This is a genomic window from Sorlinia euscelidii, assembly GCF_036452135.1.
GTDB classification, from domain to species: Bacteria; Pseudomonadota; Alphaproteobacteria; order Acetobacterales; family Acetobacteraceae; genus Sorlinia; species Sorlinia euscelidii.
Map to the genome: position 1 here is coordinate 12,501 of NZ_JAWJZZ010000004.1, position 114,582 is coordinate 127,082.

Here is a 114,582-nt window from a genome sequence, read left to right on the forward strand (position 1 = left end):
CCATCCTTTAAAGAAAGCGTAATAGCTCACTGGTCTAATAGAAACCCTGCGCCGAAAATGTAACGGGGCTCAAGCCACGTGCCGAAGCTGTGGGTGCATACATTGTATGCGCGGTAGCGGAGCGTTCCGTAAGTCTGCGAAGGAGACGGGGTGACCCTCTCTGGAGATATCGGAAGTGCGAATGCTGACATGAGTAGCGACAAACAGTGCGAGAAACACTGTCGCCGAAAGTCCAAGGGTTCCTGCGCAAGGTTAATCCACGCAGGGTAAGCCGGCCCCTAAGGCGAGGGCGAAAGCCGTAGTCGATGGGAACCAGTTGAATATTACTGGGCCTGCCAGAAGTGACGAATGCGATATGTTGTCTGTTCTTAATGGATTGGACAGGCTTTTGGAGCATTCCGGGAAAGAGCTCTGGCATATAGACCGTACCCGAAACCGACACAGGTGGACTGGTAGAGTATACCAAGGCGCTTGAGAGAACGATGCTGAAGGAACTAGGCAAATTGCTCGTGTAACTTCGGGATAAGCGAGACCCGTATGTGGGCAACCATGTGCGGGTGGCACAGACCAGGGGGTAGCGACTGTTTAGTAAAAACACAGGGCTGTGCGAAGTCGAGAGACGACGTATACGGCCTGACGCCTGCCCGGTGCCGGAAGGTTAAGAGGAGATGTGAGAGCATTGAATTGAAGCCCCGGTAAACGGCGGCCGTAACTATAACGGTCCTAAGGTAGCGAAATTCCTTGTCGGGTAAGTTCCGACCTGCACGAATGGCGTAACGACTTCCCCACTGTCTCCAGCATCGGCTCAGCGAAATTGAATTCCCCGTGAAGATGCGGGGTACCCGCGGTCAGACGGAAAGACCCTATGAACCTTTACTGCAGCTTTGCAGTGGCATCAGAGACATTCTGTGTAGGATAGGTGGGAGGCTATGAAGCATGGGCGCCAGTCTGTGTGGAGCCATCCTTGAAATACCACCCTGACTGTCTTTGATGTCTAACCGCGACCCGTAAGCCGGGTCCGGGACCCTGCATGGTGGGCAGTTTGACTGGGGCGGTCGCCTCCCAAAGTGTAACGGAGGCGCGCGATGGTGGGCTCAGGTCGGTCGGAAACCGACTGTCGAGTGCAATGGCATAAGCCCGCCTGACTGTGAGAGTGACAGCTCGAACAGAGACGAAAGTCGGCCATAGTGATCCGGTGGTCCCACGTGGACGGGCCATCGCTCAACGGATAAAAGGTACTCTAGGGATAACAGGCTGATCTCCCCCAAGAGTCCACATCGACGGGGAGGTTTGGCACCTCGATGTCGGCTCATCACATCCTGGGGCTGGAGCAGGTCCCAAGGGTTCGGCTGTTCGCCGATTAAAGTGGTACGTGAGCTGGGTTTAGAACGTCGTGAGACAGTTCGGTCCCTATCTGCCGTGGGTGTAAGAGACTTGAGAGGATTTGTCCCTAGTACGAGAGGACCGGGATGAACATACCTCTGGTGCACCGGTTGTCGCGCCAGCGGCACCGCCGGGTAGCTAAGTATGGACAGGATAACCGCTGAAAGCATCTAAGCGGGAAACCTACCTCAAAACAAGGTCTCACAGGGCCGTGAAAGACCATCACGTCGATAGGCTGGGTGTGAAAGCGTGGTAACACGTGCAGCTGACCAGTCCTAATCGCCCTTATTACTCACATCAACGCCGCTCTCCCTCACAGGAAAGCAGCATGCACATACATAGCAGTCATCCACGCATCCAAAGCGTCTCTCTCATCTCATTCCACCCCTTCTCCTCATCCCGTCCCGCTCATTAAGCAGGACAGGGCATGCACCAGCCTCTCCACCCTGCAAAGGGTGGGCCAGATGACCTGGTGGCCATGGCGGGAGACTTCCACCCGATCCCTTCCCGAACTCGGCCGTGAAACGCCCCAGCGCCTATGATACTGCAGCTTAAGCTGCGGAAAAGTCGGTCGCCGCCAGGTCTCCTGACCCACCCACATCAAACCGATATCCTCAGGGGATCATTCCAATCATCCCCCACCATCGCGGGGTGGAGCAGCCCGGTAGCTCGTCAGGCTCATAACCTGAAGGCCGCAGGTTCAAATCCTGCCCCCGCAACCATCTTAATAACACCCCCACTTCATACGCCTCACGCGCCTCAAACAGGCCGCTCTCTCGCGTCCTCAGCTCCCCCCATCGCATCACATTAAAAAACCCCGCCCACCGCCTCGAGACCCCAAAGCGGTAGGCAGGGGCGTCTCGGTCCAGACCGACGCTCTACTCAATCTTCTCAAACGCACCCGCAACACGAACCTCAACCTTCTCATCAGGATAAACCGCCGCGACCACCAACCTGGCCGCACGGATAAAACCGCCCCATACCCCCGTCACCACAACCCCCACTCACCTCAAAGGCAGCCGGAAAACGCCGGAAGGGGGCATTTCGAGGGAAAGGAAGGGGCAGAACATTGATCGGGAAAGACAGCTCAGTCTTGATCTCCACCAGATCGTGACCACAATTACAAGCATTGACAAGTTCGGGTTTTGAACCAAATAACTCTCGAGACGGCAGTGGACACATGCTGCGTCAGAACTTAAAAAAAATTAACTGACATGACCCGCATCGAGGTCAGTTTTTAATCCCCCTTTAATAATTAAACCATATTTTATATTTATGAAGCTGCGCATCGCAGTTGTTTGACCAGCCTTGTTCCAGGCAATTATTCGCCCGTTAAGCATATATGCTATTCGTGGAAGCAGGATGAAAACTACCCGCAATGGACGCCCTGCGTCGGGCGCATAATATCCCGATCCGCCAACTGCCTTTTAGTCATGACAAACTGAAACCGAACTCTCCCAAATAAGCAGGAAAGATCGGAAAAAGCCCTATCTCACAGGGTTTGAGCGATACGCCACGCGCCTGGCCAAGGGCGTAAAAAGAGCGGAAAGAGTCGGCAAGCCTTCCTGACTGTCCCGCCACGGCAACCCTCGAAATCATCCATTTCCCGCCTTTAAATCACACATCTGACAGACGGTGTGGGAGGTGATTTTTCTCAGAAAAATTTGAATGACCGGGATCTAAAATCGGGTCGGCACCATGGAAAAAAGAAAGTTAAGACATCCCATATACGAACGAAAGATAAAAAAATATTTTATCACATTTAACTTTTTCCAATTCTTTGCGTTCATTAAGCCGGAGCAGGGAGGCGGGACCTTGATCGCCGACTGGCTTGACGTCAGTCAAAGAGATTTTTGCCTTACTTGCCCGAGGTTATAGGTGTTTTGGAGTGTTCGTATTTGATGATGGTTACGCGGGGTTGAGATCCCCGATCAGGACCATCACCCAGCCGCGGGGCAGGATCGAAAGTAAAAGCAGGTTACCCCTCGGATATATACATGAAATGTGAGGCGATTCCGCTGAAACGACCAGTTCCAGCGCAATGACCCCAAGTAAACATTGATAAAGCGGAGCGTGAAAATGCTCTGCTCGAATACGCGTCTCCAAAATGGCCCCTAACTCTGACGAAATAAGTCTGGATCCCCTCAAAAGGGGACGGGTTAAGAGGTTTTATTTACTATGAGCGATACGTCATATACCAACGTGAAATATATCGTCTCGAACCCGAGCAAAACGGGTCCGAATTTATCGATGAATACGCAGGACATGCAGAATGGCGATATCGGCGTCAACCCTGTGCAACCGAACCTCCCAGGAGGATACGACACTGATTGGCGTGAGACGCAATGGAACGCGGGCGAGACGTTCGACCCCTTAAAAGGGCGCGATAACGTCGTCTGGGACAATACGAGTGGTTATTCCATCGGCAACTGGCAGCAGGGCTCGCCGACTTCCACGGCTGGCAGCTCACAATATGCGGTTTACCAGGACCCCCAGAACGGGAATTACATTTATAAAATGTCGGTCCAAGGCGGGAATTTGAATAATCAGCAGATTGCCACCGCAAAAAATTTTGGAACAGCATATGCCTTTGATCATCCGATCACGCTGACGACAGATATTGCCGTCAGCAACATCAAGGGTTCAACCGGCTTCATTGAAGGCGGGATCAACTTCACCCTGCAATTTGATAATGGCACGACGCAATACGGCCTGTTCCTGCAAGTTCCCACTTTTGATGGGCGCGGGGCACCCGTTGCCTACACAAGCATGTCCGATAAAACGAAGATCATTTATAATGTCACCGGCAAATCGACCTCCTATATCAAGGTGGATGATCCCTCAACGTCCGGCGTGACCTATAAGGCGACGATCGACGTTAATCAGGCCCTCAAATACGCCATCGACGCGATCGCCAAAGCCCATCCTGCGGATGCCGCTGCGATCAAGGACCTCAGCCACTGGTATCTGACGGGTGTCTATTATGGTATCGAGAGTAACGGAACCGGGCTCGCGACCGATAAGTCGGGAACATTGACGGTCGCGAACCCTCAATTGACCTATGACAATTCCAGATCCTTAAATTATTCCGACCTCAGCTCAACGGGGCGGTCACTTACCCTGACGCCCGAAACAACAGGTGGTGCCGTGTCTAACGTTGTCATCCCTGGCAAACAGGTCAACATCATCGTTGAAAATGTCGGCACTGATGCGCTCGGTGCCATTATTAACGACTACGCCAAAAGCATTGCGCAATATGCTTCGGCCAATACGCTTCAGGCCTCTGTCCTCTCAACAGGTGACAATACTGGCTCGGGCACGGCAAATGCCCCGGCTGAAGGCATCATCACGGATGCCGGCTCCTATAAACTCAACGGAAATTACGCCTATTTATTCGTCGGCACGATGAGTGGGACATCGCCAACCGGGCGCGTCACGATCGACGGCACCGCGAACACCGCGCAATATGTCCGTCTCATTTCAGACAGCGCTTACGGGATTGACGCCAAATTCGGCAATGTCGGCGGCCAGATCGCCGCAAGGGCGGGTGACAACAATATCGATGTTTCCGGGTCCCGGCAGAATTGGGACATCGTGACAGGTGACGGCAATAATACGATCACCGGCGGCGCCGGCACGAATATGATCAAAGGCGGCAAGGGCCGAAGCGTCTTCAACCTTGGCGGTTCTAACAATTACATTCGGTCGGAAGGTCAGGATACGATTAATGGCGTGCAGGGGGCTATCGACACTGTCAGTTTGATCGGTGGCGGTGCCACAGCGACGCTTTATACCAATGCCGCCGTCGTCGATCTTTCAACGAATAATACCATCCGCGTCGCCGATAACAGCACGGTTTTCGGTGGGACAGCCTCTAGAATCATGGTGACAAGCGGCGATGCGACGGTCGTTGGCGCGGTCAGGGATACGATTTCCGCGGCGGGCAATCTGACCGTTACGCACGGCGCCGATCTCAACCTTTCCGTGGCAGGCAATTTGACATTCATCGCCGGCACGGGCCAATCAACAGTCTCGTCAGGCGGTGGGACAGTCTGGGGTGCTCAGGGTCTCAACCTAACACTCAGCTCAAATTTCGGCTCATTATTCACCGCGAACCAGCCGCATGCCATAGGAGATCAATATGTCGACGCATCCCGCTCGAACGCGTCCATGTCGTTCTGGACAGGCGCCGGCAATCAAACAATCGTTGGCGGGACGGGGTCGGACAGTTTCTACTTCGGCACCGCGTTCAAAGGCGTCAATACGAGCCACGTCGCCGCAACCGTCACCGGAGGAACCGGCGCCGGCAACAAATTCGGGATGCTTGTCAACCACACGGCGGGCGACTTCTACATCACCGACTTCCGCGCCGCGAACAACCAGTTTTTCCTTTATTCCTATCATCCGGCGAATGCGACAGAGGCTGCGCAAAAACTCCTAGATGCGGCGACGATTTCAGGCGGTAACACGTCGATTCTGGTTGACGGCAATGCGCGCGTCACCTTCCTCGGCGTCACCGACCTCAAATTGACGGATTTCTCCATTTCCTGAAATTCCGAGACGGGCGGACGATTGCTTTATCCGCCCGCTCCATATCCAGGCTCGGCAACCTCAAAGTCAGTGTCAGCCCGGATTTTGGATCTCATTAGACGTCACAAGCCGCCAGGCACCCTCAATATGTTCTATGATCGTCACAGACAGGTTCTGAATACAGAAATGCAGAGCAGTCTCAGGATGAAGTTTCAGCGCATGGGCGATCGCGGCACGAATAGCGCCGCCATGACTGACAATGACGATATCTTTACCCTCATGACTTTCCGAAAGCTCGTCAAGAGCATGCCCGACACGGGCGCAGACATCCAGCATGCTCTCACCTTCAGGCGGGCACTCAGTTGCGGAAAGGGACCAGAATGGATGCGGCTTCTGTTGCAGTTGCTGGGGGACATCTTCCAGCAGAAGATCCTGCCAGTTACCTAGCGACTGCTCAATAAACCGCCCCTCAATCGACACATCCCGCGCGCCGTAACCATTATCAAATATAGCCTGTGCCGTGTTACGCGCGCGACTCAGGGGCGAGCTGAACCAGACGGCGTTTTTCGGGAGGCGCCGGGCGAGGCGGGCATAATAGGCCTTTTGGCCCTCAAGGTGCTCAGGGCACAGCGCCACATCAATCGTGCCGTAAAGTTTACGGCGCGCCGCCTGGTCAACAATCGCGTGACGAATCAGCCAAAATCGCGTCGGCCCCTCCGCCAGATCGAAAGCATCAAGAAAATGTCCATGCGATGTCATGATGCGGCATCAAAATCGTGAAGAAAAAATATGTCACGAACACAATTAAAAAAGGTGCAACTCATTTAACGAATCCATAATGTGTGTATATTAAGCGTCTGTTGACGACGTAATAAACGCGTTGGCGTTCTGCGCAAGGGTATCCGTTTTGTCGATTGCCATGTTCACCCCTCCATTTGGGCGGTGGGCGCGGGGAACGCGTCTGAAACGGGGCCTCCGGGCGGTCAGGGCATTGTTCTAACAATAATCGTTTCGCGGGAAAAGAATTTGCTTATTCTACTTACAGGCGGTTGTGGTTTTATCGGATCTTCAGTTGTTCGACATTTCATCCAGTCGACAGGGCATTCGGTTGTCAATGTCGACTGCATGACCTACGCCGCGACAGAAGACTCCGTCGGACCTGCCGCATCGAACCCCCGTTATCGGCATGAAAAACTCAATATCCTTGATGCAGCGGGACTGGATCGCGTTTTCTCAACCTACCAGCCTGATGCTGTGATGCATCTCGCGGCGGAGAGTCACGTCGATCGCTCAATCGATGGGCCGCGCGCCTTTATCGAAACCAATATCGTCGGCACTTTTACATTATTGGAAGCCGCGCGGCGCTACTGGCAGCAATCTGATCCCGCCCGGCAGAAGAGTTTCCGCTTTCATCACATCTCAACGGATGAGGTCTTCGGGCATCTCGCGCCGGATGCGCCGCCTTTCACGGAGACGACGCCGTATGATCCGCGCAGTCCATACTCAGCCTCGAAAGCATCCTCCGATCAGCTCGTTCGCGCGTGGCATCATACTTACGGTTTGCCGAGTTTCGTCACAAACACGACGAATAATTACGGATATTGGCACTTCCCCGAAAAACTCATCCCGCTCGTGACGATCAACGCGATTGAGGGCCGTCCCCTTCCGGTTTACGGGGAGGGCAGCAATGTCAGGGACTGGCTTTTCGTCGATGACCATGCAGAGGCCCTCGTACGCGCTGTCGAGCGCGGCGTCCCCGGGGAAACGTACGCGATTGGCGCGCGGCAACCGCGGTCAAATCTTGAGGTTGTCAGAGCGATCTGCAATGTGCTCGACGAGATTTCCCCCGACCCGAAAGGCAAGCGGGACCGCCTGATCAGCTTCGTCAAGGACCGTCCGGGACATGATTTCCGCTATGAAATTGACCCGAGCCATGCGGAAGACGCCCTCGACTGGAAGGCGAAACATGATTTCGAAACGGGGATCAGGCTGACCGTTGCTTGGTACCTCAAAAATCGGAGTTGGTGGGAAGCGATCCGTCAGAAGCGTTATGACGGACAAAGATTGGGAAACTGAAAACATGTCGTCGAAAAACGAGAATAACGCCATGAAGGGTATCTTGCTGGCCGGTGGGTCGGGGACGCGCCTCTATCCCATGACATTGGCGACGTCGAAGCAACTCCTTCCTGTCTATGACAAACCGATGATCTATTATCCCCTGACGACGCTGATGCTCGCCGGGATTCGCGAAATCATGATCATCTCGACTCCTCAGGATATCGGGCAGTTTAAACGGCTGCTCGGGGATGGATCCCAATTCGGCGTCAGTTTTGAATATCGCGTGCAACCTTCCCCGGACGGCCTGGCCCAGGCCTTCCTGATCGCGGAAGACTGGATTGACGGGCATCCCTGCGCGCTGGCCCTGGGTGATAATCTTATCTTCGCTGAGCATCTCAGCACCATGTTGCGTGACGCCGCGACACGGACCCATGGCGCGACCGTCTTTGCCTATCAGGTCCGTGATCCGGAGCGTTACGGCGTCGTCACTTTCGACGAAAGCGGGAAAGCGCTGCGCATCGTCGAAAAACCTGCGCATCCCGAATCAAATTGGGCCGTCACGGGACTTTATTTTTACGATCATCGTGTCGTCGAATTTGCAAAGCAGGTTAAACCCAGCGCGCGTGGAGAGCTGGAGATCACGGACCTCAATCAGATCTACCTTGAGGAAGGGACGCTTCAGGTCGATAAGCTCGGGCGGGGTTGTGCCTGGCTTGATGCGGGCACGCCGGACAGCCTGATGCAGGCCGGTTTGTTTGTGCAGACGATTCAATCGCGTCAGGGCATGTTGGTGGGCCTTCCATCGGAAGCCGCCTATCGCATGGGTTTTGTTGATGAGGCGCAGCTGGACCACCACGCAGCCACGCTCGGCAAAACGATGCTCTCCCGGATGCTTCATGAACTGAAAAATTAAAGCCAGGTCGTCCAAAGGATAAAATATGAAAGTCTCGCGACTGGACATCCCTGATGTCATCCTCGTTACCCCCCCGAAATTCGGCGATGCACGAGGGTTTTTCTCCGAAACATATAATGCGGCGCGTTATGAGGAGGCGGGAATCGCGCTTCCCTTTGTGCAGGATAATCAAAGCCTCTCGCGCCAGAGAGGCGTGGTGCGCGGGCTGCATTGTCAGCTGGCACCTTTTGAGCAAGGAAAACTTGTGCGCTGCACGCAGGGCGCCATTTGGGATGTCGCGGTGGATGCGCGTTCCGGCTCCCCGACATACGGGAAATGGGTCGGCGCGGAATTATCTGAGGAAAACTGGTCTCAACTCTGGGTACCGCCCGGGTTTCTGCATGGTTTCATGACCCTGACGGATCATGTGATGGTGCAATATAAGTGCACGTCCGTCTATGATAAGGCGTCTGAACGCGCCGTTATCTGGAATTGCCCGCATCTTGGTATCAAATGGCCCTTGCCGTCATCCGATATCGTCCTGTCTGAAAAGGACCGGGAAGCGCCCCATTTCACGGAAGTCAAAGACTGGTTCGAATATTGATGACTGAGAATAACCAACAAAAAATACTCGTCACCGGGGGAAGCGGGCAACTCGCAACCTCTCTCAGGAAACGTGCACCGGGTGAGGTTATTATCATCGGTCGGCCTGAATTTGATTTTGATCGCCCGAAGTCCATCCTGGAAGCTTTGGCGCGCTACCGGCCTTCCGCGGTTGTCAACGCGGCAGCATGGACGGCGGTAGACCTTGCTGAAAGTCATGAAGCTGAAGCAAAGGCAGCCAATCAAACGGGGCCTGAAATCATCGCGCGATATTGTCGTGAGGCGCGCGTGCCCTTCATTCACGTGTCGACGGATTATGTTTTTTCCGGGGATAAGGGCGCACCTTATCAGGAGACGGATCCGATCGCGCCCTGCACCGTCTACGGCCGGACAAAGGCTGATGGTGAAGCGGCGGTCATGGCCGCTAACCCTGAGAGCGTCATCCTGCGCACATCATGGGTTTACGCGCCGCACGGCAAAAACTTTGTGCGGACGATGTTGAATGCCGGTGCTAAAAATCCACGTCTTAAAGTGGTTGCGGATCAACGCGGTAACCCGACAAATGCGGATGATCTAGCTGAAGCCGTCCTTGAAATCATGCATCGACTTCTTTCTAAAGAGCAAGGCGACGCGTTGGGGGGCATTTATCACGCGGCGGGGACGGGAGAAACCACATGGCATGGGCTCGCTGTCGCCGCGCTTGAGGATGCGGTATCGCATGGTCAGCCCTTCCCGGAGGAAGTCACGCCGATCGCGACGGAAGATTGGCCGACGCCCGCAAAGCGCCCGATGGATTCACGACTGTCATGTCAGAAATTGAAAGAAGTGTTCGGGGTTGAACTGCCGGACTGGCGCGTCAGTCTCAAACGCGCCGTTGGTGAGGTTTTTACAGGTAAATCGGTTTGACTTTTTCTCTCAAAGATGGCGCCTCTCATATCGCAGAGGCGCCATTGCCTCGGGCATCTCAGTCGCCGGTTATTTACATCCTCCTGTCGCTTTATAATGGTGCAGCTTATCTTCCTGACCAGCTGGAAAGCTTCCTGCGTCAGGATTTACGGTCATGGCGGCTTCTTTGGCGGGATGACGGGTCTGAAGATGGGTCCCGGGCTTTGATGCGGGCATTTTCGGCAAAATGCGCGGCGGGGCAATGCATGGAAGTGTCCCTGTCACCACGTCGCATCGGCGTGCGACGTTCCTACGAGCTTTTATTGGAGCACGTGCCTGATAATGGCTATGTCGCTTTCGCCGATCAGGATGATGTCTGGTTGGATGACAAGCTCTCACGCGCCTTCGATGCTCTGAAAACTTCTCGCAAACCGGCCCTATACTGTGCACGTCAATTCATCGTTGATGAAAATCTGGGTCATCGTCGCCTCTCCCCCAGGCTGCCGGCCGGTAAAAGCCTTCATCTCGCGGCGGCCCTGACGCAGAATCTCGCCGTGGGTCACACGATCCTTCTCAATCCCGCCGCGATCGCGCTTATCAAGAAAAGTGTTGTGCCGGAGGATGTGCTTCTCGACTGGTGGAGTTATCTCATCGTCGCTTTATTTGATGGCGACATCATGACGGATAATCGCCCGGCAAGTCTTTACCGGCAACATCGGCAGAATACGGTCGGCGCCACCGCGCACCTCCCCATACGGGCCTATCGCGCGATGCGGCGGGGACCAGCTGTTTTTATGCGGCGCTTTGCTGGCAATGTCGCGTCTCTGCGGCAGGTCGCGTCTGCCTCTCCTTCATCACTAATGTCGGAGCACGCGTCAAAAGCGCGTCATCTCCCCGCGCAGCAATATTGCGCGTTTCTGGATGAGATTGAGGAAGCGCTCAGGGCGTCGCCACTGGCGCGTATCAAATTACTGTCCCGCCATCGTGCCCTGCACCGGCAGGGCCGGTTGGAGCATATCGTGTTTTGCCTGTGGTTTATCCTGCGGCGCGCGTCTCAGTCCCCCATCCGTGTGAAGGAGGTAACGCGTCGATATGATCAAACGCGCGCGCTCACCCCGAAATTGATGCCGGATAAAGCAAGCACCGAACGACATTGATAAAGCGAGGCGCGGTCCTAAAACCCGTCGCCCGGAACAGCCTTGATCCAGTCCGCCATGGCGTCGCCCGGCGGCGCCGTTACGGAAATATCTTCTCCATTGCAATTCAACCGCAGGGCGCGGCAATGAAGAAGGAGTTCAGCGTCGCCGGACGTCGCGCCGTAAATCGGGTCGCCAATAATCGGATGGCCCATCGCGGCGCAATGTGCGCGGGCTTGGTGCGTACGGCCGGTGAGAAGCTGCAATTCCAGGAGGGTCGCGCCGCAGCCCCGATACAGGACGCGCCAGTTCGTGTGACTATCCTGCCCTTCGGGATTGACTTCCATCTTCCATAGCCGGTTTTTCTCAACCCGCAAAAGTGGCAGGTCGAGGGTCCCAGCGTCTTCGGCCGGCTGCCCGCACACAATGGCCCAATAGGTTTTCGTGACCTGACGTTGCGAAAACGCGTTTTGCGCCGCGATCAGCGCCTGCTTCCGAAGCGCGATGAGCAGACATCCCGATGTGTCCCGATCGAGCCGATGCACCAGCCAGGGTCCGTCCTTCCGTTTTGAGAGAGAGGGGAAAAACGCCTCAACCGAAAGCGCTGTCCCGCGACTGGGGTGTACCGGAAGCCCGGCCGGCTTGTTGATAGCCACGAAATGCGTGCTGCGATAGAGAATGTCCAGATCAAAAGGGGGCGCTTCCCTTGCCGGCAGGTGTCTTCGATGCTGCTGGGCATCATCCCTCGTCACGTCGGCTTCTCACCAGGACTTCACGCCGCCCGACATGGTTGGCGGCACTGACGATGCCCTGTTTTTCCATTTCCTCAATGATTTTGGCGGCACGATTATAGCCGATGGAGAGATGACGCTGGATAAATGACGTTGACGCCTTGCCCTCACGCGCAACGAGGTCAACCGCCTGGTCAAATAATGTGGTTTCCCCGTCATACCCGCCGCTGAGGCCATTCCCGGCGGAAGAGAGATCCTCATCCGGATCGGCGGCGACGATTTCATCATTATATATCGGTTCACCTTTGGATTTGAGGTCCGCCACGACCGCCTCAACCTCACTATCCGCCACAAAGGGTCCGTGGACACGCGTGATGCGTGCCGCGCCCTGCATGTAAAGCATATCTCCCTGGCCGAGAAGCTGCTCCGCCCCCTGTTCACCGAGGATCGTCCGACTGTCGAATTTGCTGATGACCTGAAACGATATACGCGTCGGGAAATTCGCTTTGATCGTGCCGGTAATGACATCGACGGAGGGGCGTTGTGTGGCCATAATCACATGAATGCCCGCCGCCCGCGCCTTCTGCGCCAGACGCTGTACGGCGCCTTCAATATCCTTCCCGGCGACCATCATGAGATCCGCCATTTCATCGATGATGATAACGATGAAGGGCATGGTCTCTAGATTGAGTTGCTGCTCATCAAAGACGGGTCGCCCCGTCTCGGAGTCGAAGCCGGTCTGGACGCGTCGCATCGGCATCTCACCCTGCGCATGGGCCTGACGGACACGATGATTATAACCGGCAATGTTCCGCACCTGCAGATGCCCCATGGCGCGGTAACGCCGGTCCATCTCCCGCACTGCCCATTTCAGCGCGGCGACCGCTTTATGCGGCTCGGTGACAACCGGGGTGAGGAGGTGGGGGATGCCTTCATAAATCGATAATTCCAAAATTTTCGGGTCGATCATGATTAAACGACACTCTTCCGGCGGGTGACGGAAGAGAAGTGAGAGGATCATCGCATTGACGCCGACCGACTTGCCTGATCCTGTCGTGCCGGCGATGAGGAGATGCGGCATTTTCACCAGATCGGCGCAGATCGGTTCTCCTGCAATATCTTTCCCCAACGCCAGTTTGAGGTGAGAGCCGGGCTCCTTGAATTCAGGCGTGTCCAGAACTTCACTAAGGAAAACCGTCTCACGGATCGCATTTGGGACCTCAATGCCGATGACATTGCGTCCGGGCACCGTCGCGATGCGCACACTCAGCACCGATAAGGAGCGTGCGACATCATCCGCCAGTCCGATCACGCGGGCAGAGCGTATGCCCGGCGCGGGCTCAAGCTCATAAAGCGTGACGACCGGCCCGGCATGGATATCGCCGATCTGGCCTTGCACACCGTAATCGGCCAGGACCTGCTCAAGCAGCCGCGCATTCGCCTGAAGGACTTCCCGCGTCGGGCCTGAATTCGCGGCTGGCGGGGCGGGTTTGAGAAGGTTGAGGGATGGAAGCTGCCAACCATCAAGCTGCGGATCCATTGGTGCCGGGCGCGAAGGCGACTCTGCTGGCGACGCCGCCTGACGTGGACGCGCGAAGCTGAAAAAACCCCGCCGCGCATGTGGCTCCGGCGCTGATTTCTGGGGTTCAACCTGCGTCGTCATGGGGTCGACGCTGTTTTCCTCTTCAGCATGCAGAATTTCCGGATGGTGGCGCGCCGCGTCCCGTTCCTGCGGGGAAATCTGCGCTAATTGGCGCGCATAGGGATTATCAGTCCGCGAAGGCGCGCCCGGTGCCGCCTGACTCGCAGCCTGAGCGGGTGAGATTTGCGGCTCACGGCGCGTGTCGGGCGGGTGAAGCCATCCATCGCCGTGATGAGACGCCGCGTTCTGCGTGCGGCTCGATGGCGAGTTATAAGCGGGCGATACGGCCGCGTAGCCGCGACGCGCAGGTTCCTCCGGTGCATATCCAGCGATATCGGGGGTGGCGTGCGCGACGCCCCGCCGCCCGATCGTGCGGAAAAGTGAGGCGATGCCCCGACTTGTGCGCATGATGGTGATCATCAGAGCGCGCCACTCATGACGCTGAAGACCTAAAGCAAGAGGCACGAGGAGGAAGCAGAGCGCGATGGCGAGAAGGAAGAACCCCGTCGCGCCATAACCATGGAGCAGGGATCGCCCCGATTCGATCAGTTTCCGAGCCAGCAAGTCACCTGCCGTCCCGCCAAAACCTGAGGCGGACGGCCAGGCGACCTGCGTCAGCGGGATGAGCTGTTGGAGTGAGGCGACGGTCATCGCCACGGTCGGGATCAGCGCCACCGCGCTGATGAGACGCAGGATCGGCGATGCAAGTTGGTGGTAACGGATAATCTGCCATGCCCAGCACGTGAAGATAATGGTGGGCAAGGCACTGGCCAGGCCCAGCCACTGGACAAATTCATCCGCAATAAAGGCGCCGAAAAGGCCCAGATAATTGGAGGGGGTCACATTGGCGTTGGCCGTATTGAAAGATGGGTCCTGCGGATTATAGGACCAGAGTGCGGCAGCGAGGCACAGGGCCACCGCGACAAGAGCGAGCCCGCCACATTCTATGAGACGCAGTGAGACGGCGTAACGAAAATGGGAAGTTGTGTCGCCTGAAGCTGCGCGACGCCGGAATAAACTCACTGTAACCTCTGATCTTGGTGTCCTGTTAAGGTCGGATGCGCGACGGGGAGCGTGCTTGTTTTGTTCAAGTTAACATCTGAAGCGCGGATACGTCGCTAAAATAAAAACAGAGTTGTCCCGGTTTTGCATTTATATCCCCTTCCATTGCGCACCTCTCCAGAAGGAAATCTGCGCCACCCCGATTTTCCGCAGGTCGAGAGGCGGTTCGGCATTGATGGAGTTCATATTCTTCTCCGACTCCGTGAGGATCAATGTATCGGGTCCGATCCAGCCGGACCTTATAAGCGCCGTGATGGAAAGCGGCAGAAGATTTAGGCCGTAAGGCGGGTCGAGGAAGGCAATATCCACCTGCCGGGTGGCGCGCGGCGGCGCCGTGACGTCGCATTTCAGCACGACGCTATGATCTTCAAAGCGCGCGCGCCTGAGATTTTTGAGCAGAACGCGATGTGCGGCAGAATGGTGGTCCATAAAAGTGACATGCGCGGCCCCGCGCGACATCGCCTCAATGCCGAAAGCGCCGGTGCCCGCGAAACCGTCAAGCACCACCGCATCCTGTATCGCGTGCGCGGCGGCCCAGCCCGCATGGGCGAGCACGTCGAATATAACCTGTCGCGCCCTGTCTGAAGTCGGGCGTGTCACCTGATCATCCGGGCCATCGAGGATAAGGCCGCGTCTCATGCCGGCGATCACGCGCATCAGCGCGCCACGGAACGCGCGGCTTTGCGTCGGGGTGCGGCTTCGAAGCCCCCGATCTGCTCCCGCAATGTTTTGATCGGCACTTCCTCCAACGCACGTTTTTGCAGGGTTCCGAGCTGGAACGGACCATAGGCCACCCGGATCAACCGGCTGACATGCAGGTTCAGCGCCGCCATAACACGGCGGATCTCACGGTTCTTTCCCTCCTGCAGGCTGACGGTCAGCCAGGAATTATCGCCTCTGCGCGAATCGAGTCCGGCCTGAATGGCTCCGTAGCGGACGCCATCGAAAACCGAGCCCTCAGCGAGGGCGGCGAGGCGCTTTTCGTCCACCAGGCCGAAAACACGCACGCGGTAGCGTCTGACCCATTGGTGAGACGGCAATTCAAGCCGACGTGCGAGGGCACCGTCATTCGTCAGTAAAAGCAGCCCTTCAGAATTCAGGTCCAATCGTCCGATGCTGATGACGCGCGGTAAGCCGAGGGGGAGGGATTCAAAAACGGTTTTGCGATTTTGCGGGTCATGGTGGGTTGTCACCAATCCGGTGGGTTTGTGATAACGCCAGACACGCGTGCGCTCCTGCGGGCCGATGACGGCGCCATCCACGCGGATCATGTCCTGAGCGGTGACAAAGGTTGCAGGTTGCTGGATGACCTCGTTATTCACGATGATCCGTCCTTCCGCCACCATACGCTCCACATCGCGACGGCTTCCGACACCGGCCCGCGCCAGAAACTTCGCGATACGTTCGCCTTTGACGTCGTCCGTCATGATTTCAACATCCTTTTAAGCCCCGGGGAGGGACTTTCCAACCTTTGTTCGCGCCCGGTCGGGCTTTTGCAAATCGCCCTCAGGGCGCGGCAAGAGAAGCATGTCTTCGCACGTTCGCGCGTAAACGACATGGTTTTTGCATCATATGATGTGCAAATATCAAACCATGACTGAGAAAAAAGCGAATTTCTTCACGGGAAAGGATCTCTGCAAGGTGCGGGAAGTGCTTTCACCCGAACAGGCGATGAAGCGGGCCCTGCAACTCGCCTGGGATGCCGGTGAGGCCGGGGAGGTGCCCGTTGGGGCCGTCATACTGGACGCAGAGGGGCGCCTTTGCGCGGCGCAGGCCAATCAGGTCGAATCCGATAGTGACCCCTCCGCCCACGCGGAGTTGCGTGCGATGCGGGCGGCCGCACGACATTGCGGGACGAAATATCTGACGGGATGCACGCTTTATGTCACGTTGGAGCCCTGTCCCATGTGCGCGGCCTCGATGGTGCATTTCAAGCTTGGTCGGCTGGCTTTTGGCGCCTATGACCCGAAGGGGGGCGGGGTTGAGCATGGTCCGCGCATTTTCGAGCAGAAAAACTGCCTGCACCGGCCGGAAGTGATTGGCGGCATCCGCGCGGAGGAAAGCGCTACCCTGCTGACGGAATTTTTCAGTCGGTTGAGGACGAAGAAAGGGGCGGAAAAACCCTGACCTCGTTTTTATAAAAAAGAAACCAAGAGAATCTTTACGACGCCAGACATTTTTCTTAAACTTGTTGCGCAAATAACACTATTTGATCAGGATGCGCCGACGGTCGGTCATATAATCCTGATGGAGAGGGCCCGTGAAAATTCGTTTTCGTCCGATTTCCAATTATCTTTCCATATCGAGACATTTAGCGTTGATGACCGTGCCGCTTGTCGCACTCAGCGCAAACATGGCGTCGCACGCTTACGCCGATGGGCCGATTAAACCCGGGGCGCAGCTTCAGAATGCGCCGGATCTCGTCGGGCTCGTCAAGGCCGTGAAACCCGCTGTTGTATCCATTACGGCGCGCATCCGTGTCGGCGCGGATGATCAGGGTAATTTTGATGATAACGGGCAGTCGCCGCAAAGCGCGATGCCCTTTCCCTTTCCGTTTCCTTTCCAATTTGCACCGCCGACCGGCCAGCGCATGGTGGAAGCACGTGGGTCCGGTTTCATCATCTCGCAGGATGGTTATGTGGTGACGAATAACCATGTCGTCAAAAACGCCACAAAAGTGACGGTGACGCTTGATGATGGGTCAAGCTTCCCCGCGAAAATCATCGGTCGTGACAGTAAGAGCGATGTCGCCCTGCTGAAAATCAAAACCGCGGACAAGCTGCCTTTCATCCGATTGGGTAATTCCGACAATGTGCAGCCGGGCGCCTTCGTTGTGGCTGTCGGCAATCCTTACGGGTTGGGTGGCACTGTCACATCCGGGATTGTGTCCGCTCTGGGCCGTGACCTGGGCGCTGGGCCTTATGATGACTTCATCCAGGTTGATGCGCCGATCAATCATGGTAATTCAGGCGGGCCGCTCTTTGACCAAAGCGGGGACGTGATCGGGATGAACACGGCCATCATCTCGCCATCCGGCGGTTCAATCGGGATTGGTTTTGCCATTCCCTCCAATACCGTCAAGGATGTGGTTAATCAGCTTCAGAAAACGGGGCATGTCACGCGCGGCTATATCGGCGTCACCGTCCAACGGATTTCGCCAACAATGGCGAAAGCGCTTGGCTTGACAAACCCGTCACCCGGTATCGCGCCGACAGGGGCGCTGGTGGCTAATGTCATCGCGGGCGGCCCCGCGGATCACGCCGGCATTCGCAGTGGTGACATCATCATGTCGGTCAATGGCGTAAAGGTGAAAAACGATCATGATGTCGTTATGCAGACGGTCGCCAATAAGCCTGGCTCTGAAATTGTGATTCAGATTCTGCGTGACGGTAAAACCCAGTCCATCAAGGCGCGGGTTGGCAGCTTCCCTAAAAACGGTGAGGCCGCGACGTCAGAGTCCGATAATGCGGATGATGCGGGATCCACAAAGCTTGGCGTGTCGCTCTCCCCGCTCACGGATGATATCCGCCATCAACTCGGCGCTGACAAAACCGTTAAGGGAGCCGTTGTGAGCGCGGTCACGCCGGGTTCCCCCGCGGAACAGGCTGGCATTCGCCCGGGTGACATTGTGCAAAGTGTCGATCGTAAACCCATCTCGAACCCGGAAGCGGCAACGATGGCCGTGCGCGCCGTCCTCAGGAAAAACAAGCCTGTCTTGCTTCGGATTTACCGTGATGGGCTACGAATTTTTGTCGCGATCGCGCAGAATAATAATCAGGATGATGAGTAGAAATTATCCATTATTATAACCAGGCGACGCGCCGGATGCGGTCCATCGCATCCGGCGCTTCTTTATCTTCCGCAACGCGCGCCCCATATCTCACGGGCGGGCAAGGTGGTTTGCGCCATCAATTTGCTGTAGAGAAAACCCGGACGCGACAAGACGTTTCCTGAAACCGAGGTATTGTGTGCGATGAAACCTGACGACGCATATCGGCGCAAAATCATTGATGGCAAGGCCATCGCCCGGGCTTTAACCGATTCCATCAAGGAAAAAGTGGAGAATTTTCGCCTTGAGACGGGTCAAATCCCGGGACTGGCGGTTGTTCTGGTCGGTAATGATCCGGCCAGTGAAGTTTACGTCAAGAACAAGGCGATTCAGACACACCGCGCGGGTATGCGCTCCTTCATGCATATGTTGCCGGAGACGACCGCACAGGAGGAGCTTTTGGCGTTGATCGCGCGGCTCAATGCCGATGCGGCGATCCATGGAATTCTCGTTCAACTCCCCTTGCCGCAGCATCTTGACCGGAATATCGTCATCAATGCGATCGCGCCACATAAGGACGTTGACGGACTGGGGGAAGTTAATGCCGGTCGGCTCAGCCTGGGTATGGATGGGCATGTGCCGTGCACACCTTTGGGGTGCCTCAAGCTGCTTCAAGACACGCTGGGGACGTTGCGCGGCCTCCATGCTGTCATTATCGGCGCGTCCAATCTCGTTGGTAAGCCGATGGCGCAGCTTCTGTTGAAGCAGGGCTGCACCGTCTCCATCGCCCATATCGACACGAAAGATCCAGGTGGTTTGGCGCGCCAGGCGGATATCCTCATCGTCGCCGTGGGGAAAGCCGAGCTCGTCCCAAGTGACTGGGTCAAACCCGGTGCGACCGTGATTGATGTCGGCATCACCCGCATGGACCTGCCTGATGGGAAGACCCGTCTCGTTGGCGATGTGGCGTTCAATGATGCGCTTGAAAAAGCCGCTTTCATCACGCCCGTGCCGGGGGGGGTCGGGCCGATGACCATTGCCTGCCTGCTCAGCAACACGTTCGACGCGGCGTGTGAAGCGAATAAGGGCGTCTGACATGACGCGAATATCCATCGAGCTTGTGCCGCGTGATGCGGCATCGTTGCGGCAGGATTTTGACACGGCGCGGCGCACTTTGCCACAAGCGGGTTTGGTCAATATACCTGATCTCACACGAATGAAAATGCGATCTTGGGAGGCAGCGCAACTCCTGAATGAGGCGGGCAATGTCCCTGTCATTCCGCATATACGTGCGATTGATATCGCCCCAAACGCGCCGCTGCCCTGCGTCCAGCAATCCGGTATTGATGAAATTCTGGTGGTCGAAGGCGATCCACCTGCCGACCCGTCCCGCCCGACTTACCCTCATGGCAGTGTCGATATCATCCGGCGTTACCAGCGTGAGGCGCCGCATTTAAAAGTCTACGCTGCATTTGACCCGTATCGCCGCGCACCTTATCAGGAGCTTGAGGCCGTCAAACGTAAGATTGACGCGGGCGCTGTCGGGTTTTTCACGCAGCCACTTTTTGACCTACCTGCGTTGGAGCTTTGCGCAAGGTGGCTGGAGGGGCAAACCGTTTTCTGGGGTGTCTCCCCTGTCGTAAGTGAGAAGAGCCGTGCTTACTGGGAAAACGTCAATCACGTCGTGTTTGCGCGTGACTTTGACGCGTCCCTCTCCGCCAATATTGCCTTCGCGCAGAAAATGCTCGACTTCGTCATAAGGGAGAAGAGCAATATTTACTTTATGCCATTGCGTATTGACCTCGACGCCTATCTTGGCGCGCTGGTCATGCCGACGATTTAGCGGCGACGCGATTGACGCCCGTCCTGAAGGCGGGCGTCATCGAAACGGGTTTGAGGACGCGTCTTATTTCCTAAATGAATCGGGAAGCTTACCGCCATTCTCCGAAAGTTTCTGCATAACCTGCTTGCTGAGCCAGATATTCATGCTGGCACTGTCATTCATGTCGCCTGAATAGCCGAGTTCCTTCGCGAGCTGTTGACGCGCTTCAAGAGAGCTGTCCATATCCAGGAGCTTCATGAGATCCACAATGGATGTCTTCCAATTGGAAGCGCCACCACCTTTTTTATTGGCGAGATCGGTCAGGATGGCGTTGACATCCGTGCCAGTTGAACTCCCCTCCATCATGCCAGGCGTTTTCGCGTCGGCACGGCCGAAAATCTTGGAAACGAGGGTGCTGAAAATACTCATATTAACCTCAAAATATTAAGAAAATCCGGGAAAAATTTGTCAAATATTTAACGTTGCGTGTCTTGAACTGTTCCCTTGCATTTCCACAGTTTGATCGACAGACAACACCTTTATTGACCGCAAAAAAAAGGGGCCGCGCGGGCCCCTTTTTCAACGGCGTTGATTGGATGTCTTAGTAACGGTAAAGCTCGTGTTTAAACGGCCCTTCCACCGGCACGCCGATATATTTTGCCTGTTCGGGGCTCAGGCGGCTGAGTTTGGCGCCGACTTTGGCGAGGTGAAGTGCGGCCACCTTCTCATCAAGTTTTTTCGGCAACGTGTAGACCTTATTTTCATATTGTCCTTTCTGCGCCGTCCAAAGCTCAATCTGCGCGAGCGTCTGATTTGTGAAAGAAGCTGACATGACAAAAGAAGGATGCCCGGTCGCGTTCCCGAGATTGACCAGACGGCCCTGGGAAAGAAGGATGATCCGCTTACCGTCCGGGAAAACAACCTCATCCACCTGCGGCTTGATATTGTCCCATTTGAAGTTGCGCAGCGCCTCAATCTGGATTTCACTGTCAAAATGCCCGATATTGCACACGATGGCGCGGTGACGCATGGCGCGCATATGCTCAATCGTGATGATGTCCACATTGCCCGTGCAGGTGACGAAAATATCGCCGCGCGGGGCTGCGTCCTCCATGGAAACGACTTCGTAACCTTCCATCGCGGCCTGAAGCGCGCAGATCGGGTCCACCTCCGTCACGAGAACGCGGCAACCTGCATTGCGCAGGGAGGCGGCTGAGCCTTTGCCAACATCACCATAACCGGCGACGACAGCGACTTTGCCCGCCATCATCACATCCGTGCCACGTCGGATGGCATCGACCAGGCTTTCCCGGCAGCCATAAAGATTGTCAAATTTGGATTTGGTCACGCTGTCATTGACGTTGATGGCGGGCACGAGCAGCTTTCCCGCTTTCTCCATCTCCCACAGCCGGTGCACACCTGTGGTCGTCTCTTCCGACAGGCCGCGCACATCTTTGAGCATTTCAGGATATTTATCATGCATCAGGACGGTCAGATCACCCCCGTCATCGAGGATCATATTGGGCGTCCAGCCATTCGGGCCCTTGATGGTCTGCTCAATACACCACCAGAATTCTTCTTCAGACAGGCCTTTCCAGGCAAAAACCGGGATGCCGGCGGCCGCGATCGCGGCGGCGGCCTGATCCTGCGTGGAGAAAATATTGCAGGATGACCAGCGCACTTCCGCGCCGAGAGCGATCAGCGTTTCAATGAGCACGGCCGTCTGGATCGTCATATGCAGGCAACCCGCGATGCGCGCGCCTTTCAGGGGCTGTTTTTCACCGAATTCCTCCCGAAGGGCCATCAACCCTGGCATTTCGCCTTCGGCGATGGAAATTTCCTTCCGGCCCCATTCGGCTAGGGACATGTCACTTACTTTGTAATCGCTCATATGCGCGGCGCCTCACTTTGTTAGCAGTCTTATCTCGCAAGGGTTATAAAGCGAGTGAGGCGTGAGGGCCAGTGGCCTTGTTTTGCCAGGATGCAAGCCACGGGAATTGCCGCGACGATAAGTCGGATCGGCGCCGCCTGACCTTGCAAAGCTCCTTTGTATCTCAAGCGGCGATGTCAGGATTTCAGCCCGTGCGCGTCGATGACGGGAAGCAATCGCGCGCCAAAAACGGCACCTGAAGCGCGATTACGACGTTATCAGCTTTTAGAGATGCGGTGCGCGACGGTATTTCCGATGCTCGTGCTTCGCCGTCGTTTTCTCGCCAGGTTTGGTCTTGACCTGCGGTTTGCCCGGGCGCGCCGGAGTCGGTTGCTCCATCGCCTGATTGCGGTAGGTTGGGTTCTTCTCCGTCGGATTATGCGCGCCCGCAGATTGCTGACGCATCCGGTCTGCCTTTTCAGCAGTGGGGGGCGCGTCGTTTGAAGGTTCGGAGGTTGGCTGCGCCTGCGCCGCGACGGCCAGGGAAAAGCCCGCCAATATAGCGAGGGTGAGGAAACTCTTTTGCACGGATGTCATGCAGCAACCTTATGACGGAGAATGTTTCATATGCCGGACAACCAGGCGCCGACGGGCCTCAAGCCTGTGAACATTTTTACTCCCATTAAGTTTCGAACTTGTATACAGATCGCTGAATTTTAAGAACTCTGGAAACATCTGACCGGGCTGGGAGTTTTTGATGCGCCATGGGCGGCCTCAAATTTCGGGTTTCGGGCAAAGCAGACCCGGGAGGGTAAGATGTCATCCCCACGTGTGAAAAAACCGTATCCCATCATTGGCGGAACGGATCTCGTCAAACGGCGCGGCAAGCGCAGTGGTGTCGTGAATGGACTCGTCTGGGCGGTCAGCGTCGCGTCATCCGGCGAGTCGCATCCCCTGACGGATGAGGAAATCAACGCCATTCTCAATGGCAGTATGCCAGCGGAGGATGAAGTCCCGGGCATTGTCGATAAATGGTTCTGGCTGCATTTCGACACGGTCCACAGTGCCGCGCGCCTTCAGGTTGCGCATCTGACATGCTTCCCGCGGGAGGCATGTCTGGTCCTGGCGGAGACGGAATACGGCATCACGCTCGAAGCGACGGACCACGTCGTCTGGGGCGCGATGCCGGCTTTCGATGATGCGGTGCTGGAGGAAGATCGCGATTTCTGCGCCTGGCGCTTCGCAATGCGCCGGGATTTGCTGGTGACGACCCGCCGTAACCCGATCCCGGTTCTCGGCAGCACCTTCCGCTCCCTCAAGGCGGGGAAAGTCTCGGCGGGGCCGATTGGCGTCATTGAACGCACCATACGCGTCTTTATCGCGAGTGTCCGGCGGCAGATCAGTCGGCTGGATGATGAGGTTGACCGGGCGGAAGATGCTCTTTTGCGCTTTGAGAGAAAGCGCGATCTCGGCCATCTCGGCGCGATCGTGGGTAAATCCCGCCGCCGCGCTACGGAACTGCGTCGCGTCGTGACCCCGATCGACCGCGTGATACGTGATGCGGATCTCAACCTGCCGCTCTGGGCAGAAGATGAGCTGCGTGACCGCCTCGAAAATCAGGTCCATGCTGCGTTGGACGACTTGCTGGCGGTGCAGGAGCGCTCACGCTCTTTGCAGGATGAGCTTTCCTCCATGCAGGTTGAGGAGACAAATCGCCGCCTTTATATCGTCTCCGTCGCGACAATCCTGATGCTTCCCGCAACGTTGGTGACCGGGTTTTTCGGCATGAATACGGGCGGGATGTTCCTCCAGACCGGCGCGCTCGGTACGATTTGGGCCGGAATTGTCTGCGCGGTCTTTATGTTGCTGACATGGATCTTCCTGAAAGTCGCGCGCCTGTTATAGGGCTTAATCGCTGAGACACGTCGACACGTCTTAACGATTCTACTTCGAAGTCAGCACTTACGCGTCGCGCTTTGTCCCGGATGGGGCCTGCGTCGCAGATGGATGCCCGAGATGCACAGTGCCGCGCGCCTGCGCCAGAGCCATTTGCCGCTGACGCGCCGCATAACGTGCGCGCTGCGTCGCATTGCGCTCGTGATGGCAATGAGGGCAGGATTCGCCCTCCACATAATGGGGCGATGCGCGATCATCCGGTGAGAGGGGCATGCGGCAGGCATGGCACAGCGCATATTTGCCGGGCTTGAGACCATGCTGCACGCTGACACGATGGTCGAAAACGAAGCAGTCCCCTTGCCACAGACTTTCCGCCTCCGGCACGGTTTCAAGATATTTGAGGATGCCGCCTTTCAAGTGATAGACGTCCTCAAACCCTTCCTCCCGCGCGAAGGCGGTTGCTTTCTCACAGCGAATGCCGCCCGTGCAGAACATGGCGAGTTTAGCCTTCCGGCCTTCTTGCGCCCGCTGCGCCCGGAATTGACGGAACCAATCGGGAAAATCCCGGAAACTCTTCGTGCCAGGGTCAATCGCGTGCTTGAAACTGCCGATGGCGACTTCATAATCATTGCGCGTATCAATGACAATCGTATCGGGGTCGGTAATCAGTGCGTTCCATGCCTCCGGCGCGACGTAACGCCCCACTGATTTCAAGGGGTCAATCGCGGGCTGCCCCATCGTCACAATTTCCTTTTTGAGCCGTATTTTCATGCGGTGAAAAGGGGGTGCGTCCGCGTAAGACAATTTCCATTCCAGGGAGTCGCAACCGGGCAGGGCTTTGATTTCAGTGAGGATAGCGTGGATATCATCGTCCTGGCCCGCAATGGTCCCGTTAATCCCCTCTGGCGCGAGGAGAAGCGTCCCGCAAATAGCGTGCGCCCTGCATTTTTCCAGAAGCGGCGCTTTAAGCGATGCGGGATCGGGAAAGGGCGTGAAATGATAGAGCGCAGCAATTGTTAAGCGGTGACGTGTCATGAGCCAGGTCCAAATCGAGGAGCACGGCCCTTTTAACCGAAATTATTCAATGAGTCTTGTCGTTCCGCCGGGACCCGCTTCGGGGTCTGGATGTAACGGCGGTTTTCTCCGGCAAAGCAGGGGGCGCGAAGCCGAGAAATTGCAGCCACTCCATTTGCTGCGCATCTGGAGGCGATATGGAAGCGTCATTCATGAGTCGTGCGATGACGTCGTGTCCGGTGGCAAGACATCTGATCATCGGGGTGACCTCCGAATATTAAGCTGCAAAAGAGAGGACCACAATAGTGTGTATGAGAATTATTCGCAACTAAAAATGTTACGGTAAGGTAGCGCCGCCTCAAAGGCGCGCTTCTGCGCCGCCATCTGAGCGGTCTCTTCCACCAGAAAATCCCGCACGGCGTTTCTCAAACCTTCATGCGCGATGTGATGCGCCGCCCAAGTGTATGTGGGGCGATAACCGCGCAAAATTTTATGCGTGCCTTGCGCACCGGCCTCAACGCGCTTGAGTTGATGAGCGATGGCCCACTCAATGGCTTGATAATAGCAAAGCTCAAAATGCAAAGCGGGCCAATCCTCTGCGCAACACCAATAACGCCCGTAAAGCGTGTCACCGCTCCATATGTTCAAGGCGGCGGCGGCTATTTCCTCATGGTGGGAGGCGGTCATGAGGATGATATTTTCACCGCGTGACGCTGCAAGTGTCGCGAAAAATCCCGGGGTGAGGTAGGCGTTTCCCCATCGTCGATCCGTCGTGGCGCGATAGAGCGCGTCGATACGCCGCCATTCATCCGGCCGTAACGTGTCACCGCTTCGGGTTGAAAATTTCAGGCCGTAAGATGACGCCAATTCCCGCTCCTTGCGGATCATTTTTCGCTTACGCGAGGTGAGGGAATCGAGAAACGCACTGAAATCCGCGTAGGCGTCATTCGTCCAGTGAAATTGCAGGCCACGGCGTGTCAGCCAGCCCAGTTTCGCGAGGAGGGCAGCCTCCTCCTTCGTGCAGAATGTCAGATGTACGGATGAAAGCCCGGCTGATCGCGTCATTTCAACCATATATGCCGCCATGCGACGCTTGACCGAATCTGCCGCCAGCCCGGCTGGGCTGCATAAGATGCGCGCCCCGCTGACGGGTGTGAAGGGAACGCATCCCGAGAGCTTCGGGTAATATTGACCGCCCGCCTGCATAAAAGCCTCTGCCCATGGCTGGTCAAACACATATTCACCGAGTGAATGGCTTTTGACGTAGAGCGGGGCGATGGCCTGAACCTGACCGTTTTCTCGCAAAACGCCGTGACAGGGATGCCACCCTCGGGAGGGAACGGCGGAACCGCTCTGCTCCAGCGCGAGGAAGAAATCGCGCCCCGTCAGAACGTCATCGCCGGCACAGAGACGCCAGTCTGCCGGTGGAATGGCCTCGGCACCGGGTGCAATGCTGAAGCCGTCACCTGTCATAAGAGGAAGGGCGGGCGGGAGAGCCGAAACCCTTTGGCCCCCTGTAACGACTCATCAGGGCGCAATTTCGAAAATCGCCTCGACTTCCACCGGGGCATCTAATGGCAGAGAGGGCACGCCGATGGTTGAGCGCGCATGGATGCCACGCTCTCCAAAGAGCCCAACAGCAAGGTCGGACGCACCATTCATGATTTTGGCGTGGTTGGTGAAAGCGGGCGCGCAGCTGATAAATCCGCCGAGGCGCACAACTTTTTTGACTCGCTTCAGATCACCGAGAGCCGCCTTCGCCTGGGCAACCACGTTCAGGAAGCAGGCTTGCGCGCAGGCAATGCCGATCTCATCCGAAACCTCGCCCCCGAGCTTTCCTTTCGCCTTGAGGGCGCCTGCCTCAAGCGGTAACTGGCCCGATATGATGAGAAGAGAGCCCGTCTGCACGCAGGCGACATAATTGGCGACCGGTTTTGCGGCCTCCGGCAATGTCAGGCCCAGTTCGGCGATTTTTTTTTCAATATCGAGTGACATGGAGCGACCCTTTGCTTTTTTAGCGTCACGCATGCGGTATGCATGATGGCGCTTAATTTATAGGTCAGTCGATATAAGAGCGCCACGTCGCTTTAGTAAAACATTTACACGACACGTAAATGCTGCCGATGCGCCCCGTCCCGATCACTTGATTCTGAATTTGCCTCGAAGGGGAGGAAGGGGTCAGCGGATGTCATGGGGTCATGCTCCAATTCCGGCCCGATATCCGGAAGTTTCACACCCAGATAGGTTTCTGAAAGGCTGCGGAAGACGTAATCCGTAATGGACGAGGCATGATTAGCCGCCGCGTCGCCCTCAACCGTGCCGCCAATTCCGTAACGTGCATAAGCGAATTGATCCACATAGACATCCAGCGGGACACCATATTGCAGCCCGATGGACACGGCCTGATTGAGACTGTCAATCAAACCTTTCACCATCGAATTACCGCGCGCCGCATTGATCGTGACTTCACCCAGAGAGCCGTCGTCAAACTCACCTGTCCGGAGGTAAAGGCGCTGCCCCCCGATGGAGACACGCATGGAGACGCCATTAAGCCGTTGCGGTAACAGCCTGCGTTGCCCGCGCTCCAGCCGGGATTGCGGCGACAGGACAAGCGTGGGGTCAGGGCGCGCGGGCATGCGATCGACGAAACCCGCCACGGCGCGATGCATTGCCAGATGGGCCGCAATATCGGGCTGGGTGAGGGGCGCCTGCCCCGCAAACGCCGCCGCGAGGGCTGTCTCGGGTGTAAAGCCTTTATAAGCCAATCGCGCGAGTGTGCTCGCCCTGAGCGCGCCATTTTCGTTCAAAGGTGAGAAAATCGGCGCAAAGCCGCATGCATCGACACCGAGGATGCAGTCAATGGGTCCTGGCGCTGAAAACCCGGTCTCGATCAATGGCTGTGACGGCAGGCTGTCATCCGCATGGTCGATTTCATCGCGGATCTGCTCACCAATTGAGGCAAGTCCGGCAATGGGGCATGCGGTGGGCGGTAATGGGACCGGCCCCGCATTCTGCCGCGCGACGGAGCTTGTCAGCCACGCGATGTAGCACGCAGCATCCCGCCCCGCATCGCTGTCATAATCAAAGCCGAGCGCGGCAAGGGCTGCATCGATATTGGTGAGGAGGAGCGTCCCCGCCCGACGGGGAAGAAGCGTGTCCTCCAATGGTGAGGCGTTTATATCGGCTTCATCCGGCGAGTCGAAAAGCGGCAATTCCCCGTTGAGCTGCGTGCCGGTATGGGCGTGAATCTCACGCAGCGTGTCGCAGACGCGTCGCAAAGCCGCGATGTAACCTGGCCCGTCAAACGAGCCGTGACCACAGAAGGACGCGACATTGACGATGAAGCCCCCCTGACGGTCATGCTGTCCCTGCCATAAACCGGCCGTCGGCGCGACCTGACGCTGCAGGAGCAGATCTAGAAATTCCCTGCACCGATCGACGCCCAGTTTCTCATCGCCCGAGATATTGGCCTGGATCATCGTCAGCCAGGGCATGACCGCATCCTCAAAGGTGAGGGGGCCTTGCGACAGGGACAGATCCAGCATGGCGCGCGCCGCCACATCATCCCAAGTGATGGGGAGGGTGACGCTGCCTAGCGGGCCGGTATCCGGGTCTGCACTGATGCGGACGGATCGGAGGGGGAGGGCTTTGATTGTTTCCATCATCGTCATACCGTCAGCTTAAGTGAGGTCGTGCGAGATAAAAAGGCTATACGAACCGCATGATAGGCGTTTAATGGTCTGTATAACGAGGATAAGGTGGATAACTTGATATTGATCGGCGCGCAAGCTGTCTGCGATGGTCAGAAGCTGCGTTGGCGCTGATCATGCCGGGCGCGTGGATGCGTGGCGGGCATGTCAATTTGAGGTAAGGCGGAGGAATATGGAACGCGTATCAGCCATTCAGACACGACGGCAGACCGCTGAAATCATTGTTGGTATGCTGGTGCTTGCCGTTCTTCTCCTGATGCTAATCCTTGCCATCGCTGGTCGCTATCGCAGTGGCGGGGATGATTATAATCTGAAAGCGGATTTCAACCAGATTGACGGCCTCTCCATCGGCTCGGATGTCCGGCTTGCCGGGATCACGGTCGGACATGTCGCCACCACGCGCGTCGACCCGAAAACCTATCGCGCCAACGTCACTTTCACGGTTGATCGATCTGTCGCCCTGCCGGTGGACAGTGCGGCGATCATTACGTCAGACAGTTTGCTGGGTGGCAAATATATTGCCCTTTCTCCCGGGGGGACACGACGCTGCTGAAATCCGGGCAACTTATGTCCATCACCCAGGGTTCCATCAGTCTGGAGCAACTTCTGAGCAAATTCATCTTCTCCGTGACGGACAGCATCCAGAAAAATGACCGGTCATCAGATGGTGATAATGGCGGGTCATCCCTCAAATGATGCGGCCTGACTGGAAAGACGTGCATGGTGTGCCGATCTCCTGTCTCGAAAAACGGCGCCTCCTCAATGAGAATGCAGTGGAGCTTGAGCAGGTGATACGGGATGCGTGGGATGACGCCATATTGATGGGCGTGGCGCCGGCCATCATGCGCACTTATCTGGAGAAACTGGTTTCTGGGTTGAAGGAAGGGTCAGCTTCATGATGCGAAGGGCGCGCCGGGCGGAAGGCCGGTTGATCGCGATGGCTCTATTGGGGCTGGTCGGCTGTTTGCCTGGGGGGAAACGGCCCGCGCGGCGGATCTCGTCGCGCCGCCGGTCATGTACCTTCCAAATGTGTGGCAGGGGAAAAGCGTGGCCGTCATCCGCGTGTTGCGCCGGGTCGACTCTCATATCGAGGAATTGACCATCCCGGTCGGGCAGGAGGGGCAATATAAAACGCTGCACCTTCATGTCGCACAATGCGTTGAAAAGCCGCCGACATTGCCGAGAGACGCGGCGGCCCGCCTCTCCATCCGCGATGACACGAATCCGGATTTTCATTTTGATGGGTGGATCGTGCAGAGTGCCCCCGCTCTTTCCACTTACACCAACCCGCTTTACGGCGTCAGTGTCGTGCGATGTGAGGGCAACCCGGTGGCCCCACTGCTGGCACCTTTACCTGGACCGGTAAAGCCGGACCCGAATGCGGTCAAAAAGCCGGAAGATACGCAGGGACCGACGCGGGACGCCGCCGGGCCGCAGCTTTCAAGCCCGAACGTCCAGGCTTCGCAACAAGATGCGCCTTTCGAGCTCGCGCCCGGGGGCAGGGCCTGACCGCGCCCACCAACCCGTCCCCGTCCGGCAAGGTGCCTCAGGACGCGCCGCTGCAATTGGCTCCGCCCTGAATTCAATGGAAGCGAGAGATAAAATCTCCGGGCTTTTCCTCCGGCAGATCCGAAGATTTTTCCTCGCGTGACCTCTGATCCCTGCTGAGGTCGCGCAACCCGTAGAAGCCGGAGAAGTTGACATAAGATGCATTCTCGCCGTGCCTCTGACCCTGCCAGAAATTCGCCTGCGCCGCCTCTCCCCCTGACTCTTGCCGAAACGGCTTTTCTTCTCGATTTCGATGGCACGCTCGTCGATATCGCGCCCACCCCGGACGCTGTGACGGTCACGCCGGACCTGCCTGACACGTTGCAACGCCTAAGAGGCGCGACGGGCGATGCGGTTGCGATTATTTCAGGCCGGACGATTGAGGAGATTGATCACTTTCTTCCTCATATCGCCTACGCTATTTCCGGTGAACATGGCGCCGCCCTCCGGGAAGCGCCTGACGCGGCCATCACGCATCTCGATATGCCCGCGCCGCCCGATGAATGGTTGCGTCAGGCCCGGCAATTCGGGGCAGCTCATGAGGGCAGCATCATCGAGCCAAAAAAAAACGGGCTGGTGCTGCATTATCGCAAATGCCCGGATGCCGCGGGCGTTTTTGAGCGTTTCGCGCGTGAGCTCATCACGGATCACACTGATTTTTATGTTCAACCCGCGAAAATGGCGTGGGAAATCCGGATGAAAGGCGTTGACAAAGGCAAGGCCCTGAGGCGCATCATGTCATTGCCGAATTTTCGTGATAAACTTCCGATCTTTGTCGGTGACGACAGGACGGATCTCGATGGTGTGCATGCAGCGCAGGCAATGGGCGGGAAGGGGTATCTCATTCCAGAAGATTTCGCGACCGCAGAGATATTCAGGGCCTGGTTACGGCAATGCGCGGAGATGCGACCATGAGTCGCCTCGTCCTCGTGTCCAATCGCGTGCCGGATGTCAAGGAGCGCGTGCAATCGGCCGGCGGGCTCATCGTTGGGCTGGGCGAAGCCGTGCGCGACACAGAGGGGCTATGGTTTGGCTGGTCCGGACAACATCATGAAAATGCTGTCTCCTCTGACGTGCAGATTGAGCAGCTTCACCGCGTTACATTCGCGACGATTGACCTGACAACGGATCAATATACGCGCTTTTACGAGAATTTTGCGAATGGTGCGCTTTGGCCGCTTTGTCATTACCGCCTTGAGATGATTCGCTATCGCCAGGAGGATTATGATTCCTATAAGAAGGTCAATGCGCTTTTTGCGCGGAAGCTGGCGCCCCTCCTCCGGGAAGATGACGTCATCTGGGTGCATGATTATCACCTGATGATGCTGGGTGCTGAGCTGAAGAAACTCAATATCAGAAACCGTATTGGCTATTTTCTGCATATCCCCCTTCCACCCTGGAGTGTGACGCGGGTGCTGCCCTGTGCGGGGGCATTGCTGTCTGCCCTCTCGGAATACGATCTGATCGGCGTGCAGACTGAGGAAGATCGCGAGAACTTCAATAGTTGTTTTTCAGCGACCGGACTTTCCACACGCGTAGAGCATTTTCCGATCGGCATCGCGCCGGAGGAATTTCGGGAAGAGGCGCGTCGCAATGTCGATGCGCCGGAAGTCGTCCGGCTTATGGATAGTCTGCGTGGTCGCAAACTGGTGATCGGGGTTGATCGCCTCGATTATTCCAAAGGTATTCCGGAACGCATCAAAGGTTTCGAAAAATTGATCCAGCGTTATCCGCAGCATGAGGCGAAGGTTGTCATGTTGCAGATCGCCCCGGTCTCCCGTGCGGGCGTATCCGCTTATCAACATCTTCGACGTGAAGTCGATGAGCTGAGCGGACATGTCAATGCCACGTTCGGCACGTTTGACTGGACGCCCGTCCGCTTCCTGACGCAGTCCGTCCCCAGACATGTGCTGGCAGGGTTTCATCGTCGCGCCGATATCGCCCTCGTGACGCCGTTACGCGATGGGATGAACCTCGTCGCGAAGGAATATGTCGCGGCGCAGGACGAGGATGACCCGGGTGTCCTCATTTTATCGTCTCTTGCCGGTGCGGCGCCTGAACTAAAGGCCGCTCTTCAGGTTAATCCCTATGATCCCGATCAGATCGCTGAGGCGCTTCATCTTGCGCTGACAATGAAAAAAGAAGTACGGAAAAAAAGATGGCGTTTTCTCAACGTCGAGGTGCAACGCAACACGGCGGCGCGCTGGGCTGCAGAATTCCTCTCCGTATTGAAGGAAGTGAGGTGACATGATGTCCGTCCGGGCCTGTGGAGGTTTTCTTTTCCTGCTCAGTATTCTTGCTCTCGCTACGGCGTGGTTCGCGGAGCGCATCCTGGGGCTGCCCCCCTGTGAACTGTGCCTGCTGGAACGCATACCGTGGAAGATCACCTTTTTCCTCGGTGCAGTGGCGCTGCTGGTCAGCGGACGTGTCGGCGCCATCTCGAATGTCCTGGCGATTCCCGTCACATTTGTCGGGGTCGTGCTTTCCGCCATTAATATCGGGGTTGAGCAGAAATGGTGGGAGAGCCCCTTTCCCGCCTGTCATGCGCCCGTTTTTAAAGGTGGTAGTTTTTCACAGCATTTGGCGGCCATGCCCCTGCGCCCCGTCAAACCCTGTGACGCGCCAACCTATCTGTTTCATCTGCCATTTTCGATGGCCCTGATGGGTGGGGTCGTTTCCATCATTGTGATGATCGCCCTGATCTATTGGGCGCACGCTTATTTCACGACACCGCGGAAACGATTTCGCCATAGTGCTTCTTTCAGATAAGATGCGGTAGGGAGGCATTGCGGGCGCCCAGGCCCGCTGCCGATTTGTGATATATCCTTCAAACGTGCAACGTCATCTCTGCCGAGCCGTTTGAAGGGTGTTGATATTATGGAAGATTTTTATTCAATCTACAGTCACGGAATGGCGCGGGTCAGTGTTTGCACTTTTCCCGTCCAACTCGCCGTACCCTCTCAAAATGCGGAAATCATCGCCGCAATCGCAGCACAATGTGAGAAGGAAGGCAGTGTCCTCGCCGTTTTTCCTGAGCTTTGTCTGACAGGTTATAGTCTGGAGGATCTTCGCCATCAAGCGGTTGTGATCGACGCGACCCATGAGGCGATCCGGGCACTTGCCCATAAGACGCGCTCTATGCAGATCACGCTGATCGTCGGTGCTGCGCTGCGTTTCCGAAACGGACTTTATAATTGTGCGGTCGTGATCCAGGGCGGCCGGATCTGCGGCGTGGTGCCGAAAGCGCATCTACCCGAATATGCGGAATTCTATGAGAGCCGTCACTTCTCCGCCGGCTCAGGGATAAATGGCGCGATGATTTCCGTCGCGGGTGACGAAGTGCCTTTTGGCTGCGATCTGATTTTCAGATTCAGGGACATCGCTGATTTCATCCTCGGCGTGGAAATCTGCGAAGATTTATGGGTTGCAAACTCGCCTCATATTCACCTGACGCGCGCGGGCGTAACGGTCATGGCAAATCTATCAGCCAGCAGCATAACCATTGGAAAGTCGGAGACGAGAGATCTCCTCTGTCGGGCGGCATCACTTAAAACAATTTCCGCTTATCTTTATGCCGCCGCGGGGGAGGGGGAATCAACGACGGACCTTTCCTGGGACGGGCAGGTCTCCATTTATGAAAAGGGTGAGATCCTCGCGCAATCGGAGCGATTCCCTTCCGGCGCGAAGATCGTTCATGCTGATATCGATCTTGAGCGCATTGTGCAGGAGCGCCTCAGGCGACAGAGTGTTGAGGCGAGTGATGCAGGTCACGCGGCCCGAAGCTGGCGTGACATCGCGCTCCATACGGAACCGCCGCGCGGCGATGTCGGTCTGAAGCGGGAGGTTCCGCGATTCCCCTTCCTCCCGGATAATGCATCCCGCCTCGCTCAGGATTGTTTCGAGGCCTGGACGATACAGGTCACGGGCCTGGTTCAGCGTCTTCGCGCCAGTGGCGTCACCAGGATGGTTATCGGCGTGTCAGGAGGGCTCGACTCGACCCTCGCGCTGCTTGTCTGCCGCCGTGTCGCCCAGCAGATGGATTGGCCCGCGGAGTCGATGCACGCTTACACTATGCCGGGTTTCGCCACAGGCGACGCCAGCAAAACATTGGCCGTGGAATTAATGCGCGCGCTGGATATTGAACCGCGTGAACTGGATATCCGCCCCGCTGCGACGCGTATGCTGAGCGATCTGAACCACCCTCATGCGCGGGGGGAGGATATTTTCGATACGACGTTCGAAAATGTTCAGGCTGGCCTGCGGACGGATTACCTGTTTCGCATCGCCAATCAGGTTGGCGGAATCGTTATCGGCACAGGCGATTTATCAGAGTTGGCGCTGGGCTGGTGCACCTATGGCGTCGGTGACCAGATGTCGCATTACAATGTCAATAGCGGGATGCCGAAGACCTTGATTCAACATGTATTACGCTGGTTGGCGGCCGAGGAACTTCCTTCAGCAGCGGCAGCACCGATTATCCGGATGATTATCGACGCAGACATCTCGCCTGAGCTTATACCGGCGCAAAATGGTCGCGTGCAGCGAACTGAGGACATTGTGGGGCCTTACGACCTGCAGGATTTCTTTTTGTATTTTACGCTGCGATACGGTCTGAAACCGTCAAAAATCGCATTTCTCGCAATGCACGCATGGTTGGACCCGTCACATGGCCAATGGCCTGCGAACTACCCGGAGGGAAGAAAGTTATGTTATACTTTGGCTGATATCAGGAGATGGTTGGAAGTATTTCTAAAAAGATTCTTTAGTTTCAGTCAATTTAAACGCTCCGCTATGCCGAACGGGCCGAAAATCAGTCCCGGCGGCGCGCTCTCCCCTCGAGGAGATTGGCGGATGCCTTCCGATTCGCAAGCGCAACTATGGTTGAACGAGCTTTTCGGGAAAGTTCCCTAAAAAATGACGAATTTAATAAAAAACTTGTGATTCAGACAGAATTTTCTTGCTGGAGTTGGTCTAAATGGTTAAAAACATATTTCGGATAGCAATGGTTTCGCGCCTTAACAGCGCGGATAGAGGGTTGCTGTCCGTTTAAGTCTGTGTATTCGCGTTAACCATTTTTAAGCTGTGTCATTCGCGGTTGTTGGTTCGGCCATACGTATTTGTCGAGTCAAGATAAGGTGCAGCGGAAAAGAAACTTTAAGTTTTACCTTTTTGACTGTGCGTTTTAGTTTGACAGTGAATTAACTTTTAGTTTAGCTGTAACTTGAAGTAGTAGAACAGAGGTCGCAACAACGCCGCCGAGCTCAACGGCGGGATAACTTGAATGAGGATACGGGTATGGCCGTTGTAACAGTTGTCGGGTCTTCAGGCGGGGCGGTTCAGGTAACTGTCGACGGTGGGCGGGCGCAAACCCTTGCCCAGGACTATGCGCAGCAGATTTTGACGGCTTATACCGATGGTAAATTCACGTCGGACGACTTCACGACGTCAGGCGATAATATTGGTCAAGTGCCTTCTCAGCCGATCACCGTGGCTCAGGGCGTTATTTCCGCGGGTGGCGGTTACACTGTTTCGGGAGACTACACCCACCTCGTTATCGGCACGGGCGTAAATGCATCTGTTTCGGCTGATACGCCCGTCGATCCGCAGCTCAATCAGCGTGTTACTGTCAACGCCATCAATATAAACTCGGCCTTCCTCTCCGTCTTGTCGGGTGACCTGGCGGGTGTTGACTTTACGGCGGGCAATTATAACGGCTCTTTTGTCGCGACGACGGGGGATAATGCTTTCAGGGCGACGGGGACGACCGGTAACTGGACGATCGTGACCGGGCAGGGCAGCAATCAGATTTACACCTCGGATGGCAATAACGAGATCCAGACGGGTGTTGGCAATAATACAATACGCCTCGGCAAAGGTACGAATAACGTCAGTCTTTACGGGACGGATACGGTCGATGGCACGATTGGCGGGCGCGCAAACGTCACCGTCTATAGTGGCAATACCAATCTTAACCTCGCAACAAATTCCTTCGTCCACACGGATGCCAGCGTTACTGTCGGAAGCACAATCAACGTTGGTAATGCGAGCACAGTTGATAGTGCCATCAACTCGACGATTACCTTCTCCGGGGCGTCAGGCTCAATCATTGGTGGTTCGGGCGACACGATTTCTGCGGCAGGCGATCTCTACCTGGCTCAGGGCTCTAACCACACGATCAGTGTCAATGGCGCACTCAGCTTCATTAACGGAACGGGCAATACCAGCGTCACGACTCAGTATGGGACGGTTTGGGGCGCGTCGGGGCTCAATCTATCATTGTCCGCGGATAAATATCTGATCTACACCACAAACCAGCCTGGCTCTGTCGGTGATCAGAATGTCAATGCGTCCAATTCGACTGGCAAAGTCGAGTTCTGGACAGGTCCTGGCAGCCAGACACTTATTGGTGGTTCGGGCTTCAACCACTTCGTCTTCGGCACGGCCTTCCAGGGGACGAGCGGTGACAGTTTCGCAACTGTTCGGTCTGGTCAGGGTCTCAATGATTTTGGTGTTCTTAAGGGACATTCTGGCGGGCACATTACTATCGAGGACTTCATGTCCAATGCTGGTAACAAGTTCTTCATGTATAATTACAAGCCGGCGAATGCGGCGCAGGCCGTCCAGAAGCTTCTCGACACAGCTGTAGTTAATGGTAACAATACGACGATTACTCTCGACAACAATATGACCGTGACTTTCGTTGGTATTACGCATCTCAATGCTTCGATTTTCGACATTAGTTAAACTTTAATAAGTTTTTATAACTTTTAACGCCTCGGAAACCATTGTTTTCGAGGCTTTTTTTTACCAAATACCGTATTTCCACTTGCCTATCTTCGTTATACACTCCTTTGTGCGAAGAAAGCATTGGGGTCCAACTTGCTCGACATAATTGATAAAGACATTCCTCGCGTTCTTAACGGAAGTAGTGACGAGGAAACCGTTCTCCGAAATGACATATATCGATTGACGGTTGAGGTTGCGGACCTCAGGCATCATCAGGAATGCGTTTATAACTCAATATCGATGCGCCTCACCTGGCCGCTTCGTTTCGCCAAAACCCTCCTCTCAAATGGGGTGAAGCGGGACGTCGCGTCGAAATTCCTCCAACATGCCAGCGCCATTCTGCGGGAGCACGGCGCTAAAACATGCTTCCAATGGCTGCGTCAGAACTGGGAGCGCTCAGTGCTATTGGCCAAAACGGGCGGTCGCCATTTTGTACAAACGCGTCATTATGAGAAATGTGCAGAGGTTTACCGCCGGGATGTCACGCCAAATCCCGGTCTCGTCAAACCTTTTATTGTCATTATCGCTGATCAGGGTATTAGTGCTTGCACGAAATATCGTGTGACGCAAAGAAAAGAGCATCTTGAGACGATCGGCTGGAAAGTCCTCGTCATCGACCCATTTCGGGAGCGTGATCTCCTCACCCCGATATTGTCAGCGACGATCGCGGTATTTTACCGCCTGACATTGTCGCCTCGCATTGAGCGCGCCATGAAATTGGCGAAGCATCTGGGCATTCCGACATATTGGGAAGTTGATGACCTGATTTTTGATCGCCAAAGTTATGAAGAAAACGGCAATCTCGAAACGATCTCCTATCTGGAGCGCGCCTTTTACTTTGAAGAGGCGGATCGCCATCGCGCAAGCCTTACTTATGCGGGTCGTGGTATCGCATCCACACGTGCCCTCGCCGAATCTATGGTCGAGGCCGGGGTGGAATCGGTCCACGTCATTGAGAACGCGCTTGATCACGAAACGATGGAAGTCGCGAGAGAAATCGCGGCCAAGCCCCCGGTAAAATCTTCAGAAACAGGACCAATATGGCTCTGCTTCGGTACGGGCAGCCGTGCGCGAAATGTTGATTTTCGAGAGGCTGAAGGCGCGATCCTGCGCGCGATGGCGGATGAGCCTCGATTACACCTGCACCTCGTTGGGAATCTTGTGCCGTCAACCGCGCTCCATCGTTACGAAGACCGTTTCCGCCATTCACGGGAAACGTCATTCGAGCAATATCTGCGTCACCTCAGCGCGGCTGATTTCACAATCGCGCCTCTGGAAAAATCGCGCTTCAATGATTGTAAAAGCGTGATCAAGTTCATGGAAGCGGGCATTTTATCCGTACCAGTCATCTGTTCCCCATCGCAAACCATTTGCGACGTGATGGAGAATGACGTGAATGGCCTCATCGCCGATACAGAGGAAGCCTGGTATCGCGCAATCATGATGCTATGCGCGGACCCTGAGAAGCGGATTAAGATGGGGGCAGCAGCACGCCAGACCGTGGAAACGAGATTCTCGTCCGAAAATATTATCAGCCACCAGGTGCTCGAATTATTCGGTAAGCCCCCGACTTTCTTAAAGGAAAAATTGCGGGTGCTTTCCGCGAGCGTTTATTACGCGCCGCAATCTTTCGGCGGGGCCGCTCTTCTGGTTGAAGCCTTGCAACCATTATTAAAGGACCGCGGCTTCGACCTCAGTATGTTCACGACAAAGGCTGACGCGAGCAACGATGATCATCACGCCATTCGCTATGATTTTGACGGGATGCCCATTATCGCTGCGCCCATTGAGCCATGTCTCTGGACGTCCAATACGAAAACGGGCGAGATATTCGGGCAATGGCTCGATGCCTGGTCAGCCGATATCGTGCATCTGCACGCGATCCAGACAATGGGGATGGACCTCGCCATGCAGTGTCGCGCTCGCAAGATTCCTTACATCATCACGCTGCATGATTGCTGGTGGATCTCTGAAAATCTCTTCATCACCGATGATCATGGACAGTATGATCTCAAACAGGCGGGAAGGACGCCGCCCCTTTCACGCGTCGATTCTTTCTCAGCGGCGCGGCGCGGTTTGTCTTATGACATACTAACACATGCGGCAGCGCTTCTCGCGCCGTCTGAGTCTCATAAGCGCGCTTATGTGCGGAACGGCATTTCGCCGGAAAAAATCATCGTCAATAATAATGGATTTTTCCCCCCTAAAAGGCCGCATCGTCCTCGCAAAATAGGAAGTCCCCTGCGGATGGGCTATGTAGGCGGCATCGCCCCTGCAAAAGGCTGGGGAGTGCTTAGAGCCGCGTTGGATGGTCTCGAATCATCAAACTGGTCGTGCCGTATTGTCGATAGCAGCTCCAACCTTGGATTGACCAGTATTCGCGATAGTGATTTCAAAAGTAGCGGAGAAATCACTGTTGTTCCCGGATACAGAACCGAAAATATTGATGATTTTTTCGACGAGATAGACGTCCTGCTGTTTCCCTCACAATGGGAGGAAAGTTTCGGGCTCACCGTGCGCGAGGCACTGGCGCGAGATGTCTGGGTCATCGCAACAATGCCGGGGGGACAAAGCGAACCGATCGTGGAAGGTGTCAATGGCAATCTCATTTCCATGGGTGAAAATCCAAAGCCTCTCATGGTCGCGATGCAAAATCTGATCGACAATCCCGGACGTTTTGATTTCTACGTCAATCCTCTTAAAGGTGACCTGATGACGCTTGAAGACCAGGCGGATGAGATTGCCAGGATTTACAGAAATTGTGCCTCATTATGAAAGGCAGTCTGAGCGCTTCATGGCCATTGCTCCATAATTGTCGAAAGACCGCTATCATCTACCTGATTATCGGTTTAAGCGCGGTTTTAAGTAATATCTGGTTCACGCCGATCAGCGAAATCCCGGACGAGCCCAATCACTTCGCAAGGGCGCTTCAAATCTCGGAAGGCCATTTCTACAGTAAAAGAGTGGCGCCGAATGATTCAGGCGGTTATTTCCCGGCTGACATGATGCGGGTGCTTCACGCCTATGACGATGTTAACTTCCATGCCGATCAACGTGTTACAGCTGGGAGGCTGGCTTTCGTTAAACAAAATGGCTGGGGTGGTCCCGTTAAATATTATGGTATCGCCAATACGGCCGTTAATCCTCCCTGGTCCTATCCCGGCGTGGTGGTCGGCATCTGGCTTGGCAGAGCTTTCCATTTTTCGGTGTTCACCACCTTCATGCTGGCGCGGGCTTTGACAGGTCTTCTCGCCGTCACGCTTACGTCCTTGGCGATCGCGCTCTGCCGCAGGGGGGCTCTCTTCCTCGTCGCGCTGGCCTCCATGCCCATGACCCTGCATCTTTTCGGGAGCTGCTCACAGGATGCCCTGCTGATCTCAGCCGCCTTTCTGGCTGCGGCGCTTCTGACGCGTCAAGGGGATGGAGCGCCGCCCAGCTGGGCGCTCATCTGGGGAGTCGGGTTCTGCTTTATTGCGTTTGTCGGCAAACCGCCCATGCTGGTCTTCGCCATTTTACCTGTTCTGACAACGCCGCTCATCTGGTTCTGGCGCTGGCTTGTCTCGCTTGCCATCCCGTTTATCGTGTCAATCGGTTGGGCATTGACCGGTATAAGATGGGGTAAGGCGGCCTATGAATCGGTCGACGGCAAGTCCGAGCACGGCCAGATACAATATTTGCTGCACCATCCCCTTCAGTTCCCCGGCACCATGCTGCGCACATTTCATCTGCAAGGCCAGCATTTAAGCGAGCAATTCATCGGTGTCCTCGGTTGGCTTGATACATTTCTGCCGCGCGCTTTCTATGTTGCTTCCGTGATATTCGCCCTCATCCTGCTCGCATTCTACCTGCCGAAAATCCGACAGTCCGCGTGGGAGACGCGACGCGTCGTGATGACGCTGACCGTGGTAATCTGTGCGACGATACTTGTCTGCATATCGCTTTACGTCATATGGACAATCGTCGGTCAGGATGAAATCATCGGATTACAGGGGCGATATTTTATACCCGTGGCGGCTTTCCTGATCGTCGCGATGCGGCCTGACCCGGCTTTGATCGCCACCCGTCCTGCCACCTATCGCCTCTGGAATGTCGTCACAATCGGATATGCCTTGTCCAGCGTGGTGACCATGGCGTGGTCTCTGAACGTGCGTTACTGGCCCTAATGGGGCGAGGCCGCGCGCAACCCGGATTTCCTTGTCTAGAGGATCTGGCTGGGGTGGGAGGATTCGAACCTCCGCATGGCGGAATCAAAATCCGCTGCCTTACCACTTGGCTACACCCCAATCTCGGCGCGTTTCTACTTTGAGACGGCCCGGAGGTAAAGCCTCTATTTCGCCTGCCGGTCGAGATTTTCGGAAAAGGACGCCGGCGCCTCATCATTAAAGTGAGATGTCGCTGATCTCAGCAATCCAATCCGCTCGGCCCGGTCGAGCGCTTTATCCAGTCCGGACATGGTCTCGGCCAGGTCCTCACTATCGTCACGCTCCCAGATGCGGATAAGATATCCCCACAGGGCCAGAAGCGATTTGAGGCGGAGCTTTCCCATCCAGCCACTGACATCCATCCCCGCAGCTTCCGCCATCCATTCCATCGACCCTTCCGTCATGATGGCCAGCATCAGGCCGAGCTTCGGGTCGAAAGGGATGTGCCGCAACACGGCGCGGACGCCCTCGCGGTACTCCTGAAACCCGTCTAGACGCCGCATCATGAGGTCAAACAGACGCTCCCGCGGGGTGCCGCTGGCGTGATGCCCTAAAACGAGCTGATCCGCATAGTGACCCAGATAGATCAAAACCTTGTTCTTGTTGGGAAAGCGCCGTCGCGCCTCATTCAAGGCGACACCGGCCTCTTCCGCAGCCTGGTAGACGGATGCGTGGGCCCAGCCCTGCTCTGCGGCGCGCGTCATCATGGCGCGGAGGATCTTTTTCTCGATGTCATCGGGGCGGTGGTGCGTTGCCGTCAATCTCTTCATCCTATCTTGCATGTCGGCTGTCATCGGGCGCGGTCGCGACGTTGGGGTCAGGCGGACCTGGAAAGCTCTTTCGTTCGCTGAAGCCCAGCCGCGATAGCTTCGGTGACAAGTTGCTTCATCCCCTGATGGTCGCGCATGAAGACGTTTAAAGCTGCCTGTGTAACGCCATGAGGGCTTGTGACGTTGCGGCGCAGTGTCGCACTGTCTTCCTCGGATGTTGCGAGGAGGGCACCGGCCCCTGCCACAGTGTGCCGGGCCAGAATGCGGGCCGCCTTTGGCGCCAATCCTCGCGCCACCGCCTCCTGCTCAAGTAATTCCGCGAAGAGAAAGACATATGCGGGGCCTGAACCGGAAAGAGGGGTCAGGATCTCAATTTCATCCTCCCGATCAAGCCACAGAACAACACCAACCGTCGCGAGCATCGCATCGCAGATCCCGCGCTGCGCATCCGACAACCCCACCCCGTATGCGCCAGTCACACCCTGGCCGATTTCACTCGGCGTGTTCGGCATGGCGCGAATGATGGGATTTCCGCGCGCCGATGGGGGCAGGGCCTTGCGCAGGTCGTCGATATTGCGACCGGCAAGGACAGAGATGATGGCAGCGTCACCGACCCATGGCGCAATCTCTCTGAGCGTGTCCTCCATCCGCGCAGGTTTCACGGCGAGGATGATATAGTCCGGCTTGAATTCTGACGGTATATCGGACGCTTTACGGCAAATATGATGACCTGCGGGAACCGTCTCAAGGTGGCGATCCACGATGATGGAAGGCGCGATACCGTGTCGCAGCCACCCCCGCCAGAGGGCGCCCCCCATATGCCCGCATCCGATGAGAAGAATCGAGGGAAGTTGTTTTGACGGCATAAGACGGGCTCTTCCAGGGAGGGGCAGGCGGGAGGCGGCAGCGTTATCAGGGTGATGCCGGTTTTTTCTTTGATGGGGCAGAGCCATGTGGTTCTGCTGCCTTCAGGCGTTCTTCCAGTAGCTTGACCTGCCGGGCCAGGCGCTCCGTCTCCATGCGGCTGTGGCTCGCCATCTGCACCATGGCGTCAAATTCCTCTCGCCGCACGACTTCCAGCCGGGCGAGAAACTCATCGACGCGGTTCTGCACAAGCGCCTTGAGCTCCTCCCGCAAACCCGTCAGGGCGGAGAAGGCGCCGCCGGCAAGGCCGGACATATCGTCAAATATTCTGGGGCGGTCTCTCATGATACTCTCCTGCGCTGCGCGTTCTGCGCGCCCGTTACGTAAGGCGAAGCGGCCTGCGGATCGCGACCCGCCTTGCGGAAGCACGATGTGCCCGCTTCGCGACCGAAAACAGGTCAACGCTTGAGCCTGCCGGTCGTTTAGCGCGTTGGCTGCGTGAGTTCAATGTCCAGGCGAGATTGCATCAGGGGCCGACATCATGCAATCAATCTCCTCTGCCTTGATGCCATCTCTCATGATCGGAAATACTGATGACTGAAAGCGCCCTGCATTTTCCGCAAATTGACCCGGTCGCTTTTAATTTGGGGCCCCTCAGCGTGCATTGGTATGCGCTGGCCTACATCGTCTCCATCTATATCGGCTGGAAGATTGCGACTCACCTTGCAGCCCTCCCACCCCAATCCGCGACGCGGGAGCAGATGGATGATTTCGTCTTCTGGGCCATGATCGGCGTCGTTCTGGGCGGTCGCCTCGGCTACGTGCTGTTCTACCAGCCGGGATATTATCTGACCCACCCGGCGGCGATCCTGCAGGTGTGGAATGGCGGCATGTCGTTTCATGGGGGCGCGCTGGGCGTCATTTTGACACTGGCCATTTTCTCCTGGCGGAATGGCCTGAATTTTCTGGCATTTTCGGACCGCATCGTGCCCGTTGTGCCGATCGGCCTCGGATTGGGACGTTGCGCCAACTTTATCAATGGTGAGCTTTGGGGGCGTCCCGCGGCGCATTACCTTCCCTGGGCCATGATTTTTCCGGATGCGGGTCCCCTGCCGCGCCACCCGTCTGAGCTATATGAGGCGCTGACGGAAGGGGTGATCCTCCTCGCCGTGATGCTCTGGGCGGTTCAAAACCCTTGGGTGCGGGCGCGATTTGGTTTTCTGTCAGGTCTTTTCCTCCTCGGTTACGCGGTGGCGCGCAGTTTCTGCGAACTATTCCGGGAGCCGGATGCCTTCATCGGTTATCTGCCTTTCGGAGTGACCATGGGGCAGGTTCTCTCCATACCCATGGCCGTTGCCGGGATCGGCCTCATGATGTACGCCATGCGGCACCCGCGTGAGACTTCCATGATGGCGGGGGGCGCCGATCATGGTTAAAGTCCTCTCGCCGCAATATGTCTTACAGGCCCAGGCTTTGCCGGATATTGTGCATGGGTTTTTTACTCGCCAGGGCGGCGTTTCCACACCCCCTTATGATTGTCTGAATATTTCGACCTCCGTCGGTGACCGTGCGGAGAATGTTGCGGTCAATCGGGAGCGGGTCGCGAATTTCATGGGCGTTCCTGCTCAAAATCTCGTCACGGTGCATCAGGTCCATGGTTCTGACGTGCTGACGCTGCAAAATCCGACGGACCTTCAGCGATCCTCCAGCGCCGATCCGGCCGACGCCATCGTCTCAACGTGCCGTGACATCGCGATCGGCGTGCAGACGGCGGATTGCGGACCCATCCTGATTTCCGACGCGTCGGGCGATATTGTGGCGGCCATTCATGCGGGGTGGCGCGGCGCCATGCGTGGCGTTATCGAAAATACGATCTGGACAATGCAGACCCTCGGTGCGCAGGAGCTGACGGCTGTCATCGGCCCGTGTATCAGCCAGAGACGCTATGAGGTTGAAGAGGATATGCGCACTGAAGTGCTGGCGCAGGATGACAAGGCGCGCGCTTTTTTCATGAATGCTGAGCGGGCTGGTGCCTATCTTTTTGACCTTGGCGGCTATTGCGCCCTTCGCCTCCGCCACGCCGGATTGCGCCATATTTCGCAGATCAGACTGGACACGCTCAGTGACTCACGTCGTTTCTTCAGCCATCGCCGCATGACGCTTGGCGGTCACACGCATACAGGGCGCCAGATTTCGGCAATCAAGGCAGGAAAAAAAATATGATGCCAGGCAAACGCGCTCTCCGCGCATTTTTCGGGATCGCGTTGATGACAGGTCTTGCTGCCTGCGTTACCGTGCCCAAACCTTTTTTCGACCCGGGCCGGGAAGGGAAGCGGCTGGTCGCCAACCTTCCGCCGCCGCGCCTGGCGGTGCCGCCGCCGGATAAGCTCTTCGCCGACCGGAAATCATCTACCGATTTCGCGCGTGTCATGACGCAGGCCCTCGTTTCACAATCCCTGCCCGCCGTGACGAAAATGACCAGTCAGGGTGATTGGTGGCTGAAAGTCGTGCCTGAAAAGACGCAGGCGGGGATAGTGTCGCGTTTCACCATCATTGCGCCGGACGGGAAGGCAAGGGGGCATATTGATGGCCCCGCCATAAATGAGTCGCAATGGAAGAGCCTGTCGGAAGCCGCGCGCCGGCAATTCACGATGGAGGCTGCCCCGCGTATCGCCAGCCTCCTCACCGGGATCAAGGCAGAAGCCATGATGGCGGACCCGAACAGCCTCAAGCGCCGTGCTGCGAAAATCCAGTTCCTCGGTGTGCAGGGCGCGCCGGGCGACGGCGATATCTCCTTGTCGCGTGCTTTCATGACATCCTTGCCCGATCAATTTAATCAGATCACGAATAAAAAGGAGACCGCTGACTTTATTGTGGACGGGCGCGTTAAAATGACGGACGGCCCGAAAGGCACCACGGGCAAATCAAGCCAGCATATCGAAATCATATGGCATGTGCGTGACAAAGCCGGGAAGGAAGCCGGGGCGGCGACGCAACTCCATGATGTCCCTTCCGGCTCGCTTGACCATGCCTGGGGGGATGTTGCCCTTGCGGCCGCGCAGGAGGCGGCTGGCGCCGTGCGGCAGATCATTTCCGCCTATTCCGGGCGGAATAATCAACCATTGCCGAAAGATGCGCATTGACATGACGCCCCCGCGAAATCGGTGCAGTCAGGACACGCATGAGGCGAGAAATTTATCGAAGTTGCTTCGGTTTACGTCATTCGGGTGACATGAATGCCCAGCATTGTTAGAAGCCCGCATTCCCGCCTTCTCCAACCGGAGTCGTCTTTCGATGAAGATTGTCGCCTGTAACAGTAACCTCCCGCTCGCTTCTGCCGTCGCGCAGAAGTTGAATATGAAACTCTGCGAAGTTTCCGTCCGCAGATTCGCGGACGCGGAAGTTTTCGTTGAAATCAGGGAAAATGTTCGCGGCGAAGATGTTTTCGTCATTCAAAGCACATGTGCGCCGACAAATGACAATCTGATGGAATTACTGATTATGCTCGATGCGCTGCGTCGCGGCTCTGCACGGCGGGTGACGGCGGTCATGCCTTATTTCGGCTATGCGCGGCAGGATCGTAAGTCCGGCCCCCGCACGCCCATCAGCGCCAAGCTTGTCGCGAACCTTCTGGTGGAAGCCGGGGCGCACCGTATTCTGACGATTGACCTTCACGCCATGCAGATACAGGGCTTCTTCGACATCCCGGTCGATAATCTTTATGCCGCGCCGCTTTTCACGCGGGATATTCAGGCACGTCATGCCAATGAAAAACTGATGGTCGTGTCACCCGATGTGGGTGGCGTGGTCCGCGCGCGGCAATTGGCGGAACGTCTCGCGACGGATCTGGCGATCATCGATAAGAGGCGTGAGCAGCCAGGTGTCTCTGAAGTGATGAATGTCATTGGTAAAGTGACGGGGCGCTATTGTATTCTGGTCGATGATATTGCCGATAGCGGCGGGTCACTCTGCAACGCGGCGGAAGCTTTAATGAACTGCGGCGCGGCCGGTGTCGAGGCTTATGTCACGCACGGCGTTCTGACGAATGACGCCGTGGCCCGCATTGAAAAATCGCCCTTAAAAATGCTGACGATCACCGATACAATACCGGCCACCGAAGCCACGATCGCCGCACCGAATATCCGGCAGATCAGCACGGCGAACCTTCTCGCTGACGCGATGAAGGCCGTATCTGAGGAGAGTTCAGTCTCCTCCCTGTTTCATTGAGGATTGATGCATGATTCTCCCACAGCCCTTCTGGTATCTGCGCCACGGTCAGACGGATTGGAACGCCCGGAACCTGTCCCAGGGGCGCAGTGACATCCCCCTCAATGCGGTGGGGCGTCAACAGGCGGTCGCGGCGGGAGAAGAGCTGAAAAAATGCTGGGATCGCGGTGCGAAACCCATCACCCATATCGTCACGTCCCCTTTAGGGCGCGCCAGGGAAACGGCACGCGCAGCGCAAACCGCGCTGGAATCGGTGCAAGGTAAAGCCGTGCCCCTCTCCGATGATGATGATCTGCTCGAAGTCTCCTTCGGGGAAAAAGAGGGTCATCCCATGGGAGACTGGTATGACCCCTGGATTGCCGGGACTTACCTGCCCAAAGGATGTGAACCTTTTGACGATCTTAAAAGCCGCGCTATTTCCGCTGTGAATCGCGCGCTGGAACAGCCGCATGGAGGCTTACCGCTCATCGTCGCCCATGGCGCGCTTTTCCGTGCGATACGGGCGGCGATGAACCTGCCTGTCAATGTGCGCCTGCCCAACGCAACCCCGATTTATTGCGCTTTTGACGCGGGTGCGTGGTCCCTGACGCCTTATGAGATCACGGGCTGAGGTCACGATGCAACCAGCCAGGCGCCGCGTTATCCACGAGTGTGCGACAGGGCGCGGGCATGAGCATATTATCGCCGGGCGGGTAAAACTTGCAAGGATGCGGGTTTTCGGGTAAGTCGCCGGTTCGGATCCGGCACCCCTGGAGGCCTGATCTTCGTCTATCTGCAAGGAGTTTTAACGTGGTTGACATGACGTCACTAGAGGTCTCGACGCGTGCGAAGGCTGGTAAGGGGGCAGCGCGCGCAACGAGACGGTCCGGGATGGTGCCCGGCGTTGTTTACGGTGGCAAGCAGGAGCCGACGCTGATCGAGATTGATCCGCGCGTCATCATGCGTGAAATGCACCGTAATGGCTGGCGCTCACGCTTGTTCTCGCTTGAGCTGAAGGGCGGCCCGGTGCGCGCCATTATGCGCGATGTCCAGCTTCATCCGGTGACGGATGTGCCGATTCATGTCGACTTCCAGCGTCTCGCCGCGGGTGAGAAAGTCCACGTCACAATCGCGATCCATGTTGAAAATGAGGAATCCGCCCCCGGTATCAAGCGCGGCGGTGTGCTCAATATCGTGCGTCACTCGGTGGAAGTCCTGGCCGATGCGGATAAGATCCCGTCCAGCTTCACGGCTGACCTGTCCGGCCTCGATATTCATGACACGATTCGCTGGGCTGACCTGAAAGGCACGGAAAACGTGACACCTGTCGGGCAGGTTTCTCATGTTGTGATCGTCACCATCGCGCCACCGACTGTGGATGCGGAAATGGAGGCAGAAGCCGCAGCGAAGGCTGAGGCCGAGGCCGCCGACGATAAAAAGAAGTAAACTGACGAGGGGGCGCTTATGCTTCTCTGGGTGGGGCTCGGAAATCCCGAGCCCTCAATGCAGCGTCAGCGCCATAATATCGGTTTCATGGCGGTCGATGAGGTGGCCCGTCGCTATGGCTTCTCGCCCTGGCGGGCCCGCCTCGGCGGGCTGACCGCTGAAGGCGTGATTGATGGGCATAAGATCCTCCTCCTCAAACCGATGACGTATATGAACCGCTCTGGTGAGAGCGTTCAGAAACTCGTTCATTTCTACAAGCTCGCCCTCGACCACATCACTGTGTTTCATGACGAGCTGGATCTGGCATTCTGTAAAACACGCGTCAAAAAAGGCGGGGGCGCTGCGGGCCATAACGGGTTGCGCTCCCTCGACCAGCATCTGGATTCCGCATCCTACTGGCGTGTGCGCCTCGGGATCGGGCATCCGGGCCACCGGGACCGGGTGCATGGTTACGTGCTGGGTGATTTCAGTAAGGCAGAAACGCCCTTCCTGACCGCTTACCTCGATTCCATCGCCGCAGCCTGCCCCTTATTGGCGGACAGTCAGCCGGAAGAATTTATGACAAAAACGACCCTTCTGGTCAGGGAGGCCACTCATGGGCTTTAATTGCGGTATTGTTGGCCTGCCAAATGTTGGTAAATCGACATTGTTCAACGCGTTGACAGAAACTGTCGCGGCGCAGGCGGCCAATTACCCTTTCTGCACGATTGAGCCGAATGTGGGGCGCGTGGCTGTGCCGGACCCGCGGCTCGAAATTCTGGCGCGAATCGGCAACTCTCAACGCACCCTGCCAACAAGTTTAGAATTTGTCGATATTGCCGGGCTTGTGCGTGGCGCTTCGAAGGGGGAGGGGCTGGGCAACCAGTTTCTCGCCAATATTCGGGAAGTCGATGCGATCATTCATGTGCTGCGCTGTTTTGAAGATGGCGACATCACCCATGTGGAAGGTTCCGTCGATCCCGAGCGGGATGCGGAGATTATCGAGCTTGAATTGATGCTCGCCGATATGGAATCGCTGGAGAAGCGGGAACCCGTTTTGCATAAGCGCGCGCGCGGCAATGATCGTGAAGCCCAGCAGCTTCTCGCCGTCATGCAGCCTATCCTGACGGCACTGCGTGAAGGCCGCCCTGCGCGCACCGCTATCCCGGAGGGGGAGGAGGAAACGGCGCGTCGCCTTCAGCTGATGACGACGAAACCCGTCCTGTATGTCTGCAATGTCGATGAGGACCATGCGGCAACGGGCAATGCCTTCTCTGATAAAATTGCGGCTCGTGTGGCGGCGGAAGGTGGGGCCATGGTGATGGTTTCTGCCGCCATTGAGGCCGAAGTCAGTCAGCTCGCGGCGGAGGAACGTGGCGAATTTCTTGAAGGTCTCGGCCTGAAAAATTCGGGCCTGGACCGGGTCATTGCTGCGGGATATCAACTCCTCGGCTTACAAACTTATTTCACCGTCGGCCCGAAGGAAACACGCGCCTGGACCATCGTCGCGGGCACGAAAGCACCGCAGGCGGCTGCCGTCATTCATAATGATTTTGAGCGTGGTTTCATCGCCTGTGAAACCGTCAGCTACGACGATTATGTGACGTTCAAAGGCGAGGCCGGTGCCAAGGAAGCCGGTAAATTACGCATCGAAGGCAAGGATTATGTCGTTAAAGACGGCGATGTCCTTCTCTTTCGCTTCAATGTATGACGCGCACCGCCCCAATATCAGCGTGGTGACCGGAACGGGATTGCAAACTCCGCATGTTTCGAGGATGCTGAGAACGTTGCATTTCAGAAGGTTCGGCTGATGCTGGAAGACGCTTCTATACGGGATCTTACCGCGCTTATGACAGCGGCGCGCGCGGCATATGATGTCATTTCCGTCAGTTCAGCCGCGCAACGTCATGAAGCATTGATGGAGATCGCTTCCGCGTTGCGGAAGCATGAGGCGGAGATCCTCGAGGCCAATAAGCTTGACCTTGCCCACGCCGAGGGCAATGCCGCCTTTCTGGATCGCCTGACCCTCACTTCCCAGCGCCTGCAAGACATGGCCGAAGCCGTTGAACGCATCGCCGCACTTCCTGACCCGGTGGGCAAGGTGATGCAGGAATGGACGCGGCCCAACGGGCTCGTCATCCGGCAGGTTTCCACCCCGATCGGTGTGATCGGGATGATTTTTGAGAGCCGCCCGAATGTCGGGGTGGACGCGGCGGCTTTATGCATCAAATCGGGCAATGCGATCATATTGCGTGGCGGTTCGGAGAGTTTTCATTCCACGCAAAGCCTGATGCGCGCCGTTCAACAGGGCCTGCGCCATGCGGGCCTGCCGGGCGCCACAGTGCAATCCGTGCCGGATACGGATCGTGCCCGCGTGACAGAGATGCTGCACGCGCAGGGGCAGATTGACTTGCTGATCCCGCGCGGAGGTAAATCTCTGGTGACGCGCGTCATGCAGGAATCCCGTGTGCCGGTTCTGGCTCATGCGGAGGGGCTGTGTCATAGCTTCGTGCATCAGGATGCCCGGCTTGAAATGGCGCGCGCTGTCACTGCCAATGCCAAAATGCGGCGGCCCGGCATTTGCGGGGCGACGGAAACCTTACTGCTGGATCGCGCCATCGCGCCGACGTTTCTGCCCGTTCTCGTCACGGATCTCCACGCTTTGGGCTGTCACTGCCGAGGGGATGCGGCGGCCCGCGCCATCCTGCCGACACTTGACCCTGCTTCGGAGAGCGACTTCGCAACGGAGTGGCTCGATGCTGAACTTTCCATCGCCATTGTGGATGGTGTCGAAGGGGCATGCGCGCACATCAGGCGTTACGGGAGTGGACATACAGAGGCGATTATCACGGAAAATGAGGCGGCGGCGGAATCCTTCATGCGCGGTGTGCCGAGTGCCGTCGTGATGTGGAATGCCTCGACGCAATTCTGTGATGGTGGCGAGTTCGGGTTCGGTGGCGAAATCGGTATCTCCACGGGGCGGCTCCATGCGCGTGGCCCGGTCGGTGTCGCGCAATTGACCACTTATCGTTACGAAGTTCGGGGCGATGGCCAAACGCGCCCCTGATGTCGGCGCTTTCCCCGTTTTCGGGGATGGACGGCGTATGACGGTCGGCCTGTTGGGCGGCAGTTTTGACCCCGCTCATGAGGGCCATCAGCGCCTCGCCGCCTATGCTCTCAAGCACCTGAAACTTGACCAGGTGTGGCTGCTGGTTACGCCGGGCAACCCTTTCAAGAAACTTCAGGGCTCGGCGGCATTTGAGGCTCGATTGCGTTCCGCACGGCGCATCTCTGACGGAAGGCGCATCATAGCAACGGATATTGAAGCGCGGCTGGGCACGAAGTTTACCGCCGCGACATTAACCATGTTGCGCCGGCGTTTTCCGCATATCTCCTTTGTCTGGATCATGGGTGCAGATAGTTTCGCCTCCCTGACACGTTGGAATCACTGGCAGGAAATCATCCAGATGGTGGCCGTTGCTGTCGTGCCCCGACCAGGACAGACGCGCGGTGCCCTTTTTGGCAAAACGGCGCAAAGGTTAAGACGTTTACGCAAGCAGGCGCGCTGTGCGCCGATCCTGGCGCAGCTGGGTGCGCCGGGGTGGGCTTTCCTTATGACGCCGCATAGCGGTATATCTTCGACCGATCTGCGTCGGTCAGCGTCCCGCAATGGGACATTATCGACCTATTACCGACTGGAGTATGAACCCATCCCTACCAAACCTTCCCCGCGGTTGAAGAACGCCGCGTCTCTTCCCTCTCATGAGCCTCAGGACGAAGCTTCTCTTCACATCGCGACGACGGATGCGCGTCAGGTCGCCGACAAAACAAGCCGGAAAAAGCGCGTTTCAGCCGGACCGGAAAAAAAAGCGAGATCCCGCTCCGCCGTGCCGGAGGTCGACACCAATATTCTGATGGATGTCATCCGTGAAAGCCTCATGGCGGACAAGGCGGAGGATATTACCGTCATTAATCTTATCGGGCGCGCCAGCTTCGCGGACAAGATGGTGATCGCAACGGGCCTGGCGGATCGTCAGATTGCCGCTATGGCGGAGCATATTGAGAAAAAACTTAAAGAAGCCGGCGTCAAGCGCGTCTGGATTGAAGGGGAAGGGGGCTCGGACTGGGTCCTGCTTGATGCCGGGGATATCGTTGTCCATCTTTTCAAAACCGAAGCGCGCCAGCATTACGCTCTTGAGAAGATGTGGGCGCCGGAGCTGGATGACGATACCGAAAACTGAATCCGATGTTACTGATCGCCGCTATTGGTAAAATGCGTCAGGGGCCGGAACGTGAGCTTGTGACGCGATACCGGACGCGTATCCGTCCCCGGCTTGAGATCACGGAACTTTCGGAAGCGCGGGGCGCACTTACGGAAAAACGGCGTCAGGAGGGTTCAGCTCTGCTTCATGCGACGCGCGGGAATTATCAACGCGTCGCTCTGGATGAAGGGGGCACTGTCTTCGACAGTATTGGCTTTGCCGCGGCCATTGATAAAATATTGTCTCATGGCAAGGGTGTCGCTTTTCTGATCGGCGGCGCGGAAGGTCTGGACCAAGCAGCTCTCGATGAATGCGCTCTTAAAATTTCGTTCGGTCGGATGACATGGCCGCACATGATGGTGCGTTGCATGTTGGCTGAGCAGCTCTACCGGGCGCGATCAATCTCAAGCGGGCATCCCTACCATCGCGCCACACGTCCCTGAAACTATCATCCGTTTAAAGCAAAACGCCACGGCGTGATGGACACCGTGGCGTTTTGCATCGTTGGGAAAAGGGTGCGGGGCAGCTTATTGCAAGCGATGCTCCGGTCCATCGACGCTGAACGCCGTCTCAGGCACTTGTGCGACCTCGGTGTTCCGCAAGGAAGAGATTCTGGGAGCGACGGCCGACTTGCGCGCCGCACTGGAGCTGTCTTCATGCGCGAGCATCATGCCTTGGTCCGGGCGCTCATAGATAAATCCGTAAGTCGGGTAAATACTGCCGAAGCTTTCAGGGTGGCCATTAATGGCAACGCGCACCGCGCTCCAGTCATTATTCGGCGAGACGTCGATCACCCGTGTATTCCGCGCGACGCCGCGTTGTCCCCAGTGAGATTGGTCAATAATGATGGTGCGGTCATTGACGAGCTGGCGCACGACCGCCACATGGCCCAGGGGCATCCGGCGGATCGGGCGGAAATTGAGGACGGCGCCCGCCTCAGGCGCTGCGCCACGGGCGTAAATCCCCGCTGCATTCCGCCACCAATCCCGCGCATTGCCATGCAGGTGAACATTAGAGGCCGTTTTCGCATAGGCGACGCATTGAATAACGCGTCCCCCCGGTATCTGTGACGGATACGGTGATGCGCCAGGCGCGTCACGTGATGGCTGCGCGCGTGATGAGATGCTGAAGCCTTGCCATGGCGGGAAGATGTCTTCGAGCGGGCGGAAGCGTCAGCGGCACCGAAAATATTTGCGGCCAGGAGCGATAAGGCGGAAAGGCACGTTAGATAAAGTCGATTAGTCGGGCGCGCTGGGCGGAGTTTTTTATTCACGAACGGCTTCCCATCTTTCTGATACCATCACCTGTTGCAAGGAAGTAACTGTAAACCGGCAATCTGACAAGCTTTCGCGCCCATTTTCCTGTGCGATTCTTCCAAAAAAATTTTGGTGCATAGCAGGGAGGGGCCGGCGTTATTTTGTCGTGACCAGCATGACTTCAACGAGCATTCGGGGATCGGCGAGCACAGCCTGCACGCAGGCACGTGCGGGCGCCTGGCCTTCTGGCAGCCAATTTTCCCAGATAGAATTGAATTTTGCGCGGTCCTCAATGTTTTTTAACCAGATCTGTGCTTGCAGAATACGTGTGTTGTCAGTGCCATGACGCTCGAGCAATGCATCAAGTTGCATGAAAATATTTTGAGTTTGCGCAGTAATGTCACCCGCAAGATCACTCGAAACGACACCTTGCGTAAAAATAAACCCATGATATTCGACAGCTTTAGAGAGACTGGGTGTCGGGTCGGACCTCAATATGCGACTCATTTATCGTATCCTTACGATTCTGTAACAGGTGGTCATGGCGTTTTACAGCTTGCTGACGCACAAGGTGTAATTTTGCCGGTCACGGACCTCAGGGTCAAGCACCCATGTCGCTTGCCAGCGCGGAAACGCCGCGTTATCGCTTCCCGTCAAGATGGTCAGTCTGGACAAGGAGAGACACTGAAATGCCCATGCAGATCGTGAGGGTCACCCCGGTCCGGCAGAACTGCGCCATTTTCTGGAAAAAAGAAGCCATACCCACCCGCCAGGAGGCTGTCGTGATCGACCCTGGTGGCGATATTGATCTCGTCATGCAGGTGCTGGGCGATGCGCGTGTTGAGGCCATCCTGCTGACGCATGGACATTTTGACCATGCTGGCGGTGTCAATACCCTCAAGGCCCGTCTCGCCCAGAAGGGGCAGCCGCATGTGCCGGTCTACGGGCCACATAAGGATGATGTTTTTCTTCTCAATACGATGGCGGAGCAGCTTGCGGCTTTTCTGGTCGACGCGTCAGGGTTTGAGACAGGGCCGGTCATACCGGATCGTTTTCTTGAAGAAGGCGACGTGCTGAATTTATTGGGGCGCGTCATACGTGTCCGGCACGTCCCCGGTCATACGCCGGGCCATATCATCCTGATTGATGAGACGGAAGAAGTCGTCATGACGGGAGACACGTTGTTTCGCGGCGTGGTGGGGCGGACCGACTTTGCTTATGGCGATTATGATCTCCTCATTTCAGGTATTAAAGAGAAAATCATGTCCCTGCCTGACCGCTATAAAATCATGCCTGGGCACGGATTGCCGAGTTTCATCCACGTTGAGAAGCAGTATAACGACTACCTCAAATAACGCGTCACGAACATTTGAAAGGCCATGAATGCGCAAACTCCTTCAATCGTCCCGGACGCTATTCTACGGAATCGCCATCGCCTTCACGGTGCAGATCACGCTGTCGCAATCGGCGACATGCGCTGAGGCCCTTCCCCATGACGCGCCATCAATCAGTGAGGATGGCGAAACCCACCCTTTGCCGACGCAGAGCCTGACAATCACCTCGCGGGATGGCGTTACCCATCGATTTACCGTCGAGGTTGCGGTGAAATCATCGGATCAGGCGCGGGGGCTCATGTTCCGCAAAAGCCTGGCTGCTGATCATGGCATGTTGTTTATCTGGCCCGCGCCTCGCAATTCAATCATGTGGATGCGCAATACCTACATTCCCCTCGATATTGTTTTTATCGACGCGTCGCATAAAATTGCCGCAATCGCTGAAAACACCGTGCCCCTGAGTGAAGCGCTGATCTGGGGGCATGGCGCCTCGGTCGCTGTGCTGGAGCTTCCCGCCATGACAACGGCGAAATACGGCATTCGAGTGGGTGATAAACTGGCTTATAATGGCTTCAAAGGTCAGACGCCTTGAATTCTCAAAAAGTCGTCATCCTTACCGGCGTTGCCGGGTTTATCGGTTTCCACCTTGCGCGCTTCCTCCTGGCGCGCGGAGACCGCGTGATTGGGATTGACAACATCAATGATTATTATGACGTCACCTTGAAGGAAGCGCGCCTTACGCAGTTACATCAAAGCCGGGCGTTTACGTTTTATCAGCGGGACCTCGCTGATTCTGAAGCCATCTCATCCGCGTTAAAGCCGCATCAGGATATAACGCATATTGTCCATCTTGCCGCGCAGGCAGGTGTCCGTCATTCCCTGGCGGCGCCGGCGCGTTATGTCGCGTCCAATGTGCAGGGGCATGTCACGATGCTTGAATGCGCGCGCACCATGCCGGCATTGCAGAATTTCGTATACGCTTCTTCTTCCTCCGTTTACGGTCTGAATACGAATCTTCCCTTCAGGGAAACAGATGCGGTCAATCGGCCCAGCTCCGTTTACGCCGCGACAAAGAGAGCGGATGAGCTGATTTCGGAGGCTTACGCGCATCTTTACGGATTTCCGCAGACGGGCCTTCGCTTTTTCACGGTTTACGGACCCTGGGGGCGGCCGGATATGGCGTATTACCAATTTGCACAGGCGATTTTATCAGGCATGCCGGTTCGGCTTTATGACGCTGAGGGGTTGGCGCGCGATTTCACTTTTATTGATGATATTATTCATGGCGTTGTCGCGGCAATGGACCATCCAGGCAAGGCAGGCGCGGCGCGCATCTTCAATCTAGGTGGTGACCAGCCGACGCCCGTGCGTGACATGGTGGCGCTTCTGGCAGAATGCCTTGGTAAACCAGCCCATATATCCTTATCGCCCCTTCCGAAGACGGATGTCCTGTCAACCTGGGCATCGCTCGACTATGTGGGTGAAGTCCTCGGTTGGCGACCGAAGACCTCCCTGAAAGATGGGCTCAAAATATTCGCGACATGGTTCAAGGAATATCATGGATCGGACGGTGCATTTCGCAAAACGCGGTGAGGTTGTTAGATTGGGTATTCCCGGTCGTCGCAATAATCTTCCATCGAGATGCATGAGGTTACCGTTCCCAGATCGATACGCGCAATCAACCCGCGATAGATGCGATCAAATTCCTTAATATCCGGCACGGCGAGCTTCACCTGATAGTCATAATCCCCGGCGAGGCGATGAAAATCGATGACGTTCGGGATGTCCAGCATGATGCGCCGGAACTTCTCAAGCCAGCTTTCCGAATGCTGCCTTGTCCTTATCAGAAGAAATACGGTGAGGCCAAGGCCAAGCGCTTCCCGGCTGAGTTTGACTCTCTCACCGATGATGATGCCTTTATCGCGCATGATCTGCATACGTCGCCAACATGCATTTTGCGACAGGCCGACACGGTCCGAAAGTTCACGTTGAGAAATCGCACCTTCCTTCTGGAGGACGCGTAAAATTTTTCGATCAAAATCATCCATGACGATGGATTATATCAAAAAATTTCTCAAATACTCATCAAAATATCGAGATAGTAGAGATAAATTTTCACTTGATTTAAACTATAAGTTCGACATGGGGGCAACTGTAAAACGATATTGGATTCGTGCGCGTCTATGCTTGAAGATTCAGAACGACCCGACATGGCGTCCCATCATCGCACCCTGTGCCCCGCGCATGAAAGCGACGAAAGAGGGCCCGATGCATGTCAGGAAGCTGATATGATCGGATGACGTCGCTGTCAATCGACACGCCTGTTGAGGTGACGCGCTCATTGTCAAAACGTCTCTCGCGTCTTCGCTAATGGTCAGGCGCGTACAACGCCATATTTATATTCATATTGCCGTTAAGACACCTCTGTATTGGATGTGTCATGTGAAATGCCTCGGTCCATCCCGTCGCTCTTGCCCGCGTGGCGGATTTTACGGACTTCCAATATCGTGATAGCGCTGCTTCACGATTCGCAAGCGCGCGCCTGCGGCGGACCCTGTTCAGCTCTCTTCTTCAATATCCAGCTGGGCAATCTCAATCGCGTGGCCATTCAGATGAGAGGCAATTCCATGTCCGGCAGCGACAGCCAGAACGCACAGGGCGCAGGAGAGGACGACATTGGCCAACGCCTTCTCCCATGCGCCTGCACGAATAAGGTCCAGTGTTTGCAGGCTGAAGCTTGAGAAGGTTGTATATCCTCCGCACAACCCGACCATCACAAATAATCGGGTGTTTTCCGAGACGGGAAATCGCCCATGTGTCAAAGTCAATGTGCCGAAAAAACCGATGATAAATGATCCGACCACGTTGATGCCCAGAACAGTCCCCCAGGGAAATTCATGACTGATGGATCGTGATGCATAGCCGACGAGGAACCGACCGAGCGTTCCAATGGCGCCACCGATCATCACGAGAAGACAACTTATGAAGCTCATGGTAAAAACCGGTCCTTCCATCTATATAACCGGGATTTTAAATGATCGTCGGTATAATGGGCTTTAACACGCATATTTTCCACAATCGTGCCGGTCAGGATGGGTGCGTGAAGGATCGCCTTTCATGTCATAATATGCAAAGCATCTTATGACAGAAGGGCGCGTTGAGATCGAGCGGTTTTCGCGTCTGGCTATTTTTTGGAATCGTCGTAAATATTAAGTCAGAGACCCGTCCGCGCAAACTCTTATTCCATATTGACGCCGTTAGACGGCGCTAAGAAAGGGGCCGCATATGACGAAGAGACTAATTTGTTTCCTCGGAGCCATCCTGATCCTTGCGCTCGGAAGCGCACAAGTGCGTGCGGCGGAGAATTCTGCGTCGATCGACGGTAAGGTGCCGACAGGTAACAAAGATTTGACATTCAAATTCACGTTGCGGCAGGTGGCTCTCGGTATCGGTTATAGCTGGGGTCAGGGGGAGCTTCATTATGATGGTCAGACCTATCACTTCCGCATTGAAGGTGGCGGCATTGTCGCCCTCGGCTATTCTTCAGTAACGGGCCAGGGGCGGGTTTTCGACATCAAAAAACTGACTGATTTTGACGGCACTTACTGGTCACTCAGTGCCGATGCAGCCCTCGGACGCGGGGGCAACGTCTTCATGATGGAAAATCAATATGGCACGCGCGTCAATATGAGGGGGAAAGGCGAAGGGGCCTATCTGGGGGCATCCATCAAGCGTCTGCGCTTCCGCCTGATAGGTGTTGACGGCATTGACCGCGACGAATTGCGCTGACGAACGGCGCGCGGCTTTATCCGAATAAAAATCTTGTCAATTTGCGATGCATCATGGCGTTTCGCGGTATCGCGTGATGATGAATGTGAGAGACCGCGACAAGCCCCAGAGTTGAACTCAGCCAGATGGCATCTGCCTCAGTTAGCTCATAGGCGGTCAACGATTTCTCTGAACAAAGATTTTGTTCCAACAGGCGCGCGCGGCTGATGCCGGGGAGGGCGCCGTCCCGGACAGGCGGCGTGACCAACCTGCCAGCAGAAAGAACAATGATGTTGGCGGCGCTCGCCTCCGCCACAAATCCGTCGGAATTCAGGAAGAGCGCGTCATCAAAACCCTGCTCTATCGCTTCGCACCGCGCGAGGATCGCCGGAAGATAGTTTGTATGTTTGATGACCGCCAACGGTGAGAGATGATCCTTGGGGAAGCGCGCGACAGCGAGTCGCACCTCTGCCATTGTCTGAGGCGTGTCATGCGTCGTGATGACGTAATGCGGAGAGGCAGGGTCTGGCGGCGTCAGGCCGCGCGGACCGGAACCGCGCGAAATGGTCAAGCGTAGCGCGCCCGATTTCACGGCGTTATGCCGCAGGAGCGCCAACATATCCTCCACAAGATCGTCCTGATGGATGGACGGGAAGCGCAGCACGTCAAGTCCGTGAGACAGGCGCGCCATATGGCGGTCACAGTGCTGCAAAACCCCGTCTGCAATGCGGATTGTTTCAAAAATCCCGTCACCGAGTAGAAAGCCACGATTATCCGCCGGGATGGAGGCTTCCGCAGCACGGACGAAACGTCCATTGATGCAGACATCGCGCATTATCTGAACAGCTTTAAAAGGGGCGCGGCTTTCAAGCACATCTCGTCAAACTCCCGCTGCGGGTCGGACGGGTAGGTAATCCCGCCCCCGGCGCCAATCTCAACTTTCCCACCCGAGATCAGGATGGAACGGATCACGACGTTACTATCCATCGCGCCATCATTCCCGATCCGGAACATCGTGCCGCAATAGGCATTGCGCGCCGAGCCCTCCAACCGGTCAATCAATTTTAACGCCGCATGTTTTGGCGCGCCAGTGACGGACCCGGGGGGAAGGCTGGCCCGCAGGAGATCCACGGCCGTTTGACCGCACGCCAGCTTGCCGCGCACAGTGGAAACAAGGTGATGCACATGGGTGAAACGTTCGACCTGACATAAAGCGGGGACAGACACGCTCCCGACCGCGCAGACACGTGCAATATCGTTACGCATCAGGTCGGTGATCATCAGATTTTCACCATATTCCTTCGCATCGCGGGCAAGATTTTCAGCAATGCGCGCGTCTTCCTGCTCATCCCGGCCGATTGACGCTGTGCCTTTGATGGGGCGGGTTTCGAGCCAACCATCACGATCAAGCGCAATGAATCGCTCCACCGAGGCGCTGAGAAGGGAAAATCGGGGGAGCTTGAGGAAACCCCCGAAAGGGGCGGGGGAGGTCTCCCGCAAGCGCAGATAGAGGGAAAAAATATCCGCATCATCCGGCAGGTCACCGTGCCACCGCGATGTCAGATTAGCTTGAAACAGCGCCCCCCTGCCAATGGATGCACGCGTGGCTCCGACAGCATCTTTCCAGTCACGCGCCGACATGTCCGGTGACAGGGGCACGCGTGACAGGGTGCGGGCGCGTTCTACCCGGCCGGGCGGTGGTAGAGGCGGCATCGGGCTGTGCGAGTCGCTGCACCAGAAAAGGCGCTTTTCCCGACGGTCAAATATAAACGCGCCATCGAAAGCCATCGCGGTTAAGGCGGGGATAAGAGGGCGGAAACGGGATTGAAGTCCCTCAAGCGCCAAACCCGCCTCATAAGATGCCAAACCGATGACACCGCCAGAGAACGGAACGTCATGATGCACGTCATCCCGTTTCCTGCGTAACAACCTCTGCAACTGAGCCCATCCGTCCGGTTCGTTGCTGCTCAGAATTTCTCGCGGATGAACACAGAGAATGGACCATCGGGAACGCGCTGAAACGATGCCGCCACTGTCGAGAAACGCAAGATGTGGGACGTCTTCAAACGCCGTTAAAAGCGCCTCCGGCGTCCTCCAGGCAAGTTCAATCTTGGTCATATTTTCCGCAAAGAAAGGCGGGGGCACGGCCTCATGGCCTGACGAGATGTTCAGTCAATCAGCGTCGAAACACACGCGTAAAAAGCGTCACGACGCCGATTGGGCGAGGTCTCGTTTCACGCTTTGCCAAAGGGCTTCCAGCTCCGCAAGAGATTTTTCTTCCAGATGGCTGCCTTCAGCGGCGAGTTTCTTCTCCATCGCTTCAAAACGGGAGATGAACTTCCGATTGCTCCGTTCAAGGCAGGCTTCCGGATCAAGTTCCAGCTTGCGCGCGAGGCTTGCCGTCGTGAAAAGCACATCGCCAATTTCATCTTCGAGCCGGTCACGATCGCGTGTCGCCATTTCCGCCCGGACTTCCGCGACCTCTTCATCCACTTTTTCAAGGACGTCAGCCGCGTCCTCCCAATCAAACCCTGTGCGAGCGGCGCGCTGGCAGAGTTTGGCGGCGCGTTTCAAAGCGGGTAAAGCCTGAGCCACACCCTCCAGCGCGCCATTCTGCGCTTTATCGCGTCGCTCAGCGGCTTTGAGATCTTCCCAGCCAACAGGCGTCTCACCTTTGAAAATATGGGGGTGACGGCGGATCATCTTGTCACAGATCCGGTCCACCACGTCCGCAAAGGTGAAAGCGTTTTTCTCTGACGCGATCTGGCTGAGGAAAACGACCTGAAGAAGCAGGTCCCCCAATTCATCAGCAAGCGCGTGATCATCCTTTTCCCGGATGGCTTCCGCGACTTCGTAAGCTTCTTCGATGGTGTAAGGCGCGATGGAGTCGAAATTCTGCTTGAGATCCCATGCGCAGCCTTTTTCCGGGTCTCGGAGCCGCTGCATAATCTTAAGAAGCCGGTCGATATGACTGCCCGAAATCATCGTTTATCCTGATAACGTCGCACGCCTCAAGCCGGGACCTCACGGTGCCGATGGCGTGTGCAAAGATAGATGATGGCATAAAAAGCGACGCTGCCAAGACTTGAAAACGCTGTGCCGCGATTACCGGGCTGGATCAGCATCGCTACAAAGACGGCGACAATGGCGCCGGTCATGATGACATGCAGCACGCCACTCATGGGCAGAATGAAGGCTTTATTGCTCGGATCCTGCCGCACGAAGATCGCGTGAGAAACAATCAGCATACCATAAATAATCAAAATCACGGCGCCTGTCGCGCTCAGGAGGAAGGCGAAGACGAGGTCAGGCGAGAAGATGGAGCTGAAAGCCGAAACAAGTCCAATCACGCTCGACGCAAAAACGGAATGTTTCGGGATAAGACGCACGGAAAGGAGCGAAAACGGCTCCGGCGCCTGGCCTTTATCAGCAAGCCCCCGCAAAGTGCGTGATGAAATATAGATGGAGGAGTTCAGACAGGACAGGATCGCGCTGAGCGTGACGAATTGCATGATTTCCGCAGCGCCCGGAATGCCGAGATGTCGCAACACCGTCACGAAGGGAGAATAACCTGATTGAAGGGCAGACCATGGATAGAGGAGCAGGATCAGCGCGATGGAGAGGAGAAAAAACACCGTGATGCGAATACCGATGGAGCGCGTGACCTTCGCCAGATTTTCACCCGCATTTTTGGATTCCGCCGCAGCGACAGTCGCGGATTCTGACCCCATCATGGAAAATATCACCGTGGGGATGGCCGCAAAAATCGCACTCCAGCCATAGGGGGCGAGCGTATGTGTGACCATCAGGTTGGCGACCGGCGTGACAGGTTGCGGGCCGATAAACCCCGCGAGGGCGACAAGCCCGATGGCTGAAAAAATCACGAGTGAGAAGACTTTGATGGAAGAAAGCCAGAACTCACATTCACCGAAAACATGCACGGAGATGAGGTTGACGAGATTCACCACCAATATCAACGTTGGGGCCAATATCCAGACAGGTATGCTGACCCAGTCCCGCAGGGCGATCGCGCCGCCAATAGCCTCCGCGCCGATCGTCACAACCCAGAAAGACCAGTAAAGCCAACCCGCGACAAAGCCGCTGCCATTGCCCATCGCAACACGGATACAATCGACGAAACTCCCGACACTCTCGCGGGAAATCAGCATCTCCCCGAGCATCCGCATGATGAGGATAATCAATATCCCGGTCGCGAGATAGGAGATCAGCACGCACGGGCCAGCCTGACGGATCGCCGCTGAACTCCCGACAAATAAACCCGCCCCGATCACCCCGCCAAGGGCGATCATGCGGATATGTCGATCCTTGAGTTTATGAGAGGCCGATGCGGCATGGACATCGCTATTGACGTTATTCTGCGATAAGATGATCTTCGTATTCGTCATAAAATCCAGTAGCCACATTTCCAACCGTTTCGTCTACAGAAACATTTTTAAGGATCGATTTTGGATGCCGCGCATCTTCATCGATGGAGAGGCCGGCACCACAGGTCTTGATATCAAAGCCCGACTCAAAGCCCAGAACATCGCGCTGATCTCGATCGACCCGGCGCAGAGAAAGGACCCGAAGGCCCGACTCGAGAAGATGATCAGCGCAGATCTCGTCGTTCTGTGCCTGCCGGATGATGCGGCGCGTGAGGCGGTCAATATGCTGGCCGGATATCCCGAAATCCGGGTGCTTGATGCGAGTTCGGCCCATCGCGTGGCGCCGGACTGGGTTTATGGATTTCCGGAAATCGCGGCATCACAGGCCCGGCACATCGCGCAGGCCAGCCGCGTCTCCAATCCGGGCTGCTACCCGACAGGCGCCATTGCACTGCTGCGCCCTCTGGTGGATGCAGGTCTCCTGCCGTCCGACATCAGGCTGACGATCAACGCGGTGAGTGGTTATAGTGGCGGCGGGCATCGTGTTATTGAGCAGCACGCGCGCGATGGCGGCCCCGCTTTCGCGCTTTACGAGCTCGAACTTGAGCACAAACATGTGCCGGAAATTATGCGCCATGCCGGTCTCTCCCACCGTCCGGTCTTCGTGCCATCTGTCGGGCATTTCGCGCGGGGGATGATTGTTTCCATTCCGCTTCATCTTGATCAGCTTGGTGCAATCACCTCTGAGGATTTACGTCAATGTCTCCGCGCGGCTTACCGGCAGAGCCGCTTCATCCGGGTTGCGGACGACCCTTCCGGGCGGTTGACGGCAGATGCCCTCGCGGGTGAGGATATATTGGAATTACGCGTTCATGGTAATGATGCGCGCCGCCACGCTGTGCTGACAGCGCGCCTTGATAATCTCGGCAAAGGCGCCAGCGGGGCCGCGCTTCAGAATATCCGCCTCATGCTCGGCAAGGCGGCGGTGTAACGTTTCTCCCCGCCAACGGCCGCCACAAATTCCACGTCTGAGATTGCGTTTCCGGCTGAGACATTATATGGATCGCTGCAATGCGAGAGTGACGGAACGGTAGACGTAGTCGGCTCAAAATCGACCGCCGCAAGGCATGGGGGTTCGAGTCCCCCCTCTCGTACCAAAGGTTGTGCGCATAAATCGCCGCGGGCGGTTTTCTGTCGGCCCTTTACCATTTTTGGATCGATTATGTTTCAACGCCCGTCTCTGAAACCTGCGCGGCCTTATTTCTCCTCCGGTCCTTGCGTCAAGCGTCCTGGCTGGTCCCTTCAAAACCTTGAAAAAGCGTTTCTCGGTCGCTCTCACCGTGCGGCGGAAGGGCGCGCGCGCCTGCGTGACGTCATCGAACTCTCAAAGGAGGTCCTCGAGATTCCGCCCGACTGGCGGGTGGCAATCGTCCCGGCTTCCGATACGGGCGCGGTAGAAATGATCCTCTGGGCGCTGGCTGGGACACGGCCTGTTGATGTCCTGTCATTTGAGAGTTTCTCCGCCCTCTGGGCTGCCGACCTGCGCGATGCGTTGGAAATCTCAGACCTCAATATCCTCGCTGCGCCCTACGGGACCTTGCCCGATCTTACCCGGATTGACTGGTCTCACGATGTTGTCCTGACCTGGAATGGCACGACATCCGGCGTGTGTATGCCGCAGGACTTCACCATCCCCGCATCGCGAGAGGGATTGGCCATCTGCGATGCAACGTCAGCGGCTTTCGCGATGGATCTCCCTTGGGACCGGCTCGATGTCGTGACATGGTCGTGGCAGAAAGTGCTGGGCGGGGAGGCGGCGCATGGCATGTTGGCGCTTAATCCCCGTGCTGTAGCGCGGCTTGAAAGCGCGCCGAAGCGGGCGCTGCCCAAGATTTTCCGCCTGACAAACGCAAAAGGGCTCATTGAGGGTATTTTCAAGGGAGATACCATCAACACGCCCTCCATGTTGTGCGTTGAAGATGCGCGGGACGGTCTCGAATGGGCGCGCGCCCTTGGCGGGCTGACGGGCCTCAAAGCGCGGGTGCAGAAGAACCTTGACGTTGTGACAAAATGGGTGGAGGCGACAGATTGGATCGACTTCCTCGCGGAAAAACGGGCGATACGCTCCCCGACATCCATCTGCCTCAAATTCACGGCATCATGGTTTACGTCGCTTAGCGCTGACAGGCAGGCCGCCATTGTCAAAAAACTGGTCGGGCTTCTGGAGCGGGAAGGGGCAGGGTATGACCTGGCCCATTACCGGGACGCGCCAGCGGGGCTGCGCATCTGGGGTGGGGCCACGGTGGAACATACGGATATCGCGGCGCTTCTGCCCTGGATTGAATGGGCGTATGCGCAGGTCAAAGCGGAGGCCGCCGCATGAACGCACCGCAGGAACCCCCCGTCACCCTCCTCCCGACCGGCTTCATCGACCTCTTACAGCATGAGGCGGAGGCGGAGGCACAAGGCATCGCCCGGATCATGGATGTCTTTTCCCAATATGGATATGAGCAGGTCCGGCCGCCTCTTATCGAATTTGAAGCGTCACTGCTCGCGGGGGGCGGGCAGGCGCTTTCGGCGCAGACCTTCCGTATTCTGGACCCGGATTCCCGCCGCATGCTGGCGCTCCGGCCGGATATGACGACGCAGATCTCCCGCATTGCCGCCACGCGCCTGGCCGAAAGGCCACGCCCTTTGCGCCTGTCCTATGCGGGGAGCTGCGTGCTGGTCGGGACGCCGGGGCGCGATGGCGCCCGGCAGATCACCCAGGTCGGGCTTGAACTGATCGGTCCGGACAGCGCGGAGGCTGATGCGGAGGTGATCCTCGTCACCTCTTCCGCATTGAGCGCCTTACAGGTGGCGAATGTCTCCATTGACCTCTCCTGCCCGAATATCGCGAAGGCGCTGATTGCCACCGAGACATTCACGGCAGCACAGGAGGCCACGCTGATCCAGGCCCTTGACCGGAAAGATGTTGCGGCGGTGCGGGATCTTGGCGGTACGCTCGCGCCCGTCCTGACTCAGCTTCTGCGTGCCACGGGCCCTGCGCGCCACGCATTGGAAATTCTGACGCAACTGGATCTGCCGCTCTCCGCCGCTGACGAGGTCAGACGACTTCAGGAAGTTGTGAACGCCGTATGGACGGCTGACCCGACAATAATCCTGACGATTGACCCGGCTGAGTTTCGGGGCTGGCAGTATCATACGGGCCTGTGCATGACGGTGTTCGCCGCGGATGTGCGGGAGGAAATCGGGCGTGGCGGGCGCTATCTCTCTTATGAGCAGGAGGCAGCCTGTGGCATGACATTGCGGCCCGAGGCACTTCTGAAAGCGACGCCGCCTGTTTCCCTGAAAAAACGGGTTTACCTGCCGCACGGCACTTCTGCCGCACGATCTCACAAATTGCGTGAAGATGGTTTCGCAACTGTCGCCGGACTCAACGAAGTTTCGAGCCCCTGCGCGGAAGCGCGTCGGTTACGCTGCGCATATTACATTCTGCAAGATAAATTAGTTGAGGTTTAAGGGGGTTTTATGTCCAACGTCACCGTAATCGGCACTCAGTGGGGTGACGAAGGCAAGGGCAAAATCGTTGACTGGCTGGCAAGCCGCGCGGATATTGTGGTGCGGTTTCAGGGCGGACATAATGCGGGCCATACGCTTGTTGTCGGTGACCAGACATATAAATTGTCGCTCCTCCCCTCCGGTCTCGTCCGCGGCAAAACCGGCGTGATTGGGAATGGCGTAGTGGTCGACCCGGAAGCCTTTCTGGCTGAGGTTGAGCGCGTTACTGCCCAAGGCCTGACTGTGTCGCCGGAAACACTTTGGGTAGCGGATAATGCCGCGTTGATCCTGCCCGTGCACGTGGCCACGGATCGCGCGCGCGAGGCCGCCCGAGGCGATCGTAAAATCGGCACGACCGGGCGCGGAATCGGACCGGCTTATGAAGATAAGGTGGCGCGCCGTGCCATCCGCCTCTGCGACCTCGCGGAGGAGGAAACACTGGACTGGAAGCTTGACGAGCTCCTCCTGCATCACAACACCTTACTGGCAGGGCTTGGCGCACCGACTTTCACGAAGCAGGCTTTGAAAGAACATATCGCGCGCCTCGCGCCCCGCATCCTCCCCTATGGCTGCACGGCCTGGGCACGACTTGATGAGGCGCGCCGCAGTGGTGCACGCATCCTTTTTGAGGGGGCGCAGGCCGTTATGCTGGATGTTGATCATGGGACTTATCCCTTTGTGACAAGTTCCAATACGGTCGCGGCTGTCGCGGCGAGTGGCAGCGGTGTCGGGCCGGCGCATGTCGGATTTGTGCTCGGCATTGCCAAAGCCTATTGCACCCGCGTGGGGGAAGGGCCTTTCCCGTCCGAATTATTTGATGTGAATGGCACGACGCTCGGCCAGCGCGGGCATGAATTCGGCACGAATACAGGGCGGCCCCGGCGTTGCGGCTGGTTTGATGCGGTTTTAGTGCGTCAGGCTGTGAAAGTTGGCGGCGTCAATGGCATTGCCCTGACGAAACTGGACGTGCTTGACGGTTTTGATGAAATCAAAATTTGCACGGGTTATATGCTTGATGGCGCGGCGGTCAGTGTTTTTCCGTCCAGCCCGGCGGCGCAAAAGCGGGTCAAGCCTGTTTTCGAAACGATTCAAGGATGGAAAGAAACAACCTTCGGTGCCCGCAGCTGGGCTGATCTACCGGCTCAGGCCATCAAATATATCCGCCGCATTGAAGAGCTGATCGAAGCGCCGGTTACTCTGCTTTCGACGAGCCCGGAACGTGATGACACGATCCTGATGCGGGACCCGTTTGAAGATTAAAATCCAGGATTACCAGACGGATCCAAAGTAAACGGCCGAAATTGGAGCGGGGAGAGTTGCGACCCGCTCCGTTCCCGGACCCTGTCCCGATCGATAAGGTCTTATTTCACCATCTCGGCATGACGTTGCGCGACCAGCTTCGCGTTAGAGAGGCGACGCGCCTCGACTTCCGCCGACATGGCTTTTTGCAGTTTCTCAAACGCCCGCGCCTCAATCTGGCGGATACGCTCGCGAGAGACATTATAGTGATGGGAGAGATCCTCCAAAGTTGAAGGTTCTTCCTTCAGTCGACGCTCCTGCAGAATATGACGCTCACGCGGGTTGAGTGTCAGCAGGGCTTTGGAGAGCATGTCCTGACGCCCGGATAATTCTTCGGATTCTCCGAGGCGTTTTTCCTGATCAGCACCTTCATCCACCAACCAATCCTGCCATTCCCCTTCGCCATCGCTTTTCAGCGGCGCATTCAGACTCCGGTCCGGGGCCGTCAGGCGGCGGTTCATTGAGACGATTTCAGCATCCGACACGCCGAGCGCTTTGGCGATCCGATCCACCTGTTCCGGCTTGAGATCCCCATCATCAATGGCCTGCATCTGGCCTTTCAGGCGGCGCAGATTGAAGAACAGTTTTTTCTGGGCTGCTGTCGTGCCGATTTTAACGAGAGACCAGCTATGGAGGATATATTCCTGCATGGCAGCGCGGATCCACCACATCGCATATGTCGCCAGCCGAAAGCCGCGCTCAGGGTCAAAGCGTTTGACCGCCTGCATCATCCCGACATTGCCTTCACTGATGAGTTCACTGACGGGGAGGCCATAACCACGGTAGCCCATCGCAATTTTTGCGACCAGGCGCAAATGAGATGTTACAAGTTTATGGGCCGCGTTTGCATCCTGCCGGTCGCGCCAAAGGCGGGCCAGGCGATTTTCCTCATCCGCTGTAAGAAGCGGAAAACGGCGGATCTGCTGTAAGTAACGGGTCAAGCCTGCTTCCGGACCCATAGAGATCGCTGGGGTAGAAACCATATGCTCTCACTCCTGACATCAGGGACGGACAGGCCGCGACCCTGAGACGCATTTTGGGAATTTGCCCTCGAAATATGCCCTTATTTTAAGCGACATATTTGATGCCCCGCCTTCAGTTTGCGTCACGCCCTGAAGATAACCTTCTATAACAAAAGTACCGAAATCTGTCAATAAACAGTACCGTATTACTCGGGTTTAAACACCAATGGTATCAAGGAGTTGCACGATATCCGGTGCCAAATTTTTCTCAAAACGTAACATTTCTCCGGTGCGGGGATGGGTGAAGCCGAGCACCACGGCATCCAAAGCCTGACGCGGAAAATCCAGTGCTGCCTGGCGCGCGGAGAGAGGCAGGTTTTTCGCCGCTGCGGGGATACGGCGCAGATAAACCGGGTCACCCAGAAGCGGATGGCCGGCATGGGCAAGATGCACGCGGATCTGATGCGTTCGACCTGTCATCAAACGGCACTCAATTTTCGAGACGCATCCCGCATGGACTGAAAGGGTCCGCACCCGCGTCAAGGCGTGCTTTCCCTGCCCGGTGACGACGGCCATACGCTTGCGGTCCCGCCGATCCCGGCCGATAGAACCCTCGAAAATGCTTTCAGGGGGGAGAATGCCCCAGGCAAGCGCGTGATAGGCTCGTTCAATGTTTCTGGCCGCGAAAGCCTCTGAAAGGGCGTTGTGCGCCAAGGCTGTTTTAGCGACGACCATCAGCCCGGACGTGTCTTTATCGAGACGATGCACAATCCCCGGACGTTTTTCGCCTCCGATCCCTTCCAGACGGTCACCGCAATGGGCAATCAGCGCATTGACGAGCGTCCCTGCCTCATTGCCCGGTGCAGGATGCACGACCAGTCCCGGCGCCTTGTCCAAAACAATAAGGTCGCGATCCTCAAAAAGAATGTTCAGCGGAATATCCTGGCCGATCAAAGTGGCGGGCAGAGCGCCCGGCACGATGACGCGAATCACCTGGCCGGCGCGCGTCAAACTTGACGGTTCCGTCATGGCAATGCCATTGCAGGTGATATGTCCAACCTCAATGAGGGCTTTCAAACGACTGCGGGAGTAGGCGCTCAACTTGCCGGCAAGGAAGCGATCCAGCCTCTGGCCGGCATCCTCCGGCGAGACCTCCAGCTTCGTATCGATTTCAGGGTGGGGCAGGGGGTTCATCAGGGTGGTTCTAGCAAATAAAAGGTGCGGCGTGTCATGAATCTGGAAAACCCGAATCCCGGCCCATCGCGCGTCCTGACAGGGCTCGTCATCGTCATGGGGGTTCTGATTATTGTTGGACTCGCCGCGCTGGTGACGGTCATCATCTCCCGCCACCTTCATCCGGAAGTCGCGCCCCCGCATGAAGTTCAGCGGGTTCTGCTCCATATCGGCGGTCAATCACGCATCACCAATATCGTGCCAAGTGCAAATGGTGATGTTATCATTGAGATTTCGGGACAAAACGGGGATCAGCGCGTTGCAGTCTGGGAACCCTCATCGGGCCGTATCTCGGCGGAGCTGGATCTCGTTCCAACGCCGTGATGCGGTCAGCCTGGCTGGAGTATGTGATGCGACCTTTCCCTGCGATCATCTCTTTTTCCGCTGTCGCTACATCTCTGGCCATTGGCGGATGGATGGGGCCCGCGCGGCAAGGCGCCGCGACGGCGCGATGGTATCGAGATCTGGCCAAGCCTGATCTCACACCCCCGCCATATATCTTCGCGACGATCTGGCCGATTTTGGGATTGGGACTCGCTTTTTATGGCTATCGGGCCATGACCGATACGCAATCCCATTTAAAACGGACCCGCATCACTTTATGGGCGCTGCTCACGGCGGGGATTTTGGCCTTCCCCCTCGTTGCTTTTCAATGGCGACGTCTGCAGGTCGCAACCGGGCTTGCCGCGGCGATGGCCCTCCTGGCTTCGGGGGGCGTCGCCGTATCCTGCCGGCGCGACATTAAAGCCACATGCGCTCTCACGCCGATGGTGTTATGGCTTGGCTTCGCCACGTGGCTGCAATTTGCGATCTGGCAGAAAAACCCTGACGAAAATTAGGTCAACTGCGTCCCGCACGGTCATCGACGCGTCAATCATTCATTAATAATAAATTTAAGATGTTTCGACCTCAAGGGTTGAAATCGCCCGACGCGATGCGCAGTTCGGTCAAGTGAAAGGCGGCAACGCGCCTTCCCTAGCCTGTCAAAAAGGGCTGGCCACATCCCATTCCTGTCAATTCCGATGGAAAGATGACCAAATAGGAAAATTTATGTCAGATCTTTTTTCACCGATCCAACTCGGCGCCATAGAAGCTAAAAACCGCATATTGATGGCGCCTCTCACCCGGGCGCGCGCAACGCGTGAACATGTCCCCACGCCTATGATGGTGGAATATTATGCGCAACGCGCCGAAGCCGGGTTGATCATCTCGGAAGGTGTCGGCATTTCCCGGCAAGGCCTCGGTTGGCCCCACTCCCCTGGCATCTGGAGTGATGAACAGGTTGAAAAATGGCGTCCGGTTACGCAGGCTGTGCATGAAAAAGGCGGCAAAATCGTTGCGCAGCTCTGGCATATGGGCCGCATGGCGCATTCAGCCGTCACGGGTCAGCCCATCGTTTCCAGCTCAGCAACACGCGTTGACATGAAATTACATATTCATGCCGGGAAAGAAGACGCTGAGACAGCGCGGGCCCTGACCATCGCGGAAATCGCGCAGATCGTCGAGGATTACGGCGTCGCGGCCCGCAATGCGATGCAGGCAGGCTTTGACGGCATCCAGATTCACAGCGCCAACGGCTATCTCTTGGATCAATTCCTGCGGAGCAACTCTAACTTCCGCGATGATGAATATGGTGGCGCGCCGGAAAACCGCATCCGCTTCCTGAAAGAGGCAACGGCACGGATCATCAAGGAGATTGGTGCGGCGCGCACATCTGTGCGGCTATCGCCCAACGGGGACACGCAGGGTTGCTTTGAGCCTGATCCGGAGTCCGTCTTTGTGCCCGCGGCGAAAATGCTCAGTGATCTCGGGATCGGCTTCCTGGAGCTTCGGGAGATCGGGCCGGAAGGGACTTACGGCAGCACGGACCAGCCGAAAATCCACGACGCGATCCGTAAAGTTTTCAACGGGCCTTTGATCCTGAATTCCGATTACACGCGGTCTCAGGCGATTGAGACGGTCGCGAATGGCACGGCGGACGGTATTGCTTTCGGGCGGCCCTTCATCTCCAATCCGGACCTCGTGACGCGATTGCAGAAGGACCTGCCCCTCGCGCCATGGAATATAAAGACCTTCTATACCCAGACAGAAGAAGGTTACACAGACTACCCGACGTACGGAAAGTAAGCCCACACCCATCCCGGTTTCGACCGGGATGGCGCTGGTTTGGCGCGGCGGTCGTCACACTTCAAGGCGACCTCAGACCGTGAAATATTTCGCTTTCGGGTTGAAGATCACAAGCGCGGAGGTCGATTGCTCCGGGTGGAGTTGATAGCCATCTGAAAGCGAAATTCCCATTTTATCGGTTTCAAGCAGGGTCAGAATGCAAGTCTGATCCTCTAATCGCGGGCAGGCGGGATAACCGAACGAATAACGCGAGCCGCGATAACCCTGTGCCAGCAATTTTTCCCGGTCGCGCGCATCCTCGCTGGAAAATCCGAGTTCGGCGCGCATCCGCTTATGCGTATATTCCGCCATCGCTTCCGCAATTTCGACGGAGAGGCCGTGTAGGTAAAGGTAATCCTGATAACGATTGGCCTCAAACCAGTCCCGCGCCAGGTCCGAGGCTTTTTGCCCGACGGTCACGACCTGAAGGCCGATGACGTCGCGTTGGGCGTCATCCACATCCCGCACAAAATCGGCGATGCAGTCACCATCCTCTTTCGGCTGTCGCGGCAATGCAAAACGCGCCACCTCATTCTGGCCGGTCTCGTCAAACAGGATGAGGTTATTACCTTCACCGGCGGCTTTCCAATAACCGTAACTGGCGCAAGGCTGAAGGATGTCTTCCTCTTCACAGATTTTCAGCATGCGCTTGAGGACAGGTTTGAATTCCGTCCGCGCATAGGCAAGAAAAGCCTCCAGTGAGCGTCCGTCCTTCTTGAAACCCCATTGAAACTGATAGAGTGACCGCTCATTCAGGAAGGGAAGCACTGCGTTCACTTTAGCCTCAAGCGCGCGCGGGCCATAGAATGGCGCGTTCGGCACGGTGACATCGTGATTGATCCGCTGTCGCCGCGCGCGCACGACAGCCACATCGACAGGCGCGAACCCACGGGCCTCCGCATTTTCAATCACACGGGAGACATTCCGTGACTTGCGCCCCGCCCTCTGCGTCTGGAGCGCGGCGAGGTAATCGTCAAACTGGTTCTGCACGACCTTATCCATTAAGGACAGGCCGTCAAAAGCGTCCCGGGCATAGGCCACGCGTCCCGCCACGTCCTGGCCATAAGCTTTGACGCAGTCATCCTCAACATAATTGCGCGTCAGCGCCGCCCCGCCGAGAAAAACGGGGATTTTCAAACCCTGGCGCGCCATTTCCTCCAGATTTTCCCGCATGATGACGGTGGATTTAACGAGGAGTCCTGACATGCCGATGGCATCCGCCTGATGCGCCTTCGCGGCGGCAATCATATCCGCGACGGGCACTTTAATCCCGAGATTGATCACCTGATAACCATTATTGGTCAGGATGATATCAACGAGATTTTTTCCGATATCATGCACGTCGCCTTTGACCGTGGCGAGCACCATTGTGCCGCGCGCCTGCCCCTCGGTTTTTTCAAGGTGAGGTTCCAGATAAGCAACAGCGTGCTTCATCGTTTCGGCGGATTGCAGCACGAAGGGCAATTGCATCTTACCGGCACCGAAAAGCTCACCGACGACCTTCATCCCGTCAAGCAGGACGTCATTGATGATGTTGAGCGGCGCGATTTTCTCCATCGCGGCCGCGAGATCCTCCTCGATCCCTTTCCGGTCTCCATCGACGATGCGGTCCTTCAAACGCTCTTCCGGCGTCTCCGCGCGGCGCTTGGCGGTAGCGTCCTCCGCTTTCCGTCCGCTGAAGAGAGACAGGAGTTTCTGCAGAGGGTCGTAATCCTCCCGACGCCGGTCGAAAATGAGGTCTTCCGCAACCTGCACCTCTTCCGCCGCGATCAGATGAAGCGGGCGGATTTTACTGACATGCACGATCGCGCCTGTCATACCCGCTTTCACGGCGTGGTCGAGGAAGACAGAGTTCAGCACGGCACGCGCCGCCGCATTCAAACCAAAGGAAATGTTGGAAAGGCCAAGGATTATCTGCACCTCCGGATATTTTTCCCGGATAAGGCGGATGCCCTCGAGCGTCCATAGCCCCAATTTGCGATCATCCTCCACGCCGGTCGCGATCGTGAAGGTGAGGGGGTCGATCATCAGATCGGCCTGTGGCAGGCCAAATTCGCCGCATGCCACTTCTATCAGGCGGTCGGCTATGCGCAGTTTATCTTCCGGCGTTTTGGCCATACCGACTTCGTCGATCGTGAGCCCAATGACGGCGGCCCCGAATTTCCGTGCCAGGTGCATCCGCGCATCCGCATGCTCCCGCCCATCCTCGAAATTGATGGAGTTGATGATGGGTTTGCCGCCATGCCGTTTCAGCGCGGCTTCAATCACGTTCGTTTCCGTTGAATCGATCACGAGGGGCGCATTGACAGCGGCGGTGAAGCGCGTGATCACCTCATTCATTTCTGCGATTTCATCTCGACCGACAAAGGCCGTGCACACATCGAGCGCGTTGGAGCCCTCAGCTGCCTGCTCCCGCCCGACGGCGACGCATCCATCCCAGTCATGCGCTTCCTGCAATGAGCGCCATTTTTTCGAGCCATTGGCGTTGCATCTCTCACCGATGGAAAAATAACTATTTTCCTGCCGCAGTGCGGTCTGTGTATAGAGGCTGGCGACGGAGGGCACCCAATGGACGCTGCGCTTCACCGGTGTCGGGCGCCAGGAATCCTTCCCCAATTTGCGTAACATCGTGTCAAGCGCCGCGATGTGCGGGGTTGACGTCCCACAACATCCGCCGACGAGGTTGATGCCGTCCTCCAGCACGAAGCGTTCAACCCAGCTCGCCATGTCATCGGGTGAAAGCGGATAATGCGTTTTGCCATCTACCAACTCCGGCAGGCCCGCATTGGGCTGAATGGAGATCATGCCCGGCCAGTTCTCCGCCATCCAGCTGATATGCTCCGCCATTTCCTGCGGGCCGGTGGCGCAGTTGAGGCCCATCAAAGGCACATCCAGCGCATTCACAACCGTGGCCGCCGCCGCAATATCAGGCCCGACAAGGAGGGTGCCGGTCGTCTCCACCGTCACCTGAACAAAAATAGGCGTTTCCTTACCGAGTTGTCCGCGCGCGATTTTCGCGGCATTGACCGCGGCCTTGATTTGCAACGTATCCTGGCATGTCTCGATCAGGATGGCGTCAACTCCGCCATCAATCAGGCCAAGGCATTGAATGACGAGCCCCGCTTCAAGCTTGTCATAATCAATATTACCGAGGGAGGGGAGCTTGGTGCCCGGGCCAACTGAGCCGATAACATAGCGATGGCGTCCATCGGCAAAGCTCTCCGCTGCCTCACGCGCCAGTTCGGCGGACACCTTATTAATTTCACGCGCACGGTCCTGAAGGCCGAACTCCGCCAACGTGATGACGGAGCCCCCGAAACTGTTCGTCTCGACCATATCCGCCCCGGCCTCAAAATAGCTGCGGTGAATATCCCGGATGATTTCAGGGCGTGAGAGGGAGAGGATTTCCGTGCAATTCTCTTGCCCCCAATAATCCCGCTCCGTATCAAGATCGAGCATCTGCACTTTTGAGCCCATCCCGCCGTCACAAAGGAGGACGCGGTCCCTCAGAATCTCAAGCAAGGCTGGGCGGGTCATATAAAGGGCTTTCGGTGTAGATCTGACGCGTTCAGGGCGTGACGTCGCGCGTCAGCCCCTACCGGAACTCAAACTAAAATGCGTCCCGGCTTGAGCGCAAGAGTGCGAAACGCTTAAATGAGGCAGGTCCATCTCTGATGGGCCCAGCATGGAGCGCAATATATTGAGCCGCATTCACCTCACTTTGGCCGCGAGCGTGCCGGACTGGCCCGCAGCAAGACGATCAAGCGCGATTCTCCTCAAGGAGGGTCAAAGGCCCTCATCTCACCATTGGCACCGCATTGTTGAGATCGCGGAAACGTCCTCTATCCCGCCATCACCCTGGCGGCACGCGTCACAATGTCCGTGCTGTCAGGTCCGGCATCGAGGTGTGGATGAGATTTATCGTGAAGTGATCGCGCTCCTCAATGCCGCTGAACCGCTGCCGAGAGAGCTTGTCTATGTGGCGTCTCGAAATTTACTGGCGTCGTTACGTGCGGGCATCGCGGCGCAACCTATGCTTGCATCGCGTGTCGCGCTTGATATGCCGGGTTCTTAGTGGGTTTTGTGGCGCTCACATTACGAATTTAAAGTTAATGTGACAATCCTGACACTGTGTTTTCTCACTCGAGAGCCCTATTTTGTGCTATAGGCCGCTTTGCAGATGCGCGCATTTGTTTTAGGAGCGGCATCTTATAAATCCCAAGTGAGTGTTTCCGCGTTTTTCATTGCATCGTATGAGGGCAATTGGTGGATCAGACTGGTAAACAAACTGGATTAACGGGCGAGGCAAGTCCGGCTTATATCCGGATACGTGCAGCCATGGCCGCCGCAAAATTCCACGGTATCGAGCTCGATATCAAGGATTTCGCGGCTGAACCCGGTGAAACATCTCCCTCTCCGGCGACGCTTGCGCGGTGGCTTAATGATTTTGGTGCTGTCGCCAAAGGAATGCGCATTAAATGGCGCTTTCTTGTGCGGATGTATAACACGCCTCCCGTGGTGCTGATGCTGCGTGACGGTTCCGCGGCCCTCATGGTGCGCGTTGACCCGGAGCGCAATATCGTCTGGCTTCGTGACCCGCTTGCGCCTGAAAACGCGACACCCGTCCCGGTCGATGAATTACGCCTATCCGAGGTATGGACGGGGGATATCCTGCTCGTCAAACGCCGCCGTGACCTTTCCGAGGCCGATGCGCGCTTTGATATGATGTGGTTCGCGAAGATCGTTCTGCGGGAGAAAGTCAGTCTCCGCAACATCATCTTCGCTTCGATGATACTGGCCGTTCTTCAGATCTTTCCCGCCCTGATTGTGATGCAGGTGGTGGATCGCGTCGTCAATTATCACTCGACCGCGACTTTGATTTCGATCACCGGTATCGTGGTGATACTCACTTTCTACGAAATTATGCTGACTTACGCGCGTCGGGAACTGACTCTTGTCATGACGACACGGGTGGATGCGCGCATCTCTTTGCACGCATTCAACCGCCTTCTCTCCCTCCCACTTGAATTTTACGAGCGAGAGCAGACGGGTCGTGTGATTGGCCGTTATATGGCCCTCTATCGCGTGCGCGACTTCCTGACAGGCAAGCTGCTTTCAACGTTTCTCGATATGTTCACACTGTTCGTGATTCTGCCCGTCCTTTTTTACATGAGCACGACGCTCGCGTGGATGACCCTCGCCTGTGCGGGGCTGATCGGCTTGATTGTCGTCGTCTTCCTGCCGCCCATGACGCGCGTTTACACGAAGATGGTTGATGCGGAGATGGAGCGGGGCTCCGTCCTTTATGAAACCGTCGCGGGTATTCGGACCATTAAAACCCTCGCGTTGGAGCAGACAAGGCGGGAGAAATGGGACGAGACGACCGCCAATGTCATCCGCTGGAAGCTCGCTTCGGGCCGTATGTCGAACTGGCCCGCCACACTTGTGATGCCGCTTGATATGTTTATCAATCGCGGGATCATCCTTGTCGGGGCCTATCTGGCCCTCAAGACAAATAGCGGTGTCGGTGTCGGTGCGCTTCTGGCCTTCATGATGCTGGGCTCACGCGTCGCGTCGCCACTCGTCAGCCTCGCCAAAATCCTCGAAGACGTCAATCAGGTGACGACCTCACTCAATGAAGCGGGTATCGTCCTGAATCAGCCGACGGAAACGAAAGCGCTCACAACCGGTATGCGTCCGATTCTACGCGGCGCGTTATCTTTCCAGAATGTCGATTTCACTTACCCCGGGTCTTCCAATAAGGCCCTCAACAACGTCACATTTGAAGTGCCAGCGGGGACAATGTTGGGACTTGTCGGGCGGTCAGGCTCCGGCAAATCCACCATTACGCGTCTCCTTCAGGGCGTCAGCCGGGGTTATACAGGTTTCCTCCGTCTGGACGCGCTAGAATTGCGGGAAATCAATCTGACGCATTTGCGGCGTTCTTTGGGCGTGGTCCTGCAGGATAACTTCCTCTTCAGAGGGTCGATTGCCGATAATATTGTTTCCGGTCGGCCCGGTTACACGATGAATGACGTGATCCGCGCCGCACGTCTGGCAGGCGCTGAGGAATTTATCGACCGTATGCCCGCAGGTTACGAAACCCAGATTGAGGAAGGCTCAACCAATATCTCGGGTGGTCAGCGTCAGCGCCTCGCCATCGCCCGCGCCGTGATCAGCGACCCGAAACTCATGATCCTCGATGAGGCGACCTCCGCCCTTGATCCGGAGAGTGAGGCCCTCGTGAACGCCAATCTGAAGCGCATCAGTCAGGGCCGCACGATGGTGATCGTTTCGCACCGACTTTCCTCTCTGGTGGATTGCGACATGATCTGCGTCATGGATCGCGGGCAGGTGATTGATGTCGCGCCCCATTCTGTCCTGCTGGAGCGCTGCGACGTTTATCGCACGCTCTGGATGCAGCAGAATCGTCATACACATCACCATGAATCCTCCGGATCGTCGGACAATGATTCCGGGCGCGATGTTTCTCCCGGGGGGAAAGAGAAATGAGTGACAAAGATATTGTTGAGCGGGAGCCCGAGAAGGAAAATGACGGCCCCGTCAATCCGATCGCGCCGCGTGAGGCTGACGACCCTTTCGCGCAACAGGATATGCCGCTCGCACTGCTAGAGTTCCACTCCCCGACGGCATCTCTCGTCAATATGCCACCTTCTCCGGCGGCGCTTTACATCATGTGGGTCGTGGGGGGGCTGTTTATCATGTGCTTCCTGGCCGCGGCTTTATTCCCCATGAATAAAATCGTCTCGACCCCCGGAAGGCTCGTCTCTGTCGAGCGCACCATCATCGTGCAGCCGCTTGAGACGTCCATTGTGCGCTCTGTTGACGTCAATATGGGCGATGTTGTGCAGAAGGGGCAGATCCTCGCACATCTTGATCCCACGATCACAACGGCGGATATCGGCGATAAACGCGCCCAGCGAGACGCTTATCAGGCGACAGTTAATCGCCTCAAGTCGGAGGCCGAAAGCAAGGAATATACGGCGGACATTAAAAACCCCTATTCCGTCAATGAGGCGGCCGCCTTCCTGAAAAGACGGCTCGAATTTGCGGCGAAGACCGAACAATATGAGCAGGAAATTGCTTCACTTCAGAGTCAGATCCAGGGTTATGTTGCCAGTGCCGCCATGTATCGAGGACGCGCAAATATTGGGGGTCAGATCCTCGAAATGCGCCAGAAACTTCAGAAGGAAGCTGTTGGAAGCCGCCTGATGACGCTGGGCGCGCAGGGTGAACTGATTGACGCGGAGCGTGCCCAGATTGAGGCGCAGCAAAATGCCAATGCGGCCAGGGCCAAACTTGCCGCAACACAGCAGGAACTCGCCGCGTTCAAGGAAAACTGGCTCGCCGACGTATACGCGAAACTGAGTGAAGCCCAGCACCGCTATGATGAGGCAGAGGCCGAATTTACAAAATCCAAATTGCGCAGTGAGCTGATTTTATTGCGGGCACCGGAGGATGGTGTTGTTCTGAACGTCGCAAAAGTTTCGGTCGGGGCGGTGGTGCAGGGGGCGCAGGTTCTCGTCAGTCTTGTCCCTACAGGCGCAGCGCTTGAAATGGAGGCGGTATTGCGTGGTCAGGATGCAGGTTTCGTGAAACTGGGTGACCACGCTTTACTCAAATTTTCCACCTTTCCCTATAATCAATATGGGGGCGCGGATGCCACCGTCCGCGTCATCAGTGCGGATACGTTTTCAAGTGAGGATGCCCCTCAGGACGTTGCTGGCGCGGCGGGGCGCGGTCAGTCACCACAATCCATGGCGAATGGCTTCTATCGCGTCCGTCTGCGGATTGATCGTTACACCCTGCATGGCGTGCCGTCCTTCTTTCATCCGATACCGGGTATGCCCGTCACGGCGAATATTCAGGTGGGCAAACGGACGATGCTGCAATATTTCTTCAATCGTTTGACAGCGGCAACTTCGTCAGGGCTGAGAGAGCCCTCGTAAAAAGGTCAAAGACGTTGAGGTAAAAGTCAGTGGCGATTTCTCCACGCTTGAACATGTTTGTCCCGAAGCCGCGGCGCCTGCAGAACGCGATCGCGCTTCTCGAAGAGGATGATCGCGCCGTCGAGGGGTTTTCCCGCCTCGCGACGCTGGCGGCAGAAGGTATGGTCGAGGCGCAATATCGCGTCGGGCGCGCCTACCTTGAGGCACGCGGCACGCCCTATCAATTTCGGGAAGGGGAGCGCTGGCTGCGCCGCGCTGCGGAGGTCGGCCATGTGGAGGCGCAGTATTTTCTCGCGATACTCTACCTCATCGGTTACCCGAAGGGCTTCGATCCCGCGCGTGACGATGTCTATAGCGGCGTCTCAATGGAGGAGCGGGTGCCCGACCTGGCCGGGGCGTTGCCCTGGGCCCTCAAAGCGGCTGAGGCCGGACATGTCGAGGCGGCGGGTCTTCTCGGTTATATTTATTCGTCCGGTCCGCATGATATCAAGGATGAGCAGAAAGCGCTCAAATGGTATAAAATTGCCAATGAAAAGGGCTCGCCGCAGGGAAGCCTTGGCCTCGGCATTGCGCGCCTCCAAACATCGCCGGATAAAACCGCCATCAGGCTGCTGCGCAAGGCGGCGGATGCCGGCCTGCCAACCGCCTATTTCTATCTTGGTTGGGTTTATGAACTCGGGATTATTGAGCCGAGCGACGATGGCCGCGCCGCGCGGAATTTTCACAAAGCGGCTGAAGGCGGCGTCACGGCGGCCGCCTTGCGTTACGGCGTTTACCTGCTCCATGGCCGCGGCGTCGAAAAAGACCTTTTTCAGGCCGAGACATGGCTCCGCCGTGCGGCGCTGAAAGGGGAGGCCGAGGCGGCTGCAATACTCGGCGACCTGAATATCCGTGGATTTGACCACGCCCCGAACTTTGAGGATGCAGGGGGGTGGTATCGCCTTGCGGCGGAGATGGGCCATGCAGCGGCGGCGCGCGGGCTTGCGCTTCTCTACCTCACCGGGTCCGGTGTCGAGCGGGATCTCGACCTCGCGGCGCAATGGTTCCACACGGCGGCGGAGATGGGCGATTCAGTCGCAAGTGCGGATTTCGGCAATCTGGCCCTGATTGGTGTCGGGTCGGAATCCCAGAAATCAGATCTGTTCAAGCGCTTCATGACTGAAGCTGAAGATGGGAGCCTGGTGGCGGCATTCAATCTTGGCGTCTGCCTGGCGCGAGGGGTGGGCACGGAGGAAAATCCGCAGGCGGCCATCCAATGGTTCAAGGTTGCGGCGAAGGGCGTTGTCAATGCGCAATACTGGCTGGGCCGCCTTTATGGCGGTGAATTCGGCGTCGAACCCGACCCGGCAGCTTCCGTCGAATGGCTGGAAAAAGCAGCCGATGCCGAAATGCCGGAGGCGCAGGTTGCGCTGGCCCAACTTCTCGTGACCGGAACATCTGTTCTGGGAGAAGATCACCCGCGTGCGCTTAAACTTTATCGATCAGCCGCGCAGCGTGGCAATGTCGATGGCATGTTCGGCCTCGGGGCGATGCTGGGCGGCGGCCATCATGTTGAGGAGCAAAATCGCGCGGAGGCGCAAAGCTGGTTTCGCCTCGCGGCGGAACGCGGTCACGGTCTGGCGCAATTAATGTTGGGCCGATATCTTGAGCGTGGCCTGGGCGGCGAGGTCAACCTGGCAGGCGCGCAGCTCTGGTACGAGCGCGCCGAGAAATCCGGTGTGCCGGAGGCGTCGCAGGCCCTTATCGCGTTAAATAAGTCGATGGTTGTCGATGCCGGATGACGGCCCTGCCCGACGAAAAAGGCCGCGGCCGCTTTTTACCGGATACGGCCATAAAGTCACGGCACGTCAGCGGGCGGATTGGAAGAGCTGGGCCGATCAGCGCGCCCAGATATCTTACCGACGGGGCACGGAGGCCGCCCTCTCAGGGGATCACAAGCAGGCCATATCATGGCTTGACCGCGCGGCCCGTATGGCGCCTGATGACCTCAACGTTGCCGCTGCGCGCGCCTTCGCTTATTTCGCTGCAGGGGATTGGGCGGCCGCCTGCGTGCAGCTCAGCATACTTGCGGACATCACGGCGTCGCCCCGCATCGCAGCCGCACTTGCAGTCACCTGGCTCAGATTGCGGCGGATTGACCAGGCATGCGCGGTCACTGAGGCGCTCCTTCACCAAAACGCGCCACCGCCCGAGATTTTCCCGACGGCAGATCTCGTAAGGCGACACGTCCTTAGAGCCGGGTGGTGCGGTGTCAGCAATAAGGGCGCTGTTATCGGGCAGAGCGATGCGTTGGTCAGCCTGAAACTGGATGATCATTTCATTGCGCAGAATGTCTCTCTGCCCTTCACCCTGCCTGAAAACTGGGTGGCGGCGACGCATCTTACCGTCCTGGCGGACAATAAGCCCCTCTTCGGCGCACCTATCGATTTGCAGGCCATCCGGCAGTCAGAAGGTTTTGTCACCTGCAAAAATGGGAAATTAGAGGGTTGGATCTGGTATCCTCATGACCCTGAAACCCCGGCCGAGATTTTGATCAGAATCGAGGGTCATACGCATCATATCCTGCCGCGGGAAGATGCGGGTAACATTAATCGTTACGCGATGTTTCGCACCGCCCGGCGATTCACTTTTCCGATGACATCGATCCCGCGCGATGCGCGGATCGACGTGACGGACCGATATGGGCGCCATTTGATGGGAAGCCCGGTCACGCCAGCGCTGCGGGCCCTGTTGGGCACGCGTCCTCCCCGTGTGCCGCCTGGCGATGCAAGGCTTTCCGTGTCATCGACGCGCGCAAGGTCGCGGGAGAGACGGGAAGCCTGTCTCGTCATCATCCCTGTTTATCGCGGCCTGGCGGAAAGCCGCGCCTGTATCAAATCCGTGCTGGATGCGCGCACCGATGATCTGGAAATTCTCGTTATCAATGATGCGACCCCGGACCCACAATTGCGGGAGGCGCTGCATCTTTTAGCCGCCTCTGGCGACATCACCCTCCTGACGCATGCTGAAAATCAGGGGTTTGTTGCAAGCGTGAATGCGGGGCTGAAGCAGGCCGCGGGGCGGGACGTCATTTTATTGAATAATGACGCGAAGTTTTTCAGTGATGGCGTGCGCCGCCTGCGCGAGGCGCTGCAAAGTGCCGCGGATGTCGGGACGGCCACGCCCTTCTCAAACCACGCGACAATTTTCTCCCTGCCAGACGCGGATAAGCCCAATCCCTTCCCTTCTCCGGCGCGTGGCGCTTTTCTGGACCGTATCTTATCGGCGAGCCGCTTTGTACCCGGCCTCGATGTGCCCACGGCACATGGGTTCTGCATGGCGATCAAGAGCGCATGTCTTGAGGAAACAGGCCTGTTCCGGGACGCGCTCTTCGCGCAAGGTTATGGGGAGGAAAATGATTTCTGCCTGCGCGCATCCGGCCTGGGATGGCGTCATATCGCGGCGACACGAGTCTATGTGGCGCATCATGGCAGCCTGTCATTTAAAGGCGCGCGAGATGACCTTTTGGCGCGCAACCTCAAACTGATCGAAAAATTGCATCCGGGTTACCTCGCCACTATCGACGCTTTCATTGAAAAAGACCCGCTCGCGGCTTTCCGCAACGACGTCATCGCGCGCGCGATCATGGCAACATGGCAGGAAGCCCCGCGACGCACCGCGATATTAGTGACGCATGATGCGGGTGGGGGTGTCGAACGCATCGTCAAGGACCGCGCTCAGTGGTTCCAGGGTCAAGGCCTGTCGACGCTGATCATCCGACCACATTATGAGGGATGTCGCGTGTCGCGTTTCGGTGGCGATGATGGCGACGTCATTTACCGCCTGCCGGAGAGTTGGGGGGATTTGGTAAAGTTCCTCAAGGAAATGTCACCTGCGCTCGTCGAGATCCATCATATGGTGGGTCATGCCGCGATCATGCATCGATTACCGCGCGATCTTGACGTGTCGAGCGATATTTACGTGCATGATTATGCGTGGTTCTGCCCGCGTGTCACGCTCCTCAGTGTCGGAAACCGTTATTGTGGAGAGCCGGATCTGGAGGGTTGTCAGAAATGCGTGGACCGATTAGGTGACCTGACGGGAGAAAATCTCCCCGTGGCGGCGCGCGTGGCGCGCTCTGACGCCTTGTTACGCGGGGCGCGCCGCGTTGTAGCACCGTGCGATGATACGGCCAAACGCATGATGCGGCATTTTGTCAGCGTGCCCGTTATTGTCATCTCGCCGCGCGACCTGCCCATAATGCCGGATCGTCCTGTGCCCCGGCGGAAGAGAGACGAAGCCGTGCGCATCTGTGTGGTCGGCGCGATTGGCAAGGATAAGGGTTACGATGTGATCCTGACGTTGGCGCGTTATGCCCAGCGCACGCACCGCGCGCTCGATATTCTCATCGTTGGGCATAGCGTTGATGATGATCGCCTCCTTGCGACAGGTAAAGTTCAGGTGACGGGTGAGTATAAAAATGATGAGGAAGCCCTCGGCCTGATTAAGGCGTTTCAACCGCATTGGGGTTTTCTGCCTTCCATTTGGCCGGAGACCTGGTGTTTTGCGTTAAGTCTTTTGATGGCGAAAATTTCGAGGATTGCAGTATTTGACATAGGGGCGCAGGCGGAGCGGATGCGTCAGGTTCACGGCGCCGTGATTCTGCCTCTGGACATTGATGTTTCACGATTGGCCGACATGTTTCAACCGCTATCGGAAGGGGCGTCAGGCGATGGCTTTGAAACGCCCGAAAATGGAGGAAAATAATTTCTTAACGGCGTCTTGTATTGGGGCCGCAATCAGCTATCACTTATTTTGGATGCCGCTGTTAACGCGCGGGGTTTAACAAGTCAGTCAGGAAGGTTTGTCATGCCGAACGGTTCGGAATCAGGGAAATCGATCGTACAGATACAGTCTAATGCATCTTTGATGACTTTTGATGCAGGCCTCTATTGTATTTTCATGAGTAAGCCGGTGGAGCATTTCGCCGCTCCCGGTTTTCCGGCTGTCAAAGTGACGCAGGCGCCGAATATTCCGCAAGGTCTCGTTACGATCTCAGGGCTTGATGAAGACGGCATTATCAGCAACCCGGGCGGCGCGGCACTCGTGCGGGTCAATCGGGGCCCGGCGCAGGTGCTGGTCACGACATATAGCCTCCCCAATGACACGACTGAAATCCCGGATGTGCAGGTGGCGCGTTTGAGTGGCCCCGTCATTCGCCCGGCAGAAGAGGGCGCTGCATCCGATATCGCAAGCGGCGCGCATCCCGGCGCGCAGAACATGCCGGAGATTTCGGCCCATATCCGGTCCCAGGGGACGTTACCGGAAGTTTCGGAAATTGGGTCGGTGAGCCGGGGAGCAAGCAATGGATTGAGGGCTTCGGCCTGTCGCCGAAAAAAGACATCGCACCTGAGGATATTGAATATCAGGCGATGTTGGGAAAAGGTTGGCTGTCACCCTGGGTGGAGGGCGGCACTTTCTGCGGTTCCCGCGGGATGGCGCTGCCCATTCTGGGGCTGCGTGTCCGCCTGAGAAACGCGGCGGCAGAAAATTTCGCCGTGATGGTCGAGGCTTACTTCGTCGATGGGTCACAGGTTGAGAGAACCAACGCGGATGCGGTCATTTCCGCTGAAAGCCATGCCGCGCTGGAGGCTTTCAAACTCGATATCGTCCCGCTGAAAGCCGTGGGCAAAGGCGCGTCTCCCGTAGCAGGGCGCGGACGGAAAAAAACCGCCTGACCGCGACACGCGCATTTTCCGCGACGCTCATGACCCTGATGGGAAGGGTCGGTGCGGATGAATGCGCCTGTAATTTCGCAGAACAGGCTCCAAGCTGAGACCCAGGACGAACAAAACGTGCGCTTTCTCTTCATCCATCAGAATTTTCCCGGTCAGTTTCTGCATATTATTCGCCATTTGGGACGAAATCCGGAGAATGAGATTGTTTTCATTTCGGAAGTCAATGAATCCGCGATTGAAAATGTCCGCCGCGTGCTTTACCGCATCGCGCGTGCGCCGGAGGTCAGGTCGATGCCCGGGCTGCATGAATATGAGCTCGGCCTACTCCGCGCGGAGGCCGTGGCCCGTGCGGCGCGTAACCTGAAAGCACTCGGCTTCACCCCCGACGTGATTATCGGGCATCATGGTTGGGGTGAATTGCTGGACATCAAAGATGTTTACCCAAATACGCCGCTCCTCGGCTATTTTGAATTCTTCTATCACACCAAAGGTTACGATGTTGATTTTGACCCCGAATTCCCTTTGGAGGCGGATTTACTTCCGGTCGTGCGACAGAAAAACGCCGTCAATTTACTGGCGCTCAATCTGAATGAGCATGGGCAGACACCAACCGACTTCCAGCTGAAAACCTATCCATCCTGGGCGCGTCCGCAGATCAATCTGATCAGGGAAGGGGTCAATCTCAAACATTGTCGGCCTGACCCGAATGCGGCGCGGCGTCCGCTAGAAATTAACGGGCATATTTTTGCGCCCGAGAAAAAACTCGTCACTTACGTCGCGCGCAACCTTGAGCCTTACCGGGGTTTCCATAGTTTCATGCGTGCTTTGCCGCGCCTTCTGGCGGAAAGGCCGGATGTGGAAGTCGCGATTGTCGGCGGGGACAGCGTCAGTTACGGTCGCCTGCCAGGGAAGGGTTTCCCCAATTGGCGTGAAGCTCTTCTGGCCGAATTGGGGGGCAGGCTCGACCTGACACGCACGCATTTCCTCGGGCAGGTCACTTACCCGCTTTACCTGAAGTTACTTCAACGATCAGATGCGCATATCTATCTAACCTATCCCTTCGTCGCCTCCTGGTCCCTTCGTGAAGCGCTCGCCATTGGCTGCCCGATTGTCGGGAGTGACACCCAACCCGTGCGGGAATTCATTAAAAATGGGGAGACGGGCCTTCTGACATCCTGCCTTGATCCGGATGCAATCACAGGCAGTATCCTCCAGATTTTAACCGATCGGGAATTATCGAATAAACTGAGTCGGAATGCCCGGCGTGAGGCTGAGGCGCATCTCGATCTCGATGTCTACCTCAATCATTATGAGCGTATCATCTCGGACGTCGCGCGCTTCTAAAAATGCACGGGAGGTCACGCCGCAACGTGACCGGTCTGAGTTTCTTCCGCCTCATCTCGTAGCAGGAAGGGGCGTCGGGCCGTCCTTTTTTCCGCCCGCATCAGGAAAGAGGTCAGGCGAGGCCGGAAGGGACTCTCGCCGACCTTGATGGGCAGATATTATTTCCGCGCTGCTTCATGCGCTGCGATGATAATCTTTTTGGCCTCCTCCGGTCCGGCCCATCCGGTGATTTTAACCCATTTGCCACTTTCGAGATCTTTATAACGCTCAAAAAAGTGTGAGATGGCGCTGCGGGTAATGACGGGCAAATCGTCGATCGTTTTAACGTCGCTATATTGTGTATGGATTTTGTCATGGGGGACGCAGATGATTTTCTCATCCTGACCGCTCTCATCCTCCATTTTCAACATACCAACGGGACGCACGCGGATCACCGCGCCGGGGCTGATCGGGCCGGGCGCAAGGACAAGGGCATCGGCCGGGTCACCATCCGCCGCCAATGTGCCGGGGATAAACCCGTAAGCAGCCGGGTAACTCATGGATGTGAAGAGAAAGCGATCCACGAAGACAGCGCCGCTTTCCTTATCCACCTCATATTTGACGGATGACCCCTCCGGGATTTCAATAACGACGTAAATATCGTCCGGCATGTTTTTGCCTGTCGGGATTTTTGAGAGATCCATGGAGAGCGTCCTGTCTTACGTTGGAATGGCGGAAATTTAAGCCTCTTTTACCCTTAGTCAGAAGGCTTGCACAGACGGATTTTCAGTCCGCGCCTCGATGGCGGTCCGAATGGCCGAGATCTCTGTCAGGAAAGAGCACATCGCGCACGCGCTGCTTCAGTTGTTTCGCCTCCGGGAAGCCCCCATCGGCCTTGCGCTCCCAGATCACGTGATGATCGATCATGATCTCGAACCTTCCACCATGGTCGGGCCTTAGGGCGACCTCCGCGAGCTCTTCTCCGAAAGTCTGCAGCAATTCCTGCGCGAGCCAGGCAGCCCGCAGCAGCCAATGACATTGCGTGCAGTAATAGATGGCCACGTGACCTGTTTTCGACGTCATCATCATGATCATTCCCTTAATCAGGCGAAGGCGATGCCGTGGGAGGACGACAAATCCGCGCAACGCCTTCAGCTTTATTATGCGCAAAAATATCTCTGAAATGCACTTAATCGCTTGCAAAGATCTGCAAACTGCGCAATTTCGGGACCACCTAGGCGCCTGTAGCTCAACTGGTTAGAGCAGGCCGCTCATAACGGCTTGGTTGCGGGTTCGAGTCCTGCCGGGCGCATAGGTTTTCCGCCGCATTATTCCGTATGATGCACTCTTCTTCATGCGGCATGTCCAATTTTCTTGATCGGGGGTCCTGACGTGGCTTCGTACCAATATGTATATGTCATGAAGGACCTCACCAAGTCTTATCCCGGCGGGAGAGAGGTATTTAAGGGCATCACCCTGTCCTTCCTCCCCGGCGTGAAGATCGGCGTGCTCGGTGTCAATGGCGCCGGTAAATCCACCCTTCTGAAAATCATGGCCGGGATTGAGAAGGAATATGGGGGTGAAGCCTGGGCCGCTGAAGGCGCGCGCATCGGCTATCTGGAGCAAGAGCCAAAGCTGGATGAAACGCTGACGGTTGGGGAGAATGTGGCGCAGGGCTTCGGTGCCCTCAAAAAAGCGGTGGATCGCTTCAACGAAATTTCCATGAAATTCGCGGAGTCAATGGGCGATGAGGAGATGAACGCCCTCCTCGCAGAGCAAGCTGAGTTGCAGGAAGCGATTGATGCTGGTGATGGGTGGGAGCTTGATCGCAAGCTGGAAATCGCGCTTGACGCGCTGCGCTGCCCGCCCGCGGAGAGTCCCGTTTCCAACCTCTCAGGTGGGGAGCGGCGGCGCGTGGCGCTTTGCCGCCTCTTGCTTGAAAAACCCGACCTGCTCCTTCTGGATGAGCCAACAAACCATCTGGATGCGGAAAGTGTTGCCTGGCTCGAAAAAACCCTGCGCGATTATGCAGGCACCGTCATGGTCATCACCCATGACCGTTACTTCCTCGATAATGTGACCAACTGGATTCTCGAAATCGAGCGCGGGCGGGGTTACCCGTTTGAGGGCAATTATTCCTCCTGGTTAACGCAGAAGCGGAAGCGACTGGCGCAGGAGGAAAAAGAGGAAAGCGCCCGTCAACGCGCCCTCGCGGCGGAGCAGGACTGGATCAACGCCTCCCCCAAAGCACGTCAGGCGAAGAGCAAGGCCCGTATCACCAAATATGAGGAAATGCTCGCAGCCAGTCAGGAGCGTGTTGGCGGCACGGCGGATATCGTCATTACGCCCGGCCCGCGCCTTGGCGGGACCGTCATAGAGGCTGAAAATCTGACGAAGGGCTTTGGTGATCGCCTCCTCATTGATAATCTCAGCTTCAAACTCCCCCCAGGGGGCATTGTCGGTGTGATCGGGCCGAACGGCGCGGGCAAATCCACGCTTTTCCGCATGATTACCGGGCAGGAACATCCCGACACAGGCAGCTTGAAAGTCGGAGACACCGTTAAACTCGGCTATGTCGACCAGTCGCGCGATTCGCTCGCGGATGATAAAACGGTCTGGGAGGAAATTTCCGGCGGGACGGACGTGATCCATCTCGGCAAGCGCGCCGTGCCGTCACGTGCTTATGTCGGTGCTTTCAATTTTAAAGGTGCCGACCAGCAGAAGCGTGTCGGCGTTCTGTCCGGTGGTGAGCGGAACCGCGTTCACCTTGCGAAAATGCTGAAGACAGACAGTAATGTCATTTTGCTGGACGAACCCACCAACGATCTCGACGTCGATACTCTGCGTGCTCTTGAGGACGCGCTCGCGGATTATGCGGGCTGTGCCGTGGTGATCTCGCATGATCGCTGGTTCCTCGACAGGCTCGCGACGCATATTCTCGCTTTTGAGGGCGACAGTCATGTTGAGTGGTTTGAGGGGAATTTCCAGGATTATGAGGAAGACAAAAGGCGTCGCCTCGGTCCGGAAGCGACGGAGCCGAGCCGCATCCGATATCGCCCCCTCGCACGCTGATCAAAGCGCGCGCGGACGCTGTCACGACACGTTCCGCCTTTCTCCCGCATTTCGACATGGCACGAAATCGGAAATTTAAAGGCGGAGATGTTGTGACGGGTGCCCGGCATCCAACGTCGACGCGTGCCGCAGCGGCGTCAGACCCATATTGAGCCGATGAGCCCATTGCGCACCATCCGCACGCAGCGCCTCTTCCTGCGTCCCGTATCCTGGCAGGATCTCGCCGATCTCCGGCGGCTTAAAGGGAGTGCCGCGTCCTTCGGGCGGATGCTGGGCGGTGTGCGGACGCCAGGGCAGGTGGAGGCGGAACTCGCGGAAGATATGGCCTTCTGGGCGCGCCGCAAAATCGGAATTTTTTCAATATTGGAAAAAGGGGTTTTTGTCGGCCTGACCGGTTTTCATGAAAGGCCGGACGGACGCGGGATCGGGCTTCGTTTCGCGCTCTTCCCCCATTTACAGGGGCGCGGCCTCGCGCGGGAAGCCGCGGGCGCCGCCCTTTCCTACGCACGCACGGCCGGGATCCATCGGGTTATCGCTGTCGCAAGCGCGGATAATCTCGCCTCACAAACGGTCCTCCGCTCAATCGGGATGCGACAATGTGAAATCTTCCAACGTGATGGACGTGAAATGCGCGTTTACGAGGCGGTGCTCGACCAGAAATAAAACGGCGCGCAGGGAGGGCCGCGCGCCGTTCAAGAGATGATGGTCAGAAAATGCTGATAATCAACGGTGTCGGGAAATCTGACGTTCAAGGGCGGCAATCAGCGTCTCGATTTTACCACCATTGCGGGCAAGGTAGGACGAGTAATCCTGACGCTGGGTCAGGCGCATACTCGTACCTTCACCCATGAGATCAACGATTTTGAACCCGTCATGATCCACCACGAGCACCTGCATATTCGCGACAGGCTGATGTGGGCGCATGATTTTTGCGCTGACGACAGTGCCATTGCCGTTCGATGAGGGGAGGCTGCCCGTCACCTCAAGCGAGACACCGCGATATTGGCCGATTTTCTCGGACACGGCGTTGACGAGCACCTGATTGAACAATTCGAGGTAACGGGCTCTCTCCGCTGGTGTGGCAATGCGCCAATAGCGTCCGAGGCAGAATTTGCCGATGGCTTCGATATCGACGTTTTTCTGCACCAGAGGCAGGATGGCTTTCTTCTTGGCCGCCATGGACTGGTCACTATTGACGACGGCCACGACCTGACCCCCGAAATCACTGACAAAGTGGGAGGCGTCTTTATCGAGGGCAGATGCCTGTGGCGCGCAAAGCGCAAACAAGCCTGAAACCGCAAGAATGCAAACTGAAAGTCTGCGGAGTTTGGAGAGCTTCATTGAATGCGGTCCTCAATCAATACCAATTTGGAACGGTAGCGCGGTGATCATTGCGTAAAGCTTCAACCTGGCTGGCGCGATTTTGCTGCCATGCACTGCGAAGAAACGCATACGGGTCCAGAGAGTCTTGCTCAAGGTGATCAAGTGAGTCGATCTGGTTCGCAAAATTATTAAAGGCCCCCGTGACATTGTAGCCCCAATTGAAGGTCAGGAGGTAATAGCCGCGCGGCACATAATTAATGGGGGACAGGCCCTGTGCGATGGCGAAGCCCGACGCATCGCGGAACGTATTGGGACCAACCCCGGGAAGGAAGAGATACGGGCCGCTTGGCACGCCCCATGAGGCCAGCGTCAGGCCCGGGTCACTGTCATGATGCGGATAGCCAACCGAACTCGCCACGTCGAAGATGCCTGCAAGACCGACTGTCATATTGATGACATATCGCGTGAAGTCATCCCCGGCACGGCGCGGCTTGCCAGCACCCACATCACTGAAGAACACGGAGGGCATATACCAGGTTTCATTAATGCTGCCGATCGCATTGCGAACGGGACGCGGCACCGCCCATGCCCAAGCCTTGCCGAGTGGCCGCAATGCTTTGTGGTAGGCCCACATGTTGATGTCATACATCTTGCGGTTCACTGGCTCGTAGGGGTCGTTGGCTTCCTTGTAATCAGCAAGTGCTTCCGGGTCTTTGGGTGGATCAACACGCCAGGACGCGCATCCATTGAGGAACAGCGCAACGGCCATACCGGTTATCGCTGTCTTGAAAGAATAAAACCGACGGAAAATCGTCGCGAATTTCAAACGTCTTCCAACGATGGGAGGGTAATATTGATCACAGGAATTTGTCATTCGGGTCCTCTAATCGTGGGGAAGACAACGGCATTGTAAACGAGTCTTTCCGTCACTTGGATGCATTTTGCCACCCAGCAAGTCAAAATTGGCGTCTTCGCCCCCAGATTTCATACATCACGATGATGCGCAGACGTCGGTTGACGGCGCCAGGTCCGTTTATAACGGAATCCAGGATAGAGCATCGATGCTAAATAACTGTTTAGTGCGGATCTACACTTTCAAACAAGATACCACAATTGCGAAAGCCTCAAAATATGTGGTGCCGTGGTACGAAGGTGTCAGCCCCAGCACAGTTTCATGGCGTTTTATCGGGGTATGGCCGGTTTGTCAGCGCGGGCATTGTCGTGATCGATGCAGGGAACTTACAATCTGCGATCCCTTTTAATGCGGTCCCACGCGCCATTAATCTGCGCCATCCTATCATCTGCCTCTCTTCTTCCAGCGTCGGAGAGGGGTTGCTGACGGGCGATGTCAGGGTGATGTTGCCTGATAAGCGCCCGCCATCGGGATTTGACTTCCGCGTCACTTGCGCTGGGGTCCAGCCCCAGAATGCGATAAGCCTCGGCAGCGTGGGTCGCAGGGGGCGGACGCCCTTCGTAAAACCGGTCCCAACTCCCGGGCGGAAGGCCGAAAAGCTGATGCGTCCGGCGCAGAAAACGAATTTCAGCCGGGTCAAGATCCTGTCCCAGCCGTACATCGCTTCGCGCGATCGTGAAAAGGGCGGTGAGGAGATTTTCGAGCGGGGACGGGTCATGACGGAAGGCACGCCCAAGCTCGCGCGCATACATTTCAAAATCATCGACACGCAGGCGCGCCTGGTCGAACAACATGCCGATTTCCCGCACATTATCGGGTGGAAATTGGAATAATTGCTTGAAACAGGCAATTTCCGTCCGATTCACAGGTCCGTCTGACTTGGATAATTTGGCGCTCAAGACGACGAGGCCAATGGCAAAAAGCTGGTCTGTCTTTCCCAGAAGCGCGGCCATTTTTGCCGCACCGAGAAACGCGGCGCCGTGCGGGTCCGGCGTGCCCTGGCTGCGCCATCTGTCACCCCAACCCCCGGCAGGCCCTTCAAGCAGGCGGCCATTATCGGCGGCATGGCCGAGCCCCAGCCCCATCAACGCGCCGATCGGGCCGCCAACCGCAAAGCCCGCTATACCGCCAAACATTTTGCCCCATATGCCCATGCCCTCAACCTATCACGAGCACTGAACGCGCATCAATCACGACAGGGAAGCTGGCGCGCGCGGTGTCAGTCAGCGGCGAGCGAAAGGGTGAAGGGTGCTGCGGTGTCATGGCTGGGTGACCGGTCAAGCCCGGGCATGACGTCAATTTCATAACGTCCCTTGATGGTTAAAAGCATATCGAAGTCACGTCCCGCCACCCCATAGCGACTATCGTAAATCGGCAGGCGCGCCGGAGAAACCAACTGGAACGAGACATCCGACGCCTCGCAGGCGAGATGAATGCGGACCTCGCGAGGCTGATCAAGAGTGAATTGGTAACGCTGCATCGAATCCCGCGCGACGCGACCTTCGATTTCGATGGTCGGACTGGTGGTTGACAGGGTGAGATCATGCACTGGAGGGGGCGCGGCACCCGACATCATCCATGCCACAACACAAAGTGACAAGGAGAGGCGTCGGAAACGTTGGATGCGGCGGGTTATCTCCGGACCCCACCCGCCGAGACCGCGAGACAATCCAGGCATCACGATGCGTCACCCTCTGCCGCATTGCATGAGGCAAGCTGCGCCTCCAGATGCTTTAACACGGCGAGACGTAAAGTTGAGGCGAGGGACTGGTTCTGATCGCGTTCCGTATCAAATTTGACGATGATGCTCGCCAGAGTGCGCTCACCCGCCATCTTTTGAAGACGCGCCCAGTAAGCGTTCTCCAACGCGATGCTCGTGCGGTGGCCATTTAATGAGAAGCTCTTTTTGACCAATTGCGACATAGGCGGATCCTCTTCGGCGCGGCATTATTCAGCGCAGATTTCGCGGCCGCGCAAGCGTGTCTCGGCCCAGCGCGCCGCTTCAGCAATGACGGGGTCGGCATCTTCTTGCAAACGCCGCGTTTCCGGCAGTAGCGCGGGACGGCCCGCATTGCCGATGGCGATAAGGACGTTCCGGATAAATCGGTTTCTGCCGATCCGTTTGATTGGGGAGCCTGAGAATGTCGTGCGGAATGCCGCATCGTCAAGGCGGGAAAGTGCCTGTAAGGACGGCGCGACCAAGTCAGGGCGAGCGGTCAGCTTCATCTCCGCCGTCATCTGGGCGAAGCGGTTCCATGGGCAGACAGCGAGGCAATCATCGCAACCATAAATTCGGTTCCCCAGCAGAGGGCGCAGCGCCATCGGGATGGGGCCTTGATGCTCAATCGTGAGGTAGGAGATGCAACGACGTGCGTCCAGCATATAGGGTTGCGGGAAAGCCCGTGTGGGGCACACGTCCAGGCAGCGTGCACAGCTGCCGCATTGCCCGGCCCGGTGCGGGCTCGGTTCAAGCAGGGCCGTGGTGTAGATTGTGCCGATGAAGAGCCATGACCCCGCATCCCGTGAGACAAGATTCGTATGCTTGCCCTGCCACCCCAGCCCGGCTTGCGCGGCAAGGGGTTTTTCAGCAACGGGCGCGGTATCCACAAACACCTTCACCTGGGCATCCCGGTTATATTTGATGATCTGACTGGCCAGTTGCTTCAATCGACCTTTGACAACATCATGATAATCCCGATGGCGGGCATAGACAGAAATATTGCCGCAATCCGGTTTGTGCAGCGTCGCCAGCGCATCTCCTTCCGGTGCGTAAGACAGGCCGAGACTGATGACGCTTCTCACCTCCGGCCAGAGATGGCTCGGCTGCGCACGGGCTTCCATGCGCTCTGCCATCCATGACATGGTGCCATGCCGCCGCGCTGCGACGAATTCCTGTAAGCGTGACAAAACGGTTTCAGGCAGGTTGGCCGGGCTGAAACCCACGCTGCTAAAGCCCAGTAGGGTCGCGTGATGCCGGATGTGATCTTCCAGTGAGCGCGTCACGGCACGGGAGGAAGGTGGGGTTGCGGCCATTCATCCAGCGACCAGTCGCCGCGTCCCCAGTCATCGCGCATCTTCCGGGCGGTCGCGTCGAACGTCCCGCCCATAATCGCGGCGCGCATCTCCTGCATCAGGCGCTGATAGTAAGTGAGATTATGCCAGGTCAGAAGCATGGGCGCCAGAATTTCACCCGCGCGGAAAAGATGGTGCAGATAAGCGCGACTATGCTTCGTGCAAGCGGGGCAGGAACATGTTGGGCTGATGGGACGCAGATCCTCCGCATGGCGGGCATTACGTAAATTCAGCGTGCCGCGTTCCGTATAAGCGCGTGCGGTGCGCCCGGCGCGTGTCGGCATGACGCAATCGAACATATCAACGCCGCGCGCCACCGCGCCCAGCATATCATCCGGCGTGCCCACCCCCATCAGATAACGCGGTTTATCCGTCGGGAGGCGGGGGGCTGTGACATCCAGCGTCTGAAACATCAGCGCCTGACCTTCCCCGACCGCGAGCCCGCCAATCGCGTAACCTTCGAAACCGATATCCATCAGGGCTTTAACCGATTGCGCCCGTAATTCCGGCTCTGTCCCACCCTGCACAATGCCGAATTGCCCGTAACCCGGGCGTGGCACAAAGGCTTCGCGGGACCGGGCCGCCCAGCGCATGGAACGCTCCATGGACTGCGCGAGGTGCTCCGGCGTTGCGGGCAGCGCCGGGCATTCATCGAAGGCCATAGTGATGGTCGCATCCAGCGCGTGCTGAATATCCGTGCTGCTTTCGGGCGTCAGGCGATGCTTGCTGCCATCAATATGGGAGTTGAACGTCACCCCGTCTTCATCCAGCTTGCGCAGCGCACCGAGTGACATAACCTGAAACCCGCCGGAATCCGTCAGGATGGGGCCGGGCCAGTCCATCATGTGGTGCAATCCGCCAAGCTTGCGCACGCGCTCAGCGCCGGGACGCAGCATCAAATGATAAGTGTTGCCGAGAATAATCCCCGCGCCGGTCGCGCGGACACTCTCCGCCATCATGGCCTTGACCGTGCCCACCGTCCCGACGGGCATAAAACTCGGCGTCGGAACATCACCATGCGCCGTCTGCAGAATTCCGGCACGTGCCTGGCCATCCTGGGCGTGGGCGACCCATTGCATATCAGTCATGGCGGACATCCTCGCGTCGAAAAATCAGGCAGGCATCGCCGTAGGAATAAAAGCGGAAACCCTCCGTGATGGCCTGTTGATAGGCGCGCTTCATCGTCTCCATCCCGGCGAAAGCCGAGACAAGCATAAATAAGGTCGATTTCGGCAAGTGGAAATTGGTGAGAAGCACGTCCACCGCGCGGAAGCGATAGCCGGGAGTGATGAAGATCGATGTTTCCCCCCGCCATGCGGCGACCGTGCCATCCTTCGCTGTCGCGCTTTCGAGCAGGCGCAGGGTGGTCGTTCCGATGGCAATGACGCGGCCGCCCCGACGCCGTGTTTCATTGATGCGTTGCGCCGTTTCCATCGACACCTCGCCCCATTCCGCATGCATGACATGCTGAGACAGGTCGTCACTACGGACAGGCAGAAAGGTGCCCGCCCCGACATGGAGCGTGACCGTGCACCGTTCAGCGCCGGCCGCGTCGATGGCGTCCAGAAGGGCGGGGGTGAAATGCAGCCCCGCTGTCGGTGCCGCGACCGCGCCTTTCTCTCTCGAAAAAATCGTCTGGTAATCAATGGCGTCCTGCTCTGTCGGGCCGGAAGGCCGGGCGATGTAGGGTGGCAGGGCCAACGCCCCGCACCGCGTCAGGAAAGCGTCAAATGCCGCGCCCTCCGCAGAAAAGCGCAGCACAACGCCGCCATCACCCTCATTTGTAATGATCTCAGCCGTGACGCTGTCATCTGAAAATGTCAGACGGTCTCCGGCATGAAGCCGCCGTGCATTGCGTGCCAGAGCGTGCCAGCTCCCATCGGGCAGGATGCGGTCGAGGGTGATCCCGATTTTTGCATGACCTCGCATGGCGTCGAGGCGCGCTTTGATGACTTCCGTATCATTCGCCACAACGAGGTCACCCGGGCGAAGGAATTTGGGAAAATCCTTGACGGTCCCCGTCGTTACACCGCGCGGCAAAGGGGTTTCAGGTGCTTGTGAAGCCGGAATAACGAGCAGGCGCGCCGCCTCACGCGGTCGCGCGGGCGTTGACGCAATATTTTCAGGGGGAAGGTGGAAATCAAAATCGGCTGTCCGCATCATGCCGCTCGTTTAGGCTGAAAACTGCGGTAAATGCCAGCTTAAAACGTTTTGACCTTGATGCGGCCTCAGCTTGAAAGGCGCCTGCGTTTGATGTGAGAGGCGGGGCGGCGTCGAGACGTTGGCTGTCATCGACGCGCATTGAAAGGTGATGATTGTTTGAGGGTGGAGGCCGGCTTCGACGTCGATGATGGGCAGATGACGGAAACTGGCAGCGAGTCCGGCCGCCTCCTCAAAGCCATCAAGTTTGGAGCGCGTTTTGTTGTCGTAAGGTTGAAAATTCTGTAATCCCAAAGACTGAGCGTCGATTATTAACGACGTTTGGAGGGAAATAACATGTCATACGCTTTATTGGATGCGACGCGTGTCGCCAAAGCCGCGAAGATGTCATTGATCGCTTTGGGCCAGGTTGATGCGCCGTCAGAAGCGCATCTTCGCCGGAAAACTTTGGTTGAACGCGTTCGCGCTCTAGCGGAAGCGGCGACCTGCACGCAGGGCCCGCATGGCAATCTCATCACCCTGACATCGGAGGAATTCTGGCTCATCAGCAAAAACTGGTGACGTCAGGCACGCTTATGCGGTTTTTCTGAGAGTTCCGGCGGCAGTAACCGCGCCAGCCCCATCGCAAGCGGTGGTGCGATCGCGAGTACGGCGAAGAGTCGGAATATCTGCATGGCCATGACAAAGCCCCGATCAACGGGAAGCGCCATGGCGATGATCGCGACCGAATCTGACCCGCCAGGGCTGGTCGCGAGGTAAGCAGCGAGGTAACTTGTGTGCATCAGCTTCGCAATCGGCCACGCGATAAGGGCGCAGCCGATGATCAGAATCAGGTTCGCCGTGATCACCGCTGGTAAGGCGCGCCAGGCATGGTGCACCGCTTGCCGCGTGAAGCGCCCCCCGATCACCCAGCCAAGAGCCAGGTAACTCGGCGCGAGCAGCCATAAAGGCAGATCCGCTGTCTTCCCGGTATAAGTTTGCGCGATAATGGCGATGAAAAGACTCAGCAACATCGGCGCGGAGGGCAGGCGCAACCGCCCCCAATCACGACAGCGATGACGAGAACGATCAAAGTTTGAAGCAGGGAGCCGGGGGATTGCATGGTCAGCCAGACGGGTGGCGTGTGGCCAGTCATGAAGTGATGCCCGACCGTCGTCGTCAGGCAGGCGACAAGTATGACCCGCATGTACGCCATAAACGCCACGAGGCGCTGATCCGCATTAAAGGCTTCACATAAAAGCACCATTGTGCTGGCAGAGCCGGGCGACGCACCCCACAGCGCCGTACTGCCCGGCAGCACCTGCAAACGCGCCAGGACGTAACCAATAATGTAGCTGAGCACGATGACCGAAAAAACACCGACCACGAAAATCGGCCATTGGGAGGCAATTTCCTTCAGGTAGTCGAGATGGAGGGCGTGGGCCATCAACAGCCCAACCACAGCCTGCGCCACGACGAAGGCCGAACGGGGGACCGCGATCATGCGATCGAGCGAGGCAAAGATCACGGCCGATATGATCGCGCCGATAAGCAGAGCTGCAGGGAGCTGGAGGTAGAAAAGAATTGTCGCCGCAAGAGCTGAAGTGGCGGCGAGAAAGATAAAGTTTTTCAGCTTATCACTCCTGGACGGCGATGAGTGCGCGCGTCTTTCATTCCAAAGGCCGCGTCCCGAATGGCTCCAGGCCGCATTCCCGTTTCAGGCCAGGCGCGACGCGACGGAGTGTTATACGCGCAACACCTCTTGTGAGGAATACGCGCTACGGCGTGGGACGTTTGCGGAACGCATCCAGCCGAACAATCCGCGCATCTCCATCACTGGCTGCCGTTGCGGCTTCTGCCGCTTTATTTTCCGGCGCTGCCTCAGACGTTAAATCCGCAACCGGTTGAATATCCGACGGTGCAACCGGTTGGAAGCCCAATGCGACGCCGACGGAGGGGTCGGTGAAGCCGGTGATCGCGCCGAATGGGATCGATAATTTGCTGGCGACACCACCAAAGGAGAGTCCGACCGTGAGGCGGTGTGCCGCCCGATCAACGTTGAGGTCCCAGAATTGATGTTGCAGGACAATCGTCATTTCTTTTGGATATTGAGCGCGAAGCGCTGCGGGGATGTCGACGCGCGGGTCATCCGTCTGGAAAGCGATGTAGAAATGATGCTCACCCGGCAACCCGTTGGCCTGTGCGAATTCAAGGGCGCGTATCATGACCTCGCGGTAGGAGTCCTCCAGCCATTTATCATAGGGGAGGAGGCTCGTCGGCAGGTCGCCCTGGCCATTATCGTCGGAAAAATCGCTCATTGCAGGTTGCCCATGTCGTCTTATCTTGAGCCAGTAAAGGACGGGGCCACCTTACACCAAAGGCAACCCATTTGTTAAGTCACCTGATTGTGGGAGGCTTCTGTTGCCCGGTGCCTCCCGAACCGCGCTTATCGCTTATGCAGCGACAGCGAGCACCTTTGAGTTGTCATTGGCACTTGTAAGTTAGCCCGATAACGGCGGTACAATGCCGAGCAAAAGACAAGTCTTTACCACGCACGTCGAGACTGTTTCGTCCCCATTGGCCGCGGAGAGGCGGCTGATATGGTGGAGACGCCGGGCACTGCCCCCGGGTCCGTAACGATTATTCCACTTACCGTTTATCGCCATAGCCAAGGGTTTCCCCTCCGGCGAGACGATTATAAATGTTCGATATGCGAAACACAAGCACGATGCGCCTGCGTCAGACGCGCCCCTAAAAATCCGGTGGATGTGATGGTATGATATTGGTCATCGAGCAAAAACCGTGTAGCGTGATGTCATGGCACTTTCTCCCGAACAAATCGCCGAGATTGAAGCGCTACGATGCGCGCCCTCCGAAACGCTCCGGCCCAGCGTCGCGGCATTGGAGGCAATCCTCTTTAAACCCTTTCCTGCGCTTGATCACGGCTTCGTGCGCGTGATCGATTATATGGGTGATGATTCGGCGATCGTACAGGCGGCGCGCGTCTCTTACGGGCGCGGTACGAAGAAGGTGCATGAAGATAAGGGCCTGATCCGCTACCTCATGCGGCATCGCCATTCGACGCCATTTGAGATGTGTGAAATCAAATTTCACATCAAATTGCCGGTCTTCATCGCGCGACAATGGATTCGCCATCGTACCGCCAACGTCAATGAATATTCCGCGCGATACTCCATTCTTGACCGGGAATTCTATATTCCCGCGCCGGATCAGCTTGCGCAGCAAAGCAAGGTCAATCGTCAGGGGCGTGGGGAGGTGCTTCCGCCGGATCAGGCGGCAAAAGTGCTCGATATTCTGCGTGAGGACGCGCAGCGTTGTTACGCCCACTATGAGGAAATGCTCGATCCGGACGGCCTCAATGTTGCGCGTGAGCTGGCCCGGATGAATTTGACGCTCAACACATATACCCAATGGTATTGGAAAATTGACCTCAATAATCTCATGCACTTCCTCAGCCTTCGGGTTGATGCACATGCGCAATATGAGATCCGGGCTTATGCGGAAGTCATGATGGAGATTCTTAAGGCGTGGGTTCCCAAAACCGCCGAGGCTTTCAAGGATTACCGCGTCGGCGCCTATATGTTCTCCGCCTCCATGCTCTCCGTTCTGAGACGACAATTACAGGGTGAGGCGGTGACGGTTGAGAATTCCGGTCTGTCAAAGCGGGAATGGCAGGAGATGCAGGACGCATTGCAAGGTGGCTGACCGGGAGATGTCAGACCTCAAACATCTTTTCCGCAACCCGCCTGACATCCCTCCGGATGATGGCCCGCCCCGCGCGCCAAGTTACACGCTTCTCGTCGTCATGGCGCTGGCATTGATCGCCATATGGGCAGGGATCCATTTTTTCTGGCCAATCCCCCGATCGTAACAACCTTGCTGCATGCTGGGGCCGAGCGAGATTCAACTTGATGCCGGCCTGACTTGACGCGCTGCAGGATTGACAAATTCCGGCTCGACGTGTCGGATAAGAGCATTCCCTGCACGTCCAATGAGGAGATCCAGCCATAACAGGGTCGGGTCGACATGTATCAATTTTCAACGGCCGCCCTCTTTTCAGGCAAGGCGCGTGGCCCGCCTGCCTCGGCGTCGTTTTTCTTTTACTGACGGGCTGCGTGCCATCTCCTCCCTCCCACCCGGAAAATATCTGTGCGATTTTCAAGGAGAAACGCAGCTGGTATCGGGCGGCGATAAGGCAGGAGAAGAAATCAGGTGTGCCGCTTAACGTACCGATGGCCATTATCCATCAGGAATCAGGCTTCCATAGTAACCTCCACACGCAACGCACCTATTTTTTATGGGTAATCCCGTGGGGGCACATCACATCGGCTTATGGTTACCCCCAGGCGCAGAACGGCGCATGGGCGGATTATGAGCGGGCGAAAGATACAAGTGGCAGCCGGGAAGATTTTGAGGACTCGCTCAAATTCATTAATTGGTATGTGACGGAGACGCGTCGCATTAATCACGTGCCTGTCTATGACGCGCGCCGCCAATATCTTGCCTATCATGAGGGGTGGGGCGGTTATCAGAAAGGCACATATCGCCGAAAATCATGGTTGATGCGTGTGGCGCGTAATGTCGGTGGACGCGCCGCGCGATATCGACGCCAATTTGCCCAATGTCGTGAGTCCCTCAAGGAACATGGTTTTTGGAGCTGGTTATTCTAAGTCCGAGATGGCCAGGCAACTCCCTCAGCCAGGCGTTTCGCGTTCCTTCTCAGGCGACTTTCTGGCAGCCCTCCGGGATGTGCTGCCGCAGGAAGGCCCCAAACTCCATGAAGGCCTGTTGTCGCGGGTCTGACGCACGCCAGACCATGCCAATCTGGCGGCCACCTTCCGACAAGGGAAGGCAGGCAATCAAGCCTTCCCATTCTGTCCGATGTTGCAAGGCCAGTTTCGGAATCAAAGAATAACCTTCCCCGGCACCAATCATATGCCACAACATCTCTAGGCTGGTGGCGAGGCGACGATTTTCCCCGCCGGAAGAATGACAGAGGGAGAGGGCCTGGTCGCGTAGGCAATGCCCGTCTTCAAGCAGAAGAAGGTCGTCACCGCGTAAACTGTTGATGTCGATGCGCTGCTTGCGCGCCAAAGGATGATTTTTAGGGAAAACCGCCTCAAAAGGCTCATGGAAAAGCGGCAGGGATTGAAGATTCGTCTGATCGCAGGGGAGGGCGGCGAGGACAATATCCAGCTCTGTCTGCGCCAGCTTCTCCAGCAATCTATCGGTTAGGCCCTCCGTTAATTGCAGCTGAAGCTGAGGGTATTTCTTTCGGATCAAGGGGATCAGGCGCGGAACATAATAAGGGCCGAGTGTCGCGATGACCCCGATGCGCAAAATACCTTCCAATGGTCCATCAAGGGAGCGCGCCATTTCCACCATGGCGCGGGCGGCCGCCACGACATGGCGCGCGGAATGGATGATTCGCGCCCCATCCGGCGTGGGCGCGACATGACGGCGTGTGCGCTCAAAAAGCTGGACATTGAGGAAAGCTTCCAGCTTGCGCACCTGCTCGGACAATCCCGCCTGGCTGACGCCGCAGCGTTCAGCAGCGCGGGAGAAATTCCGCAGGTCATCGACAGCCACGATATATTCAATATCGCGCAGGGAAAGTCCGGAGAGCGTCATGTAAGTCATACTGACAGGTTACATCTATTTAAAATTATTTACAAACGGTTTTGTCTATTAAACTCATCGATATAAACTGTTTCCCAACCCTATCCAGACGTGGGATGAAAGGGTCGTTAAACAACGATAACGTGTTTAAGGGAGCAAAAATATGCCGCGCATCAATTCAGTCATCAAACCGTTTGAGACCGACGCTTTCCATAATGGACAGTTCACAAAGGTCACGGATAAGGCCCTCAGGGGCAAATGGTCCGTCATTTTCTTCTACCCGGCGGACTTTACCTTCGTCTGCCCGACGGAGCTGGAAGATCTCGCTGAGAACTACGCGACATTCCAGAAACTCGGTGTCGAGATTTATTCTGTGTCGACGGATAAACACTTTACCCATAAATCCTGGCATGAAACATCACCGGCGATCGGCAAAATCAAATTCCCGATGCTGGCGGACCCGACAGGCCAGATCTCACGCAATTTTGACGTGATGATTGAGGAAGCAGGCCTTGCAGATCGTGGCACCTTCCTGATCGATCCGGAAGGGCGCATCCAATATATTGAGATCACCCCCGGTGGCGTCGGCCGCAAGGCGGAAGAGCTGATCGAGAAGGTGCAGGCCGCGCAATATGTCGCGTCGCACCCGGGTGAAGTCTGCCCCGCGAAATGGAAAGAGGGTGGTGAGACCCTGAAACCCTCATTGGATCTTGTCGGCAAGATCTGAGGCTTGGGGGCGCGGTGAAAGTGCCGCGCCCCATGCAGGATCGGCAGAGGAGGTATGAATGCTTGAAGAAACCCTCAAATCGCAATTACGGGATGTTTTTCAGAAAATCGAAACGCCCGTTACCTTGCGTGCATCCCTTGATGAAAGCGACGCCGCGTCAAAGATGAGGCAGTTCCTGACGGAATGCGCCGCTTTGTCCGATAACATCGCGGTGCATGAAGATGGTGGGTGGGATCGTCGGCCTTCCTTCTCTGTCGCTGCGCAGGATGGGACAGCGTCCATTCATTTCGCTGCCATCCCGATGGGGCATGAACTGACGTCTTTCGTCCTCGCCGTGCTTCAGGTGGGTGGTGTTCCTGTCAAATTGCCGGAGTCGACGATTGCGCAGATTCGCGATCTGAAGGGCGATTTCCAATTCACGACGTACATTTCGCTTTCTTGCCAGAACTGCCCGGAAGTGGTGCAGGCGATCAATGCGATGTGTGTCCTCAACCCTGCCTTCAAACATGTGATTGTCGATGGCGCGCTTTTTCAGGACGAAGTGACGCGCAAGAACATCATGTCCGTGCCGCAGATTGAGCTGAATGGTGCCCCCTTCGCCTCCGGGCGTATGGATGCGATGGAAATTCTGGCCAAGCTTGATGTTGCAGCGCCGGCGAAAGCCGCGCAACAATATAAGGATGCGGCGCCTTTCGATGTGCTGATCATCGGCGGCGGCCCTGCCGGCGCCGCGGCCGCGATTTACGCGGCACGCAAGGGCCTGAGGACGGGCATCATCGCGGATCGCTTCGGCGGTCAGGTCATGGAAACAGCGGGCATTGAAAATTATATCTCGATCCCGGAAACGGATGGCCCGAAATTATCCGCTCAGTTTGAAGCCCACGTACGCGCTTATGAAGTGGAAATCATTTCCGGCCAGAAGGCGGAGCGGCTTATTCCCGCGTCAAATCCGGGCGCTTACCACCAGATCGCCCTGAGTGGGGATGTGCTTCTGTCCTCACGCACCATTATCCTTGCAACAGGCGCACATTGGCGTCACCTCAATGTGACGGGTGAGACTGAATATCTCACAAAGGGGGTTGCGTTCTGCCCGCATTGTGATGGTCCTTTCTATAAAGGCAAGCGTGTTGCTGTGATCGGTGGTGGGAATAGCGGTGTCGAAGCGGCGATTGATCTGGCCGGGATCGTCAGCCACGTGACCCTGTTGCAACGCAGCGCGCAACTTAAAGCGGACAAGGTTCTGCAGGATAAATTGCGCTCCATGCCGAATGTCGACATCAAGATGGAGGCATTGACGCAATCCATTACGGGTAATGGTGAGACGGTTGAGCAATTGACCTATCGAGATGCGTCCGGCCAGGATGTCACGCTGCCCGTTTCGGGAGTTTTCATCCAAATCGGCTTGCTGCCCAATACAGGCTGGCTCGGCAACACGCTCTCCCTGAATCCCCAGGGTGAAATCATCGTTGATGTGCATGGCGCGACATCCGTCCCCGGTATTTTCGCCGCGGGTGATGCCACAACGACGCCTTATAAACAGATTGTCATCGCGGTGGGGGAGGGTGCGAAAGCGGCTTTAGGGGCGTTTGATTACCTTATCCGCACGCCGGACCCCGCGGCAACGCGTCAGAAAGAAGCTGCTCTGGCTTAAGAGCATCGCATGAAAGAGCGGCGGAAAAGCGGCCCCGAAAGGGGCCGTTTCTTTTTGGAGCGCTCTCCTCATCCGAAAGGCCAACTCCGAAATCAACGACGCGGCGATGGAGCCACGCTTATAGTATGGGGCCACGAAGGACAGAATGCGCACAAAAATCGCCTGAAGGACGGGATCGCCCTGAGGATGCGGGTTCGGCTTAGCTCCGAATCATGTCGCGCCGTGGTGGCGATGGCTGCTGGGCGGCCATATTTTATCTCAGCGTGGAGGGTGACCGCCCTCTGAAACGCAGAACGCGCAGCCTCAGACTGCGCGTTAAAGGGATGGCTTCTAACGGAGATCGGCATCCGAAGCGATCAGATTGACGCCCCACCAGGATCCTGGTGGGGTAGGATGCGACCCCTCTTCCTTATTTGTGGCCGGTCGCGAAGAGGCGGGTGATCCCCCAGAATGCCAGCGCCAGCAGGCTCACCGCCGCGCCCAGGACGCAGACGCCCTGCCAGCCAGCATGCGCATAAGTGACCGTCGTGCTGATTGCGCCAAGTCCGCTGCCGACAGCGTAAAATATCATATAGAGCCCGACCAGCCGACTGCTCGCCTCCGGTCGGTTGCGGAAGATCAGACTCTGATTGGTGACGTGCAGGGCCTGTCCACCCAGATCGAGCAGCACAATGCCAATCACCAAAGCCCATAAGGATTGCCCCAACAGCGATATCGGCCACCACGCAACCAGTAAAATCAATAATGCTGCGGCACTCGTATATTGGGCATAGCCACGGTCGGCGAAATGCCCGGCGCGCGCGGCGGCCAAAGCGCCGAGCGCGCCCGCCAACCCGAAGGCCCCGATTGCAGTGTGATGAAAATTATAAGGGGGGCACTTAACGGCGAAACGAGTGCGCTCCAGAAAATATTGAAGTCTGCAAACATTAAAAGGGCCAGAATGCCGCGCACCTGAAGCACTTTGTCCTGCCGCAGCAATGTGAGCATTGAGGCGATCAGCCGGGGGTAACTCAGCGCATTCGGGTCGCGCGACAAAGCTGGCAAGCGCCGCCACAAAGGAAGCGCGATCGCCAGCATGAGGATTGCGGAGCTGACATATACGCCGCGCCAACCGGCGATGTCGCTGATTCCGCCAGCAAAAACGCGGGCCAGAAGCAAGCCGATGAACACGCCGCCCTGCACCATGCCAACAACCTGCCCCTGCTCCTCAGGCAGCGCGGCACTCGCCGCGTAGGCAATTAAACCTTGCGTCATTGCCGTCCCAAGCATGCCGACGGCCAGCATTCCGGCCAGCAGCACCGGCGTGGACGGCGCCGTGGCCACGACGATGAGCGCGCCGACGAGCGCCAGCAACTGCCATGCCATCAACCGGCGACGATCAACGCGGTCGCCGAGCGGTACCAACAGCAACAAGGCCAAAGCGCAACCCACCTGCGTTGAGGTCACCACACCGCCGACAACAGCACGGCTGATGGAAAAATCGTGCGCCAACGTGTCCAGCAGAGGCTGCGCAAAATAGACGTTCGCGACGCTCATACCGCTGGCGATCGCAAACATCACCGTTAACCCGCGCGACATGGTCGACTTTCGGGAAGAGGCAGAGTCCCGATTGGGCAATGCCGACGTTTCGGAAGAAACTTTCATGTTCCGCCATCCAGATAATTCGGTTGCAAAATACAACTAGTTGAATGCTACGTCACTTAGTTTTAAAAAGCAACTCATCAGAGGTCACTTAACTGAAAACCCGGATGTTCTATGTCTAAGCGCAAGCCAAAACTCTACGAACCTTGTCCCATCGCGCGTTCCGTCGATATCTTTGGGGACCGATGGTCGCTGTTGATCCTGCGCGATGCTTTTGATGGCCATCGCCGTTTCGGCGACATCCAGCGAAGTCTGGGAGTCGCGCGCAACATCCTGTCGCATCGCCTGCGCAAGCTTGTCGATGCGGGTATTCTGAAGACGCAGTCCGCTTCAGATGGATCGGCCTACCAGGAATATGTGTTGACGGCTCAGGGTGAGCGCCTTTTCCCCATCGTGGTCGCGTTGCGGCAATGGGGCGAGCGCAATTTATTTACCTGCGGGGAGCGGCATTCCCATTTGCTCGAAAGAGCTACCGGCAAGTCGGTGCCTTTGATGATTCCCATCGCGCGGGACGGAACTGTTTTGACGCCCGAGGCGGCATATGTGGAAAAGGTCATCTGACGGACGCGGACTCTACCGGTCGCTGGCTGGGCATTAATATCCCGCTTTCAATGTCGGATATTTGCCTTGAAGCCGAGGATTGTGGCGATTACCGGCCAGTCATTGCGGCCGGGTGCACCATCGAACCGTGAAGCCCGACCTCCTCGGCGCGGCGTTACAGTGGCGGTTCAATCAGATGTGGCAGACTCATCGTTGCGAGCGCCCGGTGTCGCGGAGCCTTCATCATGTCCGCGCTTCTGCATAAGGATGGGACCCGGCAGGCTCTCGCCTGAACGGGCATGATCCCTGGAGGGTCGCTTCCGCGCTGCCGAGTCGCATTGTGCGCTGCCGAGCGGCGCTTTCTGCCTGAATGTCGGAGCTGCTGGCGCGTCGGCGATGAACAGACCAGGGAACCCGCCTTGCCCCATCCTGCCGGGCGCGCGCACCCAGCGGGACGGGGCCGCGCCTGCAGCCCGCGACATGAGCGGAACCTTATCAGGCGAGCGACCGCACCGCCTTCAGGGCGCGCTCAATATCGGCCTCGCTATTGACGATGCCTGCCGCGAACCGAACGGACGGATTCGCATAAGGTGATGGACTTGCGATGATGCCTTTGCTGCGCAGACGTGCGCCGACCTCTTCAGTCGCCATCTGATCCACCTCGAAGCAGACAAAGCCAGCATGAAGATCCCGTTTGGAAGGCGTGTGCATTGTGACATGCTTCATCTTCGATAAACCTTCAATCAGCCAACCATTAAGGTCAAGGATACGATTGGTGATCCGGGTGCGGCCAAGGCTTTTATGGAATCCGTAGGCCGCAGTGACAGCCCACTGATGTTCATAGGCAAAGAAGCCTCCGGGGCTGATCCGGGCGGCTGTAACAGGCCCTTTCGGCGGGTGACCTTCGCGCCAGGCGGCCATTAGCTCACTGGCCATCAAAGAAGGAACGGTCGGCTTCAGAAGTGCCCAGCTTTCATTGCGTCCCCACACCATGCCCGTGCCGTGCGGCCCCAGGATCCATTTATGCGTGCCTGCTGAGAAGAAGTCGCTTCCCTGGCGCGCAATATCCTCATCAAGCACGCCGAAACCATGCACGCCATCCACCACGAGCAACACGCGATCCGAGTCATCGCGATTACGATTGACCTTGGCCAGAGCGTCACCAACGGCCCGGATGGGAAGCACGACGCCCGTGCCGGAATGCACCCACGTGACGCCCACAACCCGCGTCTCGGGTCGGATGGCGGAGATCAGTCGGCTCACCATCTCATCAGCCGAAGCTTTGGCGCTCGTGTCATAAAGCGTGACCTTACGGACCTTGGTGCCCGTTTTATCGGCAGCGAGGCGAATGGATTCATGATGCGCGTAAAATTCGTGCGTTGTTGTCAGGATCTCCTGACCGGGGCGCAGTTGCAGGCCGCTATAGATCAGCGAGAGTCCCCATGTCGTGCTGGCGGTGAGGGCGATCTCATCCGGCTTACCGCCGACATATTCCGCAGTTGCCTGGGCAACATCGCGCCACAACATGTCGCGTTCCTTCATGAACATATGATCATCAAGGTAGGAGTAAGGGTTCGCGTTGAGCGCGTTGCGGTAGCGCTCGATCGCTTCCTGCACAGGTGCCGGATAGGAGGCGAGGAAGAAGTTGGCCAGATGAGCCAGTTTAGGATCAAGCTTGAACTGTGCACGCACAGATTTCCAATCGGACGGGTCAAGCGACGGCTTACGTTGTGCAGCCTGCGCTTTGCCGCCGGCCAATCCCAACATCATGCCCGCAGTGGCAATCGTCGAGGACCCTTGAAGGAATTTACGGCGAGAAGTTTCCATTTTTCTACTCCTTGATTGTTTCAATTCAGGGCGGGGTTAAGGACCTGGCTGGCGAGGCATTGCGCGGTCGGCGCGTTGCCGCCTTCAGATCCAAACTTTGTCCCTGCGGCGCCAATCTGCTTTGGCCCGTGGGGAAACTTGCGGCGAAATGTTTCTGGCTGATTCTCCTTGATGAATCAGATCGAGACGGGGCCGGGGTCAGCTATGTGAGGCGTCGCGCTGGCGGCTTCCTTGAAAGGCGCCAACGAGTTGCCGGCCATAGAGTCCGACCGCCAGCCCGAGGATGATCAGGGTCGCCGCCATGCCTTTCACGATCCCGATCGGCTCATCAAAAATGAGCGCTGAGCCAAGGAGCCCGAAGACGGGAACGAGCAGCGATAATGGCGCGACGGTGGAGACCGGATAGGTCTTCAGCAGCGAATTCCAGATCCAATATCCGAAGATCGTGGTTGGATAGACCTGGAACAGGATCGAGAAGATCGCGGTCCCGCTCATCTGGGCCAGTGTCCGCGCATAGATGTCGGCGCCATGTTGCAGGTAACCGATGAGAAAGAGCGGGATCGGCGAGAACAGACTTGACCAGACCAGAAATGAGAAAACCTCTTTGGTGCCGGATTTTTTGATCACAATATTGGCGACACTCCAGGACACAGCGCCGGCAATGACCAGCGCGACGCCGAAGGGCGTGACCGAACCGTCCGTGATGGTGATGATCAGCGCCAGCCCCAGCAAAGCGATGATGATCCCGCTATATTGGTAACCGGATACCGATTCCCGGAAGATGGCCGCGCCGAGAAGGATGGTGAAGAAAGCGCTGAATTGCAGCACCAAAGAGGCGATACCGGCGGACAGGCCGGCCTGAATCCCAAGATTGACGACGCCCCAGAGACCGACGCCGAAGAGCAGCCCATAGGCAACCACATAACTGGCCTTGACTTTGGGAAAGCGGAAGAACAGCACCAGCGGAAGAGCGCACAGCACAAAGCGTATCCCAGCCAGCATAAAAGGATCGACCGACTGCAGACCCAACTTGATGACAGAAAAATTGACGCCCCAGATTGCCGTGATCAACACGGCAAGGAGCAGGTGACTGGCTCTCATGATGACACCCTGGAAAAACGGAAGTCCGGCTGCGGCGCATCCTGTGCGGTGCGCGCGCGCTCCTGATCCGCTGCCGCGCTTGCCTGTTCAAAAACCTGCTTGATCCAGTCCCGGGTGCTGCGCCAATCAGCATGGCCGATGATGCCGGCCAAGGGGGCCTCGTACGCCGAGTATGTCGTTTTATCACTTTGCGGCGTCCCTGGCGGCAATTCCGCCCACCGGATGACGGAGGGATCATCGCGGAACTGATCAATACCGGCGATGCCGTGATAGGGCTCTCCAGCATGCACATGTCCGGGAAAAACGAACCAGCCGTGCCAGATGGGCGATGTCTGCGTCAGGGGCAGAGGGCGCAGCGGCCTGCCATCAAGTAGAATGGCCAGTTCCTGCGACGGCATATGGACGCCAGTCGCGCGCTCAAACGTCTCCACGACATCAGCCCCCCCGACCCTATTGCCGACTTCGAGGAAGACAAGCCCCTCCTGTTCAATAGCTTCCAGATGGAAACTGCCCTGTCGGATGCCCACGGCGGCGAGCACCCTCGCGGCCCATTCCCGCTGGAATGGCATGATGGGAAAATGGTACGACCCGAGCGGTTCGCCCTGAGCAAAGTCAAGGCAGGTGCCGACATAGCGGCTGGCCGTGATTGTCAGGAGCTGACCATTCGCCACCAGCCCGTCAAAATGGAGGATGTCGCCGGTCACGAACTCCTCAACCTCATAATCCGAGATGGCTGAGGGTGCGTTGTCCAGTCGTGCGATCCCGCTTGTACGGAACTTGACCGCTGCGCGGGCCTGGTTTGGGGAACTGAAAACCCTGACATCCTCGCTCGACGCGCCATTATGTGGCTTAAGCACGGTGGTGCCCGTCCACGGCGCGCGTCCCGCGCCGTCAAGCAGTGACGGCAATGGCAGAAATTGCGGAACCCGAAGTCCGGCCTCGCTGACGGCATGCTTCATCAGCACCTTGTCCCGCACAAGCGTGACATCGGCGACCGAGGCGCCCGGAACCCCCAGCCATGCACGCAGTTTCGCTGCGTCCAGAAGTTCATATTCGGACAGCGAGATGATCCGATCAAACGATTGAGGGTTTTTTTCGATCCAGTCGCGCGCCTCTTCATAGGCGGTGGCATCGCCAGGCCGCGCGACACGTCTGCACGGAAGCGCGTCCGGTAAACTATCCAGAATGCTCTGCACACCGAAATAAGTGACGTGATGAAGATGGTGGTCGATCCCTTTGGCATAATCGATGCGCTGATAAGGCACGCGGTGGAGGATGAGGATATTCATGCGTAAGCCCTCTCATGAGCCGGTTCATGCTGCGCAAAGAAGCTACTCTCATGCTCAGTCAGGGCGAGAAGCCACCGGCATTGAACAACGTTGACGAGTTGACGGATGTCTGCCGTGGAGTCCTCCAGAAGGAAGCAGGCCGAGGCGGCAAAATCGGCGTTGTCGCGCGGTAAGGCCGGTATGAAGCGCTCCTCCGTGTGCATCCACGCGAATTCCAATTGCCGACAGGCCATGGTGGGGATGCCCAAAGCCGTCGCCGACTCAAGAAGAACACGGTCGAATATGGCAGCGCCCAGGGCGGGTGAAAGCGGGGTGAAATCGCCGTCTGTGGGTACCCCGAGCATGACTGTGGCGGCCTGCTTTGAGGAGGGGGGAAGGGTGACATCATGCGGATGCCCCCAGGCTGAATCGACCCACAAATGATAGAAATCAATGCCATAAACGGCCCTGGCAAGCGTCCAGATCTTCATCCCCGCCGGACGCCGGTTGGGCTCCACGACGGCGGCCTCGGCGCCATCATCGCTTAATTTGATCTCATTATGGAAAGGGCCGCGGCGCTGGCCGACCAGAAGGTTGGCCAAACGTCCCGCCCGCATCAGGCTGGCGCGCTCCGTCTCATTCAAGCGCGCCGGCAGAATTTGCGCGACCTCAACCGGGTAAGGTCTCGGGGCGCTGACCTTTTCCGTGATAAAAAAGGTCTCGCCGACACCATCATAGGAATATTCGCGCTCGTAAGGGATCAATCTCTCGCAGAGGACGCCGCCTGAAAGATAGGGAACGACCTTATTAAACGCCGTCTCCAGATCATCCCCCTGGCGGACGGCGACGACACCGCGATTATTGCCTTCACATGACGGTTTAACGACGAATCCCTGAGGATATCCGGCTGCGAAAGCGTACAGATCTTCAAGAGACCGGATTTCAGCATGGGCTGGCGCCATCACCCGCTGGGCTTTCAACAGATCCCGAATGCCGGTCTCTGCTTTGCGATAAGCCTTTTTGCTGTAGGCACCCGCGGCAAGCGTCGCCGAATCGACCGGCAGTCCCAGTTTCTCCAGCAACAGCGCGCCACTCTGAACGGCATTGTCGGAGAAAACCAGGCCTGCCTTGAGGCGGGAATGCAGGGGCTGCAATTGCAGCAGAGCCTGTTCAGCAAAGTCCGGTGCCAGCGGGTCAAGATCGACGACATGGTCGCATAGGGCTCTGTCGAGTTCTCCGGGCCGATGTCGGACAAGGACGGTTCCCGCGCCGTACGTGTCGCGGACGAGATGCACGATGTGGGCGACATCACCGACGCGTGAAAGATTGTAATCGACAATCAGCAGCAGCGGCGACGAAGTGCCAGCCTCAACCGCAGTCGGCTCATAGACGATCTGAAGAGCCTCGGCGGATCTGGCCAGAAGAGTCGGGAACGCCGTTTGATGCTCTTGCCTCGGCAATTGCCAGAGGAACTGGCCGAGGAAGACTTCGCGCGCGGCATCGGGTATTTCGTCTCCCGCCTGCAACAGGACCTGTTTGATCCGTGGCGACCATGGCATCGGGTTTTCAATGATGCGCTCAATGCGCCCTGGCGACGCGAAATAAACGCGGAAGAACGTGGCTGTCTC

105 protein-coding genes, 4 tRNA genes, 2 rRNA genes, 1 other RNA gene and 3 pseudogenes (2 of these 115 running past the window's edge) are annotated in these 114,582 nt (G+C 57.0%); 66 read left to right on the forward strand and 49 right to left on the reverse strand.

Translation table 11 applies throughout. The annotated features are described in order from the left end of the window. From CGLAMM_RS08075 to CGLAMM_RS08090, 4 genes are all read left to right on the forward strand, one after another. A 23S ribosomal RNA gene (locus CGLAMM_RS08075) occupies positions 1-1,682 on the forward strand; it begins 1,056 nt to the left of the window's first position. 169 nt (positions 1,683-1,851) lie between these two features. Beyond that, positions 1,852-1,966, forward strand: a 5S ribosomal RNA gene (gene rrf, locus CGLAMM_RS08080). 62 nt (positions 1,967-2,028) lie between these two features. Then, positions 2,029-2,105, forward strand: a tRNA-Met gene (locus CGLAMM_RS08085). Between the two features lie 1,456 nt (positions 2,106-3,561). Next, positions 3,562-5,934 (forward strand): beta strand repeat-containing protein, encoded by a 2,373-nt coding sequence (locus CGLAMM_RS08090; RefSeq protein ID WP_394818655.1) that lies wholly within the window; start codon positions 3,562-3,564, stop codon positions 5,932-5,934. 72 nt (positions 5,935-6,006) lie between these two features. Here the strand turns inward: CGLAMM_RS08090 and CGLAMM_RS08095 are convergent, their stop codons facing one another. Continuing rightward, positions 6,007-6,672: a histidine phosphatase family protein gene (locus CGLAMM_RS08095; protein WP_394818654.1), complete on the reverse strand. Its 666-nt coding sequence runs from the start codon at positions 6,670-6,672 to the stop codon at positions 6,007-6,009. A 267-nt stretch (positions 6,673-6,939) separates the two neighbouring features. Here CGLAMM_RS08095 and rfbB point away from each other — a divergent pair, with 267 nt between their 5' ends. Genes rfbB through CGLAMM_RS08120 form a run of 5 tightly spaced genes read left to right on the forward strand, consistent with a single transcriptional unit; the run spans position 6,940 to position 11,508 of the window. Then, positions 6,940-7,989 (forward strand): dTDP-glucose 4,6-dehydratase, encoded by a 1,050-nt coding sequence (rfbB, locus tag CGLAMM_RS08100; protein ID WP_394818653.1) that lies wholly within the window; start codon positions 6,940-6,942, stop codon positions 7,987-7,989. A gap of 31 nt (positions 7,990-8,020) precedes the next feature. Then, complete coding sequence (rfbA, locus tag CGLAMM_RS08105; protein ID WP_394819073.1) at positions 8,021-8,884, forward strand: glucose-1-phosphate thymidylyltransferase RfbA; 864 nt, start codon at positions 8,021-8,023, stop codon at positions 8,882-8,884. A 25-nt stretch (positions 8,885-8,909) separates the two neighbouring features. Further along, complete coding sequence (gene rfbC, locus CGLAMM_RS08110) at positions 8,910-9,467, forward strand: dTDP-4-dehydrorhamnose 3,5-epimerase (RefSeq protein WP_418115564.1); 558 nt, start codon at positions 8,910-8,912, stop codon at positions 9,465-9,467. Further along, positions 9,467-10,372 (forward strand): dTDP-4-dehydrorhamnose reductase, encoded by a 906-nt coding sequence (rfbD, locus tag CGLAMM_RS08115; protein ID WP_394818652.1) that lies wholly within the window; start codon positions 9,467-9,469, stop codon positions 10,370-10,372. The genes rfbC and rfbD overlap by 1 nt, the downstream gene beginning before the upstream one ends. Beyond that, a complete protein-coding gene (locus CGLAMM_RS08120; protein WP_394818651.1) occupies positions 10,369-11,508 on the forward strand; it encodes a glycosyltransferase in 1,140 nt (379 codons plus the stop codon). Before rfbD ends, CGLAMM_RS08120 begins: the two co-directional genes overlap by 4 nt. Before the next feature lie 17 nt (positions 11,509-11,525). Here CGLAMM_RS08120 and CGLAMM_RS08125 read toward each other — a convergent pair whose 3' ends face one another. From CGLAMM_RS08125 to CGLAMM_RS08140, 4 genes are all read right to left on the reverse strand, one after another. Further along, positions 11,526-12,239, reverse strand: a complete 714-nt coding sequence (locus tag CGLAMM_RS08125; protein ID WP_394818650.1) for an RluA family pseudouridine synthase — start codon at positions 12,237-12,239, stop codon at positions 11,526-11,528. Beyond that, the gene (locus CGLAMM_RS08130; protein WP_394818649.1) at positions 12,226-14,883 is read right to left on the reverse strand and encodes a DNA translocase FtsK; all 2,658 of its coding nucleotides are present in this window, start codon (positions 14,881-14,883) and stop codon (positions 12,226-12,228) included. Before CGLAMM_RS08130 ends, CGLAMM_RS08125 begins: the two co-directional genes overlap by 14 nt. Before the next feature lie 129 nt (positions 14,884-15,012). After that, on the reverse strand, positions 15,013-15,579 hold the full coding sequence (locus CGLAMM_RS08135) for an RsmD family RNA methyltransferase (RefSeq protein ID WP_394818648.1): 567 nt from the start codon (positions 15,577-15,579) through the stop codon (positions 15,013-15,015). Further along, entirely contained in the window at positions 15,579-16,349 is a 771-nt protein-coding gene (locus CGLAMM_RS08140; protein ID WP_418115567.1) for a pseudouridine synthase, read from the reverse strand. The genes CGLAMM_RS08135 and CGLAMM_RS08140 overlap by 1 nt, the downstream gene beginning before the upstream one ends. A gap of 244 nt (positions 16,350-16,593) precedes the next feature. Here CGLAMM_RS08140 and CGLAMM_RS08145 point away from each other — a divergent pair, with 244 nt between their 5' ends. The 4 genes from CGLAMM_RS08145 to CGLAMM_RS08160 all read left to right on the forward strand — a co-directional run bounded on the left by CGLAMM_RS08145 (position 16,594) and on the right by CGLAMM_RS08160 (position 20,534). Beyond that, positions 16,594-17,049 (forward strand): nucleoside deaminase, encoded by a 456-nt coding sequence (locus CGLAMM_RS08145; RefSeq protein ID WP_394819072.1) that lies wholly within the window; start codon positions 16,594-16,596, stop codon positions 17,047-17,049. 133 nt (positions 17,050-17,182) lie between these two features. Next, entirely contained in the window at positions 17,183-18,712 is a 1,530-nt protein-coding gene (locus tag CGLAMM_RS08150; RefSeq protein ID WP_418115568.1) for a Do family serine endopeptidase, read from the forward strand. A 183-nt stretch (positions 18,713-18,895) separates the two neighbouring features. Next, complete coding sequence (gene folD / locus CGLAMM_RS08155; RefSeq protein WP_418115570.1) at positions 18,896-19,786, forward strand: bifunctional methylenetetrahydrofolate dehydrogenase/methenyltetrahydrofolate cyclohydrolase FolD; 891 nt, start codon at positions 18,896-18,898, stop codon at positions 19,784-19,786. 1 nt (position 19,787) lies between these two features. Further along, the gene (locus CGLAMM_RS08160) at positions 19,788-20,534 is read left to right on the forward strand and encodes a methylenetetrahydrofolate reductase (RefSeq protein WP_394818647.1); all 747 of its coding nucleotides are present in this window, start codon (positions 19,788-19,790) and stop codon (positions 20,532-20,534) included. A 63-nt stretch (positions 20,535-20,597) separates the two neighbouring features. On the opposite strand, the gene CGLAMM_RS08165 is transcribed toward CGLAMM_RS08160, so the two are convergent. From CGLAMM_RS08165 to CGLAMM_RS08175, 3 genes are all read right to left on the reverse strand, one after another. Continuing rightward, positions 20,598-20,942: a DUF3597 domain-containing protein gene (locus CGLAMM_RS08165; RefSeq protein ID WP_394818646.1), complete on the reverse strand. Its 345-nt coding sequence runs from the start codon at positions 20,940-20,942 to the stop codon at positions 20,598-20,600. Between the two features lie 172 nt (positions 20,943-21,114). Then, entirely contained in the window at positions 21,115-22,404 is a 1,290-nt protein-coding gene (gene ahcY / locus CGLAMM_RS08170) for an adenosylhomocysteinase (RefSeq protein WP_394818645.1), read from the reverse strand. 264 nt (positions 22,405-22,668) lie between these two features. Next, a complete protein-coding gene (locus CGLAMM_RS08175; RefSeq protein WP_394818644.1) occupies positions 22,669-22,980 on the reverse strand; it encodes a hypothetical protein in 312 nt (103 codons plus the stop codon). A gap of 219 nt (positions 22,981-23,199) precedes the next feature. Here CGLAMM_RS08175 and CGLAMM_RS08180 point away from each other — a divergent pair, with 219 nt between their 5' ends. After that, complete coding sequence (locus tag CGLAMM_RS08180; RefSeq protein WP_394818643.1) at positions 23,200-24,288, forward strand: CorA family divalent cation transporter; 1,089 nt, start codon at positions 23,200-23,202, stop codon at positions 24,286-24,288. A gap of 57 nt (positions 24,289-24,345) precedes the next feature. Here the strand turns inward: CGLAMM_RS08180 and trhO are convergent, their stop codons facing one another. From trhO to CGLAMM_RS08205, 5 genes are all read right to left on the reverse strand, one after another. Further along, a complete protein-coding gene (gene trhO / locus CGLAMM_RS08185; protein ID WP_394818642.1) occupies positions 24,346-25,314 on the reverse strand; it encodes an oxygen-dependent tRNA uridine(34) hydroxylase TrhO in 969 nt (322 codons plus the stop codon). Between the two features lie 46 nt (positions 25,315-25,360). Further along, positions 25,361-25,552, reverse strand: coding sequence for a hypothetical protein (locus CGLAMM_RS08190; RefSeq protein ID WP_394818641.1), 192 nt, complete (start codon positions 25,550-25,552; stop codon positions 25,361-25,363). Between the two features lie 59 nt (positions 25,553-25,611). Next, positions 25,612-26,766, reverse strand: a complete 1,155-nt coding sequence (locus CGLAMM_RS08195; protein WP_394818640.1) for a GNAT family N-acetyltransferase — start codon at positions 26,764-26,766, stop codon at positions 25,612-25,614. A 54-nt stretch (positions 26,767-26,820) separates the two neighbouring features. Beyond that, positions 26,821-27,288: a RidA family protein gene (locus CGLAMM_RS08200; RefSeq protein WP_394819070.1), complete on the reverse strand. Its 468-nt coding sequence runs from the start codon at positions 27,286-27,288 to the stop codon at positions 26,821-26,823. A 104-nt stretch (positions 27,289-27,392) separates the two neighbouring features. After that, entirely contained in the window at positions 27,393-28,958 is a 1,566-nt protein-coding gene (locus tag CGLAMM_RS08205) for a TSCPD domain-containing protein (protein ID WP_394818639.1), read from the reverse strand. 217 nt (positions 28,959-29,175) lie between these two features. Here CGLAMM_RS08205 and mlaD point away from each other — a divergent pair. From mlaD to CGLAMM_RS08255, 10 genes and pseudogenes are all read left to right on the forward strand, one after another. Continuing rightward, positions 29,176-29,699 (forward strand): annotated as a pseudogene (gene mlaD, locus CGLAMM_RS08210) (outer membrane lipid asymmetry maintenance protein MlaD). Continuing rightward, complete coding sequence (locus tag CGLAMM_RS08215; protein WP_394818638.1) at positions 29,696-29,902, forward strand: hypothetical protein; 207 nt, start codon at positions 29,696-29,698, stop codon at positions 29,900-29,902. Before mlaD ends, CGLAMM_RS08215 begins: the two are co-directional and overlap by 4 nt. A 115-nt stretch (positions 29,903-30,017) precedes the next feature. Then, the gene (locus tag CGLAMM_RS08220) at positions 30,018-30,512 is read left to right on the forward strand and encodes a DUF2155 domain-containing protein (RefSeq protein ID WP_418115575.1); all 495 of its coding nucleotides are present in this window, start codon (positions 30,018-30,020) and stop codon (positions 30,510-30,512) included. A 198-nt stretch (positions 30,513-30,710) separates the two neighbouring features. After that, positions 30,711-31,466: a trehalose-phosphatase gene (otsB, locus tag CGLAMM_RS08225; RefSeq protein ID WP_394818636.1), complete on the forward strand. Its 756-nt coding sequence runs from the start codon at positions 30,711-30,713 to the stop codon at positions 31,464-31,466. Next, on the forward strand, positions 31,463-32,797 hold the full coding sequence (locus CGLAMM_RS08230; protein ID WP_394818635.1) for an alpha,alpha-trehalose-phosphate synthase (UDP-forming): 1,335 nt from the start codon (positions 31,463-31,465) through the stop codon (positions 32,795-32,797). The genes otsB and CGLAMM_RS08230 overlap by 4 nt, the downstream gene beginning before the upstream one ends. A 1-nt stretch (position 32,798) precedes the next feature. After that, entirely contained in the window at positions 32,799-33,320 is a 522-nt protein-coding gene (locus tag CGLAMM_RS08235; RefSeq protein ID WP_418115578.1) for a disulfide bond formation protein B, read from the forward strand. A 108-nt stretch (positions 33,321-33,428) separates the two neighbouring features. Then, entirely contained in the window at positions 33,429-35,462 is a 2,034-nt protein-coding gene (locus tag CGLAMM_RS08240) for an NAD(+) synthase (RefSeq protein WP_418115580.1), read from the forward strand. Between the two features lie 384 nt (positions 35,463-35,846). Then, positions 35,847-37,295, forward strand: a complete 1,449-nt coding sequence (locus tag CGLAMM_RS08245) for a beta strand repeat-containing protein (protein WP_394818633.1) — start codon at positions 35,847-35,849, stop codon at positions 37,293-37,295. 282 nt (positions 37,296-37,577) lie between these two features. Then, positions 37,578-40,112 carry a glycosyltransferase gene (locus CGLAMM_RS08250; protein WP_418115582.1) on the forward strand — a complete coding sequence of 845 codons (2,535 nt, stop codon included), beginning with the start codon at positions 37,578-37,580 and terminating at the stop codon, positions 40,110-40,112. Next, positions 40,109-41,500, forward strand: coding sequence for a DUF2142 domain-containing protein (locus CGLAMM_RS08255; protein ID WP_394818631.1), 1,392 nt, complete (start codon positions 40,109-40,111; stop codon positions 41,498-41,500). Before CGLAMM_RS08250 ends, CGLAMM_RS08255 begins: the two co-directional genes overlap by 4 nt. A 45-nt stretch (positions 41,501-41,545) precedes the next feature. Here CGLAMM_RS08255 and CGLAMM_RS08260 read toward each other — a convergent pair. From CGLAMM_RS08260 to CGLAMM_RS08275, 4 genes are all read right to left on the reverse strand, one after another. After that, positions 41,546-41,620, reverse strand: a tRNA-Gln gene (locus CGLAMM_RS08260). 44 nt (positions 41,621-41,664) lie between these two features. Continuing rightward, positions 41,665-42,300, reverse strand: a complete 636-nt coding sequence (locus CGLAMM_RS08265; RefSeq protein WP_394818630.1) for a TetR family transcriptional regulator — start codon at positions 42,298-42,300, stop codon at positions 41,665-41,667. Positions 42,301-42,356: 56 nt separating this feature from the next. Continuing rightward, on the reverse strand, positions 42,357-43,175 hold the full coding sequence (locus CGLAMM_RS08270) for a pyrroline-5-carboxylate reductase family protein (RefSeq protein WP_394818629.1): 819 nt from the start codon (positions 43,173-43,175) through the stop codon (positions 42,357-42,359). Positions 43,176-43,221: 46 nt separating this feature from the next. Further along, positions 43,222-43,518: an accessory factor UbiK family protein gene (locus CGLAMM_RS08275; protein ID WP_394818628.1), complete on the reverse strand. Its 297-nt coding sequence runs from the start codon at positions 43,516-43,518 to the stop codon at positions 43,222-43,224. Between the two features lie 248 nt (positions 43,519-43,766). Here CGLAMM_RS08275 and lgt point away from each other — a divergent pair, with 248 nt between their 5' ends. The 12 genes and pseudogenes from lgt to CGLAMM_RS08335 all read left to right on the forward strand — a co-directional run bounded on the left by lgt (position 43,767) and on the right by CGLAMM_RS08335 (position 53,509). Further along, positions 43,767-44,609, forward strand: a complete 843-nt coding sequence (lgt, locus tag CGLAMM_RS08280; RefSeq protein ID WP_394818627.1) for a prolipoprotein diacylglyceryl transferase — start codon at positions 43,767-43,769, stop codon at positions 44,607-44,609. Next, positions 44,602-45,396, forward strand: coding sequence for a peptidoglycan editing factor PgeF (pgeF, locus tag CGLAMM_RS08285; RefSeq protein WP_394818626.1), 795 nt, complete (start codon positions 44,602-44,604; stop codon positions 45,394-45,396). The genes lgt and pgeF overlap by 8 nt, the downstream gene beginning before the upstream one ends. Further along, on the forward strand, positions 45,393-46,316 hold the full coding sequence (locus CGLAMM_RS08290) for a hypothetical protein (protein ID WP_394818625.1): 924 nt from the start codon (positions 45,393-45,395) through the stop codon (positions 46,314-46,316). The genes pgeF and CGLAMM_RS08290 overlap by 4 nt, the downstream gene beginning before the upstream one ends. Before the next feature lie 151 nt (positions 46,317-46,467). Then, entirely contained in the window at positions 46,468-47,400 is a 933-nt protein-coding gene (locus CGLAMM_RS08295) for a ribose-phosphate pyrophosphokinase (protein WP_394818624.1), read from the forward strand. A gap of 10 nt (positions 47,401-47,410) precedes the next feature. Further along, complete coding sequence (locus CGLAMM_RS08300) at positions 47,411-48,010, forward strand: histidine phosphatase family protein (protein WP_418115585.1); 600 nt, start codon at positions 47,411-47,413, stop codon at positions 48,008-48,010. Positions 48,011-48,189: 179 nt separating this feature from the next. Continuing rightward, entirely contained in the window at positions 48,190-48,825 is a 636-nt protein-coding gene (locus CGLAMM_RS08305; RefSeq protein ID WP_394818623.1) for a 50S ribosomal protein L25/general stress protein Ctc, read from the forward strand. A gap of 18 nt (positions 48,826-48,843) precedes the next feature. Beyond that, positions 48,844-49,431, forward strand: coding sequence for an aminoacyl-tRNA hydrolase (gene pth / locus CGLAMM_RS08310; protein ID WP_394818622.1), 588 nt, complete (start codon positions 48,844-48,846; stop codon positions 49,429-49,431). Next, complete coding sequence (gene ychF, locus CGLAMM_RS08315; RefSeq protein ID WP_394818621.1) at positions 49,421-50,515, forward strand: redox-regulated ATPase YchF; 1,095 nt, start codon at positions 49,421-49,423, stop codon at positions 50,513-50,515. The genes pth and ychF overlap by 11 nt, the downstream gene beginning before the upstream one ends. Positions 50,516-50,614: 99 nt before the next feature. Continuing rightward, a complete protein-coding gene (locus tag CGLAMM_RS08320; protein ID WP_394818620.1) occupies positions 50,615-51,871 on the forward strand; it encodes a glutamate-5-semialdehyde dehydrogenase in 1,257 nt (418 codons plus the stop codon). Next, positions 51,852-52,469: pseudogene (locus CGLAMM_RS08325) on the forward strand (nicotinate-nucleotide adenylyltransferase); the annotation flags it as partial. The gene CGLAMM_RS08320 and the pseudogene CGLAMM_RS08325, both read left to right, overlap by 20 nt. Positions 52,470-52,595: 126 nt before the next feature. Continuing rightward, positions 52,596-53,045 (forward strand): ribosome silencing factor, encoded by a 450-nt coding sequence (gene rsfS / locus CGLAMM_RS08330; RefSeq protein ID WP_394819069.1) that lies wholly within the window; start codon positions 52,596-52,598, stop codon positions 53,043-53,045. Between the two features lie 5 nt (positions 53,046-53,050). Then, positions 53,051-53,509 carry a 23S rRNA (pseudouridine(1915)-N(3))-methyltransferase RlmH gene (locus tag CGLAMM_RS08335; RefSeq protein WP_394818619.1) on the forward strand — a complete coding sequence of 153 codons (459 nt, stop codon included), beginning with the start codon at positions 53,051-53,053 and terminating at the stop codon, positions 53,507-53,509. A gap of 84 nt (positions 53,510-53,593) precedes the next feature. Here the strand turns inward: CGLAMM_RS08335 and CGLAMM_RS08340 are convergent, their stop codons facing one another. Together CGLAMM_RS08340 and CGLAMM_RS08345 are read right to left on the reverse strand one after the other, a co-directional pair. Further along, positions 53,594-54,217 (reverse strand): CHAP domain-containing protein, encoded by a 624-nt coding sequence (locus CGLAMM_RS08340; protein WP_418115642.1) that lies wholly within the window; start codon positions 54,215-54,217, stop codon positions 53,594-53,596. Between the two features lie 261 nt (positions 54,218-54,478). Beyond that, positions 54,479-54,829, reverse strand: a complete 351-nt coding sequence (locus CGLAMM_RS08345; RefSeq protein ID WP_394818617.1) for a RidA family protein — start codon at positions 54,827-54,829, stop codon at positions 54,479-54,481. A 182-nt stretch (positions 54,830-55,011) separates the two neighbouring features. Between CGLAMM_RS08345 and CGLAMM_RS08350 the strand changes: the two genes are divergently transcribed. Genes CGLAMM_RS08350 through CGLAMM_RS08360 form a run of 3 tightly spaced genes read left to right on the forward strand, consistent with a single transcriptional unit; the run spans position 55,012 to position 57,249 of the window. After that, positions 55,012-55,677, forward strand: a complete 666-nt coding sequence (locus tag CGLAMM_RS08350; protein WP_394818616.1) for an MBL fold metallo-hydrolase — start codon at positions 55,012-55,014, stop codon at positions 55,675-55,677. A gap of 28 nt (positions 55,678-55,705) precedes the next feature. After that, complete coding sequence (locus tag CGLAMM_RS08355; RefSeq protein ID WP_394818615.1) at positions 55,706-56,248, forward strand: DUF192 domain-containing protein; 543 nt, start codon at positions 55,706-55,708, stop codon at positions 56,246-56,248. Next, on the forward strand, positions 56,245-57,249 hold the full coding sequence (locus tag CGLAMM_RS08360) for an NAD-dependent epimerase/dehydratase family protein (protein WP_418115590.1): 1,005 nt from the start codon (positions 56,245-56,247) through the stop codon (positions 57,247-57,249). Before CGLAMM_RS08355 ends, CGLAMM_RS08360 begins: the two co-directional genes overlap by 4 nt. Before the next feature lie 5 nt (positions 57,250-57,254). Here the strand turns inward: CGLAMM_RS08360 and CGLAMM_RS08365 are convergent, their stop codons facing one another. Together CGLAMM_RS08365 and crcB are read right to left on the reverse strand one after the other, a co-directional pair. Continuing rightward, positions 57,255-57,704 carry an Lrp/AsnC family transcriptional regulator gene (locus tag CGLAMM_RS08365; RefSeq protein WP_394818614.1) on the reverse strand — a complete coding sequence of 150 codons (450 nt, stop codon included), beginning with the start codon at positions 57,702-57,704 and terminating at the stop codon, positions 57,255-57,257. Positions 57,705-58,214: 510 nt separating this feature from the next. After that, complete coding sequence (gene crcB / locus CGLAMM_RS08370; RefSeq protein ID WP_418115592.1) at positions 58,215-58,649, reverse strand: fluoride efflux transporter CrcB; 435 nt, start codon at positions 58,647-58,649, stop codon at positions 58,215-58,217. 292 nt (positions 58,650-58,941) lie between these two features. On the opposite strand from crcB, the gene CGLAMM_RS08375 reads away from it, so the two are divergent. Beyond that, on the forward strand, positions 58,942-59,445 hold the full coding sequence (locus tag CGLAMM_RS08375) for a hypothetical protein (RefSeq protein WP_394818612.1): 504 nt from the start codon (positions 58,942-58,944) through the stop codon (positions 59,443-59,445). Positions 59,446-59,461: 16 nt separating this feature from the next. Here the strand turns inward: CGLAMM_RS08375 and CGLAMM_RS08380 are convergent, their stop codons facing one another. From CGLAMM_RS08380 to CGLAMM_RS08395, 4 genes are all read right to left on the reverse strand, one after another. Beyond that, positions 59,462-60,259, reverse strand: a complete 798-nt coding sequence (locus tag CGLAMM_RS08380) for an aminotransferase class IV (protein ID WP_394818611.1) — start codon at positions 60,257-60,259, stop codon at positions 59,462-59,464. Beyond that, positions 60,259-61,542, reverse strand: a complete 1,284-nt coding sequence (locus CGLAMM_RS08385) for an anthranilate synthase component I family protein (protein ID WP_394818610.1) — start codon at positions 61,540-61,542, stop codon at positions 60,259-60,261. Before CGLAMM_RS08385 ends, CGLAMM_RS08380 begins: the two co-directional genes overlap by 1 nt. An 87-nt stretch (positions 61,543-61,629) precedes the next feature. Next, complete coding sequence (gene mazG, locus CGLAMM_RS08390) at positions 61,630-62,409, reverse strand: nucleoside triphosphate pyrophosphohydrolase (RefSeq protein WP_394818609.1); 780 nt, start codon at positions 62,407-62,409, stop codon at positions 61,630-61,632. Between the two features lie 26 nt (positions 62,410-62,435). Further along, a complete protein-coding gene (locus tag CGLAMM_RS08395; RefSeq protein WP_418115595.1) occupies positions 62,436-63,830 on the reverse strand; it encodes an amino acid permease in 1,395 nt (464 codons plus the stop codon). Between the two features lie 64 nt (positions 63,831-63,894). Here CGLAMM_RS08395 and argC point away from each other — a divergent pair, with 64 nt between their 5' ends. The 5 genes from argC (at position 63,895) to CGLAMM_RS08420 (ending at position 68,630) form a co-directional block, all read left to right on the forward strand. Further along, on the forward strand, positions 63,895-64,800 hold the full coding sequence (gene argC / locus CGLAMM_RS08400) for an N-acetyl-gamma-glutamyl-phosphate reductase (protein WP_394818606.1): 906 nt from the start codon (positions 63,895-63,897) through the stop codon (positions 64,798-64,800). A gap of 82 nt (positions 64,801-64,882) precedes the next feature. After that, a tRNA-Leu gene (locus CGLAMM_RS08405) sits at positions 64,883-64,966 on the forward strand. Between the two features lie 65 nt (positions 64,967-65,031). Then, on the forward strand, positions 65,032-66,192 hold the full coding sequence (locus CGLAMM_RS08410) for a phosphoserine transaminase (protein WP_394818605.1): 1,161 nt from the start codon (positions 65,032-65,034) through the stop codon (positions 66,190-66,192). Then, complete coding sequence (locus CGLAMM_RS08415; protein ID WP_394818604.1) at positions 66,189-67,331, forward strand: ATP phosphoribosyltransferase regulatory subunit; 1,143 nt, start codon at positions 66,189-66,191, stop codon at positions 67,329-67,331. The genes CGLAMM_RS08410 and CGLAMM_RS08415 overlap by 4 nt, the downstream gene beginning before the upstream one ends. Positions 67,332-67,340: 9 nt before the next feature. After that, positions 67,341-68,630: an adenylosuccinate synthase gene (locus CGLAMM_RS08420; RefSeq protein WP_394818603.1), complete on the forward strand. Its 1,290-nt coding sequence runs from the start codon at positions 67,341-67,343 to the stop codon at positions 68,628-68,630. Between the two features lie 101 nt (positions 68,631-68,731). Here the strand turns inward: CGLAMM_RS08420 and rpoH are convergent, their stop codons facing one another. Together rpoH and CGLAMM_RS08430 are read right to left on the reverse strand one after the other, a co-directional pair. Next, positions 68,732-69,652: an RNA polymerase sigma factor RpoH gene (gene rpoH, locus CGLAMM_RS08425; RefSeq protein WP_394818602.1), complete on the reverse strand. Its 921-nt coding sequence runs from the start codon at positions 69,650-69,652 to the stop codon at positions 68,732-68,734. A gap of 195 nt (positions 69,653-69,847) precedes the next feature. Further along, positions 69,848-70,825, reverse strand: coding sequence for an RluA family pseudouridine synthase (locus CGLAMM_RS08430; protein ID WP_394818601.1), 978 nt, complete (start codon positions 70,823-70,825; stop codon positions 69,848-69,850). A gap of 36 nt (positions 70,826-70,861) precedes the next feature. Between CGLAMM_RS08430 and CGLAMM_RS08435 the strand changes: the two genes are divergently transcribed. The 3 genes from CGLAMM_RS08435 (at position 70,862) to CGLAMM_RS08445 (ending at position 72,991) form a co-directional block, all read left to right on the forward strand. Next, positions 70,862-71,188: a hypothetical protein gene (locus tag CGLAMM_RS08435; protein ID WP_394818600.1), complete on the forward strand. Its 327-nt coding sequence runs from the start codon at positions 70,862-70,864 to the stop codon at positions 71,186-71,188. Between the two features lie 26 nt (positions 71,189-71,214). Then, complete coding sequence (locus CGLAMM_RS08440) at positions 71,215-71,703, forward strand: TspO/MBR family protein (RefSeq protein WP_418115597.1); 489 nt, start codon at positions 71,215-71,217, stop codon at positions 71,701-71,703. A 211-nt stretch (positions 71,704-71,914) separates the two neighbouring features. Beyond that, positions 71,915-72,991: an alkene reductase gene (locus CGLAMM_RS08445; RefSeq protein ID WP_394818598.1), complete on the forward strand. Its 1,077-nt coding sequence runs from the start codon at positions 71,915-71,917 to the stop codon at positions 72,989-72,991. Positions 72,992-73,063: 72 nt separating this feature from the next. Here CGLAMM_RS08445 and metH read toward each other — a convergent pair whose 3' ends face one another. Further along, on the reverse strand, positions 73,064-76,567 hold the full coding sequence (gene metH / locus CGLAMM_RS08450; protein ID WP_394818597.1) for a methionine synthase: 3,504 nt from the start codon (positions 76,565-76,567) through the stop codon (positions 73,064-73,066). A gap of 148 nt (positions 76,568-76,715) precedes the next feature. On the opposite strand from metH, the gene CGLAMM_RS08455 reads away from it, so the two are divergent. From CGLAMM_RS08455 to CGLAMM_RS08490, 8 genes are all read left to right on the forward strand, one after another. After that, entirely contained in the window at positions 76,716-77,105 is a 390-nt protein-coding gene (locus CGLAMM_RS08455; RefSeq protein WP_394818596.1) for a hypothetical protein, read from the forward strand. Between the two features lie 263 nt (positions 77,106-77,368). After that, positions 77,369-79,543 carry a peptidase domain-containing ABC transporter gene (locus CGLAMM_RS08460; RefSeq protein WP_418115643.1) on the forward strand — a complete coding sequence of 725 codons (2,175 nt, stop codon included), beginning with the start codon at positions 77,369-77,371 and terminating at the stop codon, positions 79,541-79,543. Further along, on the forward strand, positions 79,540-81,000 hold the full coding sequence (locus tag CGLAMM_RS08465; protein WP_394818594.1) for an HlyD family type I secretion periplasmic adaptor subunit: 1,461 nt from the start codon (positions 79,540-79,542) through the stop codon (positions 80,998-81,000). The genes CGLAMM_RS08460 and CGLAMM_RS08465 overlap by 4 nt, the downstream gene beginning before the upstream one ends. Before the next feature lie 53 nt (positions 81,001-81,053). Further along, positions 81,054-82,781 carry a tetratricopeptide repeat protein gene (locus tag CGLAMM_RS08470; RefSeq protein ID WP_418115598.1) on the forward strand — a complete coding sequence of 576 codons (1,728 nt, stop codon included), beginning with the start codon at positions 81,054-81,056 and terminating at the stop codon, positions 82,779-82,781. Beyond that, positions 82,771-85,746, forward strand: coding sequence for a glycosyltransferase (locus CGLAMM_RS08475; RefSeq protein ID WP_394818592.1), 2,976 nt, complete (start codon positions 82,771-82,773; stop codon positions 85,744-85,746). The genes CGLAMM_RS08470 and CGLAMM_RS08475 overlap by 11 nt, the downstream gene beginning before the upstream one ends. Before the next feature lie 195 nt (positions 85,747-85,941). Next, positions 85,942-86,511 carry a hypothetical protein gene (locus CGLAMM_RS08480; RefSeq protein WP_418115645.1) on the forward strand — a complete coding sequence of 190 codons (570 nt, stop codon included), beginning with the start codon at positions 85,942-85,944 and terminating at the stop codon, positions 86,509-86,511. Then, positions 86,412-86,717: a hypothetical protein gene (locus tag CGLAMM_RS08485; protein WP_418115599.1), complete on the forward strand. Its 306-nt coding sequence runs from the start codon at positions 86,412-86,414 to the stop codon at positions 86,715-86,717. Before CGLAMM_RS08480 ends, CGLAMM_RS08485 begins: the two co-directional genes overlap by 100 nt. A gap of 117 nt (positions 86,718-86,834) precedes the next feature. Next, a complete protein-coding gene (locus CGLAMM_RS08490) occupies positions 86,835-88,061 on the forward strand; it encodes a glycosyltransferase (protein WP_394818590.1) in 1,227 nt (408 codons plus the stop codon). Positions 88,062-88,219: 158 nt separating this feature from the next. Here the strand turns inward: CGLAMM_RS08490 and ppa are convergent, their stop codons facing one another. Both ppa and CGLAMM_RS08500 read right to left on the reverse strand, forming a co-directional pair. Next, a complete protein-coding gene (ppa, locus tag CGLAMM_RS08495; protein WP_394818589.1) occupies positions 88,220-88,744 on the reverse strand; it encodes an inorganic diphosphatase in 525 nt (174 codons plus the stop codon). 82 nt (positions 88,745-88,826) lie between these two features. Beyond that, complete coding sequence (locus CGLAMM_RS08500; RefSeq protein ID WP_456316392.1) at positions 88,827-89,129, reverse strand: Rdx family protein; 303 nt, start codon at positions 89,127-89,129, stop codon at positions 88,827-88,829. 149 nt (positions 89,130-89,278) lie between these two features. On the opposite strand from CGLAMM_RS08500, the gene CGLAMM_RS08505 reads away from it, so the two are divergent. From CGLAMM_RS08505 to CGLAMM_RS08515, 3 genes are all read left to right on the forward strand, one after another. After that, positions 89,279-89,352 (forward strand) — tRNA-Ile (locus CGLAMM_RS08505). 80 nt (positions 89,353-89,432) lie between these two features. Further along, positions 89,433-91,112, forward strand: coding sequence for an energy-dependent translational throttle protein EttA (gene ettA / locus CGLAMM_RS08510; RefSeq protein WP_394818588.1), 1,680 nt, complete (start codon positions 89,433-89,435; stop codon positions 91,110-91,112). A 156-nt stretch (positions 91,113-91,268) separates the two neighbouring features. Beyond that, the gene (locus CGLAMM_RS08515) at positions 91,269-91,775 is read left to right on the forward strand and encodes a GNAT family N-acetyltransferase (RefSeq protein ID WP_394819067.1); all 507 of its coding nucleotides are present in this window, start codon (positions 91,269-91,271) and stop codon (positions 91,773-91,775) included. A gap of 60 nt (positions 91,776-91,835) precedes the next feature. Here the strand turns inward: CGLAMM_RS08515 and CGLAMM_RS08520 are convergent, their stop codons facing one another. The 9 genes from CGLAMM_RS08520 to CGLAMM_RS08560 all read right to left on the reverse strand — a co-directional run bounded on the left by CGLAMM_RS08520 (position 91,836) and on the right by CGLAMM_RS08560 (position 98,874). Next, positions 91,836-92,453, reverse strand: a complete 618-nt coding sequence (locus tag CGLAMM_RS08520; protein WP_394818587.1) for an MlaC/ttg2D family ABC transporter substrate-binding protein — start codon at positions 92,451-92,453, stop codon at positions 91,836-91,838. Between the two features lie 16 nt (positions 92,454-92,469). Further along, positions 92,470-93,204, reverse strand: coding sequence for an MlaA family lipoprotein (locus CGLAMM_RS08525; RefSeq protein ID WP_394819066.1), 735 nt, complete (start codon positions 93,202-93,204; stop codon positions 92,470-92,472). Between the two features lie 470 nt (positions 93,205-93,674). After that, on the reverse strand, positions 93,675-94,502 hold the full coding sequence (locus CGLAMM_RS08530; RefSeq protein WP_418115600.1) for a TerB family tellurite resistance protein: 828 nt from the start codon (positions 94,500-94,502) through the stop codon (positions 93,675-93,677). A gap of 65 nt (positions 94,503-94,567) precedes the next feature. Continuing rightward, the gene (locus tag CGLAMM_RS08535; protein ID WP_394818586.1) at positions 94,568-95,026 is read right to left on the reverse strand and encodes a hypothetical protein; all 459 of its coding nucleotides are present in this window, start codon (positions 95,024-95,026) and stop codon (positions 94,568-94,570) included. Continuing rightward, on the reverse strand, positions 95,026-95,271 hold the full coding sequence (locus CGLAMM_RS08540; RefSeq protein WP_394818585.1) for a ribbon-helix-helix domain-containing protein: 246 nt from the start codon (positions 95,269-95,271) through the stop codon (positions 95,026-95,028). The genes CGLAMM_RS08535 and CGLAMM_RS08540 overlap by 1 nt, the downstream gene beginning before the upstream one ends. A gap of 24 nt (positions 95,272-95,295) precedes the next feature. Beyond that, positions 95,296-96,381 (reverse strand): tRNA epoxyqueuosine(34) reductase QueG, encoded by a 1,086-nt coding sequence (queG, locus tag CGLAMM_RS08545; RefSeq protein ID WP_394818584.1) that lies wholly within the window; start codon positions 96,379-96,381, stop codon positions 95,296-95,298. Next, positions 96,348-97,508, reverse strand: a complete 1,161-nt coding sequence (gene tgt / locus CGLAMM_RS08550) for a tRNA guanosine(34) transglycosylase Tgt (RefSeq protein WP_418115601.1) — start codon at positions 97,506-97,508, stop codon at positions 96,348-96,350. The genes queG and tgt overlap by 34 nt, the downstream gene beginning before the upstream one ends. Then, on the reverse strand, positions 97,501-98,583 hold the full coding sequence (queA, locus tag CGLAMM_RS08555; protein ID WP_394818583.1) for a tRNA preQ1(34) S-adenosylmethionine ribosyltransferase-isomerase QueA: 1,083 nt from the start codon (positions 98,581-98,583) through the stop codon (positions 97,501-97,503). Before queA ends, tgt begins: the two co-directional genes overlap by 8 nt. 9 nt (positions 98,584-98,592) lie before the next feature. After that, positions 98,593-98,874: a hypothetical protein gene (locus tag CGLAMM_RS08560; RefSeq protein WP_418115602.1), complete on the reverse strand. Its 282-nt coding sequence runs from the start codon at positions 98,872-98,874 to the stop codon at positions 98,593-98,595. A 42-nt stretch (positions 98,875-98,916) separates the two neighbouring features. On the opposite strand from CGLAMM_RS08560, the gene CGLAMM_RS08565 reads away from it, so the two are divergent. Beyond that, positions 98,917-99,141 (forward strand): hypothetical protein, encoded by a 225-nt coding sequence (locus CGLAMM_RS08565; RefSeq protein ID WP_394818582.1) that lies wholly within the window; start codon positions 98,917-98,919, stop codon positions 99,139-99,141. Positions 99,142-99,143: 2 nt separating this feature from the next. Here the strand turns inward: CGLAMM_RS08565 and CGLAMM_RS08570 are convergent. From CGLAMM_RS08570 to ssrA, 3 genes and pseudogenes are all read right to left on the reverse strand, one after another. Beyond that, positions 99,144-100,192, reverse strand: a pseudogene (locus CGLAMM_RS08570) (AbrB family transcriptional regulator). Positions 100,193-100,337: 145 nt separating this feature from the next. Beyond that, positions 100,338-100,877, reverse strand: coding sequence for an SspB family protein (locus CGLAMM_RS08575; RefSeq protein WP_394818581.1), 540 nt, complete (start codon positions 100,875-100,877; stop codon positions 100,338-100,340). 88 nt (positions 100,878-100,965) lie between these two features. Beyond that, positions 100,966-101,286: a transfer-messenger RNA gene (ssrA, locus tag CGLAMM_RS08580) on the reverse strand. Positions 101,287-101,376: 90 nt separating this feature from the next. Between ssrA and thyX the strand changes: the two genes are divergently transcribed. The 3 genes from thyX (at position 101,377) to CGLAMM_RS08595 (ending at position 103,250) form a co-directional block, all read left to right on the forward strand. Then, positions 101,377-102,285: an FAD-dependent thymidylate synthase gene (gene thyX, locus CGLAMM_RS08585; RefSeq protein WP_394818580.1), complete on the forward strand. Its 909-nt coding sequence runs from the start codon at positions 101,377-101,379 to the stop codon at positions 102,283-102,285. A 7-nt stretch (positions 102,286-102,292) separates the two neighbouring features. After that, on the forward strand, positions 102,293-102,451 hold the full coding sequence (locus CGLAMM_RS08590) for a hypothetical protein (RefSeq protein WP_319806989.1): 159 nt from the start codon (positions 102,293-102,295) through the stop codon (positions 102,449-102,451). Positions 102,452-102,614: 163 nt separating this feature from the next. Next, positions 102,615-103,250 carry a transglycosylase SLT domain-containing protein gene (locus CGLAMM_RS08595; RefSeq protein WP_418115644.1) on the forward strand — a complete coding sequence of 212 codons (636 nt, stop codon included), beginning with the start codon at positions 102,615-102,617 and terminating at the stop codon, positions 103,248-103,250. Between the two features lie 49 nt (positions 103,251-103,299). Here CGLAMM_RS08595 and CGLAMM_RS08600 read toward each other — a convergent pair whose 3' ends face one another. Further along, a complete protein-coding gene (locus tag CGLAMM_RS08600) occupies positions 103,300-104,220 on the reverse strand; it encodes a hydrogen peroxide-inducible genes activator (RefSeq protein WP_394818578.1) in 921 nt (306 codons plus the stop codon). Positions 104,221-104,362: 142 nt separating this feature from the next. Between CGLAMM_RS08600 and ahpC the strand changes: the two genes are divergently transcribed. Together ahpC and ahpF are read left to right on the forward strand one after the other, a co-directional pair. Then, the gene (gene ahpC, locus CGLAMM_RS08605) at positions 104,363-104,926 is read left to right on the forward strand and encodes an alkyl hydroperoxide reductase subunit C (RefSeq protein WP_394818577.1); all 564 of its coding nucleotides are present in this window, start codon (positions 104,363-104,365) and stop codon (positions 104,924-104,926) included. A gap of 58 nt (positions 104,927-104,984) precedes the next feature. Then, the gene (ahpF, locus tag CGLAMM_RS08610) at positions 104,985-106,577 is read left to right on the forward strand and encodes an alkyl hydroperoxide reductase subunit F (protein ID WP_418115603.1); all 1,593 of its coding nucleotides are present in this window, start codon (positions 104,985-104,987) and stop codon (positions 106,575-106,577) included. Between the two features lie 409 nt (positions 106,578-106,986). On the opposite strand, the gene CGLAMM_RS08615 is transcribed toward ahpF, so the two are convergent. Both CGLAMM_RS08615 and CGLAMM_RS08620 read right to left on the reverse strand, forming a co-directional pair. Then, positions 106,987-107,409 carry an MFS transporter gene (locus CGLAMM_RS08615; protein WP_418115604.1) on the reverse strand — a complete coding sequence of 141 codons (423 nt, stop codon included), beginning with the start codon at positions 107,407-107,409 and terminating at the stop codon, positions 106,987-106,989. Then, positions 107,316-108,221: an MFS transporter gene (locus tag CGLAMM_RS08620; RefSeq protein ID WP_418115605.1), complete on the reverse strand. Its 906-nt coding sequence runs from the start codon at positions 108,219-108,221 to the stop codon at positions 107,316-107,318. The genes CGLAMM_RS08615 and CGLAMM_RS08620 overlap by 94 nt, the downstream gene beginning before the upstream one ends. Positions 108,222-108,332: 111 nt before the next feature. On the opposite strand from CGLAMM_RS08620, the gene CGLAMM_RS08625 reads away from it, so the two are divergent. Continuing rightward, positions 108,333-108,779, forward strand: a complete 447-nt coding sequence (locus CGLAMM_RS08625) for a winged helix-turn-helix transcriptional regulator (protein WP_394818575.1) — start codon at positions 108,333-108,335, stop codon at positions 108,777-108,779. 474 nt (positions 108,780-109,253) lie between these two features. Here the strand turns inward: CGLAMM_RS08625 and CGLAMM_RS08630 are convergent, their stop codons facing one another. From CGLAMM_RS08630 to CGLAMM_RS08645, 4 genes are all read right to left on the reverse strand, one after another. Then, positions 109,254-110,585 (reverse strand): aminotransferase class V-fold PLP-dependent enzyme, encoded by a 1,332-nt coding sequence (locus CGLAMM_RS08630; RefSeq protein ID WP_394818574.1) that lies wholly within the window; start codon positions 110,583-110,585, stop codon positions 109,254-109,256. 198 nt (positions 110,586-110,783) lie between these two features. After that, on the reverse strand, positions 110,784-111,686 hold the full coding sequence (locus CGLAMM_RS08635) for an EamA family transporter (RefSeq protein WP_394818573.1): 903 nt from the start codon (positions 111,684-111,686) through the stop codon (positions 110,784-110,786). Next, positions 111,683-112,975, reverse strand: a complete 1,293-nt coding sequence (locus CGLAMM_RS08640; RefSeq protein ID WP_394818572.1) for an ATP-grasp domain-containing protein — start codon at positions 112,973-112,975, stop codon at positions 111,683-111,685. Before CGLAMM_RS08640 ends, CGLAMM_RS08635 begins: the two co-directional genes overlap by 4 nt. After that, positions 112,972-114,582: the 3' portion of an ATP-grasp domain-containing protein gene (locus CGLAMM_RS08645; RefSeq protein ID WP_394818571.1), read on the reverse strand. It continues 1,053 nt past the right edge of the window; 1,611 of the gene's 2,664 nt are visible here — the last part of the coding sequence; its start codon lies off the right edge, out of view; it ends in the stop codon at positions 112,972-112,974. The genes CGLAMM_RS08640 and CGLAMM_RS08645 overlap by 4 nt, the downstream gene beginning before the upstream one ends.

Excerpts from the sequence above, each read along its gene's own strand:
- thyX (WP_394818580.1), top strand. The coding sequence starts at position 101,377 with ATGGCACTTTCTCCCGAACAAATCGCCGAGATTGAAGCGCTACGATGC.
- CGLAMM_RS08460 (WP_418115643.1), top strand. The coding sequence starts at position 77,369 with ATGGCCGCCGCAAAATTCCACGGTATCGAGCTCGATATCAAGGATTTC.
- CGLAMM_RS08255 (WP_394818631.1), top strand. The coding sequence starts at position 40,109 with ATGAAAGGCAGTCTGAGCGCTTCATGGCCATTGCTCCATAATTGTCGA.
- CGLAMM_RS08190 (WP_394818641.1), bottom strand. The coding sequence starts at position 25,552 with ATGATCAGATGTCTTGCCACCGGACACGACGTCATCGCACGACTCATG.
- CGLAMM_RS08430 (WP_394818601.1), bottom strand. The coding sequence starts at position 70,825 with ATGAACCCCCTGCCCCACCCTGAAATCGATACGAAGCTGGAGGTCTCG.
- CGLAMM_RS08235 (WP_418115578.1), top strand. The coding sequence starts at position 32,799 with ATGATGTCCGTCCGGGCCTGTGGAGGTTTTCTTTTCCTGCTCAGTATT.
- ahcY (WP_394818645.1), bottom strand. The coding sequence starts at position 22,404 with ATGAGCGATTACAAAGTAAGTGACATGTCCCTAGCCGAATGGGGCCGG.
- CGLAMM_RS08565 (WP_394818582.1), top strand. The coding sequence starts at position 98,917 with ATGTCATACGCTTTATTGGATGCGACGCGTGTCGCCAAAGCCGCGAAG.
- tgt (WP_418115601.1), bottom strand. The coding sequence starts at position 97,508 with ATGACTGATATGCAATGGGTCGCCCACGCCCAGGATGGCCAGGCACGT.
- ahpF (WP_418115603.1), top strand. The coding sequence starts at position 104,985 with ATGCTTGAAGAAACCCTCAAATCGCAATTACGGGATGTTTTTCAGAAA.
- CGLAMM_RS08445 (WP_394818598.1), top strand. The coding sequence starts at position 71,915 with ATGTCAGATCTTTTTTCACCGATCCAACTCGGCGCCATAGAAGCTAAA.
- CGLAMM_RS08475 (WP_394818592.1), top strand. The coding sequence starts at position 82,771 with ATGCCGGATGACGGCCCTGCCCGACGAAAAAGGCCGCGGCCGCTTTTT.
- CGLAMM_RS08135 (WP_394818648.1), bottom strand. The coding sequence starts at position 15,579 with ATGCGCGTGATCGCCGGCATGAGACGCGGCCTTATCCTCGATGGCCCG.
- CGLAMM_RS08250 (WP_418115582.1), top strand. The coding sequence starts at position 37,578 with ATGCGCCTCACCTGGCCGCTTCGTTTCGCCAAAACCCTCCTCTCAAAT.
- CGLAMM_RS08165 (WP_394818646.1), bottom strand. The coding sequence starts at position 20,942 with ATGAGTATTTTCAGCACCCTCGTTTCCAAGATTTTCGGCCGTGCCGAC.
- CGLAMM_RS08230 (WP_394818635.1), top strand. The coding sequence starts at position 31,463 with ATGAGTCGCCTCGTCCTCGTGTCCAATCGCGTGCCGGATGTCAAGGAG.
- queA (WP_394818583.1), bottom strand. The coding sequence starts at position 98,583 with ATGATGCGGACAGCCGATTTTGATTTCCACCTTCCCCCTGAAAATATT.
- metH (WP_394818597.1), bottom strand. The coding sequence starts at position 76,567 with ATGACCCGCCCAGCCTTGCTTGAGATTCTGAGGGACCGCGTCCTCCTT.
- crcB (WP_418115592.1), bottom strand. The coding sequence starts at position 58,649 with ATGAGCTTCATAAGTTGTCTTCTCGTGATGATCGGTGGCGCCATTGGA.
- CGLAMM_RS08355 (WP_394818615.1), top strand. The coding sequence starts at position 55,706 with ATGCGCAAACTCCTTCAATCGTCCCGGACGCTATTCTACGGAATCGCC.
- CGLAMM_RS08515 (WP_394819067.1), top strand. The coding sequence starts at position 91,269 with ATGAGCCCATTGCGCACCATCCGCACGCAGCGCCTCTTCCTGCGTCCC.
- CGLAMM_RS08635 (WP_394818573.1), bottom strand. The coding sequence starts at position 111,686 with ATGAGAGCCAGTCACCTGCTCCTTGCCGTGTTGATCACGGCAATCTGG.
- rpoH (WP_394818602.1), bottom strand. The coding sequence starts at position 69,652 with ATGGTTTCTACCCCAGCGATCTCTATGGGTCCGGAAGCAGGCTTGACC.
- CGLAMM_RS08520 (WP_394818587.1), bottom strand. The coding sequence starts at position 92,453 with ATGAAGCTCTCCAAACTCCGCAGACTTTCAGTTTGCATTCTTGCGGTT.
- queG (WP_394818584.1), bottom strand. The coding sequence starts at position 96,381 with ATGGCCGCAACCCCACCTTCCTCCCGTGCCGTGACGCGCTCACTGGAA.
- CGLAMM_RS08455 (WP_394818596.1), top strand. The coding sequence starts at position 76,716 with ATGGAGCGCAATATATTGAGCCGCATTCACCTCACTTTGGCCGCGAGC.
- ahpC (WP_394818577.1), top strand. The coding sequence starts at position 104,363 with ATGCCGCGCATCAATTCAGTCATCAAACCGTTTGAGACCGACGCTTTC.
- CGLAMM_RS08345 (WP_394818617.1), bottom strand. The coding sequence starts at position 54,829 with ATGAGTCGCATATTGAGGTCCGACCCGACACCCAGTCTCTCTAAAGCT.
- CGLAMM_RS08485 (WP_418115599.1), top strand. The coding sequence starts at position 86,412 with ATGTTGGGAAAAGGTTGGCTGTCACCCTGGGTGGAGGGCGGCACTTTC.
- CGLAMM_RS08215 (WP_394818638.1), top strand. The coding sequence starts at position 29,696 with ATGATGCGGCCTGACTGGAAAGACGTGCATGGTGTGCCGATCTCCTGT.
- CGLAMM_RS08415 (WP_394818604.1), top strand. The coding sequence starts at position 66,189 with ATGAACGCACCGCAGGAACCCCCCGTCACCCTCCTCCCGACCGGCTTC.
- CGLAMM_RS08140 (WP_418115567.1), bottom strand. The coding sequence starts at position 16,349 with ATGACGGACGACGTCAAAGGCGAACGTATCGCGAAGTTTCTGGCGCGG.
- CGLAMM_RS08300 (WP_418115585.1), top strand. The coding sequence starts at position 47,411 with ATGATTCTCCCACAGCCCTTCTGGTATCTGCGCCACGGTCAGACGGAT.
- trhO (WP_394818642.1), bottom strand. The coding sequence starts at position 25,314 with ATGACACGTCACCGCTTAACAATTGCTGCGCTCTATCATTTCACGCCC.
- CGLAMM_RS08275 (WP_394818628.1), bottom strand. The coding sequence starts at position 43,518 with ATGAGAGACCGCCCCAGAATATTTGACGATATGTCCGGCCTTGCCGGC.
- CGLAMM_RS08290 (WP_394818625.1), top strand. The coding sequence starts at position 45,393 with ATGATGCCAGGCAAACGCGCTCTCCGCGCATTTTTCGGGATCGCGTTG.
- ychF (WP_394818621.1), top strand. The coding sequence starts at position 49,421 with ATGGGCTTTAATTGCGGTATTGTTGGCCTGCCAAATGTTGGTAAATCG.
- CGLAMM_RS08410 (WP_394818605.1), top strand. The coding sequence starts at position 65,032 with ATGTTTCAACGCCCGTCTCTGAAACCTGCGCGGCCTTATTTCTCCTCC.
- CGLAMM_RS08420 (WP_394818603.1), top strand. The coding sequence starts at position 67,341 with ATGTCCAACGTCACCGTAATCGGCACTCAGTGGGGTGACGAAGGCAAG.
- CGLAMM_RS08620 (WP_418115605.1), bottom strand. The coding sequence starts at position 108,221 with ATGAAAGTTTCTTCCGAAACGTCGGCATTGCCCAATCGGGACTCTGCC.
- CGLAMM_RS08575 (WP_394818581.1), bottom strand. The coding sequence starts at position 100,877 with ATGAGCGATTTTTCCGACGATAATGGCCAGGGCGACCTGCCGACGAGC.
- CGLAMM_RS08440 (WP_418115597.1), top strand. The coding sequence starts at position 71,215 with ATGCGACCTTTCCCTGCGATCATCTCTTTTTCCGCTGTCGCTACATCT.
- CGLAMM_RS08470 (WP_418115598.1), top strand. The coding sequence starts at position 81,054 with ATGTTTGTCCCGAAGCCGCGGCGCCTGCAGAACGCGATCGCGCTTCTC.
- CGLAMM_RS08160 (WP_394818647.1), top strand. The coding sequence starts at position 19,788 with ATGACGCGAATATCCATCGAGCTTGTGCCGCGTGATGCGGCATCGTTG.
- otsB (WP_394818636.1), top strand. The coding sequence starts at position 30,711 with ATGCATTCTCGCCGTGCCTCTGACCCTGCCAGAAATTCGCCTGCGCCG.
- rfbC (WP_418115564.1), top strand. The coding sequence starts at position 8,910 with ATGAAAGTCTCGCGACTGGACATCCCTGATGTCATCCTCGTTACCCCC.
- CGLAMM_RS08435 (WP_394818600.1), top strand. The coding sequence starts at position 70,862 with ATGAATCTGGAAAACCCGAATCCCGGCCCATCGCGCGTCCTGACAGGG.
- lgt (WP_394818627.1), top strand. The coding sequence starts at position 43,767 with ATGACTGAAAGCGCCCTGCATTTTCCGCAAATTGACCCGGTCGCTTTT.
- CGLAMM_RS08095 (WP_394818654.1), bottom strand. The coding sequence starts at position 6,672 with ATGACATCGCATGGACATTTTCTTGATGCTTTCGATCTGGCGGAGGGG.
- CGLAMM_RS08145 (WP_394819072.1), top strand. The coding sequence starts at position 16,594 with ATGAAGCGGGCCCTGCAACTCGCCTGGGATGCCGGTGAGGCCGGGGAG.
- CGLAMM_RS08335 (WP_394818619.1), top strand. The coding sequence starts at position 53,051 with ATGTTACTGATCGCCGCTATTGGTAAAATGCGTCAGGGGCCGGAACGT.
- CGLAMM_RS08365 (WP_394818614.1), bottom strand. The coding sequence starts at position 57,704 with ATGGATGATTTTGATCGAAAAATTTTACGCGTCCTCCAGAAGGAAGGT.
- CGLAMM_RS08525 (WP_394819066.1), bottom strand. The coding sequence starts at position 93,204 with ATGGCCGTTGCGCTGTTCCTCAATGGATGCGCGTCCTGGCGTGTTGAT.
- CGLAMM_RS08200 (WP_394819070.1), bottom strand. The coding sequence starts at position 27,288 with ATGTCACTCGATATTGAAAAAAAAATCGCCGAACTGGGCCTGACATTG.
- mazG (WP_394818609.1), bottom strand. The coding sequence starts at position 62,409 with ATGATTTCGGGCAGTCATATCGACCGGCTTCTTAAGATTATGCAGCGG.
- CGLAMM_RS08320 (WP_394818620.1), top strand. The coding sequence starts at position 50,615 with ATGCTGGAAGACGCTTCTATACGGGATCTTACCGCGCTTATGACAGCG.
- pgeF (WP_394818626.1), top strand. The coding sequence starts at position 44,602 with ATGGTTAAAGTCCTCTCGCCGCAATATGTCTTACAGGCCCAGGCTTTG.
- CGLAMM_RS08090 (WP_394818655.1), top strand. The coding sequence starts at position 3,562 with ATGAGCGATACGTCATATACCAACGTGAAATATATCGTCTCGAACCCG.
- CGLAMM_RS08535 (WP_394818586.1), bottom strand. The coding sequence starts at position 95,026 with ATGCCTGGATTGTCTCGCGGTCTCGGCGGGTGGGGTCCGGAGATAACC.
- CGLAMM_RS08240 (WP_418115580.1), top strand. The coding sequence starts at position 33,429 with ATGGAAGATTTTTATTCAATCTACAGTCACGGAATGGCGCGGGTCAGT.
- CGLAMM_RS08180 (WP_394818643.1), top strand. The coding sequence starts at position 23,200 with ATGTCATCCCCACGTGTGAAAAAACCGTATCCCATCATTGGCGGAACG.
- CGLAMM_RS08625 (WP_394818575.1), top strand. The coding sequence starts at position 108,333 with ATGTCTAAGCGCAAGCCAAAACTCTACGAACCTTGTCCCATCGCGCGT.
- CGLAMM_RS08375 (WP_394818612.1), top strand. The coding sequence starts at position 58,942 with ATGACGAAGAGACTAATTTGTTTCCTCGGAGCCATCCTGATCCTTGCG.
- CGLAMM_RS08640 (WP_394818572.1), bottom strand. The coding sequence starts at position 112,975 with ATGAATATCCTCATCCTCCACCGCGTGCCTTATCAGCGCATCGATTAT.
- CGLAMM_RS08380 (WP_394818611.1), bottom strand. The coding sequence starts at position 60,259 with ATGCGCGATGTCTGCATCAATGGACGTTTCGTCCGTGCTGCGGAAGCC.
- CGLAMM_RS08220 (WP_418115575.1), top strand. The coding sequence starts at position 30,018 with ATGTACCTTCCAAATGTGTGGCAGGGGAAAAGCGTGGCCGTCATCCGC.
- CGLAMM_RS08385 (WP_394818610.1), bottom strand. The coding sequence starts at position 61,542 with ATGACCAAGATTGAACTTGCCTGGAGGACGCCGGAGGCGCTTTTAACG.
- CGLAMM_RS08500 (WP_456316392.1), bottom strand. The coding sequence starts at position 89,129 with ATGATGATGACGTCGAAAACAGGTCACGTGGCCATCTATTACTGCACG.
- pth (WP_394818622.1), top strand. The coding sequence starts at position 48,844 with ATGCTTCTCTGGGTGGGGCTCGGAAATCCCGAGCCCTCAATGCAGCGT.
- CGLAMM_RS08195 (WP_394818640.1), bottom strand. The coding sequence starts at position 26,766 with ATGACAGGTGACGGCTTCAGCATTGCACCCGGTGCCGAGGCCATTCCA.
- CGLAMM_RS08245 (WP_394818633.1), top strand. The coding sequence starts at position 35,847 with ATGGCCGTTGTAACAGTTGTCGGGTCTTCAGGCGGGGCGGTTCAGGTA.
- CGLAMM_RS08600 (WP_394818578.1), bottom strand. The coding sequence starts at position 104,220 with ATGACTTACATGACGCTCTCCGGACTTTCCCTGCGCGATATTGAATAT.
- CGLAMM_RS08540 (WP_394818585.1), bottom strand. The coding sequence starts at position 95,271 with ATGTCGCAATTGGTCAAAAAGAGCTTCTCATTAAATGGCCACCGCACG.
- CGLAMM_RS08270 (WP_394818629.1), bottom strand. The coding sequence starts at position 43,175 with ATGCCGTCAAAACAACTTCCCTCGATTCTTCTCATCGGATGCGGGCAT.
- CGLAMM_RS08590 (WP_319806989.1), top strand. The coding sequence starts at position 102,293 with ATGTCAGACCTCAAACATCTTTTCCGCAACCCGCCTGACATCCCTCCG.
- CGLAMM_RS08295 (WP_394818624.1), top strand. The coding sequence starts at position 46,468 with ATGAAGATTGTCGCCTGTAACAGTAACCTCCCGCTCGCTTCTGCCGTC.
- rfbD (WP_394818652.1), top strand. The coding sequence starts at position 9,467 with ATGACTGAGAATAACCAACAAAAAATACTCGTCACCGGGGGAAGCGGG.
- rfbA (WP_394819073.1), top strand. The coding sequence starts at position 8,021 with ATGAAGGGTATCTTGCTGGCCGGTGGGTCGGGGACGCGCCTCTATCCC.
- CGLAMM_RS08465 (WP_394818594.1), top strand. The coding sequence starts at position 79,540 with ATGAGTGACAAAGATATTGTTGAGCGGGAGCCCGAGAAGGAAAATGAC.
- CGLAMM_RS08395 (WP_418115595.1), bottom strand. The coding sequence starts at position 63,830 with ATGACGAATACGAAGATCATCTTATCGCAGAATAACGTCAATAGCGAT.
- folD (WP_418115570.1), top strand. The coding sequence starts at position 18,896 with ATGAAACCTGACGACGCATATCGGCGCAAAATCATTGATGGCAAGGCC.
- CGLAMM_RS08205 (WP_394818639.1), bottom strand. The coding sequence starts at position 28,958 with ATGATGGAAACAATCAAAGCCCTCCCCCTCCGATCCGTCCGCATCAGT.
- CGLAMM_RS08630 (WP_394818574.1), bottom strand. The coding sequence starts at position 110,585 with ATGGAAACTTCTCGCCGTAAATTCCTTCAAGGGTCCTCGACGATTGCC.
- CGLAMM_RS08175 (WP_394818644.1), bottom strand. The coding sequence starts at position 22,980 with ATGACATCCGTGCAAAAGAGTTTCCTCACCCTCGCTATATTGGCGGGC.
- CGLAMM_RS08480 (WP_418115645.1), top strand. The coding sequence starts at position 85,942 with ATGAGTAAGCCGGTGGAGCATTTCGCCGCTCCCGGTTTTCCGGCTGTC.
- ppa (WP_394818589.1), bottom strand. The coding sequence starts at position 88,744 with ATGGATCTCTCAAAAATCCCGACAGGCAAAAACATGCCGGACGATATT.
- CGLAMM_RS08350 (WP_394818616.1), top strand. The coding sequence starts at position 55,012 with ATGCCCATGCAGATCGTGAGGGTCACCCCGGTCCGGCAGAACTGCGCC.
- CGLAMM_RS08530 (WP_418115600.1), bottom strand. The coding sequence starts at position 94,502 with ATGGGCATATGGGGCAAAATGTTTGGCGGTATAGCGGGCTTTGCGGTT.
- argC (WP_394818606.1), top strand. The coding sequence starts at position 63,895 with ATGCCGCGCATCTTCATCGATGGAGAGGCCGGCACCACAGGTCTTGAT.